The 115,343-nt window shown below is 60.3% G+C and carries 99 protein-coding genes, 1 tRNA gene and 1 pseudogene; 50 read left to right on the top strand and 51 right to left on the bottom strand.

From position 1 onward, the window contains the following. Positions 1-247: 247 nt before the first annotated feature. The 5 genes from UIA24_RS11010 to aceE form a co-directional block, all read right to left on the bottom strand. Positions 248-880, bottom strand: coding sequence for a glutathione S-transferase (locus tag UIA24_RS11010; protein WP_102052204.1), 633 nt, complete (start codon positions 878-880; stop codon positions 248-250). A 9-nt stretch (positions 881-889) separates the two neighbouring features. Continuing rightward, positions 890-1,552, bottom strand: a complete 663-nt coding sequence (gene msrA / locus UIA24_RS11005) for a peptide-methionine (S)-S-oxide reductase MsrA (RefSeq protein ID WP_102052203.1) — start codon at positions 1,550-1,552, stop codon at positions 890-892. 88 nt (positions 1,553-1,640) lie between these two features. Then, complete coding sequence (locus tag UIA24_RS11000) at positions 1,641-4,334, bottom strand: putative bifunctional diguanylate cyclase/phosphodiesterase (protein ID WP_330522847.1); 2,694 nt, start codon at positions 4,332-4,334, stop codon at positions 1,641-1,643. A gap of 339 nt (positions 4,335-4,673) precedes the next feature. Next, positions 4,674-6,305, bottom strand: a complete 1,632-nt coding sequence (gene aceF / locus UIA24_RS10995; RefSeq protein ID WP_330522846.1) for a dihydrolipoyllysine-residue acetyltransferase — start codon at positions 6,303-6,305, stop codon at positions 4,674-4,676. A gap of 13 nt (positions 6,306-6,318) precedes the next feature. Continuing rightward, positions 6,319-8,964, bottom strand: coding sequence for a pyruvate dehydrogenase (acetyl-transferring), homodimeric type (aceE, locus tag UIA24_RS10990; protein ID WP_065760764.1), 2,646 nt, complete (start codon positions 8,962-8,964; stop codon positions 6,319-6,321). Between the two features lie 386 nt (positions 8,965-9,350). Here aceE and glnE point away from each other — a divergent pair, with 386 nt between their 5' ends. The 8 genes from glnE to UIA24_RS10950 all read left to right on the top strand — a co-directional run bounded on the left by glnE (position 9,351) and on the right by UIA24_RS10950 (position 19,383). Continuing rightward, positions 9,351-12,281: a bifunctional [glutamate--ammonia ligase]-adenylyl-L-tyrosine phosphorylase/[glutamate--ammonia-ligase] adenylyltransferase gene (gene glnE, locus UIA24_RS10985; RefSeq protein WP_065760763.1), complete on the top strand. Its 2,931-nt coding sequence runs from the start codon at positions 9,351-9,353 to the stop codon at positions 12,279-12,281. A gap of 144 nt (positions 12,282-12,425) precedes the next feature. Further along, on the top strand, positions 12,426-13,475 hold the full coding sequence (gene waaF, locus UIA24_RS10980) for a lipopolysaccharide heptosyltransferase II (RefSeq protein WP_065760762.1): 1,050 nt from the start codon (positions 12,426-12,428) through the stop codon (positions 13,473-13,475). Next, a complete protein-coding gene (gene waaC, locus UIA24_RS10975; protein WP_065760761.1) occupies positions 13,476-14,534 on the top strand; it encodes a lipopolysaccharide heptosyltransferase I in 1,059 nt (352 codons plus the stop codon). It abuts the gene before it with no gap. After that, positions 14,534-15,658 carry a glycosyltransferase family 4 protein gene (locus UIA24_RS10970; protein ID WP_330522845.1) on the top strand — a complete coding sequence of 375 codons (1,125 nt, stop codon included), beginning with the start codon at positions 14,534-14,536 and terminating at the stop codon, positions 15,656-15,658. The genes waaC and UIA24_RS10970 overlap by 1 nt, the downstream gene beginning before the upstream one ends. Further along, positions 15,655-16,461, top strand: coding sequence for a lipopolysaccharide core heptose(I) kinase RfaP (gene rfaP / locus UIA24_RS10965; RefSeq protein ID WP_102052199.1), 807 nt, complete (start codon positions 15,655-15,657; stop codon positions 16,459-16,461). The genes UIA24_RS10970 and rfaP overlap by 4 nt, the downstream gene beginning before the upstream one ends. Then, the gene (locus UIA24_RS10960) at positions 16,461-17,195 is read left to right on the top strand and encodes a lipopolysaccharide kinase InaA family protein (protein ID WP_102052198.1); all 735 of its coding nucleotides are present in this window, start codon (positions 16,461-16,463) and stop codon (positions 17,193-17,195) included. The genes rfaP and UIA24_RS10960 overlap by 1 nt, the downstream gene beginning before the upstream one ends. After that, positions 17,192-17,944 carry a lipopolysaccharide kinase InaA family protein gene (locus tag UIA24_RS10955; RefSeq protein ID WP_102052197.1) on the top strand — a complete coding sequence of 251 codons (753 nt, stop codon included), beginning with the start codon at positions 17,192-17,194 and terminating at the stop codon, positions 17,942-17,944. Before UIA24_RS10960 ends, UIA24_RS10955 begins: the two co-directional genes overlap by 4 nt. Next, positions 17,944-19,383: a lipopolysaccharide kinase InaA family protein gene (locus tag UIA24_RS10950; RefSeq protein ID WP_330522844.1), complete on the top strand. Its 1,440-nt coding sequence runs from the start codon at positions 17,944-17,946 to the stop codon at positions 19,381-19,383. Before UIA24_RS10955 ends, UIA24_RS10950 begins: the two co-directional genes overlap by 1 nt. Positions 19,384-19,399: 16 nt before the next feature. On the opposite strand, the gene UIA24_RS10945 is transcribed toward UIA24_RS10950, so the two are convergent. Next, positions 19,400-20,110 carry a 3'-5' exonuclease gene (locus UIA24_RS10945; protein ID WP_065760755.1) on the bottom strand — a complete coding sequence of 237 codons (711 nt, stop codon included), beginning with the start codon at positions 20,108-20,110 and terminating at the stop codon, positions 19,400-19,402. Then, on the bottom strand, positions 20,107-22,044 hold the full coding sequence (locus tag UIA24_RS10940; RefSeq protein WP_065760770.1) for a DUF294 nucleotidyltransferase-like domain-containing protein: 1,938 nt from the start codon (positions 22,042-22,044) through the stop codon (positions 20,107-20,109). The genes UIA24_RS10945 and UIA24_RS10940 overlap by 4 nt, the downstream gene beginning before the upstream one ends. A 246-nt stretch (positions 22,045-22,290) precedes the next feature. Here UIA24_RS10940 and UIA24_RS10935 point away from each other — a divergent pair, with 246 nt between their 5' ends. Continuing rightward, positions 22,291-22,737 (top strand): response regulator, encoded by a 447-nt coding sequence (locus UIA24_RS10935; RefSeq protein ID WP_330522843.1) that lies wholly within the window; start codon positions 22,291-22,293, stop codon positions 22,735-22,737. Positions 22,738-22,801: 64 nt separating this feature from the next. Here the strand turns inward: UIA24_RS10935 and UIA24_RS10930 are convergent, their stop codons facing one another. Continuing rightward, entirely contained in the window at positions 22,802-24,979 is a 2,178-nt protein-coding gene (locus UIA24_RS10930; RefSeq protein WP_330522842.1) for a malate synthase G, read from the bottom strand. Positions 24,980-25,417: 438 nt separating this feature from the next. Here UIA24_RS10930 and UIA24_RS10925 point away from each other — a divergent pair, with 438 nt between their 5' ends. Then, on the top strand, positions 25,418-25,936 hold the full coding sequence (locus UIA24_RS10925) for a glycine cleavage system protein R (protein ID WP_065760752.1): 519 nt from the start codon (positions 25,418-25,420) through the stop codon (positions 25,934-25,936). A 210-nt stretch (positions 25,937-26,146) separates the two neighbouring features. On the opposite strand, the gene rarD is transcribed toward UIA24_RS10925, so the two are convergent. From rarD to UIA24_RS10900, 5 genes are all read right to left on the bottom strand, one after another. Beyond that, positions 26,147-27,034, bottom strand: a complete 888-nt coding sequence (gene rarD, locus UIA24_RS10920; RefSeq protein WP_330522841.1) for an EamA family transporter RarD — start codon at positions 27,032-27,034, stop codon at positions 26,147-26,149. A gap of 64 nt (positions 27,035-27,098) precedes the next feature. Continuing rightward, a complete protein-coding gene (locus tag UIA24_RS10915) occupies positions 27,099-28,073 on the bottom strand; it encodes a serine/threonine protein kinase (protein WP_330522840.1) in 975 nt (324 codons plus the stop codon). Between the two features lie 137 nt (positions 28,074-28,210). Then, complete coding sequence (locus UIA24_RS10910) at positions 28,211-30,112, bottom strand: PhoX family protein (protein WP_330522839.1); 1,902 nt, start codon at positions 30,110-30,112, stop codon at positions 28,211-28,213. 64 nt (positions 30,113-30,176) lie between these two features. After that, positions 30,177-30,941: a TOBE domain-containing protein gene (locus UIA24_RS10905; RefSeq protein WP_330522838.1), complete on the bottom strand. Its 765-nt coding sequence runs from the start codon at positions 30,939-30,941 to the stop codon at positions 30,177-30,179. Positions 30,942-30,999: 58 nt separating this feature from the next. Next, complete coding sequence (locus UIA24_RS10900; RefSeq protein WP_065761523.1) at positions 31,000-31,737, bottom strand: ComF family protein; 738 nt, start codon at positions 31,735-31,737, stop codon at positions 31,000-31,002. A gap of 88 nt (positions 31,738-31,825) precedes the next feature. On the opposite strand from UIA24_RS10900, the gene bioB reads away from it, so the two are divergent. From bioB to UIA24_RS10855, 9 genes are all read left to right on the top strand, one after another. After that, entirely contained in the window at positions 31,826-32,884 is a 1,059-nt protein-coding gene (gene bioB / locus UIA24_RS10895) for a biotin synthase BioB (protein ID WP_065761524.1), read from the top strand. Between the two features lie 7 nt (positions 32,885-32,891). Further along, entirely contained in the window at positions 32,892-34,064 is a 1,173-nt protein-coding gene (gene bioF, locus UIA24_RS10890) for an 8-amino-7-oxononanoate synthase (protein WP_099776022.1), read from the top strand. Next, positions 34,057-34,788: an alpha/beta fold hydrolase gene (locus UIA24_RS10885; RefSeq protein WP_099776020.1), complete on the top strand. Its 732-nt coding sequence runs from the start codon at positions 34,057-34,059 to the stop codon at positions 34,786-34,788. The genes bioF and UIA24_RS10885 overlap by 8 nt, the downstream gene beginning before the upstream one ends. Next, positions 34,781-35,605: a malonyl-ACP O-methyltransferase BioC gene (bioC, locus tag UIA24_RS10880; RefSeq protein WP_330522837.1), complete on the top strand. Its 825-nt coding sequence runs from the start codon at positions 34,781-34,783 to the stop codon at positions 35,603-35,605. The genes UIA24_RS10885 and bioC overlap by 8 nt, the downstream gene beginning before the upstream one ends. A 1-nt stretch (position 35,606) precedes the next feature. Next, on the top strand, positions 35,607-36,287 hold the full coding sequence (gene bioD, locus UIA24_RS10875) for a dethiobiotin synthase (RefSeq protein ID WP_099776019.1): 681 nt from the start codon (positions 35,607-35,609) through the stop codon (positions 36,285-36,287). 107 nt (positions 36,288-36,394) lie between these two features. After that, positions 36,395-36,691: a pyrroloquinoline quinone biosynthesis protein PqqE gene (locus UIA24_RS10870; protein ID WP_065761529.1), complete on the top strand. Its 297-nt coding sequence runs from the start codon at positions 36,395-36,397 to the stop codon at positions 36,689-36,691. Positions 36,692-36,962: 271 nt separating this feature from the next. Beyond that, positions 36,963-38,768: a phenylacyl-CoA dehydrogenase gene (locus UIA24_RS10865; RefSeq protein ID WP_102052186.1), complete on the top strand. Its 1,806-nt coding sequence runs from the start codon at positions 36,963-36,965 to the stop codon at positions 38,766-38,768. A gap of 197 nt (positions 38,769-38,965) precedes the next feature. Beyond that, on the top strand, positions 38,966-40,249 hold the full coding sequence (locus UIA24_RS10860) for a GGDEF domain-containing protein (protein ID WP_065761422.1): 1,284 nt from the start codon (positions 38,966-38,968) through the stop codon (positions 40,247-40,249). Positions 40,250-40,373: 124 nt separating this feature from the next. Further along, complete coding sequence (locus tag UIA24_RS10855; protein ID WP_330522836.1) at positions 40,374-42,152, top strand: acyl-CoA dehydrogenase C-terminal domain-containing protein; 1,779 nt, start codon at positions 40,374-40,376, stop codon at positions 42,150-42,152. A 226-nt stretch (positions 42,153-42,378) separates the two neighbouring features. Here the strand turns inward: UIA24_RS10855 and UIA24_RS10850 are convergent, their stop codons facing one another. Then, positions 42,379-43,299, bottom strand: a complete 921-nt coding sequence (locus tag UIA24_RS10850) for a LysR substrate-binding domain-containing protein (protein WP_065761424.1) — start codon at positions 43,297-43,299, stop codon at positions 42,379-42,381. A gap of 102 nt (positions 43,300-43,401) precedes the next feature. On the opposite strand from UIA24_RS10850, the gene UIA24_RS10845 reads away from it, so the two are divergent. From UIA24_RS10845 to UIA24_RS10835, 3 genes are read left to right on the top strand one after another with little or no spacing between them, the layout of a single operon-like run. Then, positions 43,402-44,100 carry an MOSC domain-containing protein gene (locus UIA24_RS10845; protein WP_330522835.1) on the top strand — a complete coding sequence of 233 codons (699 nt, stop codon included), beginning with the start codon at positions 43,402-43,404 and terminating at the stop codon, positions 44,098-44,100. Next, complete coding sequence (locus UIA24_RS10840; protein WP_330522834.1) at positions 44,097-45,377, top strand: aspartate aminotransferase family protein; 1,281 nt, start codon at positions 44,097-44,099, stop codon at positions 45,375-45,377. Before UIA24_RS10845 ends, UIA24_RS10840 begins: the two co-directional genes overlap by 4 nt. A gap of 1 nt (position 45,378) precedes the next feature. Next, entirely contained in the window at positions 45,379-45,666 is a 288-nt protein-coding gene (locus UIA24_RS10835) for a hypothetical protein (protein ID WP_065761427.1), read from the top strand. 109 nt (positions 45,667-45,775) lie between these two features. On the opposite strand, the gene UIA24_RS10830 is transcribed toward UIA24_RS10835, so the two are convergent. From UIA24_RS10830 to UIA24_RS10785, 10 genes are all read right to left on the bottom strand, one after another. Continuing rightward, a complete protein-coding gene (locus tag UIA24_RS10830) occupies positions 45,776-47,614 on the bottom strand; it encodes a S9 family peptidase (protein ID WP_330522833.1) in 1,839 nt (612 codons plus the stop codon). After that, complete coding sequence (gene pqqE / locus UIA24_RS10825) at positions 47,580-48,740, bottom strand: pyrroloquinoline quinone biosynthesis protein PqqE (protein ID WP_065761429.1); 1,161 nt, start codon at positions 48,738-48,740, stop codon at positions 47,580-47,582. The genes UIA24_RS10830 and pqqE overlap by 35 nt, the downstream gene beginning before the upstream one ends. Then, positions 48,712-48,987 (bottom strand): pyrroloquinoline quinone biosynthesis peptide chaperone PqqD, encoded by a 276-nt coding sequence (pqqD, locus tag UIA24_RS10820; RefSeq protein ID WP_330522832.1) that lies wholly within the window; start codon positions 48,985-48,987, stop codon positions 48,712-48,714. The genes pqqE and pqqD overlap by 29 nt, the downstream gene beginning before the upstream one ends. Further along, the gene (gene pqqC, locus UIA24_RS10815) at positions 48,984-49,739 is read right to left on the bottom strand and encodes a pyrroloquinoline-quinone synthase PqqC (protein ID WP_065761431.1); all 756 of its coding nucleotides are present in this window, start codon (positions 49,737-49,739) and stop codon (positions 48,984-48,986) included. Before pqqC ends, pqqD begins: the two co-directional genes overlap by 4 nt. A gap of 8 nt (positions 49,740-49,747) precedes the next feature. After that, entirely contained in the window at positions 49,748-50,659 is a 912-nt protein-coding gene (gene pqqB, locus UIA24_RS10810) for a pyrroloquinoline quinone biosynthesis protein PqqB (protein ID WP_330522831.1), read from the bottom strand. A 67-nt stretch (positions 50,660-50,726) separates the two neighbouring features. After that, entirely contained in the window at positions 50,727-50,798 is a 72-nt protein-coding gene (gene pqqA, locus UIA24_RS10805; protein ID WP_003243383.1) for a pyrroloquinoline quinone precursor peptide PqqA, read from the bottom strand. 160 nt (positions 50,799-50,958) lie between these two features. Then, complete coding sequence (pqqF, locus tag UIA24_RS10800; protein ID WP_330522830.1) at positions 50,959-53,301, bottom strand: pyrroloquinoline quinone biosynthesis protein PqqF; 2,343 nt, start codon at positions 53,299-53,301, stop codon at positions 50,959-50,961. Positions 53,302-53,343: 42 nt separating this feature from the next. After that, complete coding sequence (locus UIA24_RS10795; protein WP_330522829.1) at positions 53,344-54,144, bottom strand: carbon-nitrogen hydrolase family protein; 801 nt, start codon at positions 54,142-54,144, stop codon at positions 53,344-53,346. Between the two features lie 13 nt (positions 54,145-54,157). Then, entirely contained in the window at positions 54,158-55,840 is a 1,683-nt protein-coding gene (locus UIA24_RS10790; RefSeq protein WP_065759048.1) for a flavin monoamine oxidase family protein, read from the bottom strand. A gap of 203 nt (positions 55,841-56,043) precedes the next feature. After that, positions 56,044-56,505 (bottom strand): Lrp/AsnC family transcriptional regulator, encoded by a 462-nt coding sequence (locus tag UIA24_RS10785; protein WP_099776001.1) that lies wholly within the window; start codon positions 56,503-56,505, stop codon positions 56,044-56,046. A gap of 789 nt (positions 56,506-57,294) precedes the next feature. Between UIA24_RS10785 and UIA24_RS10780 the strand changes: the two genes are divergently transcribed. Genes UIA24_RS10780 through UIA24_RS10765 form a run of 4 tightly spaced genes read left to right on the top strand, consistent with a single transcriptional unit; the run spans position 57,295 to position 60,349 of the window. Beyond that, entirely contained in the window at positions 57,295-58,077 is a 783-nt protein-coding gene (locus UIA24_RS10780; protein WP_330522828.1) for a transporter substrate-binding domain-containing protein, read from the top strand. Between the two features lie 55 nt (positions 58,078-58,132). Beyond that, positions 58,133-58,861, top strand: coding sequence for an ABC transporter permease (locus UIA24_RS10775; RefSeq protein WP_330522827.1), 729 nt, complete (start codon positions 58,133-58,135; stop codon positions 58,859-58,861). Continuing rightward, the gene (locus tag UIA24_RS10770) at positions 58,858-59,568 is read left to right on the top strand and encodes an ABC transporter permease (protein ID WP_330522826.1); all 711 of its coding nucleotides are present in this window, start codon (positions 58,858-58,860) and stop codon (positions 59,566-59,568) included. The genes UIA24_RS10775 and UIA24_RS10770 overlap by 4 nt, the downstream gene beginning before the upstream one ends. Before the next feature lie 16 nt (positions 59,569-59,584). Then, positions 59,585-60,349, top strand: coding sequence for an ABC transporter ATP-binding protein (locus tag UIA24_RS10765; RefSeq protein ID WP_330522825.1), 765 nt, complete (start codon positions 59,585-59,587; stop codon positions 60,347-60,349). A gap of 26 nt (positions 60,350-60,375) precedes the next feature. Here the strand turns inward: UIA24_RS10765 and UIA24_RS10760 are convergent. The 6 genes and pseudogenes from UIA24_RS10760 to rpsU form a co-directional block, all read right to left on the bottom strand. Further along, a pseudogene (locus UIA24_RS10760) lies at positions 60,376-60,465 on the bottom strand (integrase); the annotation flags it as partial. A gap of 105 nt (positions 60,466-60,570) precedes the next feature. Then, a tRNA-Ile gene (locus UIA24_RS10755) sits at positions 60,571-60,647 on the bottom strand. Positions 60,648-60,661: 14 nt separating this feature from the next. Next, positions 60,662-64,405, bottom strand: a complete 3,744-nt coding sequence (locus UIA24_RS10750; protein WP_330522824.1) for an EAL domain-containing protein — start codon at positions 64,403-64,405, stop codon at positions 60,662-60,664. Positions 64,406-64,533: 128 nt separating this feature from the next. Further along, on the bottom strand, positions 64,534-66,384 hold the full coding sequence (rpoD, locus tag UIA24_RS10745) for an RNA polymerase sigma factor RpoD (RefSeq protein WP_065759045.1): 1,851 nt from the start codon (positions 66,382-66,384) through the stop codon (positions 64,534-64,536). Between the two features lie 68 nt (positions 66,385-66,452). Next, on the bottom strand, positions 66,453-68,426 hold the full coding sequence (gene dnaG / locus UIA24_RS10740; protein WP_330522823.1) for a DNA primase: 1,974 nt from the start codon (positions 68,424-68,426) through the stop codon (positions 66,453-66,455). A 301-nt stretch (positions 68,427-68,727) separates the two neighbouring features. Further along, on the bottom strand, positions 68,728-68,943 hold the full coding sequence (gene rpsU, locus UIA24_RS10735; RefSeq protein WP_002551877.1) for a 30S ribosomal protein S21: 216 nt from the start codon (positions 68,941-68,943) through the stop codon (positions 68,728-68,730). Between the two features lie 200 nt (positions 68,944-69,143). Between rpsU and tsaD the strand changes: the two genes are divergently transcribed. Beyond that, a complete protein-coding gene (gene tsaD / locus UIA24_RS10730) occupies positions 69,144-70,169 on the top strand; it encodes a tRNA (adenosine(37)-N6)-threonylcarbamoyltransferase complex transferase subunit TsaD (protein WP_102052168.1) in 1,026 nt (341 codons plus the stop codon). Between the two features lie 26 nt (positions 70,170-70,195). On the opposite strand, the gene plsY is transcribed toward tsaD, so the two are convergent. Continuing rightward, the gene (gene plsY / locus UIA24_RS10725) at positions 70,196-70,765 is read right to left on the bottom strand and encodes a glycerol-3-phosphate 1-O-acyltransferase PlsY (protein ID WP_102052167.1); all 570 of its coding nucleotides are present in this window, start codon (positions 70,763-70,765) and stop codon (positions 70,196-70,198) included. A 74-nt stretch (positions 70,766-70,839) separates the two neighbouring features. Between plsY and folB the strand changes: the two genes are divergently transcribed. Both folB and folK read left to right on the top strand, forming a co-directional pair. Next, positions 70,840-71,193: a dihydroneopterin aldolase gene (gene folB / locus UIA24_RS10720; RefSeq protein WP_065759041.1), complete on the top strand. Its 354-nt coding sequence runs from the start codon at positions 70,840-70,842 to the stop codon at positions 71,191-71,193. Beyond that, positions 71,184-71,741 (top strand): 2-amino-4-hydroxy-6-hydroxymethyldihydropteridine diphosphokinase, encoded by a 558-nt coding sequence (folK, locus tag UIA24_RS10715; RefSeq protein WP_330522822.1) that lies wholly within the window; start codon positions 71,184-71,186, stop codon positions 71,739-71,741. The genes folB and folK overlap by 10 nt, the downstream gene beginning before the upstream one ends. Here folK and UIA24_RS10710 read toward each other — a convergent pair. The 11 genes from UIA24_RS10710 to UIA24_RS10660 form a co-directional block, all read right to left on the bottom strand. After that, the gene (locus UIA24_RS10710; protein ID WP_330522821.1) at positions 71,738-72,967 is read right to left on the bottom strand and encodes a multifunctional CCA addition/repair protein; all 1,230 of its coding nucleotides are present in this window, start codon (positions 72,965-72,967) and stop codon (positions 71,738-71,740) included. The genes folK and UIA24_RS10710 overlap by 4 nt on opposite strands. Before the next feature lie 60 nt (positions 72,968-73,027). After that, positions 73,028-74,590 carry a SpoVR family protein gene (locus tag UIA24_RS10705; RefSeq protein ID WP_065759038.1) on the bottom strand — a complete coding sequence of 521 codons (1,563 nt, stop codon included), beginning with the start codon at positions 74,588-74,590 and terminating at the stop codon, positions 73,028-73,030. After that, the gene (locus tag UIA24_RS10700) at positions 74,587-75,858 is read right to left on the bottom strand and encodes a YeaH/YhbH family protein (protein ID WP_065759037.1); all 1,272 of its coding nucleotides are present in this window, start codon (positions 75,856-75,858) and stop codon (positions 74,587-74,589) included. The genes UIA24_RS10705 and UIA24_RS10700 overlap by 4 nt, the downstream gene beginning before the upstream one ends. Positions 75,859-76,054: 196 nt before the next feature. Continuing rightward, positions 76,055-77,977, bottom strand: coding sequence for a PrkA family serine protein kinase (locus UIA24_RS10695; protein ID WP_065759036.1), 1,923 nt, complete (start codon positions 77,975-77,977; stop codon positions 76,055-76,057). A 282-nt stretch (positions 77,978-78,259) separates the two neighbouring features. Next, positions 78,260-78,589 (bottom strand): thiosulfate sulfurtransferase GlpE, encoded by a 330-nt coding sequence (gene glpE, locus UIA24_RS10690; protein ID WP_065759035.1) that lies wholly within the window; start codon positions 78,587-78,589, stop codon positions 78,260-78,262. Between the two features lie 10 nt (positions 78,590-78,599). Beyond that, positions 78,600-79,475: a symmetrical bis(5'-nucleosyl)-tetraphosphatase gene (locus tag UIA24_RS10685; RefSeq protein WP_330522820.1), complete on the bottom strand. Its 876-nt coding sequence runs from the start codon at positions 79,473-79,475 to the stop codon at positions 78,600-78,602. Then, on the bottom strand, positions 79,475-79,855 hold the full coding sequence (gene apaG, locus UIA24_RS10680; protein ID WP_099775990.1) for a Co2+/Mg2+ efflux protein ApaG: 381 nt from the start codon (positions 79,853-79,855) through the stop codon (positions 79,475-79,477). Before apaG ends, UIA24_RS10685 begins: the two co-directional genes overlap by 1 nt. Positions 79,856-79,956: 101 nt before the next feature. Beyond that, on the bottom strand, positions 79,957-80,763 hold the full coding sequence (gene rsmA, locus UIA24_RS10675; RefSeq protein WP_330522819.1) for a 16S rRNA (adenine(1518)-N(6)/adenine(1519)-N(6))-dimethyltransferase RsmA: 807 nt from the start codon (positions 80,761-80,763) through the stop codon (positions 79,957-79,959). Beyond that, entirely contained in the window at positions 80,760-81,749 is a 990-nt protein-coding gene (gene pdxA, locus UIA24_RS10670) for a 4-hydroxythreonine-4-phosphate dehydrogenase PdxA (RefSeq protein ID WP_065759031.1), read from the bottom strand. Before pdxA ends, rsmA begins: the two co-directional genes overlap by 4 nt. Continuing rightward, on the bottom strand, positions 81,746-83,062 hold the full coding sequence (gene surA / locus UIA24_RS10665) for a peptidylprolyl isomerase SurA (RefSeq protein ID WP_065759030.1): 1,317 nt from the start codon (positions 83,060-83,062) through the stop codon (positions 81,746-81,748). Before surA ends, pdxA begins: the two co-directional genes overlap by 4 nt. Next, positions 83,043-85,820: an LPS-assembly protein LptD gene (locus tag UIA24_RS10660; RefSeq protein WP_330522818.1), complete on the bottom strand. Its 2,778-nt coding sequence runs from the start codon at positions 85,818-85,820 to the stop codon at positions 83,043-83,045. The genes surA and UIA24_RS10660 overlap by 20 nt, the downstream gene beginning before the upstream one ends. A gap of 130 nt (positions 85,821-85,950) precedes the next feature. Here UIA24_RS10660 and UIA24_RS10655 point away from each other — a divergent pair, with 130 nt between their 5' ends. From UIA24_RS10655 to UIA24_RS10645, 3 genes are read left to right on the top strand one after another with little or no spacing between them, the layout of a single operon-like run. Then, on the top strand, positions 85,951-86,976 hold the full coding sequence (locus UIA24_RS10655; RefSeq protein WP_330522817.1) for an aminoglycoside phosphotransferase family protein: 1,026 nt from the start codon (positions 85,951-85,953) through the stop codon (positions 86,974-86,976). Beyond that, positions 86,973-87,647, top strand: a complete 675-nt coding sequence (gene murU / locus UIA24_RS10650; protein WP_102052161.1) for an N-acetylmuramate alpha-1-phosphate uridylyltransferase MurU — start codon at positions 86,973-86,975, stop codon at positions 87,645-87,647. Before UIA24_RS10655 ends, murU begins: the two co-directional genes overlap by 4 nt. 1 nt (position 87,648) lies before the next feature. Continuing rightward, the gene (locus UIA24_RS10645; RefSeq protein ID WP_099775982.1) at positions 87,649-88,413 is read left to right on the top strand and encodes a TerB family tellurite resistance protein; all 765 of its coding nucleotides are present in this window, start codon (positions 87,649-87,651) and stop codon (positions 88,411-88,413) included. On the opposite strand, the gene UIA24_RS10640 is transcribed toward UIA24_RS10645, so the two are convergent. Further along, on the bottom strand, positions 88,410-89,411 hold the full coding sequence (locus UIA24_RS10640; protein WP_330522816.1) for an alpha/beta hydrolase family protein: 1,002 nt from the start codon (positions 89,409-89,411) through the stop codon (positions 88,410-88,412). The genes UIA24_RS10645 and UIA24_RS10640 overlap by 4 nt on opposite strands. 94 nt (positions 89,412-89,505) lie before the next feature. Here UIA24_RS10640 and UIA24_RS10635 point away from each other — a divergent pair, with 94 nt between their 5' ends. The 13 genes from UIA24_RS10635 to UIA24_RS10575 all read left to right on the top strand — a co-directional run bounded on the left by UIA24_RS10635 (position 89,506) and on the right by UIA24_RS10575 (position 103,619). After that, positions 89,506-91,896 (top strand): PAS domain-containing sensor histidine kinase, encoded by a 2,391-nt coding sequence (locus UIA24_RS10635; RefSeq protein WP_330522815.1) that lies wholly within the window; start codon positions 89,506-89,508, stop codon positions 91,894-91,896. A gap of 15 nt (positions 91,897-91,911) precedes the next feature. Next, positions 91,912-92,541, top strand: a complete 630-nt coding sequence (locus tag UIA24_RS10630; RefSeq protein ID WP_065759023.1) for a response regulator — start codon at positions 91,912-91,914, stop codon at positions 92,539-92,541. A 245-nt stretch (positions 92,542-92,786) separates the two neighbouring features. Continuing rightward, positions 92,787-93,911 carry an ABC transporter ATP-binding protein gene (locus UIA24_RS10625; RefSeq protein WP_102052157.1) on the top strand — a complete coding sequence of 375 codons (1,125 nt, stop codon included), beginning with the start codon at positions 92,787-92,789 and terminating at the stop codon, positions 93,909-93,911. Positions 93,912-93,950: 39 nt separating this feature from the next. After that, positions 93,951-94,985 carry an ABC transporter substrate-binding protein gene (locus tag UIA24_RS10620; RefSeq protein ID WP_065759021.1) on the top strand — a complete coding sequence of 345 codons (1,035 nt, stop codon included), beginning with the start codon at positions 93,951-93,953 and terminating at the stop codon, positions 94,983-94,985. A gap of 65 nt (positions 94,986-95,050) precedes the next feature. Continuing rightward, positions 95,051-96,298 (top strand): ABC transporter permease, encoded by a 1,248-nt coding sequence (locus tag UIA24_RS10615; RefSeq protein WP_065759020.1) that lies wholly within the window; start codon positions 95,051-95,053, stop codon positions 96,296-96,298. 11 nt (positions 96,299-96,309) lie between these two features. Then, positions 96,310-97,137, top strand: coding sequence for an ABC transporter permease (locus UIA24_RS10610; protein WP_065759019.1), 828 nt, complete (start codon positions 96,310-96,312; stop codon positions 97,135-97,137). A gap of 138 nt (positions 97,138-97,275) precedes the next feature. Continuing rightward, complete coding sequence (gene rpe / locus UIA24_RS10605) at positions 97,276-97,950, top strand: ribulose-phosphate 3-epimerase (RefSeq protein ID WP_065759018.1); 675 nt, start codon at positions 97,276-97,278, stop codon at positions 97,948-97,950. Further along, positions 97,947-98,762, top strand: a complete 816-nt coding sequence (locus UIA24_RS10600) for a phosphoglycolate phosphatase (protein ID WP_330522814.1) — start codon at positions 97,947-97,949, stop codon at positions 98,760-98,762. The genes rpe and UIA24_RS10600 overlap by 4 nt, the downstream gene beginning before the upstream one ends. A 69-nt stretch (positions 98,763-98,831) precedes the next feature. Beyond that, positions 98,832-100,313, top strand: coding sequence for an anthranilate synthase component I (gene trpE, locus UIA24_RS10595; protein WP_330522813.1), 1,482 nt, complete (start codon positions 98,832-98,834; stop codon positions 100,311-100,313). Positions 100,314-100,375: 62 nt separating this feature from the next. Further along, entirely contained in the window at positions 100,376-100,969 is a 594-nt protein-coding gene (locus UIA24_RS10590; protein ID WP_065759050.1) for an aminodeoxychorismate/anthranilate synthase component II, read from the top strand. A gap of 9 nt (positions 100,970-100,978) precedes the next feature. Further along, complete coding sequence (gene trpD, locus UIA24_RS10585; protein ID WP_330522812.1) at positions 100,979-102,028, top strand: anthranilate phosphoribosyltransferase; 1,050 nt, start codon at positions 100,979-100,981, stop codon at positions 102,026-102,028. Beyond that, positions 102,025-102,861, top strand: a complete 837-nt coding sequence (trpC, locus tag UIA24_RS10580; RefSeq protein ID WP_330522811.1) for an indole-3-glycerol phosphate synthase TrpC — start codon at positions 102,025-102,027, stop codon at positions 102,859-102,861. Before trpD ends, trpC begins: the two co-directional genes overlap by 4 nt. 53 nt (positions 102,862-102,914) lie before the next feature. After that, the gene (locus tag UIA24_RS10575) at positions 102,915-103,619 is read left to right on the top strand and encodes a lipoate--protein ligase family protein (protein ID WP_330522810.1); all 705 of its coding nucleotides are present in this window, start codon (positions 102,915-102,917) and stop codon (positions 103,617-103,619) included. On the opposite strand, the gene crp is transcribed toward UIA24_RS10575, so the two are convergent. Further along, positions 103,616-104,260, bottom strand: a complete 645-nt coding sequence (gene crp / locus UIA24_RS10570; protein ID WP_065759012.1) for a cAMP-activated global transcriptional regulator CRP — start codon at positions 104,258-104,260, stop codon at positions 103,616-103,618. The two genes, UIA24_RS10575 and crp, sit on opposite strands and share 4 nt — an antisense overlap. Before the next feature lie 188 nt (positions 104,261-104,448). Between crp and UIA24_RS10565 the strand changes: the two genes are divergently transcribed. Together UIA24_RS10565 and speD are read left to right on the top strand one after the other, a co-directional pair. Further along, complete coding sequence (locus UIA24_RS10565) at positions 104,449-104,871, top strand: OsmC family protein (RefSeq protein ID WP_065759011.1); 423 nt, start codon at positions 104,449-104,451, stop codon at positions 104,869-104,871. 232 nt (positions 104,872-105,103) lie between these two features. Then, positions 105,104-105,898 (top strand): adenosylmethionine decarboxylase, encoded by a 795-nt coding sequence (gene speD, locus UIA24_RS10560; RefSeq protein WP_330522809.1) that lies wholly within the window; start codon positions 105,104-105,106, stop codon positions 105,896-105,898. A gap of 76 nt (positions 105,899-105,974) precedes the next feature. Here speD and UIA24_RS10555 read toward each other — a convergent pair whose 3' ends face one another. From UIA24_RS10555 to hemJ, 5 genes are all read right to left on the bottom strand, one after another. Next, positions 105,975-107,015: a DUF2157 domain-containing protein gene (locus UIA24_RS10555; protein WP_330522808.1), complete on the bottom strand. Its 1,041-nt coding sequence runs from the start codon at positions 107,013-107,015 to the stop codon at positions 105,975-105,977. Between the two features lie 5 nt (positions 107,016-107,020). After that, positions 107,021-107,668 (bottom strand): 2-polyprenyl-3-methyl-6-methoxy-1,4-benzoquinone monooxygenase, encoded by a 648-nt coding sequence (gene coq7 / locus UIA24_RS10550; RefSeq protein ID WP_099775979.1) that lies wholly within the window; start codon positions 107,666-107,668, stop codon positions 107,021-107,023. Positions 107,669-107,733: 65 nt separating this feature from the next. Then, complete coding sequence (locus UIA24_RS10545; protein WP_028942126.1) at positions 107,734-108,072, bottom strand: histidine triad nucleotide-binding protein; 339 nt, start codon at positions 108,070-108,072, stop codon at positions 107,734-107,736. A gap of 64 nt (positions 108,073-108,136) precedes the next feature. Further along, complete coding sequence (locus UIA24_RS10540; protein WP_065759008.1) at positions 108,137-108,919, bottom strand: SDR family NAD(P)-dependent oxidoreductase; 783 nt, start codon at positions 108,917-108,919, stop codon at positions 108,137-108,139. A gap of 126 nt (positions 108,920-109,045) precedes the next feature. Then, complete coding sequence (gene hemJ, locus UIA24_RS10535) at positions 109,046-109,471, bottom strand: protoporphyrinogen oxidase HemJ (protein ID WP_065759007.1); 426 nt, start codon at positions 109,469-109,471, stop codon at positions 109,046-109,048. Between the two features lie 149 nt (positions 109,472-109,620). On the opposite strand from hemJ, the gene argC reads away from it, so the two are divergent. Then, positions 109,621-110,655, top strand: a complete 1,035-nt coding sequence (gene argC, locus UIA24_RS10530; RefSeq protein WP_065759006.1) for an N-acetyl-gamma-glutamyl-phosphate reductase — start codon at positions 109,621-109,623, stop codon at positions 110,653-110,655. Between the two features lie 157 nt (positions 110,656-110,812). Then, entirely contained in the window at positions 110,813-111,163 is a 351-nt protein-coding gene (gene erpA / locus UIA24_RS10525) for an iron-sulfur cluster insertion protein ErpA (RefSeq protein ID WP_065759005.1), read from the top strand. 54 nt (positions 111,164-111,217) lie between these two features. Here erpA and UIA24_RS10520 read toward each other — a convergent pair whose 3' ends face one another. Together UIA24_RS10520 and UIA24_RS10515 are read right to left on the bottom strand one after the other, a co-directional pair. Then, positions 111,218-112,315: an anhydro-N-acetylmuramic acid kinase gene (locus UIA24_RS10520; RefSeq protein WP_330522807.1), complete on the bottom strand. Its 1,098-nt coding sequence runs from the start codon at positions 112,313-112,315 to the stop codon at positions 111,218-111,220. A 3-nt stretch (positions 112,316-112,318) separates the two neighbouring features. Beyond that, positions 112,319-113,740: a peptidoglycan DD-metalloendopeptidase family protein gene (locus tag UIA24_RS10515; protein WP_102052153.1), complete on the bottom strand. Its 1,422-nt coding sequence runs from the start codon at positions 113,738-113,740 to the stop codon at positions 112,319-112,321. 209 nt (positions 113,741-113,949) lie between these two features. Between UIA24_RS10515 and tyrS the strand changes: the two genes are divergently transcribed. Further along, the gene (tyrS, locus tag UIA24_RS10510) at positions 113,950-115,149 is read left to right on the top strand and encodes a tyrosine--tRNA ligase (protein WP_065759002.1); all 1,200 of its coding nucleotides are present in this window, start codon (positions 113,950-113,952) and stop codon (positions 115,147-115,149) included. The last annotated feature ends 194 nt before the right edge of the window (positions 115,150-115,343 follow it).

Genomic DNA, 115,343 nt, shown 5'->3' with positions numbered 1-115,343 from the left:
TCGCGAGTTCGCGGTGTTTGCATCGCGGGCAAGCCCGGCTCCTACAGGTTACGCGGGCTCTGTTGGAGCTGACTTGCCTGCGATGGCGTCGGTGGGGTGCCCGTGAGTTCGCGGCGTCTGCATCGCGGGCAAGCCCGGCTCCTACAGGCTGGCGCGGGATCTGTTGGAGCAGGCTTGCCTGCGATGACGTCGGTGGGGTGATCGCGGGCAAGCCCGGCTCCCACAGGTATCGCAGGCAGGCCGCCGATCAGGCCTTGGGTGGTTCAGTGGCCTGGAGTGATGGCCGCTGGCTGACGTCAGCGTACCAGGCCGCCAGTTTCGGTTGAGCACTGCGCCAGCCGAACTGTGGCATGCGCAGGTCGAGGTAACCCAAGGCACAGGCGACACCAATGGCTGCGACGTCGAATGCCGCGCTGAGTTCAGCGATGTGCGCCTGTTCCAGTTGGGCCAGGCCGCGCCGGATCTTCTCCTGTTGTGCATCGACCCAGGCATCCCAGCGCTTTTCTTCCGGACGCAGGAAGGTCTCGTAGCGGGTCAGCACGGCTGCCTCGGCAATTGCGTCAGCCAGTGAGGCAACGGTCAGGCGCTGCCAGCGTGCGGAGCCCTCACGTGGGATCAGTGGGTTGCCGACATGCTGCAGGTCGAGGTACTCGAAGATCACCCGGCTGTCATGCAGCACCGAGCCGTCCGCCAGGCGCAGGGCCGGGATTTTCCCGGCCGGGTTGCCTTGGTTCAGCGTCGCGTCGGGCTGGGTCGGGCTGATGTTGACGCTCTGCAGCGCGACCCGGTCCAGTTGCCCGGTTTCGTGCAGCAAGACCATGATCTTGCGGACGAACGGCGAGAACGGCGAGTAAAACAGCGTCATGCTCGGTGCGGACATGTCAGTTCCTCAGTTGTTTTGCAGGCTGGGCGGCATGCAGATGCCTGTACCGCCGATGCCGCAGTAGCCATTCGGGTTCTTGGCCAGGTACTGCTGGTGGTAGGCTTCGGCGAAGTACACGATCGAGTGCTCGGCGATTTCAGTGGTGATGGTGCCCCGACCGGCCTTGGTCAGTTCGGCCTGGTACACGTGCTTGCTGGCCAGGGCCTGTTCCAGCTGGCTAGGGGTGGTGGTATAGATCACCGAGCGATACTGCGTGCCAATGTCATTGCCCTGGCGCATCCCCTGTGTTGGGTCATGCAGCTCCCAGAACATCGTTAGCAGTTCCTGGTAGCTGACCTTTTCCGGCTCATAGACAACCAGCACCACTTCAGCGTGGCCGGTCAGGCCAGAGCAGACTTCCTCGTAGGTCGGGTTCGGTGTGACGCCACCCGCGTAACCTACCACTGTGCTGACCACGCCTTCGCGTTGCCAGAAACGGCGTTCTGCCCCCCAGAAGCAACCCAGGCCGAAAATGGCGAATTCCACATTGCCCGTGAACGGCCCCAGCAGTGGATTGCCGTTGACGAAGTGATACTCGGGTAAGGTCACGTGTTGTTCGCGGCCCGGCAGGGCCTGCTTTTCAGTCGGTAGCGTGCTTTTGTTTGTCAGGATTTCAGAGCGCAAGACCATGAACCCACTCCTCTATGTCAGATGGGACGGCCGCGAGGCGGCGTCGATAAGGCTTAGACCTGTAGTGTGCCCGAGTGTTACACGGCTGTCAGGCGATTGGGCCGCGTGGGTAGCGCTTGAGTTTATCCAGCAGCTCGTGGCCGGAGATGGGCCGGTCAAACAGGTAACCCTGGCCGACATCGCAACGGTGCCTGCGCAGAAATGCCAATTGCTCAGCGGTCTCGATGCCTTCGGCAACCACCTTGAGCTTGAGGTTGTGGGCCATGGCGACCACGGCTGAGGTGATCTCCATGTCGTCCTGGTTGTCGGGAATTTCGTTGATGAAGCTGCGGTCGATCTTGATGATGTCGATCGGGAACTTCTTCAGGTAGCTCAGTGACGAGTAGCCGGTGCCGAAGTCGTCCATGGCCAGGGTCAGGCCCAACCGCTTGAGCTCGTCGAGTTGGCGGTGAGTGTCTTCGGTGGCTTCAAGCAACAGGCCTTCGGTCAACTCCAGTTCCAGGAGGTGCGGCGGCAGGGCTTCCTCTTTGAGGATTTTGGCAATCGAGGCGACCAGGTCCGGGTCGGAGAACTGCTTGGGTGACAGGTTGATGGCCACTTGCAGGTTGCCCAGGCCTTCGCTTGCCAGCTCCTGGCTCATGCGGCAGGCTTGACGGGCGATCCACTTGCCGATTGGAATGATCAGGCCGGTTTCTTCGGCGACGCTGATGAACTGGTCTGGGCGAATCATGCCCTTTTCCGGATGGTTCCAGCGCAGCAGCGCCTCCATGCCCAGCAGGCGACCGCTGCGCAGGCAGACCTTAGGCTGGTAGAACACTTCCAGTTCGTTCTGGGTCAGCGCCCGGCGCAGGTTGTTCTCGACAAACAGTTTGTAGCTGGCTTCGGCGTTGAGCGCTTCGGTGAAAACCTGGACCTGATGCTTGCCGTTGGCTTTGGCCTTGTGCAGCGCAAGCCCGGCATTCTTCATCAGGGTTTGCGGGTCGCGCCCGTGCAGCGGTGCGCAGGCCAGGCCGACCGAGGCGGTGACGTTGATCAACTGGTTATCGACAAACAGTGGCTTGTCGAGGGTCTTGAGCAACTGTTGCGCAACCTGCTGGCCACCCTCCATGTCGGTATCGTCGAGCAGTACGGCAAATTCGTTACTGGCAAACCGCGCCAGGCTGCCACCGGGGCTCAGGCTGTTGCGCAGGCGTCGGGCCAGGCTGATCAGCAGTTTGTCGCCGGTCTGATGACCAAGGCTGTCATTGATCCGCTTGAAGTTGTCGATGTCCACCAGCAACAGGCTGATCTTGCGGTCGCTGTCGCAGTTAAATCGCTCGTCCAGGTTTCGGATAAATGAGGGCCGGTTGCCCAGGGTGGTCAGGTTGTCGGTGTAGGCCAGGCGTTCGATACGCTGTTGGGCCAGCTTGGTTTGGGTGATGTCTTCGTAGATGCCGATGTAGTGGGTCAGTTCGCGGTTATCGCCATAGACCTTGGAGATCGACAACTGTCCCCAGTACGGCTCAAGGTTCTTGCGCCGGCTTTTGAACTCGCCTTGCCAACTGTTGTTCATGGCCAGGCTGGAGGGCGCATCGAAGAGCAGGTCGTTGAGGTTTTCCAGGGCCGGCAGCTCTGACAGGCGGTGGCCATGGACCTCTTCGGCGCTGTACTGGGTGATCGCCGTGAAGCTTGGGTTTACGTACTCGACCACGCCATCGCGGTTGACCAGCAGGAAGGCGTTGGCGCTTTGCTCCACGGCGCGCTGGAACAGGTGCAGGGCACTGGTGGCCGTGCGGCGGTTGTGGTTGTTGATGACCTGGGCGAACTGGTCGGCCAACTCGCCAGCAAAGGCGAGTTCGTCCGACTGCCAGGTGCGTGTCGAGCCTCTATGCTCCAGGCACAGCACACCGACCACCTGCCCGTCGATGCGGATACTGGCATCGAGCATGGCGCTGATGTTGTGCTGGCGCAGGTGATCAACCAGCTCGCGGGTGCGCGGATCGTGGTTGGCATTGTGGGCGTCGATGGCACGGCTGGTGTGCAGGGCTTCCAGGTAGTTGGGGAACTGGCTGGCGTCGAACGCTTCGGGCAGGCGGTATTCCTGGGTATCGCGGTAGTAGGCCGAGATAGGCTCCAGGCGCTGGTCTTCCAGGTTCCAGATGCTTGCGCAGTCGACCTTGTAGATCTCGCAGGCGCTGCGGGTGATCAGTTCGGCGGCCTCCTGCAGCGAGTTGCCGGCGCTGTAACGCTGTCGGGCCAGGCGCAGGATCAGGTCCTGCTGGGCGCGCACCCGCTCCAGATGCTCGAGCTGTTCCTGTTGCGCTTGCTGGTTGAGTTGCAGGGCGATCTGCAGGCGGTTGTTACGGGTTTCCAGTTCGCTGGGCGAAAGCTCTGGGCTATCGCCAGGCTGCCCGTCGATTACCAGCAAGTAGCCGCGCAACAGGTGCCGATTGTGCTGTTTGTACGCTTCGCCAACTTCCAGCAGGTGCAGCGGCCCTACGCTTGTGTGCAGCGTGTAGCGCACCAGGTAATGGTTGCGCTGGCTCAGTTGCAGCTCAATGGCGTCGTGCAGTTTGTAGCGCGCCTCAGGCTCCATCAGGCTCGCGTAAGGCGAACCGATCAGGGCGCAGAGGTCGACGGCAGGCATGCCGAACTGGCGTTCGCAGCTCGGGTCGAGAAACAGCATGGCCCAACTGGCTTCATTCAGCCGCTCGAAACGCAGCATGCCGAGCCGCGAAGGCACGGGCAATTGCGTTACTACCTCGGCCACCATACGGCTGGCGGCATCGGGTTGGCTTTTCATGGAGAGCTCGCTTCAAAGGTACGAATGCGCAGTGGCCTGGAACTCGTGGAAAAATGCGTGCCGCAAGGTTGCATCATGCCGTGCTGGCTGACAAGCGCAACACGTGGTTACGACTTTTCAGGTTATCGGCCGTATCGACAGTTTCTGAAGCGAGGGGGCGTTGGGGCGAGGGGCATGGGGGCTGTGGCCTGGACAGCTCTACGAGCACTCGGCCATTACGGCTGCAACACACAAGTAACAGGCAAAAAAAGCCCCGCCAAATTGGCGGGGTTGAGGTACGAGCGTGGCAGCTCGAAAAAGGGTCTGTCTCCCCCGGCAGAGGGAGACAGGGTGTAGCGATTACAGCAGCATGGTGCGGATGTCGGCCAGCAGGTCGCTCAGACGCTTGGTGAAGCGTGCTGCTGCGGCGCCGTTGATCACGCGGTGATCGTAGGACAGCGACAGCGGCAGCATCAGCTTCGGCTGGAAGGCTTTGCCATCCCAGACTGGCTGGATGGTGGCCTTGGAGACACCGAGGATCGCCACTTCCGGCGCGTTGACGATCGGCGTGAAGCCGGTGCCGCCAATGTGTCCGAGGCTGGAGATGGTGAAGCAGGCGCCCTGCATGTCATCAGCCGAGAGCTTCTTGGTCCGGGCTTTTTCAGCCAAGGCCGCAGCCTCACCAGCCAGTTGCAGCAGGCTCTTCTGGTCGACGTTCTTGATGACCGGAACCAGCAGACCATCCGGGGTGTCCACGGCAAAGCCGATGTTCACGTATTTCTTGCGCAGGATGGCCTTGCCGCTTGGTGCCAGCGAGCTGTTGAAGTCTGGCAGTTCCTTGAGCAGGTGTGCACAGGCTTTGAGCAGCAGTGGCAGCACGGTCAGCTTGACGCCCGCTTTCTCGGCGACGGCTTTCTGCGCAACGCGGAAGGCTTCCAGTTCGGTGATGTCGGCCGAGTCGAACTGGGTAACGTGAGGCACGTTCAGCCAGCTGCGGTGCAGGTTGGTGGCACCAACCTGCATCAGGCGCGTCATCGCCACTTCCTCGACTTCGCCGAAACGGCTGAAGTCGACTTCCGGGATCGGCGGGATGCCTGCACCACCGGTTGCACCGGCGGCAGGCGCTTCCTTGGCCTTCTGCATCATGGCCTTGACGTACGCCTGCACGTCTTCCTTGAGGACACGACCGTGCGGGCCGCTGGCCGAAACAGCGTTCAGCTCGACGCCGAATTCGCGGGCCAGTTGACGCACGGCAGGGCCGGCGTGAACCTTGGCACCGTTGTTGGCAGCCGGAGCGGCGACAGGTGCCACCTCGACCTTGGCCGCCGCTGCTGGCGCTGCAGCAGGTGCTGCAGCTGGAGCCGCTTCGGCCTTGGCGGGTGCTGCGGCCGGCGCCGGGGCGGCAGCCGGAGCTGCGCCTGCAACCTTCAGCTTCAGGATCAGGTCGCCAGTGCCGACTTCGTCGTCCAGCTTGGCGATGATCGCTTCGACCACGCCAGCAGCAGGCGATGGAATCTCCATGCTTGCCTTGTCCGATTCCAGGGTGATCAGCGACTGGTCAGCTGCGACGCTGTCGCCGACCTTGACCAGTACTTCGATGATCTTGGCCTTGCCCGAGGAGCCGATGTCCGGAACATGGATGTCCTGAACAGTGGCAGCCGCAGGTGCAGCTGCTGGCGCGGCTGCGGCGACTGGCGCTGCAGCAGGTGCCGGGGCGGCTGCAGGTGCTGCGGCCGGAGCCTCAGGCGCCGCAGCGGCGCCCTCGACTTCCAGTTCCATCAGCTCGTCGCCTTCTTTCAGGCGATCACCCAGCTTGACCTTCAGGGCCTTGATCACGCCGGCTTTCGGAGCCGGGATCTCCATGGAGGCCTTGTCGGACTCCAGGGTCAGCAGGCTCTGGTCGGCTTCAATGCGGTCGCCAACTTTGACGAACAGCTCAATGATTTCACCTTCACCGCTGCCGATGTCAGGTACGCGAATGAGTTCGCTCACTTAGAAATACTCCTCAGCAGTCCAGTGGGTTGCGTTTTTCCGGGTCGATGCCGAAACGGGCGATGGCTTCAGCCACCACTTTCGGTTCGATATCGCCACGGTCGGCCAAGGCTTCCAGGGCAGCCAGCACTACGAAGTTGCGGTCGACTTCGAAGAAGTGACGCAGTTTCTTGCGGCTGTCGCTGCGACCGAAGCCATCGGTACCCAGGACTTTGAATTCTTTGCTCGGTACCCACTGACGAATCTGCTCGGCGAACAGTTTCATGTAGTCGGTGGAGGCAATGACCGGGCCCTTACGGCCAGCCAAGCACTCTTCGACGTAGGTAGTCTTCGGCTTCTGGCCAGGGTGCAGGCGGTTGCTGCGCTCTACGGCCAGGCCGTCGCGACGCAGTTCGTTGAAGCTGGTAACGCTCCAGACATCAGCGCCGACGTTGAACTCTTCACGCAGGATCTTCGCCGCTTCGCGTACTTCACGCAGGATGGTGCCGGAGCCCATCAGTTGAACGTGGTGCGCCGCTTCGCGGGTGTCTTCCTCGAGCAGGTACATGCCCTTGATGATGCCTTCCTCGACACCGGCCGGCATGGCTGGCTGGGTGTAGGCTTCGTTCATCACGGTGATGTAGTAGAAGATGTCCTGCTGCTCTTCCATCATCTGGCGCATGCCCTCGCGGATGATTACCGCCAGTTCATAGCCATAGGTCGGGTCGTAGGTGCGGCAGTTCGGGATGGTGCCAGCCAGCATGTGGCTGTGACCGTCTTCGTGCTGCAGGCCTTCGCCGTTGAGCGTGGTGCGACCGGCGGTACCGCCGATCAGGAAGCCACGGGTGCGGCTGTCGCCAGCGGCCCAGGCCAGGTCGCCGATACGTTGGAAGCCGAACATCGAGTAGAAGATGTAGAACGGCAGCATCGGCTGGTTGTGGCAGCTGTACGAGGTACCGGCAGCGATGAAGGAGGACATGGCGCCCGCTTCGTTGATGCCTTCCTCGAGGATCTGGCCCTTCTTGTCTTCGCGGTAGAACATCACCTGGTCTTTATCGACTGGCTCGTAGAGCTGGCCGACCGAGGAGTAGATGCCCAACTGACGGAACATGCCTTCCATACCGAAGGTACGGGCTTCGTCCGGGATGATCGGCACGATGCGCTGGCCGACTTCCTTGTCCTTGACCAGTTGCGCGAGGATCCGCACGAAGGCCATGGTGGTGGAGATTTCACGGTCGCCCGAGCCGTCCAGGATTGCCTTGAGGGTTTCCAGTGGCGGCGTCGGGATGCTGAAGCTCTTGGCGCGACGCTGAGGCACGAAACCACCCAGGGCGGCACGGCGCTCGCTCAGGTAACGGGCTTCGGCGCTGCCTTCTTCCGGTTTGAAGAACGGCAGGTTTTCCAGCTCGTCATCCTTGACCGGGATGTCGAAGCGGTCGCGGAACAGCCGCAGGCTGTCGATGTCGACCTTCTTGGTGTTGTGCGCGGTGTTCTTGGCTTCGCCTGCACCGGTGCCGTAACCCTTGATGGTCTTGGCCAGGATGACAGTCGGCTGGTCTTTGTGGTTGACCGCCTGATGGTAGGCTGCATAGACCTTGTACGGGTCGTGGCCACCACGGTTGAGCTTCCAGATCTCGTCGTCGGACAGGTCTTCGACCATGGCCTTGAGTTCTGGGGTGTTGAAGAAGTGCTCACGGACGAACGCGCCGTCCTTGGCCTTGTAGTTCTGGTACTCGCCGTCGATGACTTCGTCCATGCGGCGCTGCAGGATACCGTGGGTGTCCTTGGCCAGCAGTGGGTCCCAGAAACGGCCCCAGACGACTTTGTTGACGTTCCAGCCACCGCCACGGAACACGCCTTCGAGTTCCTGGATGATCTTGCCGTTGCCGCGAACCGGGCCGTCGAGGCGCTGCAGGTTGCAGTTGATGACGAAGATCAGGTTGTCCAGCTTCTCGCGGCCGGCCAGGGCGATTGCGCCCAGGGATTCCGGCTCGTCGCACTCGCCGTCACCCATGAAGCACCAGACTTTCTGCTTGCCTTCAGGGATGTAGCCACGGCTTTCCAGGTACTTCATGAAGCGTGCCTGGTAGATCGCCTGGATTGGGCCCAGGCCCATCGAAACAGTCGGGAACTGCCAGAAGTCAGGCATCAGCCATGGGTGCGGGTACGACGACAGGCCATTGCCATCGACTTCCTGGCGGAAGTTGTTCATCTGATCTTCGCTGATGCGGCCTTCCATGAACGCGCGGGCGTAGACGCCCGGCGAGGCGTGGCCCTGGAAGAAGATCAGGTCGCCGCCGTGTTCATCGGTCGGGGCCTGGAAGAAGTAGTTGAAGCCAATGTCATACAGGGTGGCACTGGAGGCGAAGCTGGAGATGTGGCCGCCCAGATCCGAGTCTTTCAGGTTGGTACGCATTACCATGGCCAGCGCGTTCCAGCGCACCAGCGAGCGAATGCGGCGTTCCATGAACAGGTCGCCAGGCATGCGTGCTTCGTGGGTGACGGGAATGGTATTGCGGTATGGCGTGGTGATGGCATATGGCAGCTGCGAACCACTACGGGTTGCCAGCTCGCCCATACGGGTCATCAGGTAGTGAGCGCGGTCTTCGCCTTCTTTGTCGAGAACCGACTCCAGGGCGTCCAGCCATTCCTGGGTTTCGACGGGATCGAGGTCTTGCATGGCTTGCTCCAGGGCGGAAAGGCTACCAGAATCGGTGGCCTGAGTTTTTTGGCGCCTGGCCTTGTGGGCAGGCGACATGAATTCTTGGATTACCGGATAGGGTCCCGGCGCTGTGTAGTTTTACTACAAATCAATCGGCATTTCATGCTTTTGAGGCGAAATGATAGTAGTAAAACTACAGAAAAATGGCTCGTGGCCTCTGCTCGGGTTGTGGGAAAAATCGATACGGGTGGTAAAAGCTCCGTCATCAAAGGGTTTGCTGCGATGTTTTCTACCAAGAAATCGGTTTTTTCAGCTATTTATAACTTTTGTACGACAGTCTGTCCGAGGCCTTGTTTTACGTGCCTTGCAGCCCACCACTTTTTCACGCCGTTCAAGGATAGACCATGAGCTTGCCTTCGCTGGCCGAGTTGCCCGCTTCCTTCGCGCCGCTGGTCGAGCGCAATAAACAGTCGCTGCGCAGTGCGGTCGCAGACGCTGGCCTGCAACTGGACGACTGGAGCCCAGAACGCTGGCAGCAGTTTGACCGGGTTTGCGCGGCCAGTGACTTTGTCCTGCAACAGGTGCTGCGAGACCCGCAGATGCTCCTGGACCTGCTGGCCAGTGGCGAACTGGACCGCCCGTTCGCTGCCGGTGAGTTGTGCGCCCAGGTGGCTGCAGCGGCCCAGGCGGCCACGACGGAAGACGAGTTGGCGCGCAACCTGCGCCGACAGCGCACGCGCCAGCAGGTACGGATCATATGGCGTGATCTGAATCGCCAGGCCGATCTGGTGCAGACGTGCCGTGACCTTTCCGACCTGGCCGATGCGGCCATCGATCAGGCCTATCAATGGCTGTACCCGCGTCAGTGCCAGCAGTTCGGCACACCCATCGGCCACCGTAGCGGCGAGCCGCAGCACATGGTGGTGCTTGGCATGGGCAAGCTCGGCGCGGTCGAGCTGAACCTGTCTTCGGATATCGACCTGATCTTCGCCTACCCGGAAGGCGGGGAAACCGAAGGGGTCAAACGTTCGCTGGATAATCAGGAGTTCTTTACCCGCCTTGGTCAACGCCTGATCAAGGCGCTGGACCCGGTCACCGTCGACGGTTTCGTATTCCGGGTCGACATGCGTTTGCGCCCTTATGGCTCGGCTGGCGCGCTGGTGCTCAGCTTCAATGCCCTTGAGCAGTACTACCAGGACCAGGGTCGAGACTGGGAACGCTACGCGATGATCAAGGCGCGGGTAGTGGCTGGCGATCAGACCACTGGCGCGCAGTTGCAGGAAATGCTGCGGCCATTCGTTTACCGGCGTTACCTGGACTTCTCGGCGATCGAAGCGCTGCGCACCATGAAGCAGTTGATCCAGCAGGAAGTCCGGCGCAAGGGCATGGCCGACAATATAAAGCTGGGGGCTGGCGGTATCCGCGAGGTCGAATTTATCGCCCAGGCGTTCCAGTTGATTCACGGCGGGCGTGACCTGAGCCTGCAGCAGCGGCCGCTGCTCAAGGTGCTGGCAACCCTTGAAGGGCAGGGCTACCTGCCGCCTGCGGTGGTTGCCGAACTGCGCGAGGGCTATGAGTTCCTGCGTTATACCGAGCATGCCATTCAGGCGATTGCCGACCGCCAGACACAAATGCTGCCTGACAGTGAGCTGGACCGTGCCCGGATCGCCTTTATGCTTGGCTTTGCCGACTGGGCGGCGTTCCATGAACAGTTGATGTACTGGCGTGGGCGCATCGACTGGCATTTCCGTCAGGTCATTGCCGACCCCGACGAGGACAGCGAAGCCGGTGAAGAGGTGGTCGGAGGCGAATGGCTGCCGTTGTGGGAAGAGGTACAGGATGAGGAGGCCGCCTGTCGTCAGTTGCAGGACGCCGGGTTCGTCGACGGGCCGAAGGCGCTGAAACAACTGGCCGGTCTGCGCGCGAGCCCACAGTTGCGTGCCATGCAGCGCCTGGGTCGTGAGCGCCTGGATGCCTTTATTCCACGCCTGCTGGCGCAAGCGGTGGAGCATGCTGATCCCGATCTGGTACTGGAGCGGGTATTGCCGCTCGTCGAGGCGGTGGCGCGGCGTTCCGCCTATCTGGTTCTACTGACTGAAAACCCAGGCGCCTTGCGGCGCTTGCTGACCCTCTGTGCCGCCAGCCCCTGGATTGCCGAGCAGATTGCGCGCTTCCCGCTGCTGCTTGATGAGCTGCTCAATGAAGGTCGCCTGTTCAGCCCGCCTCATGCGCCGGAGCTGGCTGCCGAGCTGCGTGAGCGGCTGACGCGTATTCCCGAGGATGACCTGGAGCAGCAGATGGAGGCGCTGCGGCACTTCAAGCTGGCGCACAGCCTGCGTGTTGCTGCGTCGGAAATTGCCGGCAACCTGCCGTTGATGAAGGTCAGTGACTACCTGACCTGGTTGGCTGAAGCGATCCTCGATCAGGTGCTGGCCTTGGCCTGGCGCCAGACGGTGGCCCGTCATGGCCAGCCTAAACGCAGCGACGGTAGCCTCTGCGATCCGGGCTTCATTATTGTGGGCTACGGCAAGGTGGGCGGTATCGAGTTGGGCCACGGCTCGGACCTGGACCTGGTGTTTATCCATGACGGCGACCCGCAAGCCGAAACCGACGGTGCCAAACCGATCGACAGCGCGCAGTTTTTCACGCGTTTGGGGCAACGGATCATCCACTTGCTGACCACTCAGACCAACTCCGGCCAGTTGTACGATGTCGACATGCGCTTGCGCCCGTCCGGCGCCTCGGGGCTGTTGGTCAGTTCGCTGGGCGCGTTCGAGCGTTATCAGCAGAACGAGGCCTGGACCTGGGAGCATCAGGCGCTGGTGCGTGCCCGTGTGTTGGTCGGGTGCCCGCAGGTCGGCGCAGCGTTCGAGGGCGTACGTGCCCGTATCCTCGGTCAGAGCCGCGACTTGGGTAAACTGCAGACCGAAGTGAGTGAGATGCGCGCCAAGATGCGCGACAACCTCGGGACCAAGGCGACGGCTGCCGGTACGGCGGCCAATGCCTATGACGCCGGTATGCCCTTCGATATCAAGCAGGACGCCGGTGGTATCGTCGATATCGAATTTATGGTGCAATACGCCGCTTTGGCCTGGTCTGACAAGCATCCGGCCTTGCTGCGTTACACCGATAACATCCGCATCCTTGAAGGGCTTGAGGAAGCCGGGCTGATGCCGGTCAGCGATGCGGTGCTGCTGCGTGAGGTCTACAAGGCATTCCGTTCGGCTGCACATCGCCAGGCCTTGCAGAAACAGGCCGGGGTCATCGATGCCGGGCAGTTCGTCAGCGAGCGGCGCGAGGTGCGGCGTATCTGGGCTGAGTTGGGTCTGAAGTGAGGGGTTCGAGCCGTTGATTCAGGCGATGGAAGGCCTGCTGCGACCACATGGCGTACACTGGTCGGATCAAGCCTGATTATAAAGAGGGGAGGCCAGGCTGTTGATGAACAGGCTGCAGCCTCCCTGATCGTTTCTGGATAAAGCATGAGAATTTTGATCATTGGGCCCAGCTGGGTGGGCGACATGGTAATGGCACAGACCCTGTTCCATTGCCTGAAGCAGCATCACCCCGAGTGTGTGATCGATGTGCTGGCACCTGAATGGAGCCGGCCGATCCTTGAGCGTATGCCTGAAGTGCGCAAGGCCTTGAGCTTCCCGCTCGGCCACGGCGTGCTGGAGTTGGCGACCCGTCGGCGTATCGGTAAATCCCTGGCTGGCGAGTACGATCAGGCGATTCTGTTGCCCAATTCGATGAAGTCGGCGCTGGTGCCGTTCTTTGCCGGCATCGCTCGGCGTACCGGCTGGCGTGGCGAGTTCCGCTACGGTCTGCTCAATGATGTGCGCACGCTCGACAAGGCACGCTATCCGTTGATGATCGAGCGCTTCATGGCCCTGGCGTATCCGGCCGGTGCCGAGCTACCCCAACCCTACCCGCGTCCGAACCTGCGCATCGAGGCCGAAAGCCGAGAGGCCGCGCTGGCCAAGTTCGGCCTGAGCCTGGATCGCCCGGTATTGGCCTTGTGCCCTGGCGCCGAGTTTGGTGAGGCCAAGCGTTGGCCGTCCGAGCATTACGCCAAGGTTGCTGAAATCAAGATCCGTGAAGGCTGGCAGGTGTGGCTGTTTGGCTCGAAGAACGACCATGCGGTGGGCGAGTCGATCCGTGAGCGGCTGATCCCTGGGCTGCGCGAGGAATCGACCAACCTCAGTGGCGAAACCTCCCTGGCCGAGGCGATTGACCTGCTGTCCTGCAGTGACGCGGTGGTGTCCAACGACTCTGGCCTGATGCATGTGGCTGCGGCCCTTAACCGTCCGCTGGTGGCGGTTTATGGCTCGACCTCGCCGGGCTTCACCCCGCCGTTGGCCGATCAGGTGGAAATCGTTCGCCTGGGCCTTGAGTGCAGCCCGTGTTTCGAGCGGACCTGCCGCTTTGGTCACTACAATTGCCTGCGCCAGCTGGAGCCGGATGCCGTGGCTGCCGCGCTGCAGCGGTTGAACGGCCCGACGTTGATTGATGTCATGGCCGAGGTCGACTAAGTGCGGGTATTGCTGATCAAGACGTCTTCTCTGGGTGACGTGATTCACGCGTTGCCGGCGCTGACCGATGCGTCCCGGGCGATTCCCGGCATCCGCTTCGACTGGGTGGTCGAAGAGGGTTTCGCCGAGATCCCCAGTTGGCATCCTGCGGTGGACAAGGTCATTCCGGTGGCTATTCGCCGCTGGCGCAAGAACCTCTGGCAGACCTTCAAGAGCGGCGAATGGCGCCAGTTCAAGCAGCGTCTGCGTGAACGCCAGTACGACCTGGTGATCGATGCTCAAGGCTTGGTCAAGAGCGCTTGGTTGACCCGCTACGTCAAGGCGCCGGTAGCTGGCCTTGACCGCTATTCGGCCCGCGAAGGCCTGTCGAGCCGGTTCTATGACCGTCGACTGTCGGTTGCCAATGGCCAGCACGCGGTCGAGCGGGTGCGTCAGCTGTTCGCCTTGTCGCTGGGCTACGACCTGCCTTCCGGTTTGGGTGACTATGGCCTTGATCGTGCCCGCTTGCAGGAAGGCATCGCGGCACCGTTCGTGGTGTTTCTGCATGGCACCACCTGGGACACCAAGCACTGGCCTGAGGCCTACTGGCGGGAGCTGGCCGAGCGCATGGGCCGCCTGCGTGTCGAGGTGCGTCTGCCGTGGGGGAACCCGGCTGAGCGTGCGCGCGCCGAGCGTATTGCCCAAGGGTTGAGCAATGCCAAGGTCTTGCCGAAACTGAATCTGGCCGGTGTCGCCCGGGTGTTGGCGTCGGCTAGGGCCTGTGTGGCGGTAGATACCGGCCTTGGGCACCTGGCGGCAGCGCTGGATGTGCCAACCCTGTCCTTGTTCGGGCCGACCAACCCTGGGCTCACCGGTGCCTATGGCAAGGCGCAGATACACCTGGGGAGCAATTTCCCCTGTGCGCCCTGCCTGCAGAAGAAATGCACCTACAAACCGAGCGCTGACGATCAGCGTCGGTTCGATCTCAAACGCGAGTGGCCGTTGTGTTTCACTCGCTTGAATCCCGAGCACGTCGCGGGCCGATTGAGCGCGCTGCTGCTGGCTGAGGATGTTCGTTGATGCAACTGGCTTTTGTGCTCTACAAGTATTTCCCGTTCGGTGGCCTGCAACGCGACTTCATGCGCATTGCGTTGGAGTGCCAGCGTCGCGGGCACCAGATCCGTGTCTACACGTTGATCTGGGAGGGCGATGTACCTCCGGGCTTTGAAGTGTTGGTGGCGCCGGTCAAGGCGCTGTTCAACCACCGACGCAATGAAAAGCTCAGTGCCTGGATGGCGGCCGACCTGGCCAAACGCCCGGTCGATCGCTTGATCGGTTTCAACAAGATGCCCGGCCTGGACGTTTACTATGCGGCTGACGGCTGCTTCGAGGACAAGGCGCAGACCCTGCGTAACTCGCTGTACCGGCGTTGGGGCCGCTACCGGCATTTTGCCGAGTACGAGCGGGCGGTATTTGCGCCAGAGTCCAAGACTGAAATCTTGATGATCTCCGAAGTGCAACAACCACTGTTCATCAAACACTACGGCACGCCGCTGCAACGTTTCCACTTGCTGCCACCGGGCATCTCCCAGGATCGCCGGGCGCCGGCCAACGCCGCAGAGATTCGTGCGGCGTTTCGCCGTGAGTTCAAGTTGTCGGAAGATGAACTGTTGCTGGTGCAGATCGGTTCGGGTTTCAAGACCAAAGGTGTCGATCGCAGCCTGAAAGCCCTGGCGGCACTGCCTTCGGACTTGCGCAAACGTACCCGGCTGATGGTGATCGGTCAGGACGACCCCAAGGTGTTCCAGCTGCAGAGTACGGCGCTGGGCCTGGGTGAGCACGTGCAGTTTCTCAAGGGGCGCAGCGATATTCCGCGCTTCCTGCTCGGTGCCGACCTGTTGATTCACCCGGCCTACAACGAGAACACCGGGACGGTGTTGCTGGAAGCCCTGGTGGCGGGTTTGCCGGTGCTGGTCTCGGCGGTCTGTGGTTATGCCCATTACATTGCCGAGGCTGACAGCGGCCTGGTACTCGATGAGCCCTTCGAGCAGGAGCAGCTTAACCAGTACCTGCAACGCATGCTTGAAGACAACACCGCTCGCGCCGCTTGGGCGCGTAATGGTTTGGCGTTTGCCGACAGTGCCGACTTGTACAGCATGCCCGAGCATGCCGCCGATGTGATTCTGGCGCAGGAGCGCGCATGAAGCTGAAACTGGCTGAACCCTTCAAGCGCCTGTGGGCCGGGTGCGATGCCTTCGAGGCTGTTGAAGCCTTGCAAGGTCAGGTGTACCGCGAGCTGGAAGGCCGCCGTACCCTGCGCACCGAGGTCGAAGGGCGGGGTTATTTCGTCAAGATTCACCGTGGCATTGGCTGGGGTGAGATCTTCAAGAACCTGTTCACGGCCAAGCTGCCGGTGCTCGGTGCTGGCCAGGAATGGCGCGCCATTGAGCGCCTGCACCAGGTCGGCGTCCCCACCATGACCGCAGTGGCCTATGGTGAGCGTGGCAGCAACCCTGCGACTCAGCACTCGTTCATCGTGACGGAGGAACTGGCGCCCACGGTCAGCCTGGAAGATTTCAGCCTGAACTGGACCCAGCAGCCACCAGAGCCGCGCCTGAAAAGGGCGTTGATTGCCGAAGTGGCGCGCATGACCGGCACCATGCACCGCGCAGGGGTCAATCACCGTGACTGCTACATCTGTCACTTCCTGCTGCACACCGACCGTCCAGTGACGGCGGATGACTTCAAGCTTTCGGTGATCGACCTGCACCGCGCTCAAACCCGCGCGCAGATCTCCCGGCGCTGGCGCGACAAAGACCTGGCAGCGCTGTACTTCTCGGCTCTGGACATTGGCCTGACTCCGCGCGACAAGCTGCGTTTCCTGCGCGGCTATTTTCAGCAGCCATTGCGTCAGGTTCTGGCCGAAGAAGCCGCCTTGTTGCGCTGGCTGGAGGGCAAGGCCCAGAAGCTCTATGCGCGCAAGCAACGGTATGGGGATGCGCTCTGATGGCGGGTTGGACACTTGACCCTGCCTATGCGGCACTCGCAGCCGATTTTGGCAGTATCGATGCGGTCTTCGCGCTTCAGGGTGAGCGCTTGACGCACGATCTGTTGAGCGAGGTGATCCGGGTTCAGCGCGACGGAATCAACTATTACGTCAAACGCTATGTCGGTGCTGGCAAAGGCCTGCGCCGTTACCTCGGGCGCCCACGGATCAAAGCGGAATGGCAGAACCTCAGGCAGTTTGCAAAGTGGAACATCCCTACCGCCGAAGTGATCGCCTGGGGCTTGGAGCGCAACGGCCTGAGTTTTAGCCGCGGGGCGATGATTACCCGTGAGTTGCCGCATACCGAAGACTTGTCGGCGCTGGCGGAACGCCGTGACCCGCGCTTGCGTGACCGCGCCTGGGTTGACCACCTGAGTCAACAGCTGGCGCGGCATACCCGCTGCATGCATGACCAGCGTTTTACCCACAACGACCTTAAGTGGCGCAACCTGCTGGTCGATGATCAGGGCACGTTGTTCCTGATCGACTGCCCGACGGGCGACTTCTGGTGGGGCTTTATGCTGCGCTACCGGATTACAAAGGATTTGGCATGCCTGGATAAAGTGGCCAAGTATCAGTTGTCGGCTACCCAAAGATTGCGCTTCTACCTGCAGTACCGTGGGTGCAAGCGGCTCGATGCGGCGGACAAGCGGCGCATTCGGCATGTTGTCAGGTTTTTTGAGGGACGTGAATGAGCGATTTTCTGGCCAGTGGCGAGTTGGCATTGCTCGCCCGTCATGGCCTGAGCGATTTCGACCAACTTTGGGCACTGCAGCTCGATGCGGTCGATGAGCCCAATACCGGGCGTGGTGGCTGGAGCAGCGTTTACCGCTTGGAGCTTGAGGGGAAGGGCTACTACCTGAAGCGTCAGAGCAACTACCTGACTCGCACCTTGCACCGGCCATTCGGTGAGCCGACGTTTGCCCGCGAGTTTCGCAATATCAGCCGTTACCAGGCCCTGAGCATCCCTGCGTTGCAGGCGGTCTACTACGGTGAGCGGCGTATTCGCGGTGAGCGTCGAGCTATTCTGATGACCCGTGCACTGGACGACTGGAGCGACCTGGAAAGCCTGCTGGAAAAGTGGCCGCAGCTGTCGGCGTCGAAGCGTCAGGGCATTCTTCAGGTGTGTGGACGAGCCGCGCGTAAGCTGCACCGTGCCGGTCAGGTGCATTGCTGCTTCTATCCCAAGCATATTTTTCTGCGTGAGCGCCGTGATGGCTGGCAGGCACGGCTGATTGACCTGGAGAAAACGCGACCGTTGTTGTTTGGCATGCGCGACCGGCTGAAAGACCTGGAACCATTGCTGCGGCGTGCCCAGGCCTGGAGCGAAGGCGATGTGCGTGTGCTGCTGGGGGCTTATCTGAAACAGCCAGCAGACAGCGCTTTGGTCGATAATTGGTTGGAGCGCCTGACGCGCCGCCGCTGTATTAAAGAGGCTCGCTGATGCAATTGTCTGAACTCAAGAGCGCCGGACGTCGCCCGACGCTGCCACTGAGCATTTCCCTGGCCGATGCAGCCGGTGCTGCCGATCTGCAACTGCTCACGCTATTGCGGGTGTTGCCTGGGCAACGCTATGTCGGTGCCGGGGTCTGGCGTGGCAAGCCCGTACTGGCCAAGCTGCTGGTGGGCAACAGCGCTGCGCGGCACTTTCAGCGTGAGCTGGAGGGCGTGCGCTTGCTTGCCGCGCAAGGGCTGACCACGCCGCGGCTGTTGGCAGATGGCCTGCGCGAGGGCGAGGGTGGCTGGCTGCTGTTCGAGTTTCTTGAGGGTGCACTCAGCCTGGCCGACGCCTGGGCCGAAGTGGAGAACCTGCCGTTGCTGGCAGACGAGCAACAGCAGGTGCTGGGCGAGGCACTGGCTGCGGTGGCGCAGATGCATGCCAAGGGCCTTTGGCAGGAAGACCTGCACCTGGACAACCTGTTGCGTCACAACGGCCAGCTGTACCTGATCGACGGTGCCGGTATCAAGGCCGAAACCCCAGGCCAACCGCTGTCGCGTGATCGGGTGCTGCAGAACCTTGGGGTGTTGTTTGCGCAGTTGCCCAAGCGTCTTGAGCCGTACATCGAAGAACTGTTGGTTCATTACCTGTTGGCCAATGGTGAACATGCGCTGGTACTGGAAGCGCTGCAGAAACAGACCGACAAGGTGCGTGCCTGGCGGCTGAAGGACTACCTGGACAAGGCCGGCCGTGAATGCACGCTGTTTAGCGTCGAGCGCGGGCTTTCCGGCTTGCGGGCCGTGCGCCGCGATGAGTTGGCCGCGATGAGCGCTGTGCTGGAGCAGGTCGATACCTTGATCGAACAGGGGCATATGTACAAGACCGGAGGGGCTGCCAGTGTCGCTCGGGTCGAGGTCGATGGCCGTCGTCTGGTGATCAAGCGCTACAACATCAAGAATGCCGCTCACTGGTTCAAGCGCTTCTGGCGTCCGAGCCGTGCCTGGCATTCATGGATTGAAGGGCATCGCCTGGCGTTTCTGGACATCGCCACGCCGAAGCCGTTGGCGGTACTGGAACGGCGGACCTGCGGCTTGCGTGGTCGTGCTTACCTGGTGACCGAGTACATGGACGGGCCTGACCTGGTCGAGTGCTTCGCGCCGTATGTCGAGCGCGGCGACGTGCCTCAGGAGCAGTTGCATGCCCTGCAGCAGTTGTTGGAGCGCTTGATCCATGAGCGCATCAGCCATGGTGACCTGAAGGGGCATAACCTGTTCTGGCAGGATGGTCGTTGGGCGCTGATTGACCTGGATGCGATGAGCCACCATGCGACCCAGCTCAGCTTCGCCCCGGCATTTGCCCGTGACCGGGCGCGGTTGCTGCGCAACTGGCCCACGGACAGCGCCCTGTACCAGCGGCTGGATCGGGAACTGCCGACGCTTGCCTGAGCGTCAGCGTGCTTGCTTAGAAGAGCTGACGCTGCTGCTGACGCCGGCGCCAGCCGTTTAGCCGCTGTTCAAGCGCCAAGGGGCTGTCGATGTGTTGCCGTTTTGCCTGGTTGAACAGGATCAGGGCCAGTTCGGCAGTGACCATGGCGTCGGCACTGGCATGGTGGCGTTCGCTGGCCTCCAGGCCGAAGTAGTAGGTCCAGTCATCAAGCCCGGCTTCACGCAAGGTGGCGTTGGGGTTGAGCTGGGGGGCCAGTTCGGCCACATCGATGAAAGGGTGTTGCAGGCGGTAACCCAGGCTGTCTTTAAGGGCGCGGCTGAGCATGCGCTGATCAAAGGGTGCATGAAAGGCCAGTATCGGGCTTTCGCCAACAAACTCCATCAGGTCAAGCAAGGCTTGCGCGGGGTCGCAACCGGCAGCAATGGCGCTGGGGCCAAGGCCATGGATCAGTACGCTGGGGCTGAGTTTGTGGTCGTGTCGGTGCAGGGTGCGCTCAAACTGTTGGCTGAAGTCGATGGCGCCGTCCTCAATGACTACCGCACCAATCGACAGTACCTGGTCACGGTTGACGTTCAACCCACTGGTCTCCAGGTCGAGAACAACCCAGCGTTGTTCGTCTAGCGGGCGCTCGTCGAGGGCGGCAGCGCCAGGCAATTGTGCCAGGCGCTGCGCTTGTTGTTCGTTAAGGTGGGGCTGGCGGGGACGCAGCCAGGCAAACAGACTCATAACTGGTACCGCAGGGTCAGGCTGGCTTGCAGGCGCTGGGCCTGGCGCAGGGATTCACGCAGGATGCGTCGGTCCAGATGGTTCAGGCTGTCCGGGTCGACGCGGTTGGAGTAGGGCAGGTGATGCCGGGTTTGCAACTGGTGTTGCTGCATCCGGGTCTGCTGGATGAAGTGGTAGGCCTCTTCATAGGCCGCACCGTCCAGCGGGTCGATGACGTCCTTGGCAACCAGTTGGCGCAGGCGCTCCAGGGTGTTGTTGGCGCCGATGCCATTGGCCAGCGCGAGCAGGCGTGCGCCGTCGACGAACGGTGTCAGGCCCTGAACCTTAAGGTCGAGTGTTGCGGCCTTGTCGTCGCCCTGGCGCGTCAGGACGAAGTCCCGGAAACGGCCAACCGGTGGGCGCTGACGCAAGGCGTTTTCGGCCATCATGCGCTGGAACAGACGGTTGTCGGCTACCTGCTCAAGAATGCCCTGACGCAGTTGCTCGCAGGCGCTTTCGTCGCCCCAGACCACCCGAAGGTCAAAGTAGATACTTGAGGCCAGCAGGTTCTCCGGCGTGGCTTCACGAATGAAGGCGGCGAAGCGGCGGGCCCACTCGGCGCGTGAGAGGCACAGCTGTGGATTGCTGGCCATGATGTTGCCTTTGCACAGGGTGAATCCACATTGGGCCAGGCCTTGGTTGATGTGCAGTGCCAGCGGCAACAGCTTGCTGCGGATCTCTTCGGCCTGGGCCGCATCGCGTGCCTCGAAGAGAATGCCGTTGTCCTGGTCGGTATGCAGGGTTTGCTCGCGTCGCCCTTCGCTGCCAAAACACAGCCAACTGAACGGCACACCCGGATCGCCTTTGTCCTGAAGCGCCAACTCGATGACGCGGCAGACCGTATGGTCGTTGAGCAAGGTGATGATCTGGGTAATCTGGGTCGAGGATGCGCCGTGGGCCAGCATGCGCTCGACCAGTTGACCGATCTCGCCGCGCATCGATACCAGGTTCTCGATGCGTGGTGCGTTGCGGATGGTGCGGGCCAGGTGCACCAGATCCACCCGTTGCAGGGAGAACAGGTCACGTTCGGACACCACGCCACACAGGCGTTTGTCTTCCACCAGGCAAACGTGGGCGATGTGCCGCTCGGTCATTGCAATGGCCGCATCGAAGGCACTGGCCTCGGGGCTGAGGAAGAACGGCGCGTGGGTCATGTGCTGTTCGATCGGCGTGGCGAAGTCGGCGCTGGCGTCGGCCACCACCTGGCGAAGGTCGCGCAGGGTGAAGATGCCAATCGGTGCACGCTGGGGGTCGACGATGACGATGCTGCCAACCTGTTGTTCATGCATCAGCCGTACTGCTTCGCGCAGCGCTGTCTCGGGGCCGCAGACCACCGGGTGACGCATTGCCAGCTCACCCAGGCGGGTGTTCAGCGAGTACTGAGTGCCCAGGGTTTCGACGGCCTTGCGCTGGACTTGCTGGTTGACCTGATCCAGCAGGCTGCTGACCCCACGCAGGGCGAAGTCCCGGAACACGTCAGACAGCGTGAACAGACGAATGAACGCGGCTTTAGGTAACCGAAGGCAGAAGGTGTCCTCGGCGGCCAGATGCTCGGTACGGGTCGCACGCTCACCCAGCAGCGCCGCCAGTGGGAAGCACTCGCCACTGGTGATTTCAAAGGTGGTTTCAGTGCCGCGTTTGGCGGTGTGCGGGCGTTCGCCGACCACACGCCCCTGTTTGACGATGTAGAAATGCTCCACAGGCCCATCGGCGGGCTTGATGATACTTTCGTCGGCAGCATAGAAACGCAACTGGCACTGTTCAACCAGATAGGCCAGATGAGCGTTCTCCATCTGGTTGAATGGAGGGAAACGCTGCAGGAACTGCATGGTTCCCTGAATGTTCTGCATGACTGCCGTCTTGCCGGCTTGGGCGAAGGCGTCCATTTTACTCATGTGTTCGACCACATCTCTGGGCTCGGCGGCGCAGCGCCGAAGATTGTTCTTGTCTGCCTCCATGGTCGGTCGCAGGCCCGGCAGTGCCCATTGGACGTAAGTCTAAAAAACGCGGCATAGGCAGGTTGATTGGCGTCAGGAGCGGGCTGCAGGCCATCCATTAAGTGATGAAAGGCAGGTTGCAAGGCGTCCGAATGCAGTCTGAACTTGTTCCAGTGGGCAATTTTCTACGTGCATGGAGCCGTGATGACCGATCATGAAAGTATCTTGAGTGACGCCGAGCGCGAGGCGCTAAGTGCGGTCATGCAGGCACCGGCACCGGCAGCCCTGACAGTATTGATTGTCGATGACCCGCGCAATGCCGCTGACCTGCTGGCTGCGCAGCTCTCCAGCCATGGCGTGCAGTGCCTGGTGCTGGATGACGGCCAAGCGGTACTTCAGCGGCTGAAGAAGGATCGGACAATCGGCCTGCTGATCACGGGCCTGCATATGGCCCCGGTCGATGGCCTGGGGTTGATTCGGTTGATTCGGGGGACGGAACGGGCGGCTTTGCCCATCGTGATTACCTCGGACGAGGCTGATGTGCAGGATGCGATCTCGGCAATGCGCCTGGGCGTAGTGGACTTTCTGCTCGGGCCGATCGATATGGAGGCGTTGCTGGCGCTGGTGCGGCGGGAGTTGGGCGTGAATTGAACGTGAGGCGGCGTGCGTCGCCGCCAGCACCGCCCCCTGGTGGGAGGCAGTGCTGGCGATGGCGTTACAGGCCGTTACGCGCCTTGAACTCGCGCCGACGACGGTGCAGGACCGGCTCGGTGTAGCCGTTCGGCTGCTTGGTACCTTCTACCACCAGTTCGACTGCCGCCTGGAAGGCGATGTTGTTGTCGAAGTCTGGTGCCAGTGGGCGGTACAGCGGGTCGTTGGCGTTCTGCCGGTCAACCACGGGGGCCATGCGCTTGAGGCTCTCCATGACCTGGGCTTCGCTGACGATACCGTGACGCAACCAGTTGGCCAGCAGTTGGCTGGAAATCCGCAGGGTGGCGCGGTCTTCCATCAGGCCTACATCGTTGATGTCCGGCACTTTCGAGCAGCCAACGCCTTGGTCGATCCAGCGCACAACATAACCGAGGATGCCCTGGGCGTTGTTGTCCAGCTCGTTACGGATCTCTTCGTCGGACCAGTTGGTATTGGCGGCCAGCGGGATGGTCAGGATGTCGTCGACCGAAGCCGGTGCACGCTTGGCCAGTTCCGCCTGGCGGGCGAAGACGTCGACCTTGTGATAATGCAGCGCGTGCAGCGCAGCAGCCGTTGGCGACGGCACCCAGGCAGTGTTGGCGCCAGCCAGCGGGTGAGCGATCTTCTGTTCGAGCATGCCGGCCATCAGGTCCGGCATGGCCCACATGCCTTTACCGATCTGTGCACGACCTGACAGGCCAGCGGCCAGACCGATATCGACGTTGGAGTTCTCGTAAGCGCCGATCCACTTCTCGGTTTTCATGTCGCCTTTGCGCACCATGGCGCCAGCCTCCATGGAGGTGTGGATTTCATCGCCGGTGCGATCAAGGAAACCGGTGTTGATGAACACTACACGCTCGCTGGCAGCCTGGATGCAGGCCTTCAGGTTGACCGTGGTACGACGCTCCTCGTCCATGATGCCGACTTTCAGCGTATTACGTTTCAAGCCCAGAACGTCTTCGATGCGACCGAACAGTTCATTGGTAAATGCGGCTTCTTCAGGGCCATGCATTTTCGGCTTCACGATATACACAGAGCCGGTACGGCTGTTCTTGCGGGAGGTGTTGCCGTTGAGGTTGTGCACCGCTGCCAGGTTGGTGATCAGGCCGTCGAGGATGCCCTCTGGTACTTCGTTGCCGTCTTTGTCGAGAATGGCGTCGATGGTCATCAGGTGACCAACGTTACGCACAAACAGCAGCGAACGACCGTGCAGGCTCAACGTGCCACCCTGAGGCGTGCTGTACTCGCGGTCCGGGTTCATGGTGCGGGTGAAGCTCTGGCCACCTTTGCTGACGCTTTCAGACAGGTCGCCTTTCATCAGGCCGAGCCAGTTGCGGTAGACCACCACTTTGTCGTCGGCATCGACCGCAGCGACGGAGTCTTCGCAGTCCATGATGGTGGTCAGGGCAGCTTCGACCAGGATGTCTTTTACACCCGCTGCGTCGGTTTGGCCGACAGGGGTGTTGGCGTCGATCTGGATCTCGAAGTGCAGGCCGTTGTGCTTGAGCAGGATGGCGGTCGGTTTCGCCGCATCACCCTGGAAGCCAATCAGTTGTGCATCATCGCGCAGGCCACTGTTGCTGCCACCTTTGAGGGCGACTACCAGTTTTCCGTTTTCGATACGGTAGGCGGTGGCGTCGACATGGGTGCCGGCTGCCAGTGGCGCGGACTCATCGAGGAAGGCGCGGGCGAAGGCAATGACCTTGTCGCCACGAACCTTGTTGTAGCCTTTGCCTTTTTCCGCGCCACCCGCTTCGCTGATGGCGTCGGTGCCATACAGGGCGTCGTACAGCGAGCCCCAGCGGGCGTTGGATGCGTTCAGGGCAAAGCGCGCATTCATGACCGGAACCACCAGTTGTGGGCCGGCCATGCGAGCGATTTCGTCATCGACGTTTTCGGTGGAAATCTGGAAATCTGCCGCTTCTGGCAGCAGGTAGCCGATTTCCTGAAGGAAGGCTTTGTAGGCCGCAGCATCGTGTGCCTGGCCTTTGCGTGCCTGGTGCCAGGCGTCGATCTTCGCCTGCAGGTCGTCACGTTTGGCCAGGAGGGCTTTGTTCTTTGGAGCGAGGTCGTTGATGATCTTTTCCGCACCCACCCAGAACTGTTCGGCGTTGATACCGGTTCCAGGAATGGCTTCGTTGTTCACGAAGTCGAACAGGACTTTGGCGACCTGAAGGCCACCGACTTGAACGTGTTCAGTCATTGCTTGCCTCACTCTGCTCAGCTATTCAGCTCTTCTATTTAAAGCCTGTAGCGCTTCTCTAAACACGGCACCAGAACTTGCCCGGAGGGCGGCTGGGTGCAGCCTGCCAGGCGTGCTGGCGGGCGGTTGCGTATTTTCACAGGCGCCTTGGCAGACATCGAATCAACGTTTTGTAGTCCGCGCTGCGGCATACTACATGATGCGCGGCGGTTGTGAAAATTAGACTAAATACGTCGTTCTGCGACCGTTTGGTCGCATGGGGTCACGCTGGAAGACAACATGTTCTCAAAAAACAGAGAGATTGTTCCAGATAAATCTTAAAACAGTACACGATTTGTCTTTTGGGACGGCTGCGGCAGGTTGCCGCGCCTTGCCTATACTTTCTCGGCGCCTTGGCAATTCGGGCGAATCGAACCGTTAAACGCAGAGGGCTGCCGCGTGAATCATCTCGTATTGACAGTGATTGCCGCCGACAAGGCGGGTCAGGTGGAGCGCATCGCAGAATGCATTGCCGAGCATAATGGCAACTGGCTCGAGAGCCGGATGTCGCGGATGGCCGGCCAGTTTGCCGGGATTTTGCGCGTGGCTGTTCCAGCGGAGTCCTATGATGAGTTGGTCGAAGCCTTGCAGGCGCTGGCCAGCCAGGGTATTCGCGTGCTGATCGCCGAAAGCGGCATCGAGCCTTCGTGCACCTGGAAGCCCATCGCGATGGAGCTGGTTGGCAACGACCGGCCAGGCATCGTTCGGGATATCACGCGTTTGTTGGCCGAACTGGGGATCAACGTCGAGCGCTTGAACACGGATGTGCGACCGGCCCCCATGAGCAGTGAGCCGCTGTTTTATGCGGAAGCGTTGTTGGCGCTGCCGCTGACCTTGCCGCTCGAACAGCTACAGAAGCACCTGGAAGAACTGGCAGACGACCTGATGGTAGAGCTCACGTTACGACCGGAAGAGTAGTTATCCCGTTTTACCGGGGATGCCCCTGTGGATAACCTGGGGAGCCTCCTGGCCGCGCCGAGCCGGCTGCGGCCTGTGGAGGTTTGAGCAAAAAATGAGCAGATTCAGGGGCTTGTGCACAAAGCACGGGGATCAGCTTGTGGATAACCTTGGGAGAGGTTGCTGCAGGCCACGTGCTGTGTGGTCTGCAGCGATCTGTATATTTTTTGATCAGCTATTTTTGCGCAGGCGTAGCCAGCTGTCGACGCTGTACAGCGCCAGGCCGGCCCAAATGAAGATGAACGCTACCAGCGTGCTGCTCGACAGGTGTTCGCCAAACAGCCATACCGCCTGCAGCAGGACCAGCGTCGGCGCCAGGTACTGCAGGAAGCCCAAGGTGGTGTAGGGCAGGTGGCGCGCGGCGGCGTTGAAGCAGACCAGCGGCACCAGCGTGACCGGCCCGGCTGCAATCAGCCAGAGGGCTTCGCTGCTGCCGTAGAAGCTGACCTGTGCGCTGTTGGCGTGCGGGTTGAGCAGCAGCCAGCCGAGTGCCAGCGGTACTAGCATCCAGGTTTCCACGACCAGCCCGGGCAGTGCCGCAACGGGCGCCCTTTTGCGGATCAGGCCGTAGAAACCGAAGCTCATTGCCAGTATCAGTGAAATCCACGGCAGGCTACCGACCTGCCACACCTGTTGCGCCACCCCGAATGCTGCCAGGCCTACGGCGAGCCATTGCAGGCGGCGCAGGCGTTCGCCTAGCAAAAGCATACCCAGCAGAACGTTGACCAGTGGATTGATGTAGTAGCCCAGGCTGGCCTCAAGCATGCGGTCGTTGTTCACGGCCCAGACATAGGTCAGCCAGTTGCCGGCGATCAGCGCGCCGCTCAGGGCCAGGGTCGCTAGCCGGCCAGGGTTTTCGCGTAGCTCGCGCCACCAGCCGGGGTGTTTCCAGACCAGCAGCAACAGTGAGCCGAACAAGGCCGACCAGAGCACCCGGTGAACAATGATTTCGACGGCCGGAACGGCTTGCAGGGCTTTGAAATAGAGGGGGAACAGGCCCCAGATGATGTAGGCGGTCAGGCCCAGGATGTACCCGCGGCGCGGGTTGACGGCGTGCATGCAGATTCCTTGCTTAGGCAGCTAACTAAAAGCAGTCGCCATTGTAGACAGACTGCTTCAGGTTTCAGAACAATTTCAGCGGTTCTTCATCCAGTGCGGCCCGTTGTTCACGTAGTGCAAGGATCTGGTCGCCCCAGTAACGCTCCTGACCGAACCAGGGGAAACTACGCGGGAAGGCCGGGTCGTCCCAGCGCCGGGCCAGCCAGGCGCTGTAGTGCAGCTGGCGCAAGGCGCGCAGTGGCTCGATCAGGGCCAGTTCCCTCGGGTCGAAGTCGTGGAACTCGTTGTAGCCGTCCATCAGTTCAGCCAGTTGCCCCAGGCGCTCCTGCCGACTGCCGGCAAGCATCATCCACAGGTCTTGAACCGCCGGGCCCATGCGGCAGTCATCCAGGTCGACGATATGGAACACCTCATCCCGGCACATCATGTTGCCGGGGTGGCAGTCGCCATGCAGGCGGATGAGCGTGTGTGGCGTTTGCGCGTAGATAGCCTCGACGCGCTTGAGCAGGTCGCGTGCGACCGATTCATAGGCGGGCAGCAGGCTTTTGGGGACGAAGTTGCCTTCCAGCAGGGTGGCGAGCGAAGCATGGCCGAAGTTATCCACCCCCAGGGTTTCACGGTGCTGGAACGGGCGGGTAGCGCCTACGGCGTGCAAGCGCCCCAGCAGTTGGCCGAGGCGATAGAGTTGGTCCAGATTGCCCGGTTCGGGCGCCCGCCCGCCACGCCGTGGGAACAGGGTGAAGCGAAAACCGGCGTGTTCGAACAGGGTGGCGCCGTTGTGAACCAGTGGCGCGACCACCGGCACGTCGCAATCGGCCAGTTCGGCGGTGAAGGCGTGCTCTTCGAGAATGGCCTCGTTGCTCCAGCGTCCGGGCCGGTAGAACTTGGCGATCAACGGTTCGGCGTCTTCGATGCCGACTTGATAGACGCGGTTCTCGTAACTGTTGAGGGCCAACACCCGGGCATCGCTTAGAAAACCGGTGCTTTCCACGGCGTCCAGCACCAGGTCGGGGGTGAGGGTATCGAAGGGGTGTGACATACGCGCTCCTGCCGTGCGGCAGGCAGCCGCATCATGCCTGGCATGGTAGCGCAATCCGCCGGATGCGATGCATCTCGTTGGGGTGCGCTACATGCCCCTGCGCGCGCGGAGTTGCAGGGGCTGTGTTGCGGTTCGCCTCAGGCGCCGATGATGCCGCCGTCGTCCCGGCGGATCGCCATGACGGATGAACGCGGCTTGCCGTTGGGCAGGTGCTCGGGGAAGGTCGAGCCGCCACTTTCGCCTGGGTGCTGGATACCTACGAACAGCGTGCGCTGGTCTGGCGCGAAGGCAATACCGGTGACTTCACAGCCCACCGGGCCGACCATGAAGCGCCGGATCTCGCCGGTCGTCGGGTTGGCGCAGAGCATCTGGTTGTTGCCCATGCCGGCAAAATCACCGCTATTGCTGTAGTCGCCATCGGTGAGAATCCACAGCCGTCCGTCGGCATCGAAACCCAGCCCGTCCGGGCTGTTGAACATGTTCTGCGGGGTGATGTTGGCTGAGCCGGCTTTCGCGTCGCCGGGATGAACGCCAGGGTTGCCGGCAATCAGGAACAGGTCCCAGTCGAAGGTCATCGCACCCTGGTCGTCAGCGCTTTCGCGCCAGCGCAGTATCTGCCCGTAGATGTTTTTCTCACGGGGGTTCGGTCCGTTTACGGGTTGGCCTTCTTCGCCGCGTTTGACGTTGTTGGTCAAGGTGCAATAGACCTGACCATCCTTGGGGCTGACCACAATCCATTCCGGGCGGTCCATGCGTGTGGCGCCAAGCAGGCTGGCCGCCAGGCGCGCATGGATCAGCACCTGAGCCTGATTGGCGAAGCCATTGGCGGCGTTCAGGCCGTTCTTGCCGTGGGTCAGCTCCAGCCACTGGCCCTTGCCTTTCGGCTGGTCGGGGTTGCCGTCGCCGTTGTCGAAGCGGGCGACATACAGGGTGCCGTGGTCGAGCAGGTTACGGTTGGCAGTGGGGTTCTTGTGGTCGATGGGGTCGCGACTGATGAATTTGTAGATGAACTCTCCACGTTCATCGTCGCCCATGTAGACCACTGCCCGGCCGTCGCGGGTTTCGCCTAGTGCCGCATTTTCATGTTTGAAGCGGCCCAGGGCTGTGCGCTTGACCGGCGTTGAATGTGGGTCGAAGGGGTCAATTTCGACGACCCAGCCATGCCGGTTGAGTTCATTGGGGTTTTTCGCCAGGTCGAAGCGCGGATCGTGCAGGTGCCAGCCGATGTCCTTGCTGGCGACCGAAGCACCGTAGCGTTTCTGGCCCGGATCGAATGCCTGTTGGGGGTTGCTGCTGCCGAAGCAGTCGGTGAAGTTTTCTTCGCAGGTCAGGTAGGTGCCCCATGGCGTCTTGCCGTTGGCGCAGTTCTGGAAGGTGCCCAGTACCTTGCCGCCACTGTTGTCGGCAGCGGTCTTGAGCCAGGCATCGCCGCTGGCCGGGCCGCTCATGCGGATTGGCGTATTGCCGTGAATCCTGCGGTTGTAGGGCGAGCCCTGGACGAACTGCCACTGGCCATTGCTGCGTTGCACCTCAATCACCGACACGCCTTCGGCAGCCTGGGCCTTATGCACATCTTCGGCGGAGGTTGGCTGGCCACCGTGAGGGAACAGGTAGCGGTAGTTGGTGTACTCGTTGTTGATGGCCATCAACGCCCGGTTTTCATCGCCAGGAAAGGGGAACAGGCTCATGCCATCGTTATTGTCGCCAAACTGCAGTTCCTGCGCTTTGGCGCTGCCATTGCCCGAGGCGTCGAACGCCGGGCTGTCGGTGTGCAGCGGCTGGCCCCAACTGATCAGTACCGAGGCGTTGTAGCCGGGCGGCAGGCTGATGCTGTCGGTGGTTGCGGCAGGGATCGTCGGAAAACCCAGCAGGCTGTCGTTGGCGGCCTTGACGCTCTGCGCCAGTGTGCTGCGGCTCAGCAGGCCGCCGCCAAGGAACAACGCTGCGCCACACAGGGCGCCGGCACCGATGAAGCGGCGTCGGCTGAGGCCGACCATCTGTTCGAGATCGGTAGGCTGGTTTTCGTCTAAAAGGGTCATGATCGGCTTCCTGCTGTTTTGGCAGTCACCTTAGTCAGCCTGTGTGACGGTAATGTGTCGAATTTTAGACTGGGGTTCCCAGCAGTACACAGGCCGGCGGGAACTGAACCTGTAACAGGCTGCCAGGCGTTGCATGCAACTCATTCAGCCACTCGGCTTCTGCGAGGGCGCAGAGGGTCTGGCCGTTGCTCAGCACCAGGCGCACTTCGCTGGGCCCTCCGGCATCGTCGAGGCGCTCCTCGACGGTCGCCAGCAGGCAGTTGTAGCCTGCTTCAGGCTGGGTATTGGCCGCCAACAACTCCAGCCAGCCAGCCTTGATCAGCGCAACGACAGTGGCCCCGGGGGTCAGCTCCAGGCGCAGCGTGCTGTCATGGGTGATCTGTGCGCTGAGGCTCAGGTTGTCGGCCAGTGCCAGCTCGATCAGGTCATTGCGACCCTGAGCCTCTATTGCGCGTACCTTGCCGTACAGTTGGTTGCGTGCGCTGGTGCGCAGCATCAACCGACCGAGCAGGTCGAGATCCGCCGCGTCTTCGGTGGCTTCGAGAATTTGCGCCTGCAAGGCTTGCAGGCGCTGATACAGGCGCAGTACCCGAGCGCCTTCCTCGGTGAGTTTCGCACCGCCACCACCCCTGCCACCGACGCTGCGTTCGACCAGTGGCGTGCCAGCCAGATTGTTCAGCTCGTCGATGGCATCCCAGGCGGCCTTGTAGCTGATGCCGGCGCTTTTTGCCGCCCGCGTGATCGAGCCTTGCTCGGCGATGTGCTGCAGCAGGGCGATACGTTGCGGGCGTTTGACGAGGTGCTGGTTGAGCAGGGCGGGCAGGGACATGAATGGCTACGCAGGGTGGCGGTGATCGCTGCGAAAGTGCCCGCCCGCTTGTGCCAAGTCAAGCGCTGCCCGGTTTTGGCGTGCGCGCCAGGCAGTACACATCAACCCGTCGAGCCCCCGCCTTGAGCAGCTGGCTCGCCAAGGCCTGGGCGGTGGCACCGGTGGTCAGTACATCATCGACCAAGGCCAGGTGACGGCCGGCCACGGCCTTCACATCGGTCACTGCGAACGCCTGGCGCAGGTTGCGTTTGCGGGTCCGGGCGTTCAGGCCCTGTTGCGCAGGGGTATCGAGCGTGCGCACCAGCAGGTGTTCATCGCAGGTAATGTCCAGTTGTGTGCCGAGCCACTTGGCCAGCATTCCCGCTTGGTTGTAGCCGCGCTGACGCAACCGGCGTGTGGCCATCGGTACAGGTAACAGAAGCGTTGGCTGCGCCAGGCCTTCGGCGAAACGGTAGGCCAGCCAGTTGCCGAGCAGTTCGGCGAGCAGTCGCCCCAGCGGCCATTGCCGGTGGTATTTGAAGCGGGTGATCAGTGCATCCACTGGAAACCCATAGTGCCAAGGGGCTTCAACCTGCTGGAAAGCCGGGCGGCGGCGATTGCATTGCCCGCAGACCAGTCCTGTCATCGGCAAGGGCAAGGCGCACACCCGGCATCGTTCATCAAGCCAGGGCAGCTCAGCCTCGCAGGCGACGCAGATGGGGATGGGGGCGTGGGCAGGTTCATCGCATAACAAACAGTTGTGGTTATTATTTAACCACTTGTAAACCAGCTGTTTAAGCTTCGGTTGACAGTGCATGGGGCTTCCTTAATCATGCAAACACTCCGTGATGCGCTGGCGGGCTTTCCTGTCCCGGCGCCAGTCAAGCCTAAACAAGGAATCGCCCATGAGCGCCAGCACAACTGCAACTCTTCGTCACGACTGGACCCTGGCTGAGGTTAAAGCCCTGTTCCAACAGCCGTTCAATGACTTGCTGTTCCAGGCGCAGACCGTACACCGCGCGCACTTCAACGCTAACCGTGTTCAGGTCTCGACCCTGCTGTCGATCAAGACCGGTGCCTGCCCGGAAGATTGCAAATATTGTCCACAGTCCGGTCACTACAACACCGGCCTGGACAAGCAGAAGCTGATGGAAGTGCAGAAGGTGCTGGAGGAAGCCGCGCGGGCCAAGGCTATCGGTTCTACCCGGTTCTGCATGGGCGCCGCCTGGAAACACCCGTCGGCCAAGGACATGCCGTATGTGCTGGAGATGGTCAAAGGGGTCAAGGCCATGGGCCTGGAAACCTGCATGACCCTGGGCAAGCTCGACCGTGAGCAGACCCAGGCCCTGGCCGAAGCCGGGCTGGACTACTACAACCACAACCTCGATACCTCGCCGGAGTTCTACGGCAACATCATCACCACCCGTACCTATGGCGAGCGCCTGGAAACCCTGGCGTATGTGCGCGATGCGGGGATGAAGATCTGCTCCGGTGGCATTCTCGGCATGGGCGAGTCGCTGGACGACCGCGCTGGCCTGCTGATTCAACTGGCCAACCTGCCAGAGCACCCGGAGTCGGTACCGATCAACATGCTGGTGAAGGTCGCCGGTACGCCGCTGGAGAATGCCGAGGCTGTCGATCCGTTCGACTTTATCCGCATGCTCGCCGTTGCCCGCATCCTGATGCCCAAGTCCCACGTCCGTCTGTCGGCTGGCCGTGAAGCCATGAACGAAGAAATGCAGGCACTGGCCTTCTTCGCGGGCGCCAACTCGATTTTCTACGGCGAGAAGCTGCTGACCACTGCCAACCCGCAGGCCGACAAGGACATGCAACTGTTTGCACGCCTTGGTATCCAGCCCGAGGCCCGCGAGGAGCATGCCGATGAGGTTCATCAGGCGGCTATCGAGCAGGCCCTGATCGAGCAGAAGAGCAGCGAGCTGTTCTACAACGCCGCCTCGGTTTGAGGTGCGGATGAGCTTCGATCTTCGTGCGCGCCTGGAAGAACGGCGCGCCGCGTCCCTGTACCGGCAGCGACCGTTGCTGGAGAGCCCGCAAGGCCCCAGCGTGGTGGTCGACGGTCAACCGCTGTTGGCCTTTTGCAGCAACGACTATCTGGGCCTGGCCAATCACCCCGATGTGATTGCTGCCTGGCGTGACGGTGCCGAGCGCTGGGGTGTCGGTGGCGGTGCTTCGCACCTGGTGATCGGTCATAGCGGCCCGCATCACGCGCTGGAAGAGGCCTTGGCCGAGTTCACCGGGCGCCCGAGGGCGTTGCTCTTCACCACCGGCTACATGGCCAATCTGGGCGCTGTGACGGCATTGGTCGGGCAGGGTGATACGGTGCTGCAGGACCGCCTCAACCACGCATCGTTGCTTGATGCCGGGCTGCTCAGTGGTGCGCGTTTCAATCGCTACCTGCATAACGACCCCCTGAGCCTGACCAGCCGTCTGGAGAAAGCCCAGGGCGACACCCTGGTGGTCACTGACGGGGTGTTCAGCATGGACGGCGATGTGGCTGACCTGCCCGCGCTGGCCAAGGCGGCGAAAGCGCGCGGTGCCTGGTTGATGGTCGACGATGCACATGGTTTCGGTACCCTGGGGCGCCAGGGCGGTGGCGTTGTCGAGCATTTTGGCCTGGGCCTGGATGACGTCCCAGTGCTGGTCGGTACCCTCGGAAAAGCCTTCGGCACCGGGGGAGCATTTGTTGCGGGCAGTGAAGAGCTAATCGAGTGCCTGATCCAGTTCGCCCGCCCTTATATCTACACCACCAGTCAGCCACCGGCGCTGGCCTGCGCCACCTTGAAAAGCCTGGAGCTGCTGCGTACAGAAACGTGGCGTCGAGAGCACCTGGCGGCATTGATCCAACAATTCCGCAGTGGTGCCGAGCAGATCGGCTTGACGCTGATGGACAGCTTTACCCCGATCCAGCCGATCGTGATAGGCGACAGTGCTCGGGCGGTTCGGTTGTCGCAGTTGTTACGTGAGCGCGGCCTGCTGGTCACTGCCATTCGACCACCGACGGTCCCTGCAGGCGGTGCGCGGTTGCGCGTTACCCTGACAGCGGCCCACAGTCAGGCACAGGTGCAGCTATTGTTGAATGCATTGGCCGAGTGTTATCCGTTGTTGGAGCCTGTCGATGCGTGACCGTCTGATACTGCTGCCAGGCTGGGGCCTGGGAACCGCGGCGCTGGAGCCGTTGGCTGCGGCTCTGCGCGCGTTGGACCCGGCGCTCAAGGTTGAGGTGCATGCGTTACCGCAACTCGACACCAGTGATCCGCACGCGTGGCTTTCGGCCCTGGACCGTAGCCTGCCACGTAACACCTGGCTGGGTGGCTGGTCGCTGGGTGGAATGCTGGCGGCTGAACTGGCCGCTCGTCGTGGTGATGAGTGCTGCGGCGTACTGACCCTGGCCAGCAACCTCAGTTTTGTCGCTCGCCCGGATTGGCCGCACGGGATGGCGCCCGCCACCTTTGAGACGTTTCTCGACGGCTGCCGCCATCACCCTCAGGTGACCCTTAAACGCTTTGTCTCGCTGTGCAGCCAGGGTGCAGAGGAACCACGCACGCTGGCGCGGCTGTTGACGGCCGGTATGCCGCAGACGCGTGAGGAGTTTCTGGTGACTGGCCTGGAACTGCTGGCGCAGTTGGACACCCGTACAGCATTGCAGTCGTTTGGCGGGCCGCAGCTGCACCTGTTTGCCGGGAGCGATGCATTGGTGCCTGCTGAAGCTGCGCGCGAGCTGCTGAATGTGTTACCCGACGTTGAAGTCGGTTTGATCGAAGACAGCGCGCACGGCTTCTTGGTGGAGACACCCCACGAGTTGGCCTGTGCGATAAAGGCTTTTCTGCACGAGAGCGGTGATGACTGATCTATCCCGGCCGGCCTTGCCCGGTGCCTTGCCTGACAAACGCCAGGTAGCCGCGTCGTTTTCCCGCGCCGCAGTCAGTTATGACAGCGTTGCGCAGTTGCAGCGCGATGTGGGGAACGCCTTGCTGGAACAATTGCCTGCGTCGTTACAGCCGTCGAACTGGCTCGACCTGGGCAGTGGCACGGGCTACTTCAGCCGGATGCTGGAACAGCGTTATCCGCAACGTGTCGGCCTGGCGGTAGACATTGCCGAAGGCATGCTTCGTCATGCCCGCGAACAGGGCGGTGCGCACTACCATGTTGCTGGTGATGCCGAGCGTTTGCCGCTGCGCGAGGCCAGCGTCGGGCTGATCTTCACCAGCCTGGCGGTGCAGTGGTGTGGTGACTTTGCAGGTGTGCTCAGTGAGGCCCGGCGGGTGTTGCAGCCGGGCGGTGTCCTGGCGTTTGCCAGCCTGTGTGTCGGTACGCTCCAGGAGCTGCGCGACAGTTGGCAGGCGGTGGACGGGCTGGTTCACGTCAACCGTTTTCGGCCATTTGAGGACTATCAGCGCCTGTGCCTGGCCAGTGGCATGCCGGTGCTGGCGTTGGAGCGCCGTCCGCATGTTTTGCACTACCCGGATGTGCGCAGCCTGACCCATGAGCTCAAGGCCTTGGGCGCACACAATCTCAACCCGGGCCGGCCCACCGGCTTGACGGGACGCGCACGCATGCAGGGCTTGCTGCAGGCATACGAGCGGTTCCGTCAGCCCCAAGGCCTGCCGGCGACCTATCAGGTGGTCTACGGGGTGCTGCAGAAACCTCTGGAAGGTGGAGTGTGAAATGAACGCAGCCTATTTCATCGCGGGTACCGATACCGACGTCGGCAAGACTACGATCGCCGCCGGCTTGCTTCAGGCTGCCCGCCAGGCGGGGCTCAGCACGCTGGGTGCCAAGCCGGTTGCCTCGGGCTGTGAGGTCAGCGCCAAGGGCTTGCGCAATGCCGACGCCCTGGCGCTGATGGCGCAAAGTTCGATTGTATTGCCCTACGAGCAGGTCAACCCTTTCGCCTTTGAGCCGGCCATCGCACCGCATCTGGCGGCGCGTGAGGCGGGCGTGGCATTGACGGTTCAGGGGTTGCTCGCGCCGATGCGTCACGTGTTGGCGCAACGGGCAGATTTCACCCTGATTGAAGGGGCTGGCGGTTGGCGGGTACCGCTGTCTGATCAGGCCAACCTTTCTGATCTGGCCATTGCCCTGCAACTGCCGGTGATTCTGGTGGTTGGCGTGCGCCTGGGGTGCATCAATCACGCCCTGCTCAGTGCTGAAGCCATCGCGCGCGATGGCCTGCAGTTGGCCGGCTGGGTGGCCAACGTCGTCGATCCGCGCACATCGCGACTGGAAGAGAACCTTGCAACCCTGGCGGAGCGGTTGCCGGCACCCTGCCTGGGGCGCGTCCCTAAACTCAAGAGCGTCACGGCTGACGCCGTGGCTGAATTCCTGCAACTGGATCTGCTGGACTGACTACAGGCTATTGAAGGGCAATGTGCTATTAGTGTTTTTGACGGGCCTTTTTCCTTGAGGTCTGCTTCAATAGGCGGTATCTGCAGTTAGCGTCATGGAGTGTCGAAATGGAAATCTCAGGCAACTCAGCGTTCTATGCCGGTCTGGGGGCTATTCAGACGGGGCAGAACCGTGTCGATCAGGCAGCCAGCCAGATCGCCAATACCACCGTCGAGCGTGCCGCCACCAGCCAGTCCAGCGACTATCAGGCTGAGCGTCTGCGTTCGGTCGATCGCAGCCAGCAACAAGACCTCGCCACCAGCACCGTCGAATTGGCCCTGGGCAAGTTCCAGGTTGAACTCGGTGTCAAAGTGGCCAAAGCTTCCGACGAAATGCTCGGCACCCTGATCGATACCTACGCCTGACCGCCCCCCGGTCTGTCTGCGTTCGCCCCCTCTACTACGCTTTATGTATCAGCGCCTTGGCCTTGTCGCCAGGCGCTCGTTCGTGCGCGTGTAGCGGGTGTAACGAGGGCCATGCAGCGGTTTGAGATGGCGCATTTGCCCTCTGGACGATGCTTGACAACCCATTGGCGTAAACGTATGTTTCAAACAACTGTTTGACCGAAAGTCGCCAAGAGCTGGTCGGTGTGTCACGGTCTCCCTATCCAGGATCCATCAGCAGAGGTTTATCGCTATGCCTGATTACAAAGCCCCCTTGCGTGATATTCGCTTTGTTCGTGACGAGTTGCTCGGCTACGAAGCGCACTATCAGAGCCTGCCGGCTTGCCAGGACGCCACTCCAGACATGGTGAATGCCATCCTTGAGGAAGGCGCCAAGTTTTGTGAACAGGTACTGGCCCCACTGAACCGTGTGGGTGATCTGGAAGGCTGTACCTGGAGTGAGTCGGGCGTGAAAACCCCGACCGGCTTCAAAGAGGCCTACCAGCAGTTTGTCGAAGGTGGCTGGCCGAGCCTGGCCCATGACGTCGAGCATGGTGGTCAGGGCTTGCCTGAGTCGCTGGGCCTGGCGATCAGCGAAATGGTCGGTGAGTCCAACTGGTCCTGGGGCATGTACCCTGGCTTGTCTCATGGCGCGATGAACACGATCTCCGAGCACGGCACGCCCCAGCAGCAACACACCTACCTGACCAAGCTGGTTTCCGGTGAGTGGACCGGCACCATGTGCCTGACCGAGCCGCACTGCGGCACCGATCTGGGCATGCTGCGCACCAAGGCCGAGCCTCAGGCTGATGGCTCCTACAAAGTCACCGGCACCAAGATTTTCATCTCCGCCGGTGAGCACGACATGGCCGATAACATCGTCCATATCGTTCTGGCACGCTTGCCCGACGCCCCTGCTGGCACCAAAGGCATCTCGCTGTTCATCGTGCCGAAGTTCCTGCCTACCGCTGATGGTGGTGTGGGCGAACGCAATGCCGTGGCCTGTGGTTCCATCGAACACAAGATGGGTATCCACGGCAACGCCACCTGCGTGATGAACTTCGACGCCGCGACCGGCTACCTGATCGGCCCGGCCAACAAGGGCCTGAACTGCATGTTCACCTTCATGAACACCGCACGTCTGGGGACTGCGCTGCAAGGCCTGGCTCACGCTGAAGTGGCCTTCCAGGGTGGCCTGAAGTACGCACGCGACCGCCTGCAGATGCGTTCGCTGACCGGGCCGAAAGCACCGGATAAAGCCGCTGACCCGATCATCGTTCACCCGGACGTGCGGCGTATGCTGCTGACCATGAAGGCTTTCGCCGAAGGTAACCGGGCGATGGTCTACTTCACCGCCAAACAGGTCGATATCGTCAAGTACAGCCAGGACGAGGAAGAAAGGAAGAAAGCCGACGCGCTGCTGGCTTTCATGACCCCGATCGCCAAGGCTTTCATGACCGAAGTCGGTTTTGAAGCCGCCAACCACGGCGTGCAGATCTACGGCGGTCACGGTTTCATCGCCGAGTGGGGCATGGAGCAGAACGTGCGCGACAGCCGTATCTCCATGCTGTACGAGGGCACCACGGGTATCCAGGCGCTGGACCTGCTGGGCCGTAAAGTGCTGATGACTCAAGGCGAGGCCCTGAAGGGCTTCACCAAGATCGTCCACAAGTTCTGCCAGGGCCAGGAGGGCAACGATGCGGTCAAGGAGTTCGTTGAACCGCTGGCCAAGCTGAACAAGGAGTGGGGTGAGCTGACCATGAAAGTCGGGATGGCCGCCATGAAAGACCGTGAAGAAGTTGGTGCCGCTTCGGTGGACTACGTCATGTACTCCGGTTATGCCTGCCTGGCTTACTTCTGGGCTGACATGGCGCGCCTGGCTGCTGAGAAACTGGCCGCTGGTACCAGCGAAACTGCGTTCTACACCGCCAAGCTGCAAACTGCGCGCTTCTACTTCCAGCGCATCCTGCCGCGTACCCGTGCTCATGTTGAAGCCATGCTGTCAGGTGCCAATAACCTGATGGACATGAAAGAGGAAGATTTCGGCCTCGCTTACTGAGTGAGTGGCTGAACTGAAAAACCGCCTGCCCTGACCGGCAGGCGGTTTTTTTTGTGTGGACGAACAGGAGGGAAGCCTTAAACCCCATCTCGCGCTGCCGTTAAATGAAAGTGCAGGTAAACATTCATCTATTCATGTGCGTTGCCGATGCACTAGAGGCACAATGCCATTGTTGATCTGCCGGGTCGGAGATTCCCTTGTTTCGTTTATCTGCTGTACGCCTCAGTCACTTTCTGCCATCACTGTTCCTTCTGCTCTGCGGACTGGCGGCGGCCTATGTGCGGGACCTGAGTGTTTTCTTCACATCGCTGTTCAATGTGCTGCCAACCTTGGTGTTGCTGCTTGGCGGTGCCTACTGCGCGGTTTACCGACGTCAGCGTGAGCTGTTTCTGATGGTCACGGTCTATATCGCCTACTTCCTGCTGGATACTCAGACTGACTTTTATCGAGACAATGGGCGGGTCCGTGAGGATGCGGCCGTTGTCTTCCATTTAGTGTGCCTGTTACTGCCCTTGCTGTTCGGGCTGTTTGGCGCCTGGCAGGAGCGTACGCACCTGTTCCAGGATATGGTGGCGCGCTTTGCCGTGTTGCTGGCTTTTGGCAGTGTCGCCCTGGGGCTTGAGCAGAGCTTCCCGCAGCCCTTGCTGGCGTGGCTGGCGGAGATTCGTTGGCCATCGTTGCATGGCCAATGGATGAGCCTGATCCAGATGGCGTACCCGGTGTTCCTGATCGCCTTCGGCTTGCTGGTGGTGCAGTACCTGCGTCAGCCACGACCGCTGCATGCGGCGCAGATCATTGGCCTGATCGGCATTTTCTGGATGCTGCCAAAGACGTTCATCTTGCCGTTTACCCTCAACATCATGTGCAGTCAGGTGATGTTGATGATTGCCGCAGCGGTGTCCCATGAAGCCTATCAGATGGCCTTCCGCGACGAGTTGACCGGGCTACCGGGGCGTCGCGCATTGAATGAGCGGATGCAGCGGTTGGGCCGTACCTATGTGCTGGCGATGACAGACGTCGACCACTTCAAGAAATTCAACGACACCCACGGTCACGATGTCGGGGACCAGGTGCTGCGTCTGGTGGCCAGCAAGTTGTCCAAGGTCACTGGTGGTGGTCGTGCCTACCGCTATGGCGGGGAGGAGTTTTGCCTGGTATTTGCCGGCAAGAGCATCGAGGAGTGCATGCCACACCTGGAAGCCGTGCGCGAGGTGATCGCCAACTACAATATCTTGCTGCGTAATCCGGATAGCCGCCCGCAGGACGATACTCAGGGGCGCCAGCGCCGCGGTGCTGCTGCGGCCGCCAGTGTGTCGGTGACCATCAGTATCGGTGTCGCCGAGCGTCAGATGGAGCATCGCTCGCCTGACGAAGTGCTCAAATCGGCCGACCAGGCGCTCTACAGCGCCAAAGGCGCGGGCCGTAACTGCGTGGTCGCCTACGGTTTGCAAAACAAGCGAGGGGCCGTTCGTACAGCGTGACCGGATATGACTATCCGGTCAAAAGATGGCCCTATGTCTCGCAAAAGTTGTTCAGGTACACTGGTTTTCTAACTGAGTATCGGTCCCTCGGGACTGCCCCTGACTGGTTCTGTGAGAGGTTGCCATGGCTGACTATAAAGCGCCCTTGCGCGATATGCGCTTCGTCCTCAATGAAGTCTTCGAGGTTGCCAGGCTCTGGGCTCAACTGCCCGGCCTGGCCGATATCGTTGACGAAGAGACGGCCATGGCCGTTCTCGAGGAGGCCGGCAAGGTCACCAGCAAAAGCATCGCGCCGCTGAACCGTGGTGCCGACGAAGAGGGCTGCCGTTGGGATAATGGCGTCGTCACTACACCAGCAGGTTTTATCGATGCGTATCGCACCTATGCCGAAGGTGGTTGGGTGGGCGTAGGCGGTGATCCCGCATTCGGCGGCATGGGCATGCCCAAGGTGATTTCTGCCCAGGTCGAAGAGATGGTCAACGCTTCCAGCCTGTCCTTCGGCCTGTACCCGATGCTGACGGCCGGTGCCTGTCTGTCGATCAATGCCCACGCCAGTGAAGCACTCAAGGCTACCTACCTGCCAAACATGTATGCCGGCGTCTGGGCCGGCTCGATGTGCCTGACCGAGCCCCATGCCGGCACTGACCTGGGCATCATCCGCACCCGTGCAGAACCTCAGGCCGATGGCAGTTACAGGGTCAGTGGTACGAAGATCTTCATCACGGGCGGCGAGCACGACCTGACCGAGAACATCATCCACTTGGTGTTGGCTAAACTGCCGGACGCACCGGCTGGGCCGAAAGGCATTTCGTTGTTTCTGGTGCCCAAGTTCCTGGTCAATGCTGACGGCAGCCTCGGCGCACGCAACCCGGTCAATTGCGGCTCCATCGAGCACAAGATGGGCATTCAGGCTTCTGCCACCTGCGTGATGAACTTTGACGACGCGGTAGGGTATCTGGTCGGTGAGCCCAACAAGGGCCTGGCCGCCATGTTCACCATGATGAATTACGAGCGTTTGGGCGTCGGTATTCAGGGCCTGGCATCGGCAGAGCGTTCTTATCAGAACGCGATCGAATACGCCCGCGACCGTCTGCAGAGCCGTGCGCCGACCGGTCCGCAAGCGAAGGAAAAGGTCGCAGACCCAATCATCGTTCACCCTGATGTGCGGCGCATGCTGCTGACCATGAAGGCCTTTAACGAGGGTGGCCGCGCCTTCTCCAGTTATGTGGCGATGCAACTGGATACCGCCAAGTACAGCGAAGACCCGGTTGTGCGCAAACGTGCCGAGGACCTGGTGGCCTTGCTGACGCCGGTGGCCAAGGCGTTCCTCACTGACCTCGGCCTGGAAACGACGGTGCATGGTCAGCAGGTGTTCGGTGGCCATGGCTACATCCGTGAGTGGGGCCAGGAGCAACTGGTGCGCGATGTGCGCATCACGCAGATCTACGAGGGCACCAACGGCATTCAGGCGCTGGACCTGATCGGGCGCAAGGTCGTGGGCAGCGGCGGGGCGTATTACGCGTTGTTCGCGGATGAGGTCCGCCAGTTCATCGCCTCGGCAGACGCCGGGCTGGACGAATTCAGTAAACCGCTGGCAGCAGCCTTGGGTTGCCTCGACGAACTGACCGCCTGGGTACTGGACCGCGCCAAGAGCAACCCGAACGAGATCGGTGCCGCGTCGGTGGAGTACCTGCAGACCTTCGGTTACGTCGCTTATGCCTACATGTGGGCGCTGATGGCACGTACGGCGCTGGCCAAGCAGGGGCAGGACGATTTCTATGCCAGCAAACTGGGGACCGCACGGTTCTACTTTGCCCGATTGCTGCCACGCATCCACTCGTTGAGCGCAGCCGTGAAGGCCGGTAGCGAGTCGCTTTATCTGCTCAATGCCGAGCAGTTTTAAGCTTCGCTGCGTCGTGTAGGAAAAGGCTTACACGACGTGGTGACTTTTCGCCTCTATCTAAAGATTGGATCCATCGCTAATCTTTACCACATGGACGTCGCGCAGGACGCGCAATGTACAGAACAGGGACACGCAGGATTCCTGCCAGGATGGCGGGTGAAATGGATGTCAGGGAAACAGTCTGCAAACCCCGCCTCGGCGGGGTTTTCTTATGCCCGCAATTAAATCAGCCCAGCACGTCCAGCGGCGATACGCCGATGTGCCGTGGGTCGATCTCTTCTTCCAGTAGCGTACGCAGCAACTCGATCGAGGCTTGCTGGCGCTGCGCATCCCGGAACACCAAGCCCACTTTCAGCGGCACCCGTGGCTCGCTCAACGGCTTCCAGAGCAGTTCCTGATCATCCGTCACCTCTTGGGCCCGGCCGGGCAAGACGGTAGCCAGCGACGTGTGTGGCAGGCTGTCTAGAATCCCGCCCATGTTGTTCATTTCCGCCTGAACCTGCGGGCGCCGGCCAAGGTTGGCCAACTGCGACTGCCAGATCTGCCGCACCTGAAACTCTTCGCCCAGCAGCAGCATCGGTAACTCGGCGGCCTGTTTCAGCGAGACTTTCTTGAATTCGCGCAACGGGTGGGTATTGGGGATCACCAATTGCAGTTCGTCTTCATAGAGCATCAAGCCGTGCAGGCCCGGCTGGCGCGGCGGCAGGTAGCTGATGCCGATATCCAGTGTGCCGTTTAGCAGGCGTCGCTCGATTTCCATACCTGACAGTTCGTAGATCTGTACCACCAGGTGTGGCTGCGCCTTGCGTACCCGGTCGAGCAGCTGTGGTACCAGGCTTGGGCGTACGGTCTGCAGTACCCCGATGGCCAAGGTACGCAATGACTGCCCCTTGAAGTTACGCAGGGCGTCACTCGCCCGTTGCAGGCCGTCGAGCAGGGGCAGTGCGTGGTTGTACAGGGTGTGCGCTGCCAGGGTCGGCAGCAGTCGCTTGTTGCCGCGTTCGAACAGGCTGACATCCAGGCTGTGTTCGAGTTGCCGGATCTGTTGCGACAGCGCCGGTTGGGACAGTGACAGGCGTTCGGCAGCCCGGCCGACATGACCTTCTTCGTAGACCGCGACGAAATAACGCAGTTGGCGAAAATCCATAAGAGATACTTATCAAAAAAGCTCGAAAAACGAAATGGCTGTTAGCCTGCAAGAAGCCTAGTCTATCCCGTATTCACAAGGTTTACAGGGCCATAGGGCGCGATGAATACCGTGTATGTGGATGGTGTTTACATAGGCAAGGCTAAAAACATCGGTCATGGCTTATTGACCGACATTGATAAGGAACAGGTTGCAAGAAGGCTGTGGTTGTGGCCACAGGGACTGGGCAGCGATGAACACGGCGACCCACGCTTCCATACCGGCCCCGAACGGGCCTTGCATCACTACCCCGCCGAGCACTACGCCTATTGGCGCAAACGTTATCCACAGATCGACTGGTGTGCACCGGCTTTTGGCGAAAACCTGTCGACCCACGGCATGAGCGAAGAATCCGTTTGCCTGGGCGACATGTTTCGATGGGGGGGCGCGCTGTTGCAGATCAGCCAGCCGCGCTCGCCCTGTTATCGGCTCAGCCACCGCTGGGGCCTGCAGGACTTGCCTGAACAGGCTCAGCAAACGGGCCGTTGCGGCTGGTTCTACCGGGTGCTCAAACCGGGTTTTGTCAGCGCCGAAGATCCTTTTGAATTGATTCAGCGTAGCTATCCAGGCCTCACCGTAGCCTGGGCGTTACATGCTTTTTTCCGTGAACCCCTGGAGCATGCAGGTTTGAAAAAGCTGGTGGATTGTCCGGCCCTGTCGTCACGCTGGCGCGACATCGCGATGAGGCGTCTACGTACCGGCCAGGTCGAAGACTGGACATCGCGTCTGCTCGGCTTGCCACTGGAAGGGTTACGCGCATGAACCTGTTCAACCTGCGTCGTTCGCCGGCCACCCTTGAGGAGCACGAGCCTGCTCCGGTGATCACTGCACCGGTCGAGTCGTTGTCGCGTGAATGCCTGATGCCAGTGGCAGAGCGCCCGGCACAAGTCTTCGTCCGGGGTCAGGGTTCCTGGCTGTGGGACAGTGATGGGCGGGCGTACCTCGATTTTACTCAGGGCTGTGCGGTCAACAGCCTTGGGCATAGCCCCAAAGCACTGGTTCAGGCATTGGGTGCCCAGGCTCAGGCGCTGATCAATCCGGGGGCAGGGTTTCATAACCGTGGCTTGTTGCAACTGGTCAATCGCCTGTGTGAAAGCACCGGCAGTGATCAGGCCTATCTGCTTAACAGTGGCGCCGAAGCCTGCGAAGGTGCGATCAAGCTGGCACGCAAGTGGGGCCAACTGCATCGTAACGGTGCCTACCACATCATCACGGCCAGCCAGAGCTGCCATGGGCGTACGTTGGGTGCGTTGTCGGCCTCCGACCCGTCGCCGTGCAACCGGTGCGAGCCTGGCGTGCCAGGTTTCAGCAAGGTGCCTTACAACGACCTTGCAGCCCTGCATGCCGCCGTCGACTCGCGCACGGTTGCGATCATGCTCGAGCCGATCCAGGGCGAGGCTGGCGTCATTCCGGCGACCCAGGACTACCTGCAGGGTGTCCAGCGTCTGTGCCGCGAGCTGGGCATTCTGCTGATCCTTGATGAGGTTCAAACCGGTATCGGTCGCTGCGGCGCTTTGCTTGCCGAGCAAACCTACGGTGTACGCGCCGATATTCTGACCTTGGGCAAAGGCTTGGGTGGTGGCGTGCCGCTGGCCGCACTGCTGGCACGTGGCACGGCCTGCTGTGCCGAGCCGGGCGAGCTGGAGGGAAGCCATCACGGTAATGCGCTGATGAGCGCTGCTGGCCTGGCGGTGCTGCAAACGGTATTGGAGTCGGGGTTCTTCGACCATGTACAGGAGGCCGGCCGGCACCTGCGCGATGGTTTGGGGCGTCTGACTGCACGCTACGGCCAGGGTGAAGTGCGCGGCCAGGGCTTGCTCTGGGGGCTGGAACTGGCGGATGACTCGGCGGCTGCGGTGGTCAAGGCTGCGCTGCAGGAAGGCCTGCTGTTGAACGCACCGCAGGCGAACGTGCTGCGTTTTTCGCCGGCGTTGACCGTGAGCAAAGGCAACATTGATGAAATGCTGTTGCGCCTGGCGCGGGCATTCGCCCGGGTCCATACCGCGCAACTGAACCGTCGTCGCGAGGCGAGTGCCTGAGATGCGTGTACTTGTCCTGCAACATTCGCCCGCCCAGCGTCATGGGCCACTGAACCGCTGGCTGCTGCAAAACGCCGAAGCGGTGCATATCTGCCACCTCTACGCCCATGCCCGCATGCCACGGCTGGACAGTTTCGATCTACTGATCGACCTGGGGCCTGAGCAACCGCAGGAGCCTTGGCGTGACGCCGAGCGACGCCTGCTGGAAAAAGCCTTGAACGCTGGCAAACAAGTGCTGGTAGCCGACCAACTGGACCACCTGATCCTTTCCGGCAACGTTCTGCACTAACGAATTTTACGAACCGTCTCGCGTTCCTGCGCATCGCCCTGGGCCTGATCGTTTTGGCTCGGGGCGTTTTTTTATCTGCCGTCAGCTGCTCAAAGGCACGCCTGGCGTTCTAAGGTGCGCTGAGGACTTTACGGTAGAACTTCCATTCCTCCTCCAGCGCATGGGCGAGGTTGGCCGCGGTTCGAAAGCCGTGGCGTTCATTGGCATAGAAGTGCCCTTCGGCGTGAATACCGCGGCGTTTCAGGGCGTCGAGCATGCTGCGCGTTTGCTCGGGGACTACCACCGCATCCAGTTCGCCCTGGAAGAAGATCACTGGCACTTTGATTTGTGCGGCATGCAGCAGCGGTGTGCGTTGTCGGTAACGCTCGATGTCCCGCACGGGGTCGCCGATCAGCCAGTCGAGGTAGTCGCCTTCAAACTTGTGCGTGGCGCGGGTCAGGGCCAGCGGATCACTGACCCCGTAGAGGCTCGCGCCAGCACGGAACACGTTGTGAAAGGCCAGCGCACACAGGGTGGTGTAACCACCGGCGCTACCGCCTCGGATAAAGGCCTGGGTTGGGTCCACCAGGCCTTGCCCGGCCAGGTAGCTGACTACGGCACAGGCATCTTCCACGTCGACTTCGCCCCAGCGCCCGCACAGCGCCTGACGATAGGCCCGGCCATAGCCACTGCTGCCTCGATAGTTGAGGTCGGCGACGGCAAAGCCGCGTTGGGTCCAGTATTGAACACGCGGGTCGAGCACCGGGTAGCATGCGGATGTCGGGCCACCGTGGATGAACACCACCAGCGGTGGGCGCGACGTCCCGTTCATGGCCGGGTAGAAAAAGCCATGGGCAATACCATCACCGCTGGGGTAACGGAGGGTTTGCGGTCGGCTGATGCGTTCAGCCGGTAACGGAAGTACGCCGCCACTCAACACCTGAACATGGTGCGTCCGTCGGTGGATGGCGATGACAGCCGGTGGGTGGGTGGCCGACGACGCGATGGCATACAGGTAGGTGTTGTCCAGGTCCAGGCAGCGAAAACGGGTGAACGTGCCGCTGAAGTCTTCTAGCGTGCCGTCGAGATGGCGCACGCCCAGGCGGCTGAAACCGTCTTCGAACCAACTGGCCAGATAACGTCCACGGTCCAGGGGGCGCCAGGTGCTGGCGCCCAGTTGCCAAGGGGCGCCAGCGTGGTCGGCCGCCGTGGCGGGGAGTGCCTGCCAACCCTGTTCGGTTTCACCCCAGGGCTGCCAGAAACCTTCACGGTCTGACAGGCAATACAGGCGGCCATTGCTGTCGAAGCGCGGTTGCTGCAGGGATTCCTGTTCGTCGCCGTCACCCGCAATGCACTGCGCCGGGCTCCAGCGGCCATCGGCCTGACGCTGGCAGCACAGCAGGCGGGTGGCGGTCCAGGGTTGATCGGGGCGGTTCCACTCGATCCAGGCCAGGCGGGCTCCATCCTCGCTCACGGTCGCAGATGCATAGAAGTCCGCACCTTCGGCCAGTACCTCCCGTGAGCCGTGGCCAATGGCGACCAAGCGGTGTTCGACCTGATCCGGCGTGTGCGTTTCCTCAACGGCCACGACCTTGCCGTCTGCCCAGCACAAATCACCGTAACGACGATGGCCGTGGGTCAGCGGCTGCGGCTGGCCGCCATCGAGGCCTTGCCGATAGAGCTGCTGGTCTGTTTCGTTGACGAACACCAGGCCGTTGGCCGTGAGGCAGAATGCACCGCCGCCATACTCGTAGACCCGGCTGCGTACGCTGAAACCATCGGGCGTCAGGCAGCGGCTGCGGCCCTTGTGCCAATGCCAGATCCGGCAAGCACCGTCCTGGGGACGAAAGGCATTCCAGAACAACCCGTGCGGGCCGACCTTGAGTTCGGCATAGTCGGCGCCTGCGGCTACCGCCTGTTCGGCGCTGAAGCGATCAGCCGCGAGCGATGACACGGGAGTTTCGATCATTGCGGAACGTCATCTGGTCGATGGAGAGGTTGGCGTGTTCGGCGTCTTTCCGGGCGTTGAGGATGATCCCGTGGTCGGCCGATTTGGCGCAGACCGGGTCAGCCTTGCTGGCGTCGCCGGTGAGCATGAAGGCCTGGCAGCGGCAGCCGCCGAAGTCTTTTTCCTTCTCGTCGCAGGAGCGGCACGGCTCAGGCATCCAGTCATAACCGCGGTAGCGGTTGAAGCCGAACGAGTCGTACCAGATGTGCTGCATGCTGTGTTCACGCACGTTGGGAAACTGCACGGGCAGTTGCCGTGCGCCGTGGCAGGGCAGCGCTGTGCCGTCCGGGGTGACGGTGAGGAATACGCTGCCCCAGCCGTTCATGCAGGCTTTCGGGCGCTCCTCGTAGTAGTCCGGGGTGACGAAGATCAGTTTGCAGGGGTTGCCAGCAGCCTTGAGCGTTTCGCGGTACTCGTTGGTGATGCGTTCGGCGCGCTCCAGTTGGGCGCGTGTCGGCAGCAGGCCGACCCGGTTCAAGTGTGCCCAGCCATAGAACTGGCAGGTGGCAAGCTCGACGAAGTCCGCTTCCAGGGCAATGCACAGCTCGATGATGCGGTCGATCCTGTCGATGTTGTGCCGGTGGGTCACGAAGTTCAGCACCATCGGGTAACCGTGGGCTTTTACCGCGCGGGCCATTTCCAGCTTCTGCGCAAAGGCTTTCTTCGAGCCGGCCAACAGGTTGTTTACCTCTTCGTCGCTGGCCTGGAAGCTGATCTGGATATGGTCCAGCCCGGCGTGCTTGAAGTCGGCAATCTTCTGTTCGGTCAGGCCGATACCCGAGGTGATCAGGTTGGTGTAGTAGCCTAGGCGGCGGCCTTCGCCGATCAGTTCGGCGAGGTCCTGACGAACCAGCGGTTCGCCACCGGAAAAACCCAGTTGCGCGGCGCCCATTTCCCGCGCTTCACGCATCACCTTGAACCATTGCTCGGTGTTCAGCTCCTGGCCCTGGGCAGCGAAGTCCAGTGGGTTGGAGCAGTAAGGGCACTGCAGTGGGCAACGGTAGGTCAGCTCGGCCAGCAACCACAGCGGCAGACCGACCTCAGGGGTAGCGGGTACCTCAGGCAAGCTCGATCCAGTGTTCGACACGGGCGACCTCCATGAATTGCTCGATGTCATCCCCAAGTTCGGGTACGCCGGGAAACTGCTCGTCCAGGTTGGCGATGATCGCGGCGACCGTGCGCTGACCATCAATCAACCGGCCGATGGCCGAGGCGCTTTCGTTGAGCTTGATCATGCCCTCCGGGTAGAGCAGCACATGGGCTTTCTGTGCCGGCTCGAACTGGAAGCGGTAACCCGGGCGCCAGCGCGGGGTCAGGTTGCGATCGAAGCTCATAGGGCAATCCCCTTGTGCCAGACCCGTTCACGGGTGACGGTGTGATAGGGCGGGCGGTTCAGTTCGTAGGCCATGCTCATGGCATCGAGCATGCTCCAGAGAATGTCCAGCTTGAACTGGAGAATCTCCAGCATGCGCTGTTGGCCTTCCACTGTAGTGTAGTGCTGCAAGGTGATACTCAGGCCATGTTCGACATCGCGACGGGCCTGGCTCAGGCGTGTTCGGAAGTACGCGTAACCGGCAGGGTCGATCCACGGGTAGTGTTGCGGCCAGCTGTCCAGGCGCGACTGATGGATCTGTGGCGCGAACAGTTCGGTCAGGGAGCTGCTGGCGGCTTCCTGCCAGCAGGCTCGTCGGGCAAAGTTGACATAGGCGTCCACCGCAAAGCGTACACCGGGCAGCACCAGCTCTTGAGAGCGTAGTTGCTCGGGATCAAGGCCAACGGCCTGGCCCAGGCGCAGCCAGGCTTCGATACCGCCATCTTCACCAGGTGCGCCGTCATGGTCGAGCAGGCGTTGAATCCACTCGCGGCGGATCTCGCGGTCCGGGCAGTTGGCCAGGATCGCGGCATCCTTCATCGGGATATTCACCTGATAGTAGAAGCGGTTGGCAACCCAGCCCTGGATCTGCTCGCGGCTGGCCCGGCCTTCATACATGGCCACGTGATACGGGTGATGAATGTGGTAGTAGGCACCCTTGGCCCGCAGGGCTTGTTCAAACTCGGCGGGGGACAGCGCTTTGGCGTCGTTCATGTCAGCTCCTACAACTCGATGCTCATGCCGTCGAAGGCGACTTCGACACCGCGGCGGTTCAGTTCAGCGCGTTCGGCCGAGTCTTCATCCAGGATCGGGTTGGTATTGTTGATGTGGATAAGCACCTTGCGCTGCGTCGGCAGGTGTTCCAGCACTTCAAGCATGCCACCTGGGCCGTTCTGGGCCAGGTGGCCCATTTCCCGACCTGTACGGGTGCCGACACCACGTCGCTGCATCTCATCATCGTCCCATAGGGTTCCGTCGACCAGCAGGCAGTCGGCGCTGGCCATCTTCTCCATCAGCCCGTCATCGACTTGCCCAAGGCCTGGGGCATAGAACAAGGTACCGCCAGTGCGCAGGTCTTCGACCATCAGCCCGAGGTTGTCACCTGGGTGTGGGTCGAAGCGGTGTGGCGAGTAAGGCGGTGCGGCGCTGCGCAGCGGGAACGGGCTGAAGCGCAGGTTAGGGCAGGCGTCGATAACGAAGCTGCCTTCCAGTTCGATACGGTTCCAGACCAGCCCACCGTTCCAGTGGCTGAGCATATTGAACAGCGGAAAGCCGGTGCTCAGGTCCTGATGGACCATGTCGGTGCACCAGACCTGATGGGGGCAGCCTTCGCGAAGGCTGAGCAGGCCCGTGGTGTGATCAATCTGGCTGTCGAGCAGGACGATCGCGTTGATGCCCGTGTCGCGCAGTGCCCGTGCCGGCTGCATCGGGGCAAAGCTTTGCAGTTGGGCGCGGATGTCTGGCGAAGCATTGCAGAGTACCCAGTGGACGCCGTCATCGGACAAGGCGATCGACGACTGGGTTCGCGCCGTGGCGCGCAGGGTGCCATCGCGAAAGCCCTTGCAGTTGTCACAGTTGCAGTTCCACTGGGGGAAACCGCCACCGGCGGCGGAACCGAGAATCTGGATGTACATGGCCACTCCTGCCGCGTCTGAAAATGAAAACGCCCCGGCTGACCGAGGCGTTGTACTGACAGCAAACTCAGCGGTTTGCGAAGTACATGGTCACTTCAAAGCCGATACGCAGATCAGTGTATGCAGGTTTGGTCCACATGGGATTACTCCTTCCGGATAGGTCTGGGGGTTGGTGGCTACTTATTTAGTCCACCCTCGCAATGAAGGGGGTTTGGTGGCCAGGATTGCGCTATCTTACTAAAAAATACGAAGCTGAAAGGTTAAATCTTAGATAAATGCCGTTACCGCTGGCGTAAAAATCAGCATGCATCCTGCCAGGCGGCGGACGGCGCTGGGCCGTTGGCCAAGCATAGCCAACCCTGGTCAACCCGGCGCACCGCCTCGGCGGCGGCTTCGAGTGTTGCCAGGTCTACAGCCTTGATGCGTGCCTGCAACGGCTTCAGTGTCTGCAGGGGATGGCCGGCCAGTTGCGCTTGCCAGGCCCACTCGGCCACATCGCTGTTGCTCATGCTCGATTCAGCGAACTGCGCCGCCAGGGCCTGACGTTGTGCTTCCAGCTCGCTGGCGTGAGTGTTGAGCCAGAGTCCTAGCCCATCAATGAAGGTGTTGATGTGCATGAGGATTTGCCTATGGCTGACCGACGGTGACTGCACGCCGAACAGCAGGCCAGCATGGCCTTGAACCTGACGGAAGGCGCTGAACACGGCATAACCCAATTGCAGTTCGACCCGCAGACGCTGGTAGAAAGGCCCCTGGATCAGGTGTGCCAGCAGGCGTCCTGCAGCCTCATCGGCCACCGGGCAGAACAACAGCAGGGCTTGCTCTGCGCTGTCATCGGTCGAGTGGTACCACTGCCTGCCGCGAATGAGGCGCGGCGTGGTGTGGCTGCCAGCACTGCCGGGAATCGCCAGTGGTTGCCGTTCGGTTGCCGCAAAGCCAGTGGCCAGCCCTTGCCAGCGTGCGCTGCTCCACACGGCCTGAAGCTCTGCGTCGGTGGCTGTTTGCACCTGCGGGGTTGTGTTCCCTCCCCCCAGAACAACCTCCGGCAATTGCCGGAGCAGTTGGCGGATGGGTATCAGTGTCGGTTCCCGGGCTGGGGTCGTGGCCGTCTGCCAGGTACTCGCTGGAGGGCTGCGCAGCACCGCCAGGGCTTGCGTGACAACAGCATTGACGGCACTGGGTGCGCCAGCGCAGCGCAACTGCCAGTAGTGTGCGCAGGCGCTGAATTCCAGCTCTACACAGGCTTGTGCCGCGCGTTCGATGAGCCTTTGCAGGGCACCGTTGAGCCGTGCGTAGAGGTTATCGTGGCCGCGTGAGTCGAGTTGCCAGCGCAGGTACAGGATGCCGGTCTGGCGTGTGCTTGGCAGGGCAGGGTTGTAGACCATGTGGGGGGTGCCCGACGACGCCTGAGTGGCGGCATCAGCGTTCACCAGGAATGGGTTGGGCTCGGGCAACTGCCAGGGCATGAAGGTTTCGAGACGCGGGCATGTGCGAGCCAGTAGCGTGTTGAGCAGGGCGCTCAGCGCTGCACTGTCCGGTGTCCCAGGTGGGTTGCCCGTGCTGTCTTGACGTGCCAGTTGCAGGGCGCCGGCACGCCCTTGCTGGCAGGCCAGGAGTCGGGCGTACTCCTCCACCAGCGGCGTCCGGTCGGCGCTGTTGAAAAAAGCCAGCCAATCAAAAAACAGCCGTTCAACGTCACTGCGATGCTGCTCATCCGTCAGGGTGAACTGCACATGCAGCAGGGCCTGCTGCTCATACTGATACAGCGTTTTGAAACTGAGGCCCGTTATCCAGCCTTTTTCGCGCAACAGTGCGAGCAGGCTGCCGGGTTGGCTGTCCGTCAGCCACGTGCTGAGGAATGCGATTGCGTCCTCGCTACCGGTAGGCAAGCGTTCACAGGCGAACAACAGGTTCAGCAGGCCTGCCGGTTGGGCCGGTGCGCCGCACAGTTGCAGAGGTGTGACGGGTGCCTGGGCTGTCTTCAGCCCGGGATCGAAGGCCTGGCTACAGGCTTCGGCCATTGCCAACAACTCGGTCAGTGGTTGTGGCCCGGCCAGGCTCAAGGTTATTTGCCCTGCCTGGTAGTAGCGTTTGTGGAAGTCCTGCAGTGCCCGTTGAAAGGCGGCCTGCTGTACACCCAGGCTGTAGCGGTTACCGGCATGGAAGGCGCGCAGTGGATGGCCTGCCGATACGCACTGAAGCAGGGTGAATTGTGCCTGCGAGGCGCGGTCGCGGGACCAGGCAATGAACTCGGCGTGCAGCACTTCGCGTTCGCGCAACTGCGCGGCGTGGTCGTCCAGGCGGGGCTGGGCAAGCATGTCGCACAGCCGCTCCAGGGCACCGCTGAATGCCGCGACCGGGACTTCGAAAAAAAACTCAGTGGCCCGTTCCCGCGTGCTTGCATTGACCTGGCCACCGTGGCGTTGCACATAGCGCATCAGGCCGTCTTCAGCCGGGAAGCGGCTGTTGCCGAGAAAAAACAGGTGTTCAAGGAAGTGCGCCAGCCCCGGCCATGCCGTTGGAGCATCGTGGCTACCGGCAGCGACATGCACTGCGGCGGCGCAGCGCTTCAGGTGTGGCGCATGGCGCAGTGTGAGCTGCAGGCCGTTGGCCAAGGTATGGTGTGCAAACGTGGCAGGCATGACGGCTCCAGCAAAACGCGAACCGTCATGCTAGCGGATAACTCAGCCTTTGCGCGGGTCGCCGTACAGCTCGGGGCGCAGGTCGTGCAAATAGGGGGTGTTGGCCCGGCCCTGTACGACCTGTTGGCGATCCAGATCACTGACCAGCAAACAGGCCTCGCGTCCAGCCATGGCCAGGATGCTGCCATCCGGGCCGACGATACTGCTTTGCCCACAGTACTGGATCGCGTCCTCGGCACCGCAGTAGTTGGCGTAAACCAGATAACACTGGTTTTCGTAGGCGCGGGCGCGCACGGTGACCTGGGCGACAAAGTCGTAGGGCACCATGTTCGCGGTCGGCACCAGTATCAGTTCGGCGCCGGCCAGGGCCAGACGTCGTGCGTTCTCCGGGAACTCGATGTCGTAGCAGATCAACAGGCCAAGCTTCCAGCCGTTGAGCTGGACCACCGGGAAGTGGTCCGGGCCCGGGCTGAACATCGCCCGGTCAAGGCCGCCGAACAGGTGCGTCTTGCGGTAGTTGCACAGGCTGCTGCCGTGGGCGTCGATCAGCTGTACTGCGTTGTACAGCCGACCATCATCGGCCCGCTCAGGGTAGCCATAGGCGATGGCAATGCCGTTGCTTTGGGCGATCTCCACCACGGCCATGGCCGAGGGGCCGTCCTCGGCCTCGGCCAGCCGTGCTACAGCGTCGGCGCCGATGTTATAGCCCGTCAGGAACATCTCCGGGCACACCAGCAGTTCGGCGCCCCGGGCAGCAGCGGCCTGCGCTTGCTGATGCAAGCGCTCCAGGTTGCCGGGCACGTCCACTGGTAGCGGCGCACCCTGATACACGGCGATACGCATGGCGGTTCTCTCGTCAGTCGGCCAGGGCAATTGGGCCAATTTCATTGAACACGTCGCCTGGGCCTGGGTTGTCCGGATGGGTGTGGCCACCGAAGTGGGTCATGATACCCCACACCGCATTGAGTGACGTTTGTACCGCCCCTTCTACCCAGGCGGGGGTCCAGGAGACGTCATCACCGGCGATGAACATACCGCGCTGCTCGGCTGGCATGTCCTGCTGCATGAAGTGCGCGTACATCCGCTGGTTGTAGCGGTAGTGGCCGGGCAGAGCGCCTTTGAACGCACCCAGGAAGTGCGGATCGGCTTCCCAGGAAACCGTAATCGGATCGCCGATGATGTGCCCGGCGATGTCCACTTTCGGGTAGATCTTCTTCAGCGCATCCAGTGCCAGTTTCACCCGTTTTTCCACGGGTTGAGGCAGCATTTTCAGGGCATCGCTCATCCACGAATAGGACAGGCAGATCACCCCCGGCTTGTCGTCGCCGTTGTCGAACAGGTAGGTGCCACGGGTGAGGCGGTCGGTCAGGGTCATGCTCATCAGGTCGCGACCGGTTTCCGGGTCCTTGTCCTTCCAGAAGGGGCGGTCGACCATGACGAAGGTCTTCGACGACTGCATGTAGCGTGTGCGGTCCAGGGCCATCCACATCTTCTGCGAGAACAGCGACTCCTCGCATTCGATCTGCGTAGTCAGCAACCAGCTCTGGCAGGTGGTCAGCACTGCTGCGTAGTGACGGGTATCTCCCCAGTTGTCAGTCACCGCCAGGCGACCGTCGCTGGCCCGGGCAATACGTTTGACGCCCGGCCGCGGCGCGCCTCGGTGCAGTGAGCTCAGGCTGGTACCTGCGGGCCAGTGGGCACAGCGCTCAGGAACATGGCGCCAGATTCCCTGCGGCACCTGCTCGACGCCACCGACGATCAAGTGCTGGTGATCGTCGCAGTTGGTCATTACCACGCGGAAGATTTCCAGCATCGAGTTGGGGAAGTCCGAGTCCCAGCCGCCCGTGCCGAAACCGACCTGACCAAAGACTTCTCGGTGCAGGAAGCTGAGCTTGGCGAACGACTTTGAGGTCGCAACGAAATCGTAAAAGGTGCGGTCGTCCCAGAGCGGCACCAGCGTGTTCCAAAGCTCTTTGAGGCGGGGAACATCACGGTCACGGATGGCTTGCTGGATATCCCCAAAGCGCGCGCCGCTTTCCAGGGCGTCGGCCCAGGCATCGGCCACTTCCTGGAACAGCTTGGGCAAATCGGAGAGTTTTTCAGCGTAATGGGTCTGGCCTTCCAGATCGATCACGGTGCTACCGGAAGCTGGGGTCAGCGGGTTGGGGAACGGCTTGGTCTCAAGGCCGAGCTTGTCCACATAGTGATAGAACGCCGTGGAGGACACTGGAAAACGCATTCCCCCCAGTTCTGCAATGATCCCGTCAGTGCCTTCAAAGGCTTGCGAGCGCAGGCGGCCGCCCATCCTCGAGGCTTCGTAAACGACCGGTTTCAGGCCCAGTTTCATCAACTCGTACGCGGCCACCAGGCCAGCGATCCCGGCACCGACAATCGCTACTTCCTCACCCTGTCGCTCGGCCGGGATGCTGCCGAGGCCTGCGGGGTGTTCGATCCAGTCGTCAAAGGCGAAAGGGAAGTCCGGGCCGAAAATAGTGACGGGTTTTTTTCCATCGGCGGGGTGGCGATTGTTCTTGTTCATGATTGACCTTGCCAGGGCTGCGCGGAGTGCGGAGCTTGAGTATAGGAAACTGCCTGGCGGTCATTTTAGAGGGTGTGGATTTCGTTATTAAGATGCAGAGTGTCGTCGTTATGATCTTATTTATGTCATTTAGACGACGATATGCTACAAAGTGACGATCTGTGTGGGCGCCGGCGTGGCTCATGCCATGCCGACCGAGGCGGTCAAATCGGCTGCCCGCGATCCACCTTGCTGCTGAGGATGATCGAGGTGGTGGTTTTCTCCACACCTTCGACGTTGCCGATTTGATCGAGCAATTGGTCCAGTTGCTCCGGTGAGTCGCTGCGAAGCCAGGCCACATAGTCAAACTCGCCACTCACCGCACATAACTGCTGGATCTGGCCCATGGCACTGAGCCGCCGCACCACATCCTTGCCGGAACGTGGCTGCACGGTAATCCCGACATACGCCTGCAAGCCGCCATCAATCACTCGCTGCCCGAGGCGAACACCGTAGCCAGTGATTACCTTGGTTTTCTCAAGGCGAGCCAGCCGTGAGGTGACGGTAGTACGAGCGATGCCCAACTGCCGGGCCAGCGTGGCCACGCCTTCACGGGCGTTGATCTGCAACAGGGCGATGAGTTGACGGTCGATTTCGTCGAGGGCTGCAGCGCGTGTTTCAGGCATGGGGTATCTCGGATACAGGCCCTGGGTCAGGGCTATTGGGCTGGCTGAAAGGCCTTGGTGCCAGGTTAAGGGCACTTGCATCCTGCAGGCTGCCTGCGATGGATGCGGCGGGGTGCCCGCATTTACGCGGTGCTTGCATCACAGGCATGAGCTTATTCGGCTCATGGTGTGAGCCGATTGTGTCGGCTATTCGGCTCACTGTCCAATACCGAGGCCGGGCTGTGTGCGGACAGGCACGCCGTGAGCTTTAGCACGCCAAAGATTGCCGTCATGAACAGCAATGGATGGATGTGCTTGAGGTGGGTTGCCTGCGCAACTCCTTTAGTCGCTACCGAAGGCTGCGCTCGCCGGAGGTGCCGCCGCTGGAGATCGTCGCGAGGCCTTGTGGGCCTCCAGCGCAGACTGCGCAGCGGTGCCTTAATTCAGGTCAGGTAATGCCCTGCTTGTCGGCCAAACCTTAAAAAGGAATAAAGAACACAACCGGCTTGCCGGGGAATTTAACAGGGCGATTTGTTTCGGTCGCAGGAGCTCCTCGTGATTAACGAATTAGCGCAAGCGCACTATATCGTCACTATTGTTCGTCATAATGACCAATAATTCGTCAAATCAATGCACTTTGCGTCTTATCGTCGCACCCGCTTGCTTTTAGACTCTTTTCCCTGCGCGCTCGGCCTTCCTGTTCATCAGGAGCACGAGCTGTTGGGTGTTACCTCTTCCAATGTGACATACGAGCTCCAGGACAGTACTCATGTGTCACAGCGCTCATATTGGTCCTTAGGAATAAAAACAATGACAAAAACATTTCTGACCCTTTCTGCATTGGCTTTGTGTGTGGCTGCCGGCTCTGCGCTGGCCAAGGAGTACAAAGAGTTACGTTTTGGCGTCGACCCTTCCTATGCGCCGTTCGAATCCAAGGCCGCTGATGGAAGCCTGGTGGGTTTCGATATCGACTTGGGCAATGCGATCTGCGCTGAGCTGAAGGTCAAGTGCAAGTGGGTCGAAAGCGACTTCGACGGCATGATTCCCGGCCTCAAGGCCAACAAGTTCGATGGCGTGATCTCTTCCATGACCGTCACACCAGCACGTGAGAAAGTCATCGACTTCTCGAACGAGCTGTTCTCTGGGCCGACTGCGCTGGTATTCAAGAAAGGTGCGGCCTTCGGCAGCGATCCGGCCTCACTGATCGGCAAGAAGGTCGGGTACGAGCAAGGTACCATCCAGGAAGCCTACGCCAAGGCCGTGCTGGACAAAGCCGGGGTAGAGACCCAGGCCTACGCCAACCAGGACCAGGTCTACGCTGACCTGATCTCCGGACGCCTCGATGCCTCAATCCAGGACATGCTGCAAGCCGAACTGGGCTTCCTGAAGTCACCACAAGGCGTCGACTTCCAGGTCAGCGAGCCGGTCGAAAGCCCGCTTCTGCCAGCCAAAACCGCCGTGGGTCTGTCCAAAGGCAACGCCGAACTCCAGGCCTTGCTGAACAAAGGCATCAAGGCTCTGCACGACAATGGCACCTATGCGGCCGTCCAACAGAAGCACTTTGGCAATCTGAATCTCTACAGCGGCAAATAATGACCCTGCGCCCATCTGCGGATGGGCACTTTTTTGATTGATGTAGGGCTGCTCAATGCTAGAAATCCTATTGCAGAATCTCGGACTGTCAGGCTTCAGCCTCAAGGGCTTCGGCCCACTGTTGCTGGAAGGTTCCTGGATGACGGTCAAATTATCCTTTCTGTGCTTGCTGGTAAGCGTTGGCCTGGGCCTGATCGGCGCCAGCGCGAAACTGTCAAACGTCAAACTGCTGAGGGTTACGGCCCAGCTCTACACGACGCTGATTCGCGGTGTGCCGGACCTGGTGCTGATGCTGCTGATTTTCTACAGCCTGCAAACCTGGTTGACCTCGTTTACCGAGTTCATGGGATGGGAATACATCGAGATCAACCCGTTCAGTGCCGGGGTCATTACCCTGGGTTTCATCTACGGGGCGTATTTCACCGAGACCTTCCGTGGCGCCATCCTCGCGGTACCCCGCGGGCAGATGGAAGCCGCTACCGCCTATGGCCTGACCCGAGCTCAGCGCTTCCGCTTCGTGGTGTTCCCGCAAATGATGCGTTTTGCCCTGCCGGGCATCGGTAATAACTGGATGGTGATCCTCAAGGCCACCGCGTTGGTCTCGATCATCGGTCTGGCCGATCTGGTCAAGGTGGCCCAGGATGCGGGTAAAAGCTCCTATCAGTTGTTCTTCTTCCTGGTGCTGGCCGCCTTGATCTATCTGGTGATAACCACCGCTTCGAATTACGTCTTGCGTCGGCTGGATGTCTTCTACGCCGCAGGCACCCGGGAGGCCGTACGATGATCGAACTACTGCAGGAATACTGGCGCCCCTTCCTTTACCAGGACGGCAGCCACATCACCGGGCTGGCCATGACCCTCTGGTTGCTCAGTGCCTCGATTTTCTTTGGCTTCGTGATGTCGGTGCCGTTGTCGATTGCCCGGGTGTCGTCCAATGTATGGGTGCGCTGGCCGGTGCAGTTCTACACTTACTTGTTCCGAGGCACGCCGCTGTATATCCAGTTGCTGATTTGCTACACCGGCATCTACAGCCTGGCTGCGGTGCGCGCCCAGCCGCTACTGGATGCATTCTTCCGCGATGCATTGAACTGCACCATTCTGGCCTTTGCCCTGAACACCTGCGCCTACACCACGGAGATCTTTGCCGGGGCCATTCGCAGCATGAACCACGGTGAAGTCGAAGCAGCCAAGGCCTACGGCCTGACGGGCTGGAAGCTGTACGCCTATGTGATCATGCCGTCGGCCCTGCGTCGCTCGCTGCCTTACTACAGCAACGAAGTGATCCTGATGCTGCACTCGACCACCGTGGCCTTCACCGCGACCATCCCGGACATCCTGAAAGTCGCACGGGACGCCAACTCGGCGACCTTTCTGACCTTCCAGTCGTTCGGCATCGCCGCGTTGATCTACCTGGCAGTCACTTTCTCTCTGGTCGGCCTGTTCCGCCTGGCTGAACGCCGTTGGTTGTCTTTCCTCGGCCCGGCTCACTAATTCAGGATGCTTGTTCATGTACAAACTGACCGTTGAAAACCTGCACAAAAGTTACGGCAACCATGAAGTCCTCAAGGGCGTTTCACTGAACGCCAAAACCGGCGATGTGATCAGCCTGATTGGCGCCAGTGGTTCTGGCAAGAGCACCTTTCTGCGTTGCATCAACTTCCTGGAAACGCCCAACGACGGCGCCATGAGCCTGGATAACCAGCCGATTAAAATGGTCCATGATCGCCACGGCATGCGCGTGGCCGACGCCAATGAACTGCAACGTATCCGTACTCGCCTGGCCATGGTGTTCCAGCACTTCAACCTGTGGAGCCACATGACCGTGCTCGACAACATCACCATGGCCCCACGCCGTGCGCTGGGTGTCAGCAAGAAGGATGCAGAGGAGCGCGCCCGACGTTATCTCGACAAGGTGGGGCTGCCGTCGCGCGTCGCCGATCAATACCCGGCGTTCCTCTCCGGTGGTCAGCAGCAACGCGTTGCCATCGCCCGGGCCCTGAGCATGGAGCCGGAGATCATGCTGTTCGACGAACCGACTTCGGCACTGGACCCGGAGCTGGTGGGCGAAGTGCTCAAGGTGATCCAGGGCCTGGCCGAAGAAGGCCGCACCATGATCATGGTGACCCACGAAATGAGCTTTGCGCGCAAAGTGTCGAACCAGGTGCTGTTCCTGCACCAAGGGCGGGTCGAAGAGCAGGGCGCGCCCGAGGACGTATTGGGTAACCCGCAAAGCGGACGTCTGCAGCAGTTTCTCAGTGGCAACCTGAAGTAAGCCGCAGGGCAGATTCAAGCGTCATCCGTTCTGAAAGTCTTAGACGCAGTCGGCCAGCCATTTTTACGAATGACCGCTTTCCATGTTTCTGAAGGTGTTTTTACGAGGGTTGCCATACGTTCTCCGAGGGACGATCGGTACGGGCTGTACCGACACTGTTCCTCGGGAACGTCTGATTGGGGCGTCAAGACCTGCAGCTGAACTGCAGGTCTTGATTCATATGGTGGGCCCAGCAGGACTCGAACCTGCGACCAAGGGATTATGAGTCCCCTGCTCTAACCAACTGAGCTATAGGCCCTCAGTGGTCGCGGATTATAACGAGGGTTTCCAGGCTGTGCCATCCGAAAGATCTGAAACTGCTATACGAAGAAAGGTCGCGGCAAACTCTTCGGGTGGTAATGGCAAGCTGACGATGTAGCCTTGGATCTGTTCGCAGCCCTCGGCCGCGAGGAAGCGTTGTTGGGCAAGGTTCTCTACGCCCTCGGCAATGATGGTCAGTTGCATGCTGCGGCCCAGGGCGATAATGGCGCGGGCAATCGCTGCGTCATGCGGATCGTCCGGTAGGCCGCGGATGAATGACTGATCGATCTTGAGGATGTCCAGCGGCAGGCGCTTGAGGTAACTGAGCGATGAGTAGCCGGTGCCGAAGTCGTCGATAGCCAACTGTACGCCCAGGCGTTTGAGTTGGTGCAGAATCGCCAGGGCCTCTTCGGCCTGGCTCATGATGAAGTTCTCAGTGATCTCCAACTGCAGGTCGCCCGCGCTGAGGTGGTAGGTATTGAGCAACTGTTCAATACGTTTGACCAGGCTGGGCTGACGTAACTGGGCCCCCGCCAGGTTGATCGACAGTGGGCCGAAGGCGAGGTAGGTCTCTTTCCATTGCTGCATTTGTCGGCAGGCATGTTCCAGCACCCAGTCGCCCAGTTGCAGAATCATGCCGTTCTCTTCTGCCAACGCAATGAAGTGTTCGGGCGGAACATCACCAAAGGTGGGGTTGCTCCAGCGAATCAGGGCTTCGGCACCAATCAGGCTTTGGGTCTTCAGGCTGAACTTAGGCTGGTAGTACAGGCTCAGTTCGTCGCGTTCAATGGCTCGGCGCAGTTCATGCTCCAGAGCGACGCGCGCGCTGGCCTGTGCGGTCAGGTCGCGTGTGTAGGATTCGACGCGGTTGCGGCCCTTGGCTTTGGAACGGTACATCGCGGCGTCGGCGTTTCGGATAAGTGATGCAACGTCGCTGCCGTCCTGTGGATAAAGGCTGGTACCGATGCTGGCGCTGGTGAAGAACTCATGTTCGCCCGCCTGGAAAGGTGCACTGAAGCAATTCAGTAGCTTGGCGGCGATGTGTTCGGCGTCGCTGGGTTGGTGCAGGCCGGGAAGCAGGATGATGAACTCGTCACCGCCCAGGCGGGCGACGGTGTCGATATCCCGCACTTGCTCCTTCAGGCGATGGGCGATGCCTTTGAGCAGCAGGTCGCCGACCGGGTGACCAAGGCTGTCGTTGATGTGCTTGAAGCGGTCCAGGTCGAGAAACAGCACGGCTCCCTGAGCCTTGGAGGTTTGTGTGCAGCTCAAGGCGGCCTGTAGCCGGCTTTCAAACAGGGTACGGTTGGGCAGGCCGGTCAGTGGATCATGGTGCGCCTGATAGTCGAGCTTGGCCTGGGCATGTTTGATGCTGGAGATGTCGGCGAATACTGCCACGAAGTGGGTGATTTCCCGGCCGCTATTACGTACGGCACTGATGGTCAGCCAGCCTGGGTACACTTCGCCGTTCTTGCGGCGGTTCTGAATTTCGCCTTGCCAGTGGCCTTCGGCGGTCAGTTGGTGCCACATGGCCGCGTAGAAGGCGCTGTCGTGCTGGCCAGAAGCGAGCAGGCGCGGTGTCTGTCCCAGCGCCTCGAATTCGCTGTAGCCGGTGATCTCGCTGAAAGCCCGGTTGACCGCACTGATACGCTGCTCGGTATCGGTGATCAGCACGCCCTCGGCCGTATTCTCGAAGACAGTGGCCGCCAGTTGCAGTTTTTCCTGCATCAGGTGGCGCTCGGTAATATCGCGCGCGATGGTTAGCATGCACTCTTCGCCGGCGATGGGCAGTGGCCGCGCTGAGAGTTCACACAGGCGAATCTGCCCGTCGCTGCGGCGAATATGGCAGGTGTAGTCGCGCACGAAGCCGTCCCTTTCCAGCAGTTCCAGCAGGCGTTTGCGTTCATTGAGGTCAACCCAGATGCCCAGGTCAATCGATGTGCGGTCCAGCGTCATGCTCAGGTCATAGCCTGTCAGGCGGCAGAACCCTTCGTTGACTTCAATCAGCCTGCCGTCTCGCTGGCGCGACAGAAGAAGCCCGTCGGGTGAGGCATGGAAAGCCTTGGCGAACTTCTCTTCGGATGTTTGCAGCTGATCCTGGGCTTCCTTGAGTTGGCTGATGTCGCGTACGGCCACCACCAGGGCAGGCGTGCTATCCAGCTGGAAGGCCTCGACCGAGGTCAGCCCGGTAAACACCTGGCCATTGCGACGTTTGAACAGCATCTCAAGGTTGCGCACCTTTCCGGCCTGCAGGCGCCGCAGTAATTTGGGGCCTATGCCTTCGATGCCCCAGATGTTCAACTCGGTGGCGGTCTTGCCGATGACGTGTGCCGGGCTCAGGCCAAGCTGCTCCTCGAAGGCTTCGTTGACTTCAAGCAGGCAGCCGTCGCTGAGGCGGGCGATAACCAGGATGTCTGGGCACTGCTGGAACACTGAGGCGAACTTTTGCTCAGAAAGGCGCAGGGCCAGTTCGGTATTCTTGGCTTCACTGATGTCTATCATCAAGCCGCGCATGACCGGCTTGTGCCCGTGTTCGATCAGGCTGACGATGTCGCGCACCCACAGGCTACGCCCGTCGGCAGTGATCACCCGGTAGTCGAGGCTGTGATCGCGTCCTGCAGCGGTCTCGCTGTCACAGTAGGCCTGTGCCCAAAGCGCGTCGTCGGGGTGCAGAATGCTGTTCCAGAAGCCGGGCTTGAGCCAGTCGCTGAGTGGATAGCCCAGCAGGTTTTCTGCATGGGGCGAGACGTAGCTGTAGGTGAAATCTTCGGTGTCGGCTTCCCAGGCGATGGCCGAAAGGCTCTCGATCAAGCCGCGGTAGTGGTATTCGCTGCTACGCAACTCCTGTTCAAGGGCGATGCGTCTGGAAATCTCGGAGCTGAGTCGGCGGTTGCTCCAGATGACCACCGCCAGGATGGTGAGCAGCACCAGGATCCCTGGCAAGCCATACATCAGCAGGTCGTACCAGCCTGTGCGGCGATCCAACACCTTGCCGACCCAGCGCTCCTGGATATTGCTGATCTCGCCAGGGCTCATGTCGGCCAGGACTTTGTCGAGGATTGCGACGAGTATTTTATCCTCGCGTGGCACGGCCATTGCCAACTGGTAGCGATAGGGGGTTTCCCCGCTGACATACAAGCCTTCAAGCTTCTGCTGGCGCAGGCTCCAGATACTTGATGCCAGGTCGCCGACCACCGCATCGACCTGGTCTGTCGCCAGGGCTTGCAAGGTCGAGCTGACGTTGGGCAGGGCGACCAGATTGAGGTCGGGGTGATGGGTGCGTAACAGTTCGTGGGGGGCGTAGTTCTCAACCACGGCGACTTTCAGGCCATAGAGGTCTTTCAGGTCGTGGGGTTGCGCGCCGCCCTGATGGGCAAGAATGACAATCGGAAAATCCAGGTAGGGGCGCGTAAAGGACAGGTAGCTTTGTCGTTCAGGCGTCGACATGATGCCTGGCAACAGATCCAGTTTGCCGTTTCGAGCCTCCTCCAGTACTGCAGTCCAACTGATCGGTTCGATCGGTTTGAATGCGACCCCCAGGCGATCCTCGAGCAAGGTGATGTAGTCGGCGGCCAGTCCCTGGTAGCGACCCTCCTGGTCCCGGTATTCAAAGGGTGGCCAGGAAGCATCGACGCCTAGGCGCAGTTGCGGGTGCGCACTGAGCCAGGCTTGTTCTTCGTCTGTCAGGGTCAAGGCGCCGGCCGTTGCACTCCAGAGAAGCTGGAGCAGCAACAGGATGGCCGGCAATCTGAGCATAGCGGCCTCGTCACACAGGTAGTCTGATTCGAGTGTAGACGGCGCTTTTGCCTAGGGGATAGTGGCGAAAGTCTTAAATGCAGATGCCATGAAAAGAAAAACCCCGGCGCGAGGGCCGGGGTTTGTCATCACTCGTCGAGGAAGGAGCGCAGATGCTCGCTTCGCGTCGGGTGGCGCAGCTTACGCAGTGCCTTGGCTTCAATCTGACGGATCCGCTCACGGGTCACGTCGAACTGCTTGCCGACCTCTTCGAGGGTGTGGTCGGTGTTCATGTCGATACCGAAACGCATGCGCAGCACTTTGGCTTCGCGTGCGGTCAGGCCGGAGAGCACGTCACGGGTTGCTTCCTTGAGGCTTTCGACAGTGGCCACATCAATTGGCGACTGCATGGTCGAGTCCTCGATGAAGTCGCCCAGATGCGAGTCTTCGTCGTCACCGATCGGGGTTTCCATGGAGATCGGCTCTTTGGCGATCTTCAATACCTTGCGGATCTTGTCCTCAGGCATTTCCATGCGCTCACCCAATTCCTCCGGCGTCGGCTCGCGCCCCATTTCCTGCAGCATCTGCCGGGAAATACGGTTGAGCTTGTTGATCGTTTCGATCATGTGTACCGGGATACGGATGGTGCGAGCCTGGTCGGCAATGGAACGGGTAATCGCCTGACGGATCCACCAGGTGGCGTAGGTCGAGAACTTGTAGCCGCGACGGTATTCGAACTTGTCCACCGCCTTCATCAAGCCGATGTTGCCTTCCTGGATCAGATCGAGGAACTGCAGGCCACGGTTGGTGTACTTCTTGGCAATGGAGATCACCAGACGCAGGTTGGCCTCGACCATTTCCTTTTTCGCGCGGCGGGCCTTGGCCTCACCGATCGACATGCGACGGTTGATGTCCTTGATTTCGGCAATCGTCAGACCGGTTTCTGCTTCCAGGTCTACCAGCTTCTGCTGGCAACGCACGATGTCGGCGTCCAGGCGGCCCAATGCTTCAGCCCACTTGGTGCTGCGCTTGGCAAGATCGCCGCTCCAGGTCAGGTCGACTTCGTTGCTTGGGAACATGCGCAGGAAGTCGGCACGTGGCATACGTGCATCACGTACGCACAGCTGCATGATTGCGCGTTCCTGGGCCCGCAGGCGTTCCAGGGCGCTACGTACACGCTCGACCAGTACTTCAAACTGTTTTGGAACCAGTTTGATCGGCATGAACAGCTCGGCCAGTTGCAGCAGTTCGGCGATGCCTTGCTTGCTGTTTCGACCGTGCTTTTTCAGCACCTTGACCGTTGCTTCGAGCTGCTCGGCCACAGCGCCGAAACGCTGGCGAGCCACTTCCGGGTCCGGACCGCTTTCGGTCTCTTCCTCGTCGTCGGAGGCTTCGGCAGCCTCTTCCTCGTCGTCATCAGCGACCGCAGCCGGAGCGGCTTTGGTGTCGACCGGTGGCGGCATTTCGGCCGGCGCGGCGATGCCGTCATCCGGGTCGATGTAGCCACTGAGCACGTCGGACAGACGGCCGCCTTCGGCGGTTACACGGTCGTATTCGCTGAGGATGTAGTCGACAGTACCCGGGAAGTGGGCAATCGCACCCATGACTTCACGGATGCCTTCCTCGATGCGCTTGGCGATTTCGATTTCGCCTTCACGGGTCAGCAGCTCAACCGTACCCATTTCGCGCATGTACATGCGCACTGGGTCGGTAGTGCGACCAATGTCGGTTTCCACAGCTGCCAACGCGGCGGCCGCTTCCTCGGCGGCGGCTTCGTCGGTATCGGCTTCGGCCAACAAAAGGGCATCCGCATCCGGAGCACTCTCGAATACGTTGATCCCCATGTCGTTGATCATGCGGATGATGTCTTCCACCTGCTCCGGATCTGAAATATCCTCTGGCAGGTGGTCGTTGACCTCCGCGTAAGTCAGGTAGCCCTGCTCACGACCGCGGGTGATCAACTCTTTGATGCGAGACTGCTGTTGCGCTTTTCCGGACATAACACCCTATCCACTGAAGGTCTTGGCGGGCAAAAAAACAAGCCGAGGATTATACCCGAGCATGGACCTCACGCGCCAGTTGAGGTCGGGTTTTGTGCGGGAACATTACGGCTTAACAGGTCGCGCAGCTGATTTTTTTCCTCTGCGCTCAGTTCACTTTGACGTGCTTTCCTGAGCAAATGTTCCAGGCTGCGCTCGCGTTGGCGAGCGGACAAGCTAGTTATAGTGTCGAAAAACTGTTGTTCAAGGTTGTCGGCATCGATCAACCATTCCTTTTCTGCCAGCGCTCGCAGCAAGCGGCCTTGTTCTGTGCCGTGCCAGCGTGCGATCAGCTGTAATGAGCGTAGCTCAGGATTTTTCTGCAAGGCCTCAAGCAGCGCCACCAGTAGCTGAGCGTAATGGTGCTCTTCGGCAGCGAAGTGGCTGGCGTCCTCGACTTTTTTGGCCAGTCGCGGGTGGTGCAGCAGTGTACGCAGAGCGCTCAGCGTAGGTGGCTCGACGGCGGTCGGTACCCGTGGCGGCGCCTCTTGATTGCGGCCATTGCGCTCCCATGGCTTGCCTTTCTTGTCCCAGGGCTTGCCGTCCCACTTCTTTTTCTGGCCACCCTTGTTCGGTGTCCACTGCTGCTGTGGTGGCGTGTATTCGGCCTGATGAAAATCATTGTAATCGGGTGTGTAGTCGGGCATCGCACCGTAGTCGATGCCCGGGTCGTAGCTGGGCGGCGCTTCGGTGGGCGCACTGTGCGACAGCTGCTCGACCTGCTCGCTATTGAGGCCGGTAATTTCCTTCAGCCGATTACGCATCAGGGCGCGCAGGTTTGCACCGGGCACTTTGTCGATCAGCGGTGCGGCGAGGGTGGCCATGTGGGCCTTGCCTTCGAGCGAGCGCGGGTCGGCCTCTTCGGTCAGTCGTTGAAAAAAGTAATCGGCAAGCGGTTGAGCGTGCTGGTTGATCCGTGCGCGGAAGGCGTCTGTGCCTTCGGCGCGAATCAGGGTGTCAGGGTCTTCACCTTCGGGCAGGAACAGGAAGCGTGCCTTGCGACCATCCTGCAGGCTCGGCAGTGCAGCTTCCAGTGCGCGCCAGGCGGCATTGCGGCCAGCCTGGTCGCCGTCGAAGCAGAACAGCACGCTGGGCACCACGCGGAACAGGCGCTTGAGGTGTTCTTCGCTGGTGGCTGTGCCCAGGGTGGCTACGGCATTGCGCAGGCCTTGCTGGGCCAGGGCGATGACGTCCATGTAGCCTTCTACGACGATAATTTCATCGAGATTGCGGTTGAACTTGCGCGCTTCGTAGAGCCCGTACAGCTCCTGGCCTTTGTGGAATACAGGCGTCTCCGGGGAGTTCAGGTACTTGGGCTTGTCGTCCCCCAGCACGCGGCCACCAAAGGCGATGACGCGGCCCCGGCTATCGCGGATCGGGAACATGACGCGATCGCGGAAGCGGTCATAGCGTTTGCCGGTTTCGGCGTTCTCGATCAACAGCCCGGCGTCGATCATGGCTTTTTGCTGCAGTGTATCGCTGCTGAGGTGCTTGAACAGGTTGTCCCAGCCGGGCGGGGCGAAGCCCAGGCCGAAGTCACGGGCAATTTCACCGGACAGGCCACGCCCTTTGAGGTATTCGACTGCTGATTTGCGCGTCGGGTGGCTTTTCAGGGCCTGGCGGTAGTACTCCGCGGCGGCTTCCAGCAGTGGATAGAGCGGTGAATCGGTCGGTTGCCGGGGCTTGTGCCCGCGCTGGCCTTCTTCGCGTGGCACTTCCATGCCGGCCGCTTTGGCCAGTTCCTCGACAGCCTGGGGAAAGTCCAGGTTGTCGTGGTCCATGATGAAGCCCAGGGCGTTGCCACCAGCGCCGCAGCCAAAGCAGTAGTAGAACTGCTTGTCGGGGCTGACGCTGAAAGAAGGGGTCTTCTCTTTATGGAACGGGCAGCAGGCGGTGAGGTTCTTGCCGGCTTTTTTCAGTTGGACGCGTGAACTCACCACATCGACGATATCGGTGCGGTTGAGGAGGTCGTCAATGAAACTTTGGGGTATCAGCCCGGCCATGGCACTCTCATCATCAGGCGATAAACCAGTGTAATCGCTAATGCTGCGGGAACGGCTGCGCATTCGAGCGTGGTCGAATGTTCATAACACAAGTGTGGAAGAGTGTGCTCGCCTGCAGCCCGTGAGGACTCGTCAGTGTTGACGTGCACAGCTGGCGTGATGCCAGTTCTGACGATTGGAAGGCCTGCTTCAACCGACGAGCGGTTTCTGCAGCTCAGGTGTTTAGGCCTGAGTAAAACATCATCTGCCGACAACCCGGCGTTTAGACCGGGTTAGGCAGAAGCGTGGTCGAACGTCTGTATTAGTACAGACGAACGGCGCGGCGCTGCTCGCGCTGGACTTTCTTGGCGTGACGCTTAACTGCAGCAGCAGCCTTGCGCTTACGCTCGGAAGTCGGCTTCTCGTAAAATTCGCGGCTACGAACTTCAGCCAGTACACCGGCTTTTTCGCAGGAGCGCTTGAAACGACGCAGAGCTACGTCGAAGGGTTCATTCTCTTTAACTTTGACGGCTGGCATCCAGAGCTACCTTCATTTAGTACCGGGGCAACGTACTCGTGGCAAAAATGTGCGCTGGAGAACGTCGGTTTTTAAGGGTTGCGGATGTTAACCCTTAGACGCTCGGAATGCAAAGCCTCTGATCGAAAACCGCTGGTCGGCATCGGGTGCGGGGACTATCATGCGCGCCTTCGAATTCAGCCTATACAAGGCATAGACCCATGCTAGTACTGGGATTGGAAACATCCTGCGACGAAACCGGCGTCGCATTATACGACAGTGAGCGCGGTTTGTTGGCCGACGCGCTGTTCAGTCAAATCGACCTTCACCGTGTCTACGGCGGGGTGGTGCCCGAGCTTGCCTCGCGTGATCACGTCAAGCGCATGCTGCCGTTGATCCGGCAGGTGCTGGCCGAGGCCGACTGTGTCGCGACCGAGATCGATGCCATCGCGTATACGGCAGGCCCCGGGCTTGTCGGTGCGTTGCTGGTGGGTGCCTCCTGCGCCCAGGCCCTGGCGTTTGCCTGGGGCATCCCGGCGTTGGGCGTACACCATATGGAAGGCCATCTGTTGGCGCCGATGCTGGAGGCCCAGCCACCGGAGTTCCCGTTCGTCGCCTTGCTGGTTTCGGGTGGCCACACCCAACTGGTCCGGGTGGATGGTATCGGTCGCTACGAACTGTTGGGCGAGAGCCTGGATGACGCAGCAGGTGAGGCGTTCGACAAGACCGCCAAGCTGATCGGCCTGAACTATCCGGGCGGGCCGGAGATTGCCCGCCTTGCCGCTCAGGGTGTACCGGGACGCTTTGTCTTCCCGCGGCCTATGACTGATCGTCCGGGCCTGGATTTCAGCTTCAGCGGCCTGAAAACCTTTGCCCTCAACACCTGGCAGCAATGCCAACGCGCTGGGGACGACGGTGAGCAAACCCGTTGCGACATCTCGCTGGCCTTCCAGCAGGCAGTGGTGGAGACTTTGACAATCAAGTGCCGGCGTGCCTTGAAGCAAACCGGCCTCAAGCGGCTGGTGATTGCCGGTGGGGTGAGCGCGAACAAGGCCTTGCGTGCGTCGTTGGAAGACATGCTGGCCGGGCTCAAAGGCAATGTGTATTACGCGCGCCCAGCATTCTGTACCGATAACGGGGCGATGATTGCCTATGCCGGCTGCCAGCGTTTGGCCGCCGGGCAGCACGAAAGCCTGGCAATTACAGTGCAGGCGCGTTGGCCGATGGAGCAGTTGCCAGCGCTTTGAAGCTGAAAGCCATTCATGTTTCAGGTTCAGAAGTGTCGTTCGCGCCCGGCGAAAAGGTCGCGTAGATTGCCGCGATGGCGCCAGACGATCAGTATCGTCAGTACGCTTATCGGCAGCAGTGCCTCAGGTTCGCGCCAGGCCAGCAAGGGCAGGGTGAGCGGTGTGGCGATCAACGCGGCCAGCGAGCTGGTACGGGTCAGGCGGAAGGTAAGCAGCCAGGCACTGATGGCCAGTAGAGCAGCCGGCGGGTAGAGGCCAAGGAGCATGCCGGCGGCAGTGGCAACGCCCTTGCCGCCACGAAAGCGAAAGTACACCGGGAACAGATGGCCGATGACGGCGTACAGGCCGATCCAGGCTTGTTGTTGCAAGCCAAAGCCCAGCGCTTGCGCGATCAGTACGGGCAGCAGGCCTTTGCAGAGATCGCCGAGCAGGGTCAGGATGGCGAGTTTTTTCCCCGCCAGGCGCAGCATGTTGGTCGCGCCGGCGTTGCCTGAACCGCTCATGCGCGGGTCGGGGCAGCCGTTCAGGCGGCTGAGTAGGATGGCAAAGGACAGCGAGCCGAGCAGGTAGGCGAGCAATGCCAGTAACCAAAACATGCTAACTATTCCGGGCGAGGACGCCCTGATTCTAACGGCGCAAGGCGCCCTTGTCGTGCAGCGGAGAAAAGTGCTTGGACAGAGTGTTCATCGAAGGGCTGGAAGTCGATACCGTCATCGGTGCTTACGATTGGGAGCGCGGTATTCGCCAGTGCTTGCGGCTGGACCTGCGATTCGCCTGGGACAATCGCCCGGCAGCCGCAGGTGATGACCTGACGCTGGCCCTCGATTACGCCAGTGTGTCGGCGCGCATCCAGGCTTTTGCCGAGCAGGCGCAGTTCCAACTGGTGGAAACCTTTGCCGAGCGCTTGGCCAAGGTGCTGATGGACGAATTTCAGATTCCCTGGCTGCACCTCAAGCTGACCAAGCCCGGCGCCGTCCCGGAAGCCAGCGGGGTGGGTGTGGAGATTGAGCGCGGATGTCTCTGACCACGGTTTACCTTGGGCTTGGTAGCAATACCGAGCGAGAACGGCATTTGACCGCAGGGCTTGATGCGCTGGCATCGTTCCTTGTGGACATGCATTGTTCAGCGGTGTTCGAGAGCCAGGCGGTGGGCATCAAGAGTGGCCCGTTCTTCAATCTGGTGGTGGTAGCGAAGACCGATTTGCCGCTGACGGAGCTGGATCGTCGGTTGAAGTTCATTGAGGCCGACAACGGTCGCTATGCGCCTGAGCGCAAAGGCCTGCCGCTGGATATCGATGTGCTGCTGTACGGCGATCTGGTCGGTAATTTCGATGGTCTGGTGCTGCCGCGTGCCGAAATTCTGAAAAATGCCTTCGTGCTCTGGCCATTGTCGCTGATTGCCCCCGAACTGGTTCATGTGGAGGTCGGTAAGACCATGGCTCAGTTATGGGCCGATTCGCATATCGAACAGGTGTTGGCGCCTGTACCGTTCGAGTGGCGTGGTCAGCAGCTGACGCGTCAGGACAGCCTTGGCGGCGATGCAAGCGCCGCCAAGGCTGATCAGGCGTGCTAGTGTGCGGCCGCGTCCTTGTAGGCCTTCAGCGCCTTCAGTCGCTCTGATTTAAGTGCATCACCCAAGGCTTGTCCCGTCAGGCCTTGCTGCACTAATGGCTGGACTGCGACCGCGCGTGCTGCAGCAGCCGCCCCACGCAGGTAATCCGCTTGTGGGTAGGCTCGCTGCTCCAGCCCAAGGCGCCCACGGGCGTCCATTTCGCAGGCCGCGATGAACTCCTCAAAACGCTGTGGGCGGCGATACACATCGAAGCTCTGCAACAGCTCCAGCAGGGTCGACGCCTTGAGCTCCAGAGCTCGGTGGCTGTGGGTGTGGTACTCGCCGACCAGTATTGCCAGTTCCTGGCAGTCTCGCGGTGCCTTGAAGCGTTGGTTGACCGCTTTGATCAAGGGCCGCCCGCGATGCTCGTGGGCAATGTGCTGTGGCCATTGCGCTTCAGGGGTCAGGGCTTTGCCCAGGTCGTGCAGCAGGCAAGCCCAGCGCACGCTGAGGGGCTGTTGATGCACGGCCGCCTGTTCCAGTACGGCGAGGGTGTGCAGGCCGGTGTCGATTTCCGGGTGGTGTGCAGCCGGCTGCGGTACACCGAACAACGCATCGACCTCGGGCAGCAACTCCTTCAGCGCACCACACGCCCGGAGCACCTCAATGAAGACCTGTGGCTGGTCTTCCATCAGTGCGCGGGAGATTTCCTTCCAGCTGCGTTCTGCCGTAAGGGCCTGGAGTTCCCCGGAGGCGCTGAGTTGGCGCATCAGTTCAAGGGTTTCCGGAGCCACCGTGAAGCCCAGGTAGGCATACCGCGCGGCGAAGCGGGCTACACGTAATACGCGCAGGGGATCTTCGGCGAACGCCGGGGAAACATGGCGTAAGATGCGTGCTTCGAGATCGCGGATGCCGTTGTAGGGGTCAAACACCTGGCCGTGTTCGTCCTCGGCGATGGCATTGATGGTCAGGTCGCGGCGGATGAGGTCTTCTTCAAGGGTGACCTCGGGGCTTGCGTGAAAGGTGAACCCGCCATAGCCACGCCCGCTCTTGCGCTCCGTGCGTGCCAGCGCATATTCCTCGCCGCTGCGTGGATGCAGGAAAACCGGAAAGTCGGCGCCGACCGGGCGATAGCCCAAGGCTTGCATCTGCTCGACTGTCGCGCCCACTACCACCCAGTCGATATCTGTTACGGGCCTGTTGAGCAGGCGGTCACGTACCGCGCCGCCGACCTTGTAGATGTGCATTAAAAAACCTCCGTTGATGCCACAGGATACCCTGTCCGGCAGCAACGGAGGCTGGCTTCGCTACAGGTGTACGACGGCCAGGTCGAGGCGACCGTAATCGCCGTCCGAGTGTTCGCCTTTGGGCGGCACATGGTGGGTTTTGACGATCTGGTCGCCCTGCAGGGTTTCCAGGTGGATATCGAAGCCCCAGAGACGGTGCAGGTGTTTGAGTACTTCTTCGGTGGAGTCCCCCAGGGGTTTTCGGTCGTGCTGCTGATGGCGCAGGGTCAGCGAGCGGTCGCCTCGCCGGTCAATGCTCCAGATCTGCACGTTGGGCTCGCGGTTGCCCAGGTTGTATTGGGCGGCCAGGGTTTCACGAATGGTCCGGTAGCCGGCTTCGTCGTGGATCGCGGGCACCAGCAGGTCGTCGCGTTGGTCATCGTCAAGGATGCTGAACAGCTTGAGGTCGCGGATGACCTTGGGCGACAGGTACTGCAGGATGAAGCTCTCGTCCTTGAAGCTGCTCATGGCGAACTTGATGGTCGAGAGCCAGTCGCCACCCGCGATGTCGGGGAACCAGCGACGGTCTTCTTCCGTGGGGTTTTCACACATGCGGCGAATATCGCGGTACATGGCAAAGCCCAGGGCATAAGGGTTGATGCCGCTGTAGTAGGGGCTGTCGAAACCTGGCTGGAATACCACGCTGGTGTGCGACTGGAGGAACTCCATCATGAAGCCGTCGGTCACCAGCCCTTCGTCGTACAGGTCGTTCATCAGGGTGTAGTGCCAGAAGGTAGCCCAGCCTTCGTTCATCACCTGGGTTTGCCGTTGTGGGTAGAAGTACTGGGCGATCTTTCGCACGATGCGCACCACTTCACGCTGCCAGGGCTCAAGCAGCGGTGCATGCTTCTCGATGAAATACAGGATGTTCTCCTGTGGCTCGGCCGGGAAGCGTGCGTTGTCTCTGTCGCTGTTCTTGTCACTGTTCTTGGGTATGGTGCGCCACAGGTCGTTGATCTGTTTCTGCAGGTGTTCTTCACGGTCCTTTTGCCGGCGCCGTTCTTCTTCGGCAGAGATCGGGTAGGGGCGTTTGTAGCGGTCTACACCGTAGTTCATCAGGGCATGGCAGGAATCGAGCAGGTCTTCCACGGCATCAATGCCATGCCGCTCCTCGCACTGGGTGATGTACTGCTTGGCGAACACCAGGTAGTCGATGATCGAGCTGGCGTCAGTCCAGGTGCGGAACAGGTAGTTGCCCTTGAAAAAGCTGTTGTGGCCATAGCAGGCATGGGCCACCACCAGCGCCTGCATGCAGATGGTGTTTTCTTCCATCAAGTAGGCGATGCACGGGTCGGAGTTGATGACGATCTCGTACGCCAGGCCCATCTGGCCGCGGCTGTAGGACTTCTCGGTGCTGAGAAAGTGTTTGCCATACGACCAGTGGTGGTAGCCCAGCGGCATGCCGACCGAGGCATAGGCGTCCATCATCTGCTCGGCGGTGATCACCTCGATCTGGTTGGGGTAAGTGTCCAGGGCATAGCGCTCTGCCAGGCGGCCGATCTCACGGTCATAGGCCTGGATGAGTTCGAACGTCCATTCGGACCCCGTGGAAATGGGTTGGCGCTTCTGTTCTCTGGCGGTCATGTCACTAACCTGCGCTGGAAGAGTTCACGGAAGACCGGATAGATATCACCGGCCGATACCAGTTGTTGCTGGGCGAATGTGTCGGGGAAGGACTCGCCGATGCGCTCATACTCGAACCACAGGGCCTGGTGCTCGCGTGGGGTAATCTCGACGTACGTGTAGTACTGCACGAAGGGCATGATCTGCTTGCTGAGGATCTCGCGGCAGATCGGCGAGTCATCATTCCAGTTGTCGCCGTCCGAGGCCTGGGCGGCGTAGATGTTCCACTCGTTGGCCGGATAACGTTCGGCCATGATCTCCTGCATCATTTTCAGGGCGCTGGAAACGATGGTGCCGCCCGTCTCCCGTGAATAGAAAAACTCTTCCTCGTCCACTTCGCGGGCACTGGTGTGGTGGCGGATGAACACGACTTCGATCTTGTCGTAGTTACGCTTGAGGAACAGGTACAGGAGGATGAAAAAGCGTTTGGCGATGTCCTTGGTTGCCTGGGTCATGGACCCGGAAACGTCCATCAGGCAGAACATCACGGCTTTTGAGCTTGGGTTGGGCTGTTTGACCAGCAAGTTGTACTTGAGGTCGAAGGTATCAAGGAAGGGGACGCGATGAATGCGCGCACTCAATCGCTCTATTTCCGCTTCTATGGCTTGAATGTCGCCGAAATTGTCAGGTTCTTCCTGTTTCAGTCGGGCAAGTTCTTCCTGAGCCTCGCGCAGTTTGGCGCGGCTGCTGCCAGACAGGGCAATACGCCGTGCATGGGCAGAACGCAATGTGCGAATGATGTTGATGCGTGACGGGTTGCCTTCGTTGCTGATACCGGCGCGTACGGTTTTGAAGGTGTCGGTACCGGCCAGGTGACGCTTGACCAGGTTGGGCAACTCGAGATCCTCGAACATGAATTCGAGAAACTCTTCCTGGGTGATCTGGAAGACGAACTCGTCCATGCCTTCGCCGGAGTTACCGGCCTTGCCGCGTCCACTGCCGCCACCGCCGCCTTGAGGGCGGGCGATATGTTCGCCAGCGGTAAACTCCTTGTTGCCGGGGTGGACGACGGTCTGCTTGCCGCCGCGGCCATGGTGCAGCACCGGCTCGTCAATATCGCGCCCGGGAATACTGATCTGCTCGCCGTGCTCCATATCGGTAATGGAGCGGCGGCTTACGGCCTCCTCGACGGCTTTCTTGATGTGGTCGCGGTAGCGCCGCAAGAAGCGCTGGCGGTTAACCGTGCTCTTGTTCTTGCCGTTCAGACGTCGGTCGATCACATAGCTCATGACTGCTCCTTATGAAGCCGTCTTGGAAAACCTTTGGCGGGTCAATCGGCCAGAACATCCGAAACGGACTGCTCGGGTACGCACTGAGTGTGGCTGAACCACGCCGCCAGCTTTCCGACAACTTCCCTCAAGCCTGTGTAGCAGATATTGCTGACACAGGCTCTGGGCTAACGACAACCGGTGCTCCGGTTGCGGGTTATTGTGACTTTCTGACCCGCAGGTACCACTCGGAGAGCAGCCGGACTTGCTTGTCGGTGTAACCGCGTTCCACCATCCGTGTGACGAAGTCGTTGTGCTTTTGTTGATCCTCTTTGCTGGCTTTGGCGTTGAAGCTGATGACAGGCAGCAGGTCCTCGGTGTTGGAGAACATTTTCTTCTCGATGACCACACGCAGCTTCTCGTAGCTGAGCCAGGTCGGGTTCTTGCCGTTGTTGTTGGCCCGGGCGCGCAGCACGAAGTTCACGATCTCGTTGCGGAAATCCTTCGGATTGCTGATGCCGGCCGGTTTTTCGATCTTCTCCAGCTCCTCGTTGAGGGCAATGCGGTTGAGGATCTCGCCGGTTTCCGGATCGCGGTACTCCTGGTCCTGAATCCAGAAGTCGGCGTAGAGCACGTAGCGGTCGAAGATGTTTTGACCGTACTCGCTGTAGGACTCCAGGTAAGCGGTCTGGATTTCCTTGCCGATGAACTCGATGTAGCGGGGCGCCAGGTACTCTTTCAGGTAGCGCAGGTAACGCTCGCGCACTTCAGCTGGGAACTGTTCCTGTTCGATCTGCTGCTCCAGCACATACAGCAGGTGTACCGGGTTGGCGGCGATTTCGTGTGGGTCGAAGTTGAAGACCTTGGACAGGATCTTGAAGGCAAAACGGGTTGAAAGGCCGTTCATGCCTTCATCGACCCCAGCCGCGTCGCGGTATTCCTGGATCGACTTGGCCTTTGGATCGGTGTCCTTGAGGTTTTCGCCGTCATAGACGCGCATCTTCGAGTAGATGTTGGAGTTCTCTGGCTCCTTGAGGCGCGACAATACGGTGAACTGGGCAAGCATCTTCAGGGTGTCGGGCGCGCAATGGGCCTTGGCCAGGGAGCTGTTGAACAGGAGTTTGTCGTAGATCTTGATCTCATCGCTGACGCGCAGGCAGTACGGCACCTTGACGATGTAGATCCGGTCGATGAACGCCTCGTTGTTCTTGTTGTTGCGGAAGCTGTGCCATTCCGATTCGTTGGAGTGGGCCAGCAGGATCCCGGAGTAGGGGATCGCGCCCAGGCCTTCGGTACTGTTGTAGTTACCTTCCTGGGTTGCGGTAAGCAACGGGTGCAGGACCTTGATCGGCGCCTTGAACATCTCGACGAATTCCATCAGGCCCTGGTTGGCCCGGCACAATGCCCCCGAGTAGCTGTAGGCGTCAGCGTCGTTCTGTGGGTACTCCTCCAGCTTGCGGATATCGACTTTACCGACCAGTGCAGAGATGTCCTGGTTGTTCTCATCGCCTGGCTCGGTCTTGGCTACCGCGATCTGGTTGAGGATCGAGGGGTAGAGTTTGACCACCTTGAACTTGCTGATGTCGCCGCCGAACTCGGACAGGCGTTTGGTGGCCCATGGCGACATGATGGTATTCAGGTAGCGCCGTGGAATGCCGTACTCTTCCTCAAGGATGCTGCCGTCTTCCGCGGCATTGAACAGCCCCAGCGGAGACTCGAAAACGGGCGAGCCCTTGATGGCGTAGAAGGGCACTTTCTCCATCAACTGCTTCAGCTTTTCTGCCAGTGACGATTTACCGCCGCCGACCGGACCGAGCAGGTAGAGAATCTGCTTCTTCTCTTCCAGGCCCTGAGCGGCGTGGCGGAAGTAGGAGACGATCTGGTCGATGCATTCTTCCATGCCGTGGAAGTCTTCAAAGGCCGGGTAGCGCCGTATAACCTTGTTGGAGAAAATCCGCGACAGCCTCGAGTTGTGCGAAGTGTCGATCAGCTCTGGTTCGCCAATAGCCATCAGCAGGCGTTCGGCCGCCGAAGCATAGGCACTGCGATCTTTCTTGCAGAGCTCTAGATACTCTTGCAGCGAAAGTTCTTCCTGACGGGTGGACTCGAAACGTTGTTGGAAGTGGCTAAAAATACTCATGACGTCACCTCGCTCGATACGTGGAGCCGACGCCGGATCAGTCAGCTGATGCTGGCAAACAACCGGATGCCCGATTGCTTCATACCCCCCAGAACACCTGTAAAATCGCTACCGATGACCCGCACGCCGGTGTACCGGCTCTCCCCTTTTTGGATGGCCTGAGCCTAAGAATAGTTCGGAATCGGGGAGGTCAAGGGTGGTTGCGTGATAAGTTCGCCACGACCGTTCGTCAGATCTGGCGCCAGCCCACAGGGGACGTGGGCTGGAGGACCGTGAAAAAAATTATTCGGCGTCGCCTTGAGCGGTTTGCTCGGGGTAGACGCTACGCCACAGTTCGAAACCGCCATCAAGGCTGTAGACGTCGGAAAAGCCCTGGCTGACCAGATAGGCCGCTGCGCTTTGGCTGGAATTACCGTGGTAGCAGACCACCACCAGCGGGGCATCGAGGTCGGCATTGCGGATGAAGTCGGCAACCGACTGGTTATCCAGGTGGTGAGCACCTGTGATGTGGCTGGCGGCGTAGGTCTGTGGATCGCGAATGTCGACCACGACCGCACCTTGCTCACGCAGCGCTTGGGCTTGCTCGGGAGGGATGCGTTTGAATTCGCTCATGGGGGTTCCTTCAGGAGTGATCAGCCATCTGAGGGGCTGCAGGCATTGAGGGTTGTGGGCGCAGGCTGCCTTCGCTGCTGCATTCGCACTCGAAGCGCTCACCGGTGTCGACGTTCATCAGGGTCATGGACCCGCCCCAGACACAGCCGGTGTCCAGTGCGTACAGGCCGGGTACGTCACACCGGCCTTCAAGCGCAGCCCAATGACCGAAGATGATCTTCAGGCCGTGGGTGCGTCGCTCCTTGTGACTGAACCAGGGCGCATAGCCAGGCGGGGCGGTATCGACCCCTTCCTTGCCCTTGAGGTCGAGCTTGCCGTCGCTGGTGCAGAAGCGCATGCGGGTGAAGTAGTTGGTGATAACCCGCAAGCGCGTCACCCCGTGGAGGCTCTTGTCCCACTTGTTCGGTTCATTGCCGTACATGCCGTCCAGATAGGGCTTCAGACGGGTGTCATCGCGCAGCACTTCCTCGACTTCCGCGGCCAGGCGCCGAGCCTTGTTCAGGCTCCACTGCGGCGGGATGCCAGCATGCACCAGGGCGATGTCGCGTTGCTCATCGTAGTGCAGCAGCTTTTGCTGGCGTAGCCAGTCGAGCAAGTCGTTGGCGTCTGGGGCTTCGATGATCTCGCGCAGGGTGTCACTCTTTTTCAGGCGCTCGATATTGTGCCCGGCCGCCAGCAGGTGCAGGTCATGGTTGCCCAGCACACACACCAGTGAGTCACGCATGTTGTAGAGAAAGCGCAGGGTTTCCAGTGATTCCGGGCCACGGTTGACCAGGTCACCGACCAGCCACAGCGTATCGACGGCAGGGTTGAACGCTACGCGCTTCAGCAGGCATTTGAGGGGTTGCAGGCAGCCTTGCAGGTCGCCGACGGCATAAACCGCCATCAGTGCAGAGCCCCAGGCACTGCAAGCCGGAATGGAGCGATGATCGCATCGAAGCGTTTGCCGTCTTCGGCAAACATCTGGTAGGTGCCTTGCATGGTGCCAACACGCGTGCTGATGACCGCACCGCTGCTGTAGGTATGGCTGGCTCCGGGCTCGATCAGCGGTTGCTGGCCAACCACGCCGGCACCGCGTACTTCTTCGACTTCGCCATCGCCGTTGGTGATCAGCCAATGGCGGGACATCAGCTTGGCGGGCAACTGGCCGTTGTTCTGCACCGTGATGGTGTAGGCGAAGGCATAACGGTCGTTGTCGGGTTGGGACTGCTCGGGAAGGAATCGGGTGACGACGCTGACGTCGATCTGGTAGCGAGGATCAGACATGCAAAGGGCCTTAAGCAAACGCGAATGCTGCAATTGCTTCAGTCTAGGCCAAAGGCGGGGCGGCCGGCCAGCCGTGAATGCACGGTTGACCGGCGGGAGGCTTATTCGGCGCCGTTCTGCTCGGCCAGTTTGTCGGCCAGGCGGACAAAGGCGGCGAGATCGAGTTGCTCCGGACGCAGGCTGCCATCGACATTGGCCGCCTCGATCGCCTCGCTGCTGAGCAGCGCCTTGAGGGTGTTGCGCAAGGTCTTGCGGCGCTGGTTGAAGGCTTCACGAACAATGCGTTCAAGCAGCCGGTGGTCTTTGGCTGGGTGCGGCAGGGTTTCGTGAGGCACCAGGCGGACGATGGCTGAATCAACCTTGGGAGGCGGGTTGAAGGCGCCAGGCCCGACGTTGAACAGGTGCTCGACCTTGCAATGGTACTGAACCATGATCGACAGACGTCCCCAGTCGCCGCCACCTGGCCCTGCGGCCAGGCGCTCGACCACTTCTTTCTGCAGCATGAAGTGCATGTCACGGATCAGCCCGGCGTTATCCAGCAGGTGGAAAATCAGCGGGGTGGAGATGTTGTACGGCAGGTTGCCGACGACACGCAGGCTGTGTGGGGCTGCCCCCAGGCTGGTGAAGTCGAACTTCAGGGCGTCGCCCTGGTGCAGGCGGAAGTTGTCACGGCCGGCGAACTGGTGGTTGAGGATCGGGATCAGGTCCTTGTCCAGTTCCACCACGTCCAGCTCTGCGCCACTGCCCAGCAGGCCTGCGGTCAGTGCACCCTGGCCTGGGCCGATTTCCAGCATGCGCTCGCCTGGGCGAGCGTGAATGGCACGCAGGATACGGTCGATAACGCCTGCGTCATGCAGGAAGTTCTGGCCGAAGCGCTTGCGCGCCCGGTGTTGATATTGCTCACTCATAAACGGGTCTCGGCCATCTGATAGGCGGTTTCCAGGGCGACCTGCAGGCTGCCGGTGTCGATCTTGCCGGTTCCGGCAAGGTCCAGGGCGGTGCCATGATCAACCGAAGTGCGGATGATCGGCAGGCCCAGGGTCACGTTCACTGCAGCGCCAAACCCTTTGTACTTGAGTACGGGCAGGCCTTGGTCGTGGTACATCGCCAGCACTGCATCGCAGTGCTCCAGATATTTGGGGGTAAACAGGGTATCGGCGGGCAGTGGGCCGCGCAGGTCCATGCCTTCGCTGCGCAGGCGCGCCAATGTCGGTTCGATAATGTCGATTTCTTCGCGGCCCAGATGGCCGCCTTCACCGGCATGCGGGTTGAGGCCGCAGACCAGGATGCGCGGGTTGGCGATGCCAAACTTGTTCACCAGGTCGGCATGCAGGATACGCGTGACGCGCTCCAGCCGCTCCTCGGTGATGGCGTCGGCCACGTCGCGCAAGGGCAGGTGAGTGGTCACCAGTGCAACACGCAGGCCGCGTGTCGCCAGCATCATTACCACCTGCTGGGTGTGGGTGAGGTCAGCAAGAAACTCGGTGTGGCCGGAGAAGGCGATACCGCTCTCGTTGATCACGCCTTTGTGCACCGGCGCGGTGATCATGCCCGCGAAATGGCCATCCAGGCAGCCTTGGCCCGCACGGGTGAGGGTTTCCAGCACGAAGGCTGCGTTGGCTTTATCCAGTTGCCCAGGCACCACAGCGGTTTGCAGCGGTGTATCCCAGACATACAGGCTGCCTGCGTCGGCAGGTGTATCCGGGAACGCATCGGCAGACACGGGCAGCAGTGTGACGGCCACGCCCAACTGCGCGGCCCGCTCGGCGAGCAGGTCACGGTTGGTAATGGCGATCAGAGGGTAAGGCTGGGCGTGTGCAGCGAGCAGCAGGCACAGGTCTGGACCTATGCCGGCCGGCTCGCCGGGTGTCAGGGCGAAACGTTGGCGTTTCACTGGGCGGCCTGGGCCGCGCCGGGGAGCTTGATTTCAACGTAGGCTTCGTCACGAATCTGACGCAGCCAGGTCTGCAGCTCCTCGTCGTACTTGCGGTTGCGCAGTACGGTCAACGCTTGTTGTTCGCGGGCTTGAGTCGTGCTGTCGGTGGCGCGGCGACCCAGCACTTCAAGTACGTGCCAGCCGTATTGGGTCTTGAAGGGCTTGGACACTACACCTTGCTGGCTGCTTGCCATGACTTCGCGGAACTCCGGCACCAGCGCGTTCGGGTCGATCCAGTTCAGGTCGCCACCATTGAGTGCCGAGCCTGGGTCTTCCGAGAAGCTCTTGGCCAGTTCAGCGAAGTCTTCCCCGGCCTTGATCCGGTCGTAGAGCTTTTCCACCAACTGCTTGGTTGCGGCTTCGCTGCGGATCTCGCTTGGCTTGATCAGGATGTGACGAACATGGACTTCGTCACGAACCTGGGTTTGGCCACCACGCTTGTCCAGCAGCTTGAGGATGATGAAGCCCCCTGGCGTACGCACTGGCTCTGTAACATCACCGACCGACAGGGAACTCAGCAGGCGGTCGAACGGTGGTGGCAGTTGAGCAGCTTTGCGCCAGCCCATCTCACCACCTTCCAGTGCCGTTTCGCTGGCGGAGCGAGCGATAGCCAGTTGGCCGAAGTCGGCACCCTGCTTGAGCTGCTGGTACACCTCACCGGCTTGCTTGGCCGCAGCCTGGATTGCAGCCGAGTTGGCGCTTTCCGGGGTCGGGATCAGGATGTTCGCCAGGCGGAACTCTTCAGAAAGCTGCATCTTGCCCAGGTCCGAGGCGAGGAAGTTCTTCACTTCCTGCTCCGACACTTGAATGCGCTCGGCTACACGGCGTTGACGCACACGGCTGATGATCATCTCGCGGCGAACCTGCTCGCGGGCGTCCTCATAGGAGAGGCCGTCGCGGGCCAGGGCTGCGCGGAACTGATCGATGCTCATGCCATTGCGCTGGGCAATGGTGCCAATGGCCTGGTTCAGCTCTTCATCGGTGATGCGGATGCCGGAACGGTCGCCGATCTGCAATTGCAGGTTCTCGACGATCAGGCGTTCCAGTACCTGCGGCTCCAGGGCGCTGGCTGGCGGAACGCCAGAACCGCGCTTGGCGATGGTTTGCTGCACCTCGTGCACACGTTGGTCCAGCTGGCTTTGCATGACCACATCGTTATCGACGATGGCCACCACGCGGTCCAGTTCCTGTACCGCGGCATGCACTGCGGAACTCAGCAATACAGCGCCCAGCATCAGCGGGCGCAGACAATCAATAAGCTTGGTCTTCACGTGTACGATAACCTTGAATGCCTTCGTCGAGGAACGTCTCGACCTTGTTGCCCACTACGCCACCGAGACCTTTGAGTACGATCTGCAGGAAGATGCCGTGGTCGCCTTTTTCGTTGCTTGGTGCGTCCTGGCTGAACTCGTCGTAGTCGATCCAGTAGCGGTTGATCAGACGCAGTTTCCAGCAGCAGTTGTCGTACTCGAAACCACCGAAGGCTTCCAGCGTACGGTTGCGGTTGTAGTCATGCTGCCAGCGAGCGATGGCATTCCACTGCGGAACGACCGGCCAGATGACAGAGAAGTCATGCTGCTGGATCTTGTAGTAGTCCTTGACGTAGTTCGCGTCACCCGGCTTGCCATAGTCGCCACCACCCACCTGCCATTTACCAGTGGTCTGGTCATAGCGGACGGCATCGTTACGGTAGCGATAGCCGAGGTTGACCACTTTGTTGACGTTGTCTTCAGGCTGGTAGTGGAACATCGCACTGCCCGAACGGGTGCTGCGGCTGTCCGGATCCCAGTTGAAGTCGGAGTTCAGGCGCCAGTCGCGGTTGAAGCGGTACTGGTATTCCAGCGCGTAGGGCGAGACATTCGCTTGGGCATCTTCGCGATCACGCCAGTCAATGCGCGGCAACTGGACTTTGCGGTCCTTGAAGTACAGGGCCTGGCCAATGCTGAAGCGTTGCCGTTCGAAACCGTTCTCTTCAATCCAGCGGTTGGTCACGCCAAGCGACAGCTTGTTCTCGTCGCCGATGCGGTCGGAACCAGTGAAACGGTTCTCACGGAAGAGTGACGAATAGCTGAAGGTGCTTTCGCTGGTGTCAAAGACTGGGATATCAGTCTGGTCTTTGTAAGGCACATACAGGTAGAACAGTCGCGGTTCCAGGGTCTGGCGGTAGTTCTTGCCGAACCATTGGGTATTGCGGTCGAAGTACAGGCCGCTGTCCACGCTGAAGACAGGGACGTCACGGTTCTGCGAGCTTTTGAAGGTCTCGCCATCGGCCAGTGTGTCTTTCCCGCGCTGATCCAGGTCCAGGTTGTAGTCGGTGTAGACGTAGGTCAGCGATGGCTTCAGGAAGCCATAACCGGTTTCCAGCGGCAGGCTGATTCGTGGCGCCAGGTTGATTCTGTCACCATTGGCACGTGCCAGGCCCGAAACGCGAGTGTCATACCACGGGTCGGAATTTCCATTTTCATCAATGAAGTTGCCGGTGCGCAGGTCGCGCTCAAAACGTGCAAACTCGGTCTTGTAGGAAAGGTCCAGCCCGCCTGGATGGTACGGCAGCTTCCCGTTGAAGGTGATCTGCGGCAGCCGGTCGTACGGCGTGATCCGGGTGATCGTCGCCAGCTCATAGGCCTGCACGTTCAACCGCGCCGTGTAATCCTCGGCACGGTAGGTCAGCGCACCCTGCTGGTTCACGTATTCGCGGCTTTCAACGCCAATCTGGTCGGTTTCCAGATCCTGGAAGTAGTACGGATCGCTGATGTCGGTGTAGTCGACTTCAGTCATCAGGCGCGAGTCAAGGCCGCCCTTGTGCTGCCAGTTGATCATCCAGCGCTGGTCCTTGTAGTCGGACTGCAGCTTGCGTTCGTCTTCCTTGTCGTTCAACCAGGCGCCGCCGAATTGGCCTTCGCTGGACTCGGTCAGGTAGCGGAACTCGCCTTCCATCAACAGGCCGCGCTTGGCCATGTAGCGCGGGTACAACGTGGCATCGTAGTTCGGCGCCAGGTTGAAGTAGTACGGGGTGACTAGCGTGAAGCCGCTGTCGCTGCTGGTGCTGAACGACGGTGGCAGGAAGCCGGATTGGCGACGGTCGTCGATCGGGAAGTAGATGTACGGTGTATAGAACACCGGGAAATCCTTGACCCGCAGGGTGACGTTGGTCGCGGTGCCGAAACCGGTGGCCGGGTTCAGGGTGATGTTGTTGCCCTTGAGCTGCCAGGCGTTGCTGTTCGGCTCACAGGTGGTGTAGGTACCGTCTTTCAGCCGGATGATGGCGTTTTCGGCGCGCTTGGCATACAGGGCGTTACCGCGGATGTGTGACTTGTGCATCACGTATTCGGCGTTGTCGACCTTGGCTTCGCCAGTGTCGAGCTGAATATCGGCGTGATCGCCAACCACCAGCGAGCCGTTGTCGCGAATCTTCACGTTGCCTTTGAGTTCACCACGGTTTTCAGCCTGGTACAGGTTGGCTTCATCGGCCTCGACCTGCATGCTGCCCTGGCGCATCACTACGTCACCGGCGAGCTGAGCGATCTGCTGCTCCTGCTGATAGCGCGAAACCTTGGCACCAATGAAGGTCGGTGCTTCGTCTTTCGGGGTGCTGTCGTTCATGCCGGGGCGGGTTGGCTCGACATAGGCGCCACCACAGTACGGGCCGGTCTCGGCCAGTTGTGCAGGGGTCAGCTTGTCACGGGGTACCCAGTCAAGATGGCTGTAATCGGCGCTACGCGATTTCAGTACACGGCCTTTGCTTTCAGTGACGAGCATCGGGCCTTTGCCCGGCTCTTCAGCCGCTTCGGCAGCGGGTGCCGAGCTTTCGTCGGTCGAGCTGACGGCGGCGCCTGGGTGCACAGGACGTGGAGGCAAGTTGGCAGTAGTGGTCTTGGGCTTGCAGTCCCAACCGCCGGCAGCAGACACTTGACAGTCGAACTGTTCTGCGGCGACCACGTACGACGTCGCCAGAGGTTGCATGGCCAGCAAGCCGCCGGTAACCAGCAACGGGAATTTTTTACGAAACGCGGGGGATTTCAATGCCATCTTATTAGTCCGGGCTTCCTGCGTGCCATCTGCCCGCGTGTGGGGCCGCACGCCTCTCGATGGTCTGAAAAAGATGCTGGATAATAAAGCATGACCCGCTTGACGGCTAGGGCCGTCGGAGACCCTTGTAATGCCCGATCACGATGTACGCCTGCAACACTTGAATGTCTGGCTCGATGAACAACTGGCAAATCTGTTCCAGGCCCAGGGCTGGGGCGAGGTGCCGCAAGGCAGCCTGACTGCCGCCAGCAGCGATGCCAGCTTCCGCCGTTACTTCCGTTGGGAGGCCAATGGCCGCAGTTTTATCGTCATGGATGCACCGCCGCCCCAGGAAAACTGCAAGCCCTTCGTGGATATCGATCATTTGCTGGCCAGTGCCGGCATCCATGTCCCGAACATTTATGCGCAGGATCTGCAGCGTGGCTTTCTGCTGCTCAGTGATATGGGCAACCAGACTTACCTGGATGTCATTGATGCCGACAATGCCGACACCTTGTTCAATGACGCGGTTGACGCGCTGTTAGCGTTCCAGCGGTTACCCATGACGGCGCCATTGCCCAGCTATGACGTCGCGCTGCTGCGCCGCGAACTGGAGTTGTTCCCTGAGTGGTACGTGGGGCGGGAACTGGGGCTTGCCTTCAGCGAGGCGCAACACGCGGCCTGGCAGCGTGTGAGCGGTCTATTGATCGACAGTGCGCTGGATCAGCCCAAGGTACTGGTGCACCGCGACTATATGCCGCGCAACCTGATGCTCAGTACCCCGAACCCGGGCGTGCTGGATTTTCAGGATGCCGTGTATGGCCCGGTCACCTATGACATCACCTGCCTGTTCAAAGATGCGTTTCTGAGCTGGCCAGAGGCCCGCGTAGCCGGTTGGTTGCGTGATTACTGGCAGCGTGCGCAAGCCCGGGGCATCCCTGTGCAAGGCGACTTTGGCAGTTTCCACCGTGCCAGTGACCTGATGGGCGTGCAGCGCCACCTGAAGGTGATCGGCATTTTCGCGCGGATCTGCCACCGCGATGGCAAACCACGCTACCTGGGTGATGTGCCGCGTTTCTTTGCTTATATAGATGCAGTGGTTGCCCGTCGTCCGGAGCTTGCTGAACTCGGTGAGTTGATCACGCAGTTGCAGCAGGCAGCCGGAGTGCGGTCATGAAGGCAATGATCCTGGCTGCGGGAAAAGGCGAGCGCATGCGGCCGCTGACGCTGCATACCCCAAAGCCCTTGGTGCCAGTGGCGGGGGTGCCGTTGATCGAGTATCACCTGAAGGCACTGGCTGCCGCCGGGTTCAAGGATGTCGTGATCAATCACGCCTGGCTTGGCCAGCAGATTGAAGACTACCTGGGTGACGGTGCGCAGTGGGGGCTTAGCATTCAGTACTCGGCAGAAGGTGAACCACTGGAAACCGGCGGGGGTATCTACAAGGCGTTGCCACTACTGGGTGATGCGCCGTTTGCGCTGGTTAACGGCGATATCTGGACCGAGTTTGACTTCGCCCGCTTGCGTCAGCCCTTGGCGGGTTTGGCGCATTTGGTGCTGGTGGATAACCCCGGGCATCACGGCAAGGGTGATTTTCGTTTGGTCGATGGCCGGGTGCTCGACGCCGAGGCGGGGGCTGACACCCTGACCTACAGCGGTATTGCCGTGCTTGATCCGGCACTTTTTGCCGACTGCCAGCCAGGCGCCTTCAAACTGGCGCCGCTGTTGCGCCAGGCGATGACAACGGGGCAGGTGAGCGGCGAGCACTTCGCTGGCCATTGGGTGGATGTGGGCACGCTTGAGCGTCTTGCCGATGTCGAACGCATCATGACTGGCGAGCGCCGCTGAGATGTTGTGGCCGAGCACAGTGATTGGTGCTGGGGCGGGTTTCGCCATTGCCAGCATTCCTGGGGCCTTGCTGGGGGCGTTACTTGGTCAGGCGATGGACCGCCGTCTGCAGTTGCATAGCTGGGCGCACGTGCGTGAGCGCTTGGGTGGTCGCCCCGTGTTGCGTGACGATGAGGTGTTGTTCCTGCTGTTGGGGCGGCTGGCCAAGAGTGACGGCCGAGTGGTGGAGGGGCACATTCAGCAGGCGCGGCAGGAAATGCAGCGCCTGGAAATGAGCGACCCGGCGCGGCGCCGTGCGATTGCAGCGTTCAACCGGGGCAAGAACGGACGGGAGCGGCTCGGGCGCTATCTGCGTCGCCTCAAGCAGCAACCGCATGCTGCCGAAGGGGTTTTGCGTGCGTGTTTGCGGATGGTCTGGGCCGATGGCCGGGCGAGCCCTCATGAACGTGAGTTGATTGTGCAATGGGGGCAGGCGTTGGGCTGGTCAGCCGCCAAGGTGAAGGCCTTGACGCAGGACTATGAACCTCAGAAAGCCGCGCTGGGCAGTGCCACCCTGGCGTATCCGGATGCGCTGAAGTTGCTGGGTGTCGAGGTGGGCGCAGCGCCTGAGCAGATCAAGCGTGCTTATCGGCGCTTGTTGAGCCGTCACCACCCCGACAAATTAGTGGGTAGTGGCGCGAGCCCTGAGCGTGTGCGGGAGGCGACCGAGTACACCCGTGATTTGCATCAGGCTTACTCGGTCATCCGCACGCGGCAGGGATTTTAGTTGTCCTGGCTGGGGCTCAACCAGCCACGGACCCGGCGAAACAGGTTTTCCTGTTCGGCGTTGAGGTTACCGGGCATGGCAGTGAGGACCACCTGGTGGTAGTTGCTGCCTTTTAGCCGTTTGCTGGCTTGTAGTCGCTGCTCGGCCGCCTTTCGGGCTCGTGGCTGGTTGTAGTAGAAATCGGCCGTCGGCAGCTTCAGCCCCGGTGCCAGGGCCGTCAGGTTCTGGTCCGCAGTGGCCGGTGTTTGTGCTTCGACCATAACAAGTTTTTGTACCTGCGCCGGTTGGCGTTCATTCAGGTAGCGAGCAGCCCAGTAGGCCCCCGTGCCATGTCCGAGCAGTACAACGCTACGGGCATTCTGTTGCTGCGCGTAAGCGACGGCCGCATCCAGGCGAGCAAAAATCCGTTCGGCATCGGCGTTGCTTTGAGCTTCCGGCGTTTTTGCCGGTTCGCTGTTATCGGCACTTTCGCCTTCGGCGGCCGTGGCTTGTTCAACGCTGGCATTGGCGTCGGCAGGTGTGTCTTTGGCCGGCGCCTGCTGGCCTTCTGCGCTGGGCTCTGCGGGCTTGGCCGGTGGTTCGGCCCTGGGTTGCGGGCTGTCAGCCAGCAGGTCGGGCAGGCTCAGGCTAAGGCTGTGCCAACCGGCATCCGGAAATTTGCGCCGTAGTGGGCCAACAGCCTTTGGCCAGTCTGCGGTTTCGCCGGCACCCGCAAGAATGATCAATGCTCCTTCCGGGTCGCCGCTATTGGCGGGCTTCCAGAGGGCCAGAAAGCTCTCGCTGCCGGCTTGCAGGGTTTGTTGTTCTTCTTTTGGGGCTTGGCGCTCAAGTGCCAAGGCATCGTCCTGGCTGCGTTCATTCAGGGCTTGGCGCTGCACAGGCGCGGGCTGTGCCTCTTTCGCCGGCTCTGGCGTTTCGCCATCTGCGGCGTGTAGGGTACAAGGTAGTATCAAGGACAGGCATAACGCAGGAAGCGTTGTGCGATTCAGTGGGAACATGGATCTATCCAGGCCAGATTATTACCGGCAGCCTAAAGGTATTTGTCCGGGACGGCCATGCTCTGAGGCCGTCCGTTCTATGACGAGATTCAAGATGAAGCGTTTGCGCTGCTTGTGGTTTATCGGCTGTTTTTGTCTGCCCTTTATCGTGTGGGCCGCACCGGCATCGACAACGCCGCCGCTGCAGCTGGATCCGGCTCAACAGCAGTGGCTGGACGAACATCGCAGCTTGCGTGTGGGTTTGGTACTGCAAGCCCCATATGCTCAGTTCGACCGCAGGCTTCAGCAGCTTTCGGGGGTTAATGTCGAGTTGATGAACTGGCTCGGCAAGCGTTTGGGGCTGGACCTGACATGGCGTAACTATCCTGACCAGTCGGCGCTTGAGCACGCGCTGGTGGGCGGCGAAATCGATATGGCCCCAGGCCTGACCCAAACGCCTGCGGGCTTGCGCTTATGGTTGTTCAGCGACCCGTACATGCGTGTGCCGCAGCTGATTGTCGGCCCGCGTAATGGTGCCGTAGCGGTGGACCTGGAAAAGCTCAGCAGTACGGACCGCGTGGCTGTGCGCATGCCCAGTGCGGTGGCCGATTATTTGCGCAGCACCTATCCCAATTTGAATGTGCAAGGTGTGCCACTGGAGCGCCAGGCTCTACAGCTGTTGCTCACTGAACAGGCACGCTACGCGGTGGTGGATGAAGCCCAGCTCAGCCGTCTGTCCCGCGAGAACGAATTCAGCGAGCTGGCGGTGGTCGGTGATATTGGCTTGCCGCAGTTGCTGCGTATCGGCTCGCGACGTGACTGGCCGCAGTTGGCGGAAATACTTGAGCGGGGGCTGCAGGCGATTCCGCCCAAAGACCTCGAGAAACTGCACAACCGTTGGCTGCAGCCCAAGTACCCGCGCCTGAGCGAGTCGCCGGGTTTCTGGCAAAACCTGAGCCTGCTGCTGCTTGCGTTGTTGCTGAGCGCCATGGCCATTGTGCTCTGGCAGCGGCGTCAACAGCATGCGCTGGAACATAGCCTGCTCGCCGCGCGCGACAATATTGCCCAGCGTTTGGCGCGAGAACAGGCGCTGCGTTTGAGCCAGTTCTCGATTGATCAAAGTACCGTCGGCATTCTGTGGGTCAACTGGGACAGCCATGTACGTTATGCCAACCGCGCAGCCGAAGCGATGCTCGGTTATGCGTCGGGGCAGGTGGTGGAGCGCCCGTTGATCGATTTCGAGCCCAATCTGCACATGGATCGCTGGTTGACGCTGTGGAAGCGTGCGCGTTCCTGTGACGAAGCGGCGCAACGCTTTGAAACCGAATGCCTGCGGGCTGATGGCCGACTGTTGCCGGTGGATGTTTCGCTGAGCTTCCTGCGTTTTCGTGATGCCGAGTACCTGGTGGTGTTCCTGACCGATGTCACCGAGCGTCGCCGTGCATTGGCGGCGCAACAGGAAAGCGAGGCACGGCTCAAGGGGATTGCCGCCAACGTCCCGGGCCTGGTGTTTCGCCTGGAGCGGGATCCGCCTGTTGGTCTCTTGGAGTTCCCCTACATCAGTGAGGGCAGTGAGGCACTCGTTGGCTATACGCCGGCTGAAATCCAGCGCCCGCATATGGGCTTGCGCAGCCTGGTTCATCCGGATGACCGTGCCCATTATCATCAGGTCCAGGACCGAGCACTTGAGACTGACAGTGACTGGGCCTGGCAGGGGCGAATCGTTACGCGTCAGGGCGACATACGCTGGGCCGACATCAAGGCCACCGCGCGGGCACTGGGCGATGGGCGTGTGGTCTGGGACGGCATCGTGTGGGACATCACCCAGAGCAAGGTGATCGAACTGGAGTTGGCGCGCTCGCAGGAGCAATTGCGTGAGCTGTCGGCGCACCTGGAAAGCGTCCGGGAGGAAGAGAAGGCCCGCATCGCCCGCGAGGTGCATGACGAACTGGGCCAAATGCTCACCGTACTGAAACTGGAAACATCGATGTGCGAGCTTGCTTATGCCGACCTCGACCCCGGCTTGAATGAACGCTTGGCGAGCATGAAACGCCTGATTGCCCAGCTCTTTCAACTGGTGCGCGATGTAGCGACGGCATTGCGCCCGCCGATCCTCGACGCCGGGATCGCTTCGGCAATCGAATGGCAGGCGCGTCGCTTTGAGGCGCGTACGCAGATTCCTTGCCTGGTGGAGGTGCCTGAAAACGTGCCGCCCTTGAGCGATGCCAAGGCTACGGGGTTGTTTCGTATCTTGCAGGAGGCGTTGACCAATGTGATGCGCCACGCCCAGGCGCATACTGTAGAGATAAGCCTGACCGAAGATGAGCAACAGCTATGCCTGACCATCAGTGATGACGGTATTGGTTTCGCCATGCACGATAGTCGCCCGAGCTCCTTCGGGCTGGTTGGTATGCGCGAGCGGGTGCTGATGTTGGGCGGCACCATGACACTCAACAGTGAACCGGGCGAGGGCACCAGCCTAAGCGTGCGGATTCCCTTGGATTAACACAGGAGCAGGGCCGTGATACGAGTACTGGTTGCTGAAGACCACACCATTGTGCGCGAAGGCATCAAACAATTGATCGGCCTGGCCAAGGACATGCAGGTGGTGGGCGAGGCCGCCAATGGCGAGCAGCTACTCGATACCTTGCGTCATACCGAGTGCGAAGTGGTGTTACTGGACATCTCGATGCCAGGCGTCAATGGTCTTGAGGCGATCCCGCGTATCCGGGCGCTGAACAACCCGCCGTCGATCCTGGTGCTGTCGATGCATGACGAAGCACAGATGGCTGCACGGGCGCTGAAGATTGGCGCCGCCGGCTATGCAACCAAGGACAGTGACCCTGCCTTGTTGCTGACGGCGATTCGCCGGGTGTCTTCAGGGGGGCGTTACATTGATCCCGATCTGGCAGACCGAATGGTCTTTGAGGTAGGCCTGACGGACGCTCGCCCCCTGCACTCGCTGCTATCCGAACGTGAGTTTTCGGTCTTCGAGCGCCTGGCCCAGGGTGCCAATGTCAACGACATTGCCCAGCAACTGGCCCTGAGCAACAAGACCATCAGCACGCACAAGGCGCGGCTGATGCAGAAGCTCAACGTCAACTCGCTGGCTGAGCTGGTGAAGTACGCCATGGAGCACAAGCTGCTCTGACTGTTCTGAATACGACACCCTGCGTCGGCCCATCGGGCCCTTCCCACGCTGTCCTGCCGGGGGCGGCATTGGTTGGGGGGCTCCAGTAGCGTCGGCGGATATCTAAAAACGCCATCCTTGTAGGGCAATCCCTACAACAACCCTTCCACCCGGCTGATGTCAATCTCTCTCCACCCCCGATTTGCGCTGCCTTTTGCCTTCACTAGGCTTGTGTTACGGCAGTCATCCAACAAAAAGGTACGGGTATGAGTGAGGTGAATTCGAGCGCTGCAACCGGCGAAGTGCTGGTCAGCTTCCGTGGTGTGCAGAAGAGCTACGATGGCGAGTCGCTAATCGTCAAAGACCTCAATCTGGACATTCGCAAAGGCGAGTTTCTCACCTTGTTGGGGCCTTCGGGCTCGGGCAAGACTACCAGCCTGATGATGTTGGCTGGCTTTGAGACCCCGACCGCTGGCGAGATCCAACTGGCGGGTCGCTCGATCAATAATGTACCGCCGCATAAACGTGACATCGGCATGGTGTTCCAGAACTATGCACTGTTCCCGCACATGACCGTTGCCGAGAACCTGGCGTTCCCGCTGACCGTGCGCGGCCTGAGCAAGACCGACATCAGTGAGCGGGTCAAGCGTGTGCTGAACATGGTTCAGCTCGATGCCTTCGCCCAGCGTTATCCGGGCCAGCTCTCCGGTGGTCAGCAGCAGCGTGTGGCCTTGGCCCGGGCGCTGGTGTTCGAGCCACAGCTGGTTCTGATGGACGAACCGCTCGGCGCGCTGGACAAGCAGCTGCGTGAACACATGCAGATGGAAATCAAACACCTGCACCAACGCCTTGGCGTGACCGTGGTGTATGTGACCCACGACCAAGGTGAAGCCTTGACCATGTCGGATCGGGTGGCGGTGTTCCATCAAGGCGAGATTCAGCAGATCGCCGACCCACGCACCCTCTACGAAGAGCCGAAGAACACCTTCGTTGCCAACTTCATCGGTGAGAACAACCGTATCAATGGCCGTTTGCTCAGCCAGAGCGGTGACCGTTGCCAGGTGCAACTGGCGCGTGGCGAGAAGGTTGAGGCGCTGGCGGTCAACGTCGGTCAGCCGGGCGAGCCTGTAACTCTTTCGATTCGCCCTGAGCGCGTGCGCCTCAACGGCCATAGCGAACATTGCGTCAACCGTTTCTCCGGCCGCGTGGCCGAATTCGTCTACCTGGGTGACCACGTAAGGGTGCGCCTGGAAGTCTGCGGCAAGGCCGATTTCTTCGTGAAGCAGCCGATTGCCGAACTCGACCCAGCCCTGGCTGTGGGCGATGTGGTACCGCTGGGCTGGGAGGTCGAGCACGGTCGCGCGCTCGATCCGATCCTGGAAGCCCATTGAGGTTTGCTTCACCAACCCTGCACTGTGGAGAGAATAATAATGCTCAAGCACTTGAAGTTGACCGCCCTTTCTTTGGGCCTGTTCGCAGCAACCCAGGCCATGGCGGCGGCCGATCTGACTGTGATTTCCTTTGGTGGCGCGAATAAGGCAGCCCAGACCAAGGCGTTCTACGAGCCTTGGGAAAAGGCTGGCAACGGCAAGATTGTTGCGGGTGAGTACAACGGCGAGATGGCCAAGGTCAAAGCCATGGTCGACACCAAAAGCGTGTCCTGGAACCTGGTCGAAGTCGAATCGCCAGAGCTGGCGCGTGGTTGCGACGAAGGCATGTTCGAGGAGCTCGACCCGGCGCTGTTCGGTGATGAGTCCGACTATGTTCCCGGTGCCATTCAGCCGTGCGGTGTAGGTTTCTTCGTGTGGTCCACGGTGATGGCCTACAACGCCGACAAACTGAAATCTGCGCCAACCAGCTGGGCCGATTTCTGGGATACCAAGAAATTCCCGGGCAAGCGTGGCCTGCGCAAGGGCGCCAAGTACACCTTGGAATTCGCCTTGATGGCCGACGGTGTCGCGCCGAAGGAAGTCTACAAAGTGCTGGCGACCAAGGAAGGCCAGGATCGCGCCTTCAAGAAGCTTGATGAACTCAAGCCAAGCATCCAGTGGTGGGAAGCCGGTGCTCAGCCACCGCAGTACCTGGCCTCGGGTGACGTGGTCATGAGCTCGGCCTACAACGGTCGTATCGCCGCCGTTCAGAAAGAAAGCAACCTGAAGGTGGTGTGGAACGGCGGTATCTACGACTTCGACGCTTGGGCCATTCCAAAGGGTGCCAAAAACCTTGAAGAGGCGAAGAAGTTCATCGCCTATTCGGTCAAGCCAGAGCAGCAGAAGACCTACTCCGAAAACATCGCTTACGGTCCGGCGAATTCGAAAGCTGTCGCCCTGTTGTCTGACAGCATCAAGAAAGACATGCCGACCACCCCGGAAAACATCGCCAATCAGGTGCAAATCGACGTGGCGTTCTGGGCCGACAATAGCGAGCAACTGGAGCAACGCTTCAACGCGTGGGCAGCCAAGTAAGCCGTGCTGATGGCGCGTCACCCTTCCGGTGACGCGCCTTTTGATCAAGTTTTTCGGAGTTCGCTATGGCCATCGCAGTGCCCCTGAACGAAGGCACCGGTCCTTCCCTCAAGCGTCGCCTGGCGCATGCCGAGCGGGTCAACCGCTGGAAGGCGCAGGCATTGATCGCACCTCTGGCAGTGTTTCTGCTGCTGGTGTTTCTGGTGCCTATCGCTGCGCTGTTGTACAAGAGTGTCGGTAACCCTGAGGTGGTCAGCGGCTTGCCGCGTACCGTCGTTGCGGTCAGCGAGTGGGATGGCAAGAGCCTGCCGGCCGAGCCGGTGTACAAGGCATTGGCCGACGACCTCGCCGAATCGCGCAAGAACCAGACCTTGGGCGACCTGTCCAAGCGTTTGAACATGGAGCTGGCTGGCTACCGTAGCCTGTTGGCCAAGACTGCCCGTGCCCTTCCGTTCAAGGCCGAGCCGGCTTCTTATAAAGAAGCGCTGCAGGAGTTGGACGAGCGTTGGGGCGACCCCGCCTACTGGCAGGCGATCCGCCGTAACACCAGTAGTATCACCCCGTTCTACCTGTTGGCTTCCCTGGACCATCGTATCGACGATCTGGGCGAGCTGGCCCCGGCCACCCCTGACCAGGCGATCTACCTGGACATTTTCGCCCGTACCCTGTGGATGGGCTTCGTCATCACCGGCATCTGTCTGCTGTTGGCCTATCCGTTGGCGTATCTGCTTGCCAACCTGCCAACCCGCCAGAGCAACCTGCTGATGATCCTGGTGCTGTTGCCGTTCTGGACCTCGATCCTAGTGCGTGTTGCCGCCTGGATCGTGCTGTTGCAGTCTGGTGGTTTGATCAACAGCGCACTGATGGCGATCGGCATCATCGACAAGCCACTGGAGTTGGTGTTCAACCGGACCGGTGTGTACATCTCCATGGTGCATATCCTGCTGCCGTTCATGATCCTGCCGATTTACAGCGTGATGAAGGGCATTTCGCCGACTTACATGCGTGCAGCCATCTCGCTGGGTTGCCATCCTTTCGCCAGCTTCTGGCGGGTGTACTTCCCACAAACCTATGCGGGCGTTGGCGCAGGCTGCCTGTTGGTGTTCATCCTGGCGATCGGTTACTACATCACCCCAGCGTTGCTGGGTAGCCCGAACGACCAGATGGTCAGCTACTTCGTCGCCTTCTACACCAACACCAGTATCAACTGGGGTATGGCCACGGCGCTGGGCGGTTTGCTGTTGCTTGCCACCGTGCTGTTGTACTTGATCTATAGCTGGCTGGTCGGTTCAAGCCGCCGTCGTCTGAGCTGAGGAGCCTTTCCATGTTGAGTCCTTACATGTCGCCTATCGAGCGGGTCTGGTTCTACAGCTTGCGTATCCTCTGCGGGCTGATCCTGCTGTTCCTGGTGTTGCCGGTGCTGGTCATCATTCCACTGTCGTTCAACTCGGGCAGTTTTCTGGTCTACCCGCTGCAGGGCTTCTCGCTGCACTGGTATCAGGACTTCTTCGCTTCGGCGGAGTGGATGCGCGCACTGAAGAACAGCATCATCGTTGCGCCAGCGGCCATGGTGCTGGCAATGGTCTTCGGTACGTTGGCCTCGATTGGCCTGACCCGTGGCGACTTCCCCGGTAAATCGCTGGTGATGGCATTGGTGATTTCGCCGATGGTGGTGCCGGTGGTGATCATCGGTGTGGCCAGCTACCTGTTCTTCGCACCGCTGGGCATGGGAAACAGCTTCATTTCGCTGATCCTGGTGCATGCCGTGCTGGGTGTGCCGTTTGTGATCATCACGGTTTCGGCAACCCTGCAGGGCTTCAACCATAACCTGGTGCGTGCAGCGGCCAGCCTGGGTGCATCGCCATTGACAGCGTTCCGCCGTGTGACCCTGCCATTGATTGCACCTGGCGTCATTTCCGGAGCCTTGTTCGCCTTTGCGACCTCGTTCGACGAAGTGGTGGTCACCCTGTTCCTTGCTGGCCCGCAGCAGGCGACCTTGCCACGGCAAATGTTCAGCGGTATCCGTGAGAACCTGAGCCCGACCATTGCGGCGGCCGCGACCTTGCTGATTGCATTCTCGGTGCTCCTGCTGCTGACCCTGGAATGGTTGCGTGGGCGTAGCGAAAAACTGCGCACCCAGCAGCCGGCTTGATGCCTGTGCCCCTCAGGTGCAAAACCTGGGGGGCACGCCTTGGTACCTGTTTGTCGCTGTGATTGATACCGGTCAGCCCTTGGCCGGTCGCTTGAGCTACAATGCGCACCACCGTGATTTCTGCCCTACAGGTGCGCCATGCAGCCCTACGCTATTGCCCCCTCCATTCTCTCTGCCGATTTCGCTCGCCTGGGCGAGGAAGTCGACAATGTGCTGGAGGCCGGAGCCGACATCGTTCACTTCGATGTCATGGATAACCACTACGTCCCCAACCTGACCATCGGCCCGATGGTCTGCAGTGCGCTGCGCAAGTATGGCGTCACTGCGCCGATCGACGTGCACCTGATGGTCAGTCCGGTAGATCGCATCATTGGCGATTTCATTGAAGCCGGTGCGACGTACATCACTTTCCACCCAGAAGCTTCCCAGCACATCGACCGCTCGCTGCAACTGATCCGTGATGGTGGCTGCAAGGCGGGCCTGGTGTTCAACCCGGCAACATCGCTCGATGCCTTGAAGTACGTCATGGACAAGGTCGACATGGTCCTGTTGATGAGCGTCAACCCAGGCTTTGGTGGTCAGAAGTTCATTCCCGGCACCCTCGACAAGCTGCGTGAGGCTCGCGCGCTGATCCAGGCCAGTGGTCGCGATATCCGTCTGGAAATCGATGGCGGCGTCAACGTCAACAACATCCGCGAGATCGCTGCTGCTGGCGCTGACACCTTTGTTGCGGGCTCTGCGATCTTCAATGCGCCGGACTACCGCGAAGTTATCGCCAAAATGCATGCTGAACTGGCTTTGGCACGGCCATGAGTGGTTTCGAGCAGCTGTTCCCGGGCAGCCTGCCCAGGCTGGTAATGTTCGATCTGGATGGCACGCTGATCGACTCGGTACCGGACCTGGCGGTCGCAGTGGACCAGATGCTGCTCGAAATGGGCCGTCGTCCGGTTGGCCTTGAGGCTGTACGCCAATGGGTCGGTAACGGCGCTGCGGTACTGGTACGCCGCGCCTTGGCCGGTGGCCTGGATCACTCCGCCGTCGATGAAGACGAGGCGGAGAAGGGCCTGGAGATTTTCATGCAGGCCTATGCTGAAAGCCATGCGCTGTCGGCGGTTTACCCTGGCGTGAAGGATACGCTGCGTTGGTTGCGCAAGCAGGGCGTGGAAATGGCCCTGATCACCAACAAGCCTGAACGCTTTGTTGGCCCGTTACTGGACCAGATGAAAATCGGCCGTTATTTTCGCTGGATCATCGGCGGCGATACCTTGCCGCAGCAGAAGCCAGACCCGGCAGCGCTGATGTTCGTTATGAAAATGGCGAATGTGCTGCCAGAAAACGCGCTGTTTGTCGGTGATTCGCGCAGCGATGTGCTGGCGGCGAAGGCTGCTGGCGTCAAGTGTGTTGCACTCAGCTATGGCTATAACCATGGTCGTCCGATAGCCGAGGAGTCACCCACATTGGTGATTGATGACCTTCGTGCACTCTTGCCTGGTTGCTTAGAAGCAGACACTGAGCTAATGTCGGACGTTCAATCCCCCCCTGATAGAGATTCCATCGTGGTGGTCACCTGCAAACTCTGGATGAAAGTCATCAAGGCACTGGCCCGTTGGCGTTGGCGCGCCTGACTTCTATCTAGCCGGCTTGACCCGGCACGTTTGCTTGCCCGACCCATAGCTCCTTGCCACGAGGCTATCATGACCCGCGAAGAATTCCTGCGCCTGGCCGCAGCCGGCTACAACCGCATTCCGCTTGCCTGCGAAACCCTGGCCGACTTCGACACGCCGCTGTCCATTTACCTGAAACTGGCCGACCAGCCCAACTCCTACCTGCTCGAATCCGTGCAGGGCGGTGAAAAATGGGGGCGTTATTCCATCATTGGCTTGCCGTGCCGCACGGTGTTGCGTGTGCATGACTATCAGGTTCGCATCAGCCATGACGGTGTAGAAGTCGAGCGGCATGATGTCGACGATCCGTTGGCATTCGTCGAGGCCTTCAAAGATCGCTACAAGGTGCCGACGATCGCGGGTCTGCCGCGTTTCGACGGCGGTCTGGTGGGGTACTTTGGCTATGACTGCGTGCGCTATGTGGAAAAGCGCCTGGGCAAATGCCCGAATCCAGACCCGTTGGGTGTGCCGGATATTTTGCTGATGGTTTCCGATGCCGTCGTGGTGTTCGACAACCTGGCCAGCAAGATCCATGCGATCGTGCTGGTCGACCCGGCGCAGGAAAACGCCTACGAAGAAGGTCAGGCGCGCCTCGAGCAATTACTCGAGCAACTGCGTCAGCCGATCACGCCGCGCCGTGGCCTGGATTTCAAGGGGTTGCAGGCTGCCGAGCCCGCATTCCGCTCCAGTTTCACGCAGGACGACTACGAGCGTGCTGTCGATACCATCAAGGAGTACATCCTGGCGGGCGACTGCATGCAGGTTGTGCCGTCGCAGCGTATGTCCATTGATTTCAGTGCCGCGCCTATCGACCTGTACCGTGCGCTGCGCTGCTTCAACCCGACGCCGTACATGTACTTCTTCAACTTTGGCGACTTCCACGTCGTTGGCAGTTCGCCGGAAGTACTGGTGCGCGTCGAGGACAACCTGGTCACCGTACGTCCAATCGCCGGTACCCGTCCACGCGGTGCAACCGAAGAAGCCGACCGTGCCCTGGAAGAAGACCTGCTGTCCGATGACAAGGAGATCGCCGAGCACCTGATGCTGATTGATCTGGGGCGTAACGACACCGGTCGGGTATCCGAAACCGGCTCGGTCAAGGTCACCGAGAAAATGGTAATCGAGCGCTACTCCAATGTGATGCATATTGTCTCTAACGTTACTGGTCAACTGAAGGAAGGTCTTTCGGCCATGGATGCGCTACGCGCGATTCTTCCGGCGGGTACCTTGTCGGGTGCGCCGAAGATCCGTGCGATGGAGATCATCGACGAACTGGAGCCGGTAAAGCGCGGCGTGTATGGCGGTGCGGTCGGTTACCTCGCCTGGAACGGCAACATGGATACCGCCATCGCGATTCGCACTGCGGTGATCAAGGACGGCGAGTTGCATGTACAGGCCGGTGGCGGCATCGTCGCCGACTCGGTGCCCGCGCTGGAATGGGAAGAAACCATCAACAAGCGCCGCGCGATGTTCCGGGCCGTAGCCTTGGCCGAGCAGACGCCACGCCAGTGAAGATGGCGCCTTTTCGGCGCAAGACAGGTATTCAGAGTCAGCAGACTCAAGAGGTTGACCAGATGTTACTGATGATCGACAACTACGACTCCTTCACCTACAACGTCGTGCAGTACCTTGGCGAGTTGGGTGCAGAGGTCAAGGTCATTCGCAATGACGAACTGACCATCGCCCAGATCGAGGCGCTCAAGCCTGAACGTATCGTTGTTTCCCCCGGCCCTTGCACCCCAACTGAAGCAGGTGTGTCGCTGGAGGCAATCAAATATTTTGCCGGGAAATTGCCTATTCTCGGTGTCTGCCTGGGCCACCAGTCTATCGGCCAGGCCTTTGGCGGTGACGTGGTGCGTGCCCGTCAGGTGATGCACGGCAAAACCAGCCCGGTGTTCCACCGCGACCTTGGCGTATTTGCGGGCCTGAACAATCCGCTCACCGTAACCCGCTACCACTCGCTGGTGGTCAAGCGCGAAACTTTGCCGGAGTGTCTTGAGGTTACCGCCTGGACCGCGCTGGCAGATGGTTCTGTCGATGAAATCATGGGCCTGCGGCACAAGACGCTGAACATCGAAGGGGTGCAGTTCCACCCTGAGTCGATCCTCACTGAACAGGGCCACGAGCTGTTCGCCAACTTCCTCAAGCAGAGCGGCGGCCACCGCTAAGGATCGAACATGGATATCAAGAGCGCGCTGGCCCGTATCGTCAGTCAGTTGGACCTCTCCACCGATGAAATGCGCGAGGTCATGCGTCAGATCATGACCGGCCAATGCACCGAAGCGCAGATCGGCGCTTTCATGATGGGGCTGCGCATGAAGAGCGAGAGCATTGACGAAATCGTCGGTGCCGTCTCGGCGATGCGTGAGCTGGCGGATAAAGTTGAACTCAACACCCTTGCCGGTGTTGTCGATGTTGTCGGCACCGGCGGCGACGGTGCGAACATCTTTAATGTCTCCACTGCCTCGTCATTTGTGGTGGCAGCGGCGGGTTGCACGGTTGCCAAACATGGTAACCGTGCCGTTTCGGGCAAGAGTGGCAGTGCGGACCTGCTTGAGGCCGCTGGCATCTACCTGAACCTGACGCCGGTTCAAGTGGCTCGTTGCATTGACAGCGTTGGCATCGGCTTCATGTTTGCCCAGTCGCACCATGGGGCAATGAAGCATGCTGCCGGCCCTCGCCGTGATCTGGGGTTGCGCACCCTGTTCAACATGATTGGCCCGCTTACGAATCCTGCCGGCGTGAAGCACCAGGTGGTCGGTGTGTTTACTCAAGCGCTGTGCCGGCCGTTGGCCGAAGTGCTGCAACGCTTGGGTAGCAAACATGTACTGGTGGTGCATTCAAAGGATGGTCTGGATGAGTTCAGCCTGGCAGCGCCTACCTTTGTGGCGGAATTGAAGAACGACCAGATTACCGAGTATTGGGTCGAGCCTGAAGACCTTGGCATGAAAAGCCAGAGTCTGCATGGGCTGTCGGTTGAAAGCCCGGCGGCTTCGCTGGAGCTGATTCGCGATGCCTTGGGCCGACGCAAGACTGAAAACGGTCAGAAGGCTGCAGAAATGATCGTGCTTAATGCGGGCGCAGCACTGTACGCCGCAGACCACGCCTCTTCGCTCAAAGAGGGCGTCGCGTTGGCACATGATGCGCTGCACACCGGTCTTGCCCGCGAAAAACTCGAGGAGCTGGGTGCGTTTACCGCTGTATTCAAGCAGGAGAATGAAGGATGAGTGTGCCGACGGTTCTGGAAAAAATCCTCGCACGCAAGGTCGAAGAAGTCGCCGAGCGCAGTGCTCGGGTGAGCCTGGCTGAACTTGAGCGTCTGGCGGCCAGCGCCGATGCGCCTCGTGGTTTTGCCAAGGCGTTGATCGAGCAGGCGGCACGCAAGCAGCCAGCGGTTATTGCTGAAATCAAGAAAGCTTCGCCGAGCAAGGGTGTCATTCGCGAGCACTTCGTTCCGGCCGACATCGCGGTCAGTTACCAGAAGGGTGGGGCAACCTGCCTGTCGGTACTGACCGACGTCGACTACTTTCAGGGCGCTGATGTGTATTTGCAGCAGGCTCGAGCGGCTTGTGCCTTGCCCGTTATCCGCAAGGATTTCATGATCGATCCTTACCAGATCGTCGAAGCGCGAGCCCTGGGTGCTGACTGCGTACTGCTGATCGTTTCCGCGTTGGACGACGTGAAGATGGCCGAGCTGGCGGCCACCGCCAAAGGTGTCGGCCTCGATGTATTGGTCGAAGTGCATGATGGTGATGAACTCGATCGGGCATTGAACGTCCTTGATACCCCGCTGGTTGGTGTCAACAACCGTAACCTGCACACCTTTGAGGTGAGCCTGGAAACGACGCTCGACCTGTTGCCACGCATTCCGCGTGATCGTCTGGCAATTACTGAAAGCGGCATTCTGACCCGTGCCGACGTCGAGCTGATGGAAGTCAATGAGGTGTATTCCTTCCTGGTCGGTGAAGCGTTCATGCGCGCGGACAATCCAGGTTATGAACTGCAGCGCTTGTTCTTCCCTGAGCGTGTGCCACAGAACCTGGTTCCAGGTCTGGACTGATCAACCCCTGAAGCCGGCGATGCCGGCTTTTTTGTATCGACAAGGTTAATGCGATGAACGATCAACCTGTTGCCGTGACCGTTGAAGCTGGCCTGCGTGCCGAGCAGGATTTGCTGGCCGCTGTGTGTCGAGGTGAGCAAGACCATGGTGTGTTGTTCTGGCGCCCGACTGACCGGGCCTTGGTCATGCCTCGGCGCATGAGCCGCCTGGAGGGCTTCGAGGCGGCCTGTGCGGAACTGGCGATTGCCGGCTGGCCGGTATTGTTGCGAGAGACTGGCGGTGAGCCTGTACCGCAATCATCAGCGGTCATCAACATTGCCCTTGTCTATGTTGCGCCGCGCAGTGAGGGTGATCATGGGCGTATCGAAAGCGCCTATGAGCGACTTTGCCAACCCTTGTGCGAGGCGCTGCGCGAGTGGGGCGGGGTTGCTTCGGTCGGAGAGATCGAGGGAGCGTTCTGCGATGGTCGTTACAACGTCAACCTTAATGGTCGTAAACTGGTCGGTACGGCTCAGCGCTGGCGTCAGGGGCTCAATGGCAAGCGGCCTGTCGTGCTGGTGCATGGTGCCCTGCTGTTGGACAACGAGCGCGAAACGATGGTCGCCGCAGTGAACCGGTTCAATGAGTGTTGCGAGCTGGAGCAACGTTGTCTGGCCGATAGCCACATTGCCCTGCACGAAGTGGTACCCGAGGCCCCACTGTTTACACAGTTGGCGCAGGCCTATGGCGCGGTGCTTGCGGGTATCGCGAAAGACTAGCGGGTACCGTAGACCACCATGGTCTTGCCCTTGACCTGAACCAGGCTGCGTTCTTCAAGATCCTTGAGCACGCGGCCGACCATCTCCCGTGAGCATCCGACGATTCGGCCGATTTCCTGGCGGGTTATCTTGATCTGCATACCGTCCGGGTGGGTCATTGCGTCGGGTTGCTTGCATAGCTCCAGCAGGCAGCGGGCTACGCGTCCGGTGACGTCGAAAAAGGCCAGGTCGCCTACCTTGCGAGTCGTGTTACGCAGGCGTTGTGCCATCTGGCTGCCGAGGGCGTAGAGAATGTCCGGGTCCTGGCGGGCCAGCTCGCGAAATTTCTCATAGGTGATTTCGGCCACTTCACATTCGCTTTTGGCGCGTACCCAGGCACTGCGTTGCTGCTCTTTGCCCTCGGGTTCAAAGAGCCCAAGTTCACCAAAGAAGTCGCCACTGTTGAGGTAGGCGATGATCATCTCATGGCCTTCATCATCCTCGATCAGGATGGTCACCGAACCCTTGACGATGTACCACAGGGTATGAGCCTCGTCGCCCGCGCAAATGATGTTGCTCTTGGCAGTGAAATGCCGACGCTGACAATGAGCAAGCAACTTGTCGATGTTCTTGATCTTGGCTGGGAGGTTCAAGGCAACCATGGCTGAATTCCGGAAAGAAGCGATGCGTGGACACTTTTGTAAGTAGCCTGGCTTTTGCGCCAGTGATTTGGCGTCAGCTTATCAGACGCGTGTTCCTGTATCGGCACATTTCCTTGAACGCTTAGCTTTTCCGACGTGCCCGCAGGGTCTAAGCTGGCAGCCTTTTTCATGTTTAATGGAGTCCAGGTATGAAGGCGCGTATCCAGTGGGCTGGCGAAGCCATGTTTCTCGGCGAGTCAGGCAGTGGCCATGTGGTGGTCATGGATGGTCCGCCGGAGAGTGGCGGGCGTAATCTGGGCGTTCGGCCGATGGAGATGCTGCTGCTGGGTCTGGGCGGTTGCAGCAACTTCGATGTGGTCAGCATCTTGAAGAAGTCGCGGCAGGCGGTAGAAAGCTGTGAAGCGTTCCTGGAGGCTGAGCGTGCGAGTGAAGACCCCAAGGTATTCACCAAGATACATCTGCGCTTTGTGGTCAAGGGCCGTGGTTTGAAAGAGGCTCAGGTCAAACGTGCGGTTGAGCTGTCTGCCGAGAAGTATTGCTCGGCTTCGATCATGCTGGGGCGTGCGGGTGTCGAGATTACTCACGCCTATGAAATCGTCGAGCTGGGTTGAGTCGACATTCAACTATCATAAAAGCGGCGCACACTCTGGCAGACCGGGCTTCAGGTCTGCATAATGCGCCCCTTTTTCAGGGCTTTGGCCCTGTCTCGGACCTGCTCCGACCAGACAACCAAAATCGCCATCGCGAAGAGGTGTTAACCGTCCTACGCAGGTGCGTCGTTCGCATCTGACGGGCATGCTTGATCACGCGGCCGGGCCGCACACATATAGAGAGTTTTCAACGGTGAAAAGCAAACTCAAGCTCCACGGGTTCAACAACCTGACAAAGACCTTGAGCTTCAACATCTATGATATCTGCTATGCAGAGTCCCCTCAGGACCTGCAGGCCTACGTCGAGTACATCAACCAAGAGTACGACGCCGAACGCCTGACGCAGATTCTCACCGATGTGGTTGATATCATTGGTGCCAATATCCTGAACATTGCCCGTCAGGATTACGAGCCACAAGGCGCCAGCGTGACCATTCTGATCTCTGAACAACCGGTCACTCCGACCGACAGCCAGATCGAAGAGTCGCCGGGCCCATTGCCAGATACCATTCTGGCCCACCTCGACAAGAGCCATATCACTGTTCACACCTACCCGGAAATTCATCCGGTGGATGGCATCGCTACCTTCCGTGTGGATATCGATGTGTCGACCTGCGGGGTTATTTCACCGCTCAAGGCGCTCAATTACCTGATTCACCAGTTCGATTCGGACATCGTGACTGTGGATTACCGTGTGCGCGGTTTCACCCGTGACATCGAAGGCAAGAAGCACTTCATCGATCACGAGATCAATTCGATCCAGAACTACCTCTCTGAAGATACCAAGTCCGCTTACCAGATGACGGACGTCAATGTGTATCAGGAGAACCTGTTCCACACCAAGATGCTGCTCAAGGACTTCGAACTGGACAACTACCTGTTCGGCGACGCGACCAACAACTTGTCTGCAGAACAGCGCGCGCAGGTGACTGAGCGTGTAAAACACGAAATGCTGGAAATCTTTTACGCTCGCAACATGCCAGCGTAAATTTCCAGGCAAAAAAGGGGCCCTTGCGAGGGCCCCTTTTTTATTTTCATCAGTTGCTCTGGTTGTTGCGCTGCATTTAGCGGCGCAATCCGGGCAGAAAATCCACGATGGCAGTTGGCAGCAGGGTACGTAGGGCGGTACTCAAGCGCTCGCGGTGTTTCTGGTAGAACACGCCAAGGCCAATAATCGCGATCCCGATCAGGCTCAGTACCAGCGGGAACAGCAGTGAGTCAGCGAACACATCATAGGACAGGTACCCCAGATAAGCCGCCACACCCAGAGCCCCGAACACCATGAACACGGGGCGGCGCAGCAAAAGAGCAACGGCCATCAAGCCAAGGTTGATCAGGCAGTACATGGCCTTGCCCCATTCGCTGCCGCTGTCCATCAAGGTCAAACCGCCCCAGAAGGCTGCGAGCCCGGCCAGATAGCCCCAGAAGGCATAGTCCTGACGGCTGCGCCCATCAATCCAGACGCATACCAGCAGCAAACCGAGGCCGAACCACAGCGAGACTTCTCGACGCTGATCCCAACTGAATCCGTCACCGTAGACCCACTCGGTCAGGTCCATTGACATGAACCAGAGGGCGATCGCCATTGGCATCACGATAAACGGGAAGGGCACCAGGCGCAGCATCAGCAGGCCGGCAACCACTGCCGCAACTTCCATCAACAACCACCCACCTTGTACATAGCGGTAGTAGTTCTGGTAGTCACCTTGGTTGTCGTCCATGGGCCAGAAACCGCTAAGGCGTTCGAGTGCGAACACTGCCAACGGCACAATGCTCACCGCCACGGCAGCGAGCAGCCCTCCAGGGATTACCTGCCCACTGCGGTGCATGGCCTTTCCGACCAGGGTGAGCAGGGCGATGTAGCTCAGTGCGACCAGCAGCAGGGCGCTGTCACCGATACTCATCCAGGCTTCGGTCAATAGCCAACCCATGGCGCCCATGATCAGTAGTGCGCCAAAGTAATAGGCGACATGCGCCAGTTGGAAGCTGGCACGCTCTTGCGGTTGCTGCTTGAGAAAGTCCAGTAGGACATGATCCTGTCCGGGCTGGAGAATCCCCGCAGCTACGGCACGGGCAAGATCTTGAGCATCGAAGCGGTCAGCCATGATAGTCACATACGGTAGGTGCTTTTAGTCATGACCTTTGCCATAAGGCTCATCCCGAACTTGATCGGCGCAGGGAAGCGGAAGCCCCCAGCGTCCAGTGCGGACTCGGCGTGGTGTGCTTCATCGATGCGCATCTGCTCGAGGATAGCCCGTGATTTCTCATCTTCGGCTGGAATTTGCTCCAGGTGCTCATCCAGGTGCTTGCACACTTGATGCTCGGTGGCCGCGACGAACCCCAGGCTGACTTTGTCGCTGATCAACCCGGCCACTGCGCCGATGCCGAATGACATGCCATAGAACAACGGGTTTAGCACACTGGGGTGGCTGCCAAGTTGGCGAATGCGCTGTTCGCACCAGGCCAGGTGATCGATTTCTTCTTCGGCTGCATGTTCCATTGCCTTGCGTACCTGCGGCAGCTTTGCCGTCAGTGCCTGGCCTTGATACAGCGCTTGAGCACAGACTTCGCCGGTATGGTTGATGCGCATCAGGCCCGCTACATGGCGCGTTTGTTCGTCGTCCATGTCACTGTCGGGCTGGATGATCGCCGGAGACGGGCGGGAAGGTTGGCCGCTGAAGGGCAGCAAGGTGCGCATGGCAGTGTCGGCCTGCAGCAACAAGCGGTCGAGCGGCGAGTAGTGACGTTCGGTAGCCATCGGGCACCTCCGCAAGAATGTGCCCGACAGTTTACCCCAATCCAGATGACACGGCTTGCGTTGGATCAGCCCGGCGGCCAGTGCATCTGGCGTTGACCGAGCACGTGCATATGGATGTGGTAGACGGTCTGACCGCCCAGCTCATTGCAGTTCATGACCACACGAAAACCGTCTTCGCAGCCCAGCTCTTTGGCCAGGCGCTGAGCGGTGAAGAGGATATGGCCAGCCAGGCCTTTGTCTTCTTCGGTCAGGTCATTGAGGGTGCGGATAGGCTTTTTCGGGATAACCAGAAAGTGTACGGGTGCCTGTGGTGCGATATCGTGGAAGGCCAGAACCTGGTCGTCCTCGTAGATGATCTTGGCCGGGATCTCCCGGTTGATGATCTTGGTGAAGAGAGTCTCCACAACGCTTGCTCCATGGTGGTGGTCTGGCCTGAGTGTACTCAGCGCGGGGCCTGCCGCCCAGCCTCTATTCGATTCTGCTTGGGCGATAGCGTTGGTTGATGGCACCGGCCAGCTTGCGTGTGAGCCAGCGCGAGAGCATTCGCGGGCTGAATGCAAGCCAGCGATTGCGCCGACCGGGAAGGATCAAGGCGCGGTTTTTTTCCAGCGCTCGAACGGTATACAGCGCCACTTCCTCGGCGCTCAGGCAGCGCTTGCTGTTGTCCAGGCGTGGAATACGGCGTCTGGACGAGCGCACCGGGCCGGGGCAGAGGACTGAAACCTTGATGCCGGTGCGCTTGAGTTCTTCGCGTAGCCCTTCGGAGAAGTGCAGAACATACGCCTTGCTTGCGGCATAGCTGCTCATCCAGGGGCCAGGCGCAAACGCCGCGAGGGAGGCAACGTTGAGGATCTGCCCTCCGCCCTGAACCGCCATGGCGTTACCCAGCGCGTGGCAAAGGCGGGTAAGGGCGAGAATGTTCACTTCGATCAGGTCCTGCTCGTCTGCCCATTCCTGAGCGAGGAACGGGCCATAGGAGCGGATGCCCGCACAGTTCACCAGCAGATCGATTTGGCGTTCGCCTTCTTCGAGCTCAAGTAGAAAGCCAGACAGACGCAGCGGCTCGCCGAGATCGCAGGCGCGGAACAGAACTTCTACACCGAAACGTTGCGTCAGCTCGATGGCGACAGGTTCAAGCAGGTCGCGTTGTCGTGCTACCAGAATCAGGTTGCGCCCCCGCCTGGCCAGTGCTTCGGCCAGTGCCAGGCCGAGGCCGCTGGAGGCACCGGTGATCATGGCGTAACGGGTCATGCAGTTCTCCAATCAGGGGGGGGCGTTGTTCAAGGCGCGTAGTTTACAGGTTGGGGTGGGCGCAGCCACTACCGCTACGTACAGGCGTTGCGCCTGCAGTGCGGGTAGTAGCCGACGAGGTTCGGCTTAGAACGGTTTGACCACCACCAGGATGACGATACCCAGCAGAATCAGCACGGGCACCTCATTGAACCAGCGGTAGTAGACGTGGCTGCGAGTGTTTTCTCCACGTGCAAAACGTTTCAGCTGGGCGCCGCACATATGGTGGTAGCCGGTCAGCAGCACGATAAGTGTCAGCTTGGCGTGCATCCAGCCCTGGCTCATGAAGCCGGGGTTCAAGCTAAGCAGCCAGATGCCAAAGATGAAAGTGGCGATCATCGCCGGCCCCATGATGCCCCGGTACAGCTTGCGCTCCATGGTCACGAAACGTTCCTGGCTGATGCTGTCCTGGCTCTGGGCGTGGTAGACGAAGAGCCGGGGCAAATAGAACAGCCCGGCAAACCAGCACACCACGCTGACGATGTGTAGGGCCTTGATCCATAGATAAAGCATGTTTTGCAGTTCCTTCAGGGTTCACGGTGGTCGGATAGTAGTGGCTGTGGGTGGCCCCCGTCATCTCAACGGTTGTTACCAAAGCGACAGCCCCATATTATCGCTGGCTTTACACTCTACAGTCGGTTCGTTCAGAAGGGGCACGCGTTATGGTCAAGGTCGGTATCGTCGGCGGCACGGGTTACACCGGTGTCGAGCTGCTGCGTCTGTTGGCACAGCATCCACAGGCAGAGGTGGCGGTGATCACATCGCGATCAGAAGCAGGGCTGGCCGTCGCCGACATGTACCCGAACCTGCGCGGCCACTACGATGGCCTTGCCTTCAGCGTGCCCGACAGCAAGGCATTGGCAGCATGCGACGTGGTCTTCTTTGCCACGCCACATGGTGTAGCCCATGCGCTGGCTGGGGAGCTCCTGGCAGCCGGTACCAAGGTGATCGACCTCTCTGCGGACTTCCGTTTGCAGGATGCTGACGAGTGGGCCAAGTGGTATGGACAGCCACACGGTGCACCTGAACTGCTCAAGGATGCGGTCTATGGCTTACCCGAGGTCAACCGTGAGCAGATTCGCCAGGCTCGCCTGATTGCCGTCCCAGGTTGCTATCCAACCGCTACCCAATTGGGATTCCTGCCACTGCTTGAGGCCGGCATTGCTGATACCTCGCGCCTGATCGCCGACTGCAAGTCCGGTGTCAGTGGTGCTGGCCGTGGCGCCAGCGTAGGGTCGCTGTTCTGCGAAGCCGGTGAAAGCATGAAGGCATACGCGGTCAAAGGGCACCGTCACCTCCCAGAAATTAGCCAAGGCTTGCGCCGTGCTGCCGGTGGTGATGTCGGTCTGACCTTTGTGCCGCATCTGACGCCAATGATCCGGGGTATCCACTCGACCCTGTACGCCACCGTTGCCGATACCTCGGTTGACCTGCAAGCGCTGTTCGAAAAACGTTATGCAGATGAGCCGTTTGTCGATGTCATGCCAGCCGGCAGCCACCCGGAAACCCGTAGCGTGCGGGGTGCCAACGTTTGCCGTATTGCGGTTCATCGGCCACAAGGTGGTGACCTGGTCGTAGTGCTCTCGGTCATCGATAACCTGGTCAAGGGCGCGTCGGGTCAGGCGGTACAGAACCTGAACATCCTTTTTGGCCTGGACGAGCGCATGGGTCTGTCTCATGCGGGGCTGTTGCCTTAATCACCTTTAAAGTGCGGGAAACCACACGTGGGAGACGCTTGCAGTGTCGTTTCACGTGTGGCGTGGGTCTGCTTCAATTCTTGACCAATTTTCTCGGAGAAGCGGATAATGCCTGTCATCACGCATTATGGCGGCACAGCGCCGGGAGATAGTCAGCATGAGCGTCGAATCCTTCACCCCTACGGCTTTGCAATTCACGCAGGGCGCCGCGCACAAGGTGAAGACCCTGGTCGATGAAGAGGGTAATGACCGTCTGAAGTTGCGAGTGTTCGTAACCGGCGGCGGTTGCTCCGGCTTTCAGTATGGTTTCACCTTTGATGAAGACGTTGCCGAAGACGATACTGTCGTGGAGCGCGAAGGCGTTGCCTTGGTTGTCGATCCGATGAGCTTCCAGTACCTGGCAGGTGCCGAAGTGGATTACCAGGAAGGTTTGGAAGGCTCGCGTTTCGTGATCAAGAACCCTAACGCTACCACCACCTGTGGTTGCGGTTCTTCGTTCTCGATCTAAGGCCGGGTGTTTACTGCTGACGCCGCGCACTTGCGCGGCGTTTTGCTGTGCGCTTCATGCAGGGTAGATAGCGCCAAGTACCCGAGGGCCGCGGGCGCCGGTGACGCTGGGGCGATTGCCCGCAATGCCTTCCAGGCAGCAATGAGCCAACCAGGCGAATGCCATCGCCTCTACCCAGTCCGGATCGACGCCGCAAGCGTCAGTGCTGCTGACCCGCGCACCGGGAAGCAGTTTGGCCAAGCGCTGTATCAGCACGTCGTTGTGCGCGCCGCCCCCGCATACCAACAGTACCTGTGTCCCCGGTTGGGCTGCCTGCAGTGAGTTGATGATGCTTTGTGCGGTCAACTCCAGCAGTGTGGCCTGTACGTCGGCATCGTCGTGGACGGGTTGTGAGCTGAGGTGGTGCTTGAGCCATGGAAGGTTAAACACTTCCCTGCCTGTGCTCTTGGGGCCGGTTCCCGCGAAGAACGGGTCACTGAGCAAGGCAGACAGCAAGCTCGGGATGACCGTCCCACTCGCAGCCCAAGCGCCCCCTGCATCGAAGCTAAGCCCCTTGCGGTCTTGAATCCAGGCGTCCAGCAGTACGTTGCCCGGACCACAGTCAAAGCCTCTGACTGGCATGCCGTGCTCGATCAGGCTGAGGTTGCTGAAACCACCGACATTGAGTACTGCCAGGCGTTCGCCTGGGTGCTCGAACAGCGATTCATGGAAGGCGGGTACCAGAGGGGCGCCCTGGCCGCCTGCGGCGACGTCGCGGCGTCGGAAGTCACTGACGACGCTGATGCCCGTGAGCTCGGCTAGCAGGGCTGGGTTGCCGATCTGCACAGTGAAGCCGCGCGCCGGTTCATGCCGAATGGTCTGGCCGTGGCTGCCAATGGCGCGAATGGCACTGGGTTGCAGGTGCTGAGTACTCAGCAATTGTTGGATTCCGGTCGCTGCCAGTGCCACCCACTCATTTTCGGCAAGTGCTGCCCGGGCGACTTCATCCGGCCCGCTGGCGCACAACGCCAGTAGCGACTGGCGAAGCGTGTCCGGCATGGGGATGTAATGCGTGGCGAGTAGCGTTGGCTTGAGCTGTTGCGCTTGCTCGATCAATGCGATGTCCAGGCCGTCAAGGCTGGTCCCGGACATCACCCCCAGATAGAGAGGCATCGCTTAACGCTTGCTCGAGGCCAGCATGGTGGCCTTTTCCTGGTCCATGCGTGCGATCAGCGGTTGGCTCTGCTGCATGAAGCGTTGGCGTTCAGCCTTGGCGATAGGGTCTGCCATGGGTAGCTTCTGGCCCAGAGGGTCGACGTGGACGCCATTGACCTGGAATTCATAGTGCAGGTGTGGGCCGGTGGAGAGGCCAGTAGTGCCGATATAACCAATCACCTGGCCCTGCTTGACCGAGCCTCCGGTCTTCACGCCTTTTGCGAAGCCCTGCATATGCCCGTAGAGCGTCTGATAGCGGTTACCGTGCTGAATGATGACGGTGTTGCCATAGCCGCCACGACGCCCTGCCAGAAGCACCTTGCCATCGCCAGCGGCTTTGATTGGTGTCCCACGTGGCGCTGCATAGTCGACGCCTTTGTGCGCGCGAATCTTGTTCAGGATCGGGTGTTTACGCCCAGCAGAGAAGCGCGAGCTGATACGTGCGAAATCAACCGGTGTACGGATGAACGCCTTGCGCATGCTGTTGCCGTCGGCGGTGTAGTAACTGGTGTTGCCCTGCTTGTTGGTATAGCGAACGGCGCTATAGCTCTTGCCGCGGTTGCTGAAGCGGGCGGAAAGGATATTGCCGGTGCCTACGACCTTGCCGTTGACTACCTTCTGTTCATAAATCACATCGAACTCGTCACCCTGGCGAATGTCCTGAGCGAAGTCGATGTCGTAGCCAAAGATACCGGCCATATCCATGGTCAGGCTGTGAGACAGGCCGGCACGTTGTGCTGACGCAGAAAGCGAGCTCTTGATGACGCCGTGCACATAGGCAGTGCGTACAGTCGGTTTGCTGATCTCGCGATTGAACGCATAGCCGTTGCTGGTCTTGGTCAGGCGGATGGTTTCCAGGTCGCTGACCTTGCTGTGCAAACTGGACAGTTGACCGTCCTTGTCCAGTTCAATTTCCAGAACCTGGCCATGTTTGAGCTGGCTGAACTGCTTGGCCTGCTTGTTACTGGCCAGTACCTCATGCACCGCATTGGCTGGCAGGCCGACTTTGTTGAACAGTGTCGACAGCGTATCGCCGCGGCCTACGGTGACTTCGCGGTGGCTAGGCGATTTAGCTGTTTCTGCTGTTTCTGCTGTTGGTGCAGGCTCCGCCTTGGCAGCTTGCTCGTTTTTTTCGTCAGCGTTGTCTATCTGGGCAAACGGTGAGGGTGCAGTCTCTTCGCTGGCCAGCGGTGGCGTTGCTTGTTGTTGCTCAAGCTGCTCGACTGGGCTTTCCAGCTCAAGGTTCAGGGTTGTTTTCTTGGCCTCGACTTCGCTGGATGGGAATACCAGCAAAGCCAGGCTGAGTAAGGCTGCAATGCCGCTCGCAGCCAACAGATGGCTCTTCGGATAAAGCGGAGGCGCTTTAGGCGGTTCGTTGCTCATGGGTAAATTGACTTTGAAAAAGATGAAATGGAAAAGATGAATGACATGATGAAGATGAAATAACTGTATAAAATATAACCAAATCCCTTCCAAAGCAAGCGGGCAGACGTCATCAGTCGGGTGTTGGGTCACATTCAGGCCAAAAACTTGTAATTGACGGCTGATCTTGTATGGTTGGGGCCTTTTAATCTGAGCCTTACGGGTCTGTCATGAAGTCGGTTGAAGAGCAGCTAGAGCTGATCAAACGTGGTGCGGAAGAGGTACTGGTCGAGTCCGAACTGGTCGAGAAGCTCAAGCGCGGTCAGCCGCTGCGGATCAAGGCGGGTTTCGACCCTACCGCGCCTGATCTGCACTTGGGGCATACCGTCCTTATTAACAAGCTGCGTCAGTTCCAGGATCTTGGGCATCAGGTGATCTTCCTGATTGGGGATTTCACCGGGATGATCGGGGATCCGAGTGGCAAGAGTGCTACGCGCCCTCCGCTGACTCGCGAGCAGGTGCTGGAAAATGCCGAGACGTATAAACAGCAGGTGTTCAAGATCCTTGACCCAGCCAAGACAGAAGTTGCATTCAATTCGACCTGGATGGATGCGCTGACCCCGGCTGATTTCATTCGCCTGGCGTCCCAATACACGGTTGCGCGCATGCTGGAGCGGGATGACTTCCATAAGCGCTACACCACCAATCAACCGATCGCGATCCATGAGTTCCTCTACCCGCTGGTGCAGGGGTATGACTCGGTAGCGCTGAAGGCGGATGTTGAACTGGGTGGTACCGATCAGAAGTTCAATCTGCTGATGGGGCGCGAGCTTCAGCGCGGTTACGGTCAGGAACCTCAGAATATTGTCACCATGCCACTGCTTGAGGGGCTTGATGGTGTCAAGAAGATGTCCAAGTCCCTCGGGAACTATGTTGGTATCCAGGAAGCGCCGGGTGTGATGTACAGCAAGCTTGTCTCGATCCCGGACACCTTGATGTGGCGTTACTTCGAGTTGTTGAGCTTCCGGTCCATGGAAGAGATCAATGCATTCCGTGCAGAGGTAGAGGCGGGCGCTAATCCGCGGGACATCAAGATCAAGCTGGCTGAAGAGATCGTTGCGCGCTTCCATGGTGAAGAGGCTGCTGCGAACGCGCACCGTGCCGCGGGCAATCGCATGAAGGATGGCGAGTTGCCAGAAGACCTGCCCGAGGTTGTAGTGCCTGCCGATGAAGAGATGCCGATTGCGGCTGTCCTTAATAAGGCTGGGCTGGTCAAGAATGCTGCTGCGGCTCGCGATCTTCTGGCGGCGGGTAGTGTGCGCATTGATGGCGAGGTCGTTGATCGTGGCTTCGTATTCGCGTTGGGCGCCACTCATGTTTGCCAGGCCGGCAAGAAGGCCTTTGCGCGTATTACGCTGAAGGCTGAGTGAGTTTGTAAATAAGGCTTGACGGCGAATTGTAACTGTCTATAATTCGCCCCACTTCCGGCGCAGTCGAAACGGAAAACTCCTTGTTAATCAACGAGTTAGATGTTTAGTGATGGTGCTGGAAGTGCTTCGGTCGAATAGATCGGCAGCGGTGAAAAAGGTGGTTGACAGCGAGTTGAAACGCTGTAGAATTCGCC

The sequence above is a fragment of the Pseudomonas sp. AL 58 genome (assembly GCF_036348395.1).
In the GTDB taxonomy this organism is placed as follows: domain Bacteria; phylum Pseudomonadota; class Gammaproteobacteria; order Pseudomonadales; family Pseudomonadaceae; genus Aquipseudomonas; species Aquipseudomonas defluvii.
The sequence above is the reverse complement of the archived record's forward strand: the minus strand, read 5'-3'. Positions and strand labels throughout refer to the sequence as shown.

Coding starts and splice junctions, on each gene's coding strand:
- UIA24_RS10970 (WP_330522845.1), top strand. CDS start 14,534: ATGCAACTGGCTTTTGTGCTCTACAAGTATTTCCCGTTCGGTGGCCTG.
- UIA24_RS10765 (WP_330522825.1), top strand. CDS start 59,585: ATGTACAAACTGACCGTTGAAAACCTGCACAAAAGTTACGGCAACCAT.
- UIA24_RS10885 (WP_099776020.1), top strand. CDS start 34,057: ATGCGTGACCGTCTGATACTGCTGCCAGGCTGGGGCCTGGGAACCGCG.
- pqqD (WP_330522832.1), bottom strand. CDS start 48,987: ATGAGCTTCGATCGCAACCTGACCCCGCGCTGGCGCCCGGGTTACCGC.
- rfaP (WP_102052199.1), top strand. CDS start 15,655: ATGAAGCTGAAACTGGCTGAACCCTTCAAGCGCCTGTGGGCCGGGTGC.
- UIA24_RS10785 (WP_099776001.1), bottom strand. CDS start 56,505: ATGCCTGAAACACGCGCTGCAGCCCTCGACGAAATCGACCGTCAACTC.
- glpE (WP_065759035.1), bottom strand. CDS start 78,589: ATGAGCGAATTCAAACGCATCCCTCCCGAGCAAGCCCAAGCGCTGCGT.
- UIA24_RS10950 (WP_330522844.1), top strand. CDS start 17,944: ATGCAATTGTCTGAACTCAAGAGCGCCGGACGTCGCCCGACGCTGCCA.
- UIA24_RS10955 (WP_102052197.1), top strand. CDS start 17,192: ATGAGCGATTTTCTGGCCAGTGGCGAGTTGGCATTGCTCGCCCGTCAT.
- UIA24_RS10850 (WP_065761424.1), bottom strand. CDS start 43,299: ATGGATTTTCGCCAACTGCGTTATTTCGTCGCGGTCTACGAAGAAGGT.
- UIA24_RS10795 (WP_330522829.1), bottom strand. CDS start 54,144: ATGCGTATCGCCGTGTATCAGGGTGCGCCGCTACCAGTGGACGTGCCC.
- rpe (WP_065759018.1), top strand. CDS start 97,276: ATGCAGCCCTACGCTATTGCCCCCTCCATTCTCTCTGCCGATTTCGCT.
- UIA24_RS10865 (WP_102052186.1), top strand. CDS start 36,963: ATGCCTGATTACAAAGCCCCCTTGCGTGATATTCGCTTTGTTCGTGAC.
- dnaG (WP_330522823.1), bottom strand. CDS start 68,426: ATGGCCGGGCTGATACCCCAAAGTTTCATTGACGACCTCCTCAACCGC.
- UIA24_RS10840 (WP_330522834.1), top strand. CDS start 44,097: ATGAACCTGTTCAACCTGCGTCGTTCGCCGGCCACCCTTGAGGAGCAC.
- msrA (WP_102052203.1), bottom strand. CDS start 1,552: ATGGTCTTGCGCTCTGAAATCCTGACAAACAAAAGCACGCTACCGACT.
- rpoD (WP_065759045.1), bottom strand. CDS start 66,384: ATGTCCGGAAAAGCGCAACAGCAGTCTCGCATCAAAGAGTTGATCACC.
- UIA24_RS10655 (WP_330522817.1), top strand. CDS start 85,951: ATGCCCGATCACGATGTACGCCTGCAACACTTGAATGTCTGGCTCGAT.
- UIA24_RS10775 (WP_330522827.1), top strand. CDS start 58,133: ATGCTAGAAATCCTATTGCAGAATCTCGGACTGTCAGGCTTCAGCCTC.
- coq7 (WP_099775979.1), bottom strand. CDS start 107,668: ATGGCTACCGAACGTCACTACTCGCCGCTCGACCGCTTGTTGCTGCAG.
- rsmA (WP_330522819.1), bottom strand. CDS start 80,763: ATGAGTGAGCAATATCAACACCGGGCGCGCAAGCGCTTCGGCCAGAAC.
- UIA24_RS10685 (WP_330522820.1), bottom strand. CDS start 79,475: ATGGCGGTTTATGCCGTCGGCGACCTGCAAGGCTGCCTGCAACCCCTC.
- UIA24_RS11000 (WP_330522847.1), bottom strand. CDS start 4,334: ATGAAAAGCCAACCCGATGCCGCCAGCCGTATGGTGGCCGAGGTAGTA.
- UIA24_RS10625 (WP_102052157.1), top strand. CDS start 92,787: ATGAGTGAGGTGAATTCGAGCGCTGCAACCGGCGAAGTGCTGGTCAGC.
- waaF (WP_065760762.1), top strand. CDS start 12,426: ATGAGAATTTTGATCATTGGGCCCAGCTGGGTGGGCGACATGGTAATG.
- pqqC (WP_065761431.1), bottom strand. CDS start 49,739: ATGAACGACGCCAAAGCGCTGTCCCCCGCCGAGTTTGAACAAGCCCTG.
- UIA24_RS10590 (WP_065759050.1), top strand. CDS start 100,376: ATGTTACTGATGATCGACAACTACGACTCCTTCACCTACAACGTCGTG.
- UIA24_RS10940 (WP_065760770.1), bottom strand. CDS start 22,044: ATGAGTAAAATGGACGCCTTCGCCCAAGCCGGCAAGACGGCAGTCATG.
- UIA24_RS10695 (WP_065759036.1), bottom strand. CDS start 77,977: ATGAGTATTTTTAGCCACTTCCAACAACGTTTCGAGTCCACCCGTCAG.
- bioB (WP_065761524.1), top strand. CDS start 31,826: ATGAGCGCCAGCACAACTGCAACTCTTCGTCACGACTGGACCCTGGCT.
- UIA24_RS10855 (WP_330522836.1), top strand. CDS start 40,374: ATGGCTGACTATAAAGCGCCCTTGCGCGATATGCGCTTCGTCCTCAAT.
- apaG (WP_099775990.1), bottom strand. CDS start 79,855: ATGTCTGATCCTCGCTACCAGATCGACGTCAGCGTCGTCACCCGATTC.
- UIA24_RS10705 (WP_065759038.1), bottom strand. CDS start 74,590: ATGACCGCCAGAGAACAGAAGCGCCAACCCATTTCCACGGGGTCCGAA.
- rarD (WP_330522841.1), bottom strand. CDS start 27,034: ATGCACGCCGTCAACCCGCGCCGCGGGTACATCCTGGGCCTGACCGCC.
- UIA24_RS10905 (WP_330522838.1), bottom strand. CDS start 30,941: ATGTCCCTGCCCGCCCTGCTCAACCAGCACCTCGTCAAACGCCCGCAA.
- UIA24_RS10845 (WP_330522835.1), top strand. CDS start 43,402: ATGAATACCGTGTATGTGGATGGTGTTTACATAGGCAAGGCTAAAAAC.
- glnE (WP_065760763.1), top strand. CDS start 9,351: ATGAGCTTGCCTTCGCTGGCCGAGTTGCCCGCTTCCTTCGCGCCGCTG.
- UIA24_RS10830 (WP_330522833.1), bottom strand. CDS start 47,614: ATGATCGAAACTCCCGTGTCATCGCTCGCGGCTGATCGCTTCAGCGCC.
- rpsU (WP_002551877.1), bottom strand. CDS start 68,943: ATGCCAGCCGTCAAAGTTAAAGAGAATGAACCCTTCGACGTAGCTCTG.
- tyrS (WP_065759002.1), top strand. CDS start 113,950: ATGAAGTCGGTTGAAGAGCAGCTAGAGCTGATCAAACGTGGTGCGGAA.
- UIA24_RS10835 (WP_065761427.1), top strand. CDS start 45,379: ATGCGTGTACTTGTCCTGCAACATTCGCCCGCCCAGCGTCATGGGCCA.
- UIA24_RS10935 (WP_330522843.1), top strand. CDS start 22,291: ATGACCGATCATGAAAGTATCTTGAGTGACGCCGAGCGCGAGGCGCTA.
- UIA24_RS10780 (WP_330522828.1), top strand. CDS start 57,295: ATGACAAAAACATTTCTGACCCTTTCTGCATTGGCTTTGTGTGTGGCT.
- UIA24_RS10565 (WP_065759011.1), top strand. CDS start 104,449: ATGAAGGCGCGTATCCAGTGGGCTGGCGAAGCCATGTTTCTCGGCGAG.
- UIA24_RS10770 (WP_330522826.1), top strand. CDS start 58,858: ATGATCGAACTACTGCAGGAATACTGGCGCCCCTTCCTTTACCAGGAC.
- UIA24_RS10750 (WP_330522824.1), bottom strand. CDS start 64,405: ATGCTCAGATTGCCGGCCATCCTGTTGCTGCTCCAGCTTCTCTGGAGT.
- UIA24_RS10645 (WP_099775982.1), top strand. CDS start 87,649: ATGTTGTGGCCGAGCACAGTGATTGGTGCTGGGGCGGGTTTCGCCATT.
- aceE (WP_065760764.1), bottom strand. CDS start 8,964: ATGCAAGACCTCGATCCCGTCGAAACCCAGGAATGGCTGGACGCCCTG.
- UIA24_RS10610 (WP_065759019.1), top strand. CDS start 96,310: ATGTTGAGTCCTTACATGTCGCCTATCGAGCGGGTCTGGTTCTACAGC.
- trpD (WP_330522812.1), top strand. CDS start 100,979: ATGGATATCAAGAGCGCGCTGGCCCGTATCGTCAGTCAGTTGGACCTC.
- UIA24_RS10635 (WP_330522815.1), top strand. CDS start 89,506: ATGAAGCGTTTGCGCTGCTTGTGGTTTATCGGCTGTTTTTGTCTGCCC.
- UIA24_RS11010 (WP_102052204.1), bottom strand. CDS start 880: ATGTCCGCACCGAGCATGACGCTGTTTTACTCGCCGTTCTCGCCGTTC.
- bioD (WP_099776019.1), top strand. CDS start 35,607: ATGAACGCAGCCTATTTCATCGCGGGTACCGATACCGACGTCGGCAAG.
- UIA24_RS10930 (WP_330522842.1), bottom strand. CDS start 24,979: ATGACTGAACACGTTCAAGTCGGTGGCCTTCAGGTCGCCAAAGTCCTG.
- UIA24_RS10790 (WP_065759048.1), bottom strand. CDS start 55,840: ATGAACAAGAACAATCGCCACCCCGCCGATGGAAAAAAACCCGTCACT.
- erpA (WP_065759005.1), top strand. CDS start 110,813: ATGAGCGTCGAATCCTTCACCCCTACGGCTTTGCAATTCACGCAGGGC.
- UIA24_RS10710 (WP_330522821.1), bottom strand. CDS start 72,967: ATGCACATCTACAAGGTCGGCGGCGCGGTACGTGACCGCCTGCTCAAC.
- UIA24_RS10915 (WP_330522840.1), bottom strand. CDS start 28,073: ATGTCACACCCCTTCGATACCCTCACCCCCGACCTGGTGCTGGACGCC.
- UIA24_RS10600 (WP_330522814.1), top strand. CDS start 97,947: ATGAGTGGTTTCGAGCAGCTGTTCCCGGGCAGCCTGCCCAGGCTGGTA.
- argC (WP_065759006.1), top strand. CDS start 109,621: ATGGTCAAGGTCGGTATCGTCGGCGGCACGGGTTACACCGGTGTCGAG.
- UIA24_RS10575 (WP_330522810.1), top strand. CDS start 102,915: ATGAACGATCAACCTGTTGCCGTGACCGTTGAAGCTGGCCTGCGTGCC.
- UIA24_RS10900 (WP_065761523.1), bottom strand. CDS start 31,737: ATGCACTGTCAACCGAAGCTTAAACAGCTGGTTTACAAGTGGTTAAAT.
- UIA24_RS10540 (WP_065759008.1), bottom strand. CDS start 108,919: ATGACCCGTTACGCCATGATCACCGGTGCCTCCAGCGGCCTCGGCCTG.
- UIA24_RS10945 (WP_065760755.1), bottom strand. CDS start 20,110: ATGAGTCTGTTTGCCTGGCTGCGTCCCCGCCAGCCCCACCTTAACGAA.
- UIA24_RS10700 (WP_065759037.1), bottom strand. CDS start 75,858: ATGAGCTATGTGATCGACCGACGTCTGAACGGCAAGAACAAGAGCACG.
- UIA24_RS10870 (WP_065761529.1), top strand. CDS start 36,395: ATGGAAATCTCAGGCAACTCAGCGTTCTATGCCGGTCTGGGGGCTATT.
- UIA24_RS10615 (WP_065759020.1), top strand. CDS start 95,051: ATGGCCATCGCAGTGCCCCTGAACGAAGGCACCGGTCCTTCCCTCAAG.
- hemJ (WP_065759007.1), bottom strand. CDS start 109,471: ATGCTTTATCTATGGATCAAGGCCCTACACATCGTCAGCGTGGTGTGC.
- UIA24_RS10620 (WP_065759021.1), top strand. CDS start 93,951: ATGCTCAAGCACTTGAAGTTGACCGCCCTTTCTTTGGGCCTGTTCGCA.
- pqqB (WP_330522831.1), bottom strand. CDS start 50,659: ATGTACATCCAGATTCTCGGTTCCGCCGCCGGTGGCGGTTTCCCCCAG.
- trpE (WP_330522813.1), top strand. CDS start 98,832: ATGACCCGCGAAGAATTCCTGCGCCTGGCCGCAGCCGGCTACAACCGC.
- crp (WP_065759012.1), bottom strand. CDS start 104,260: ATGGTTGCCTTGAACCTCCCAGCCAAGATCAAGAACATCGACAAGTTG.
- UIA24_RS10640 (WP_330522816.1), bottom strand. CDS start 89,411: ATGTTCCCACTGAATCGCACAACGCTTCCTGCGTTATGCCTGTCCTTG.
- UIA24_RS10660 (WP_330522818.1), bottom strand. CDS start 85,820: ATGGCATTGAAATCCCCCGCGTTTCGTAAAAAATTCCCGTTGCTGGTT.
- tsaD (WP_102052168.1), top strand. CDS start 69,144: ATGCTAGTACTGGGATTGGAAACATCCTGCGACGAAACCGGCGTCGCA.
- UIA24_RS10960 (WP_102052198.1), top strand. CDS start 16,461: ATGGCGGGTTGGACACTTGACCCTGCCTATGCGGCACTCGCAGCCGAT.
- UIA24_RS10555 (WP_330522808.1), bottom strand. CDS start 107,015: ATGGCTGACCGCTTCGATGCTCAAGATCTTGCCCGTGCCGTAGCTGCG.
- folK (WP_330522822.1), top strand. CDS start 71,184: ATGTCTCTGACCACGGTTTACCTTGGGCTTGGTAGCAATACCGAGCGA.
- UIA24_RS10910 (WP_330522839.1), bottom strand. CDS start 30,112: ATGACCCTTTTAGACGAAAACCAGCCTACCGATCTCGAACAGATGGTC.
- trpC (WP_330522811.1), top strand. CDS start 102,025: ATGAGTGTGCCGACGGTTCTGGAAAAAATCCTCGCACGCAAGGTCGAA.
- pqqF (WP_330522830.1), bottom strand. CDS start 53,301: ATGCCTGCCACGTTTGCACACCATACCTTGGCCAACGGCCTGCAGCTC.
- bioF (WP_099776022.1), top strand. CDS start 32,892: ATGAGCTTCGATCTTCGTGCGCGCCTGGAAGAACGGCGCGCCGCGTCC.
- UIA24_RS10520 (WP_330522807.1), bottom strand. CDS start 112,315: ATGCCTCTCTATCTGGGGGTGATGTCCGGGACCAGCCTTGACGGCCTG.
- plsY (WP_102052167.1), bottom strand. CDS start 70,765: ATGTTTTGGTTACTGGCATTGCTCGCCTACCTGCTCGGCTCGCTGTCC.
- bioC (WP_330522837.1), top strand. CDS start 34,781: ATGACTGATCTATCCCGGCCGGCCTTGCCCGGTGCCTTGCCTGACAAA.
- murU (WP_102052161.1), top strand. CDS start 86,973: ATGAAGGCAATGATCCTGGCTGCGGGAAAAGGCGAGCGCATGCGGCCG.
- UIA24_RS10515 (WP_102052153.1), bottom strand. CDS start 113,740: ATGAGCAACGAACCGCCTAAAGCGCCTCCGCTTTATCCGAAGAGCCAT.